Annotated in this window: 103 protein-coding genes, 1 tRNA gene and 2 pseudogenes (1 of these 106 cut by a window edge); 39 read left to right on the forward strand and 67 right to left on the reverse strand. The window is 72.1% G+C overall.

What is annotated here, in order from left to right; genetic code table 11:
• Positions 1–126 (forward strand): annotated as a pseudogene (locus tag QWJ90_RS10975) (hypothetical protein); the annotation flags it as partial.
• Here QWJ90_RS10975 and QWJ90_RS10980 read toward each other — a convergent pair.
• The 5 genes and pseudogenes from QWJ90_RS10980 to QWJ90_RS11000 all read right to left on the reverse strand — a co-directional run.
• Positions 123–425, reverse strand: a pseudogene (locus tag QWJ90_RS10980) (translation initiation factor IF-2 N-terminal domain-containing protein); the annotation flags it as partial. The pseudogenes QWJ90_RS10975 and QWJ90_RS10980 sit on opposite strands and share 4 nt — an antisense overlap.
• A gap of 60 nt (positions 426–485) precedes the next feature.
• Entirely contained in the window at positions 486–773 is a 288-nt protein-coding gene (locus tag QWJ90_RS10985) for a YlxR family protein (RefSeq protein WP_343032151.1), read from the reverse strand.
• Positions 774–829: 56 nt separating this feature from the next.
• Positions 830–1,819, reverse strand: a complete 990-nt coding sequence (gene nusA / locus QWJ90_RS10990) for a transcription termination factor NusA (RefSeq protein ID WP_156241842.1) — start codon at positions 1,817–1,819, stop codon at positions 830–832.
• 99 nt (positions 1,820–1,918) lie between these two features.
• Positions 1,919–3,388: an alanine/glycine:cation symporter family protein gene (locus QWJ90_RS10995; protein WP_290107878.1), complete on the reverse strand. Its 1,470-nt coding sequence runs from the start codon at positions 3,386–3,388 to the stop codon at positions 1,919–1,921.
• A 54-nt stretch (positions 3,389–3,442) separates the two neighbouring features.
• Positions 3,443–5,197 carry a proline--tRNA ligase gene (locus QWJ90_RS11000; RefSeq protein ID WP_290107879.1) on the reverse strand — a complete coding sequence of 585 codons (1,755 nt, stop codon included), beginning with the start codon at positions 5,195–5,197 and terminating at the stop codon, positions 3,443–3,445.
• An 81-nt stretch (positions 5,198–5,278) separates the two neighbouring features.
• On the opposite strand from QWJ90_RS11000, the gene QWJ90_RS11005 reads away from it, so the two are divergent.
• Together QWJ90_RS11005 and QWJ90_RS11010 are read left to right on the forward strand one after the other, a co-directional pair.
• Complete coding sequence (locus tag QWJ90_RS11005; RefSeq protein WP_290107880.1) at positions 5,279–6,706, forward strand: RNB domain-containing ribonuclease; 1,428 nt, start codon at positions 5,279–5,281, stop codon at positions 6,704–6,706.
• A 47-nt stretch (positions 6,707–6,753) separates the two neighbouring features.
• Positions 6,754–7,446: an alpha/beta fold hydrolase gene (locus tag QWJ90_RS11010; RefSeq protein WP_290107881.1), complete on the forward strand. Its 693-nt coding sequence runs from the start codon at positions 6,754–6,756 to the stop codon at positions 7,444–7,446.
• A gap of 53 nt (positions 7,447–7,499) precedes the next feature.
• On the opposite strand, the gene QWJ90_RS11015 is transcribed toward QWJ90_RS11010, so the two are convergent.
• Both QWJ90_RS11015 and ispG read right to left on the reverse strand, forming a co-directional pair.
• Positions 7,500–8,246: a metallophosphoesterase family protein gene (locus QWJ90_RS11015; RefSeq protein WP_290107882.1), complete on the reverse strand. Its 747-nt coding sequence runs from the start codon at positions 8,244–8,246 to the stop codon at positions 7,500–7,502.
• 33 nt (positions 8,247–8,279) lie between these two features.
• Positions 8,280–9,410, reverse strand: a complete 1,131-nt coding sequence (ispG, locus tag QWJ90_RS11020) for a flavodoxin-dependent (E)-4-hydroxy-3-methylbut-2-enyl-diphosphate synthase (protein WP_156243353.1) — start codon at positions 9,408–9,410, stop codon at positions 8,280–8,282.
• Positions 9,411–9,619: 209 nt separating this feature from the next.
• Here ispG and QWJ90_RS11025 point away from each other — a divergent pair, with 209 nt between their 5' ends.
• Positions 9,620–11,560, forward strand: coding sequence for an anthranilate synthase family protein (locus QWJ90_RS11025; RefSeq protein WP_290107883.1), 1,941 nt, complete (start codon positions 9,620–9,622; stop codon positions 11,558–11,560).
• 42 nt (positions 11,561–11,602) lie between these two features.
• Here the strand turns inward: QWJ90_RS11025 and QWJ90_RS11030 are convergent, their stop codons facing one another.
• Positions 11,603–12,934: a M50 family metallopeptidase gene (locus QWJ90_RS11030; protein ID WP_290107884.1), complete on the reverse strand. Its 1,332-nt coding sequence runs from the start codon at positions 12,932–12,934 to the stop codon at positions 11,603–11,605.
• Positions 12,935–12,992: 58 nt separating this feature from the next.
• On the opposite strand from QWJ90_RS11030, the gene QWJ90_RS11035 reads away from it, so the two are divergent.
• From QWJ90_RS11035 to QWJ90_RS11045, 3 genes are all read left to right on the forward strand, one after another.
• Positions 12,993–13,610: a hypothetical protein gene (locus tag QWJ90_RS11035; RefSeq protein ID WP_290107885.1), complete on the forward strand. Its 618-nt coding sequence runs from the start codon at positions 12,993–12,995 to the stop codon at positions 13,608–13,610.
• 78 nt (positions 13,611–13,688) lie between these two features.
• Positions 13,689–14,405 (forward strand): YcnI family protein, encoded by a 717-nt coding sequence (locus QWJ90_RS11040; RefSeq protein ID WP_290107886.1) that lies wholly within the window; start codon positions 13,689–13,691, stop codon positions 14,403–14,405.
• Positions 14,406–14,496: 91 nt separating this feature from the next.
• Positions 14,497–16,107, forward strand: a complete 1,611-nt coding sequence (locus QWJ90_RS11045) for a Mur ligase family protein (RefSeq protein WP_290107887.1) — start codon at positions 14,497–14,499, stop codon at positions 16,105–16,107.
• Positions 16,108–16,151: 44 nt separating this feature from the next.
• Here the strand turns inward: QWJ90_RS11045 and dxr are convergent, their stop codons facing one another.
• On the reverse strand, positions 16,152–17,246 hold the full coding sequence (dxr, locus tag QWJ90_RS11050; protein WP_290107888.1) for a 1-deoxy-D-xylulose-5-phosphate reductoisomerase: 1,095 nt from the start codon (positions 17,244–17,246) through the stop codon (positions 16,152–16,154).
• On the reverse strand, positions 17,243–18,205 hold the full coding sequence (locus QWJ90_RS11055; protein WP_290107890.1) for an FKBP-type peptidyl-prolyl cis-trans isomerase: 963 nt from the start codon (positions 18,203–18,205) through the stop codon (positions 17,243–17,245). The genes dxr and QWJ90_RS11055 overlap by 4 nt, the downstream gene beginning before the upstream one ends.
• 143 nt (positions 18,206–18,348) lie before the next feature.
• On the opposite strand from QWJ90_RS11055, the gene QWJ90_RS11060 reads away from it, so the two are divergent.
• Positions 18,349–19,119, forward strand: a complete 771-nt coding sequence (locus QWJ90_RS11060; RefSeq protein ID WP_290107892.1) for a lysophospholipid acyltransferase family protein — start codon at positions 18,349–18,351, stop codon at positions 19,117–19,119.
• Here QWJ90_RS11060 and QWJ90_RS11065 read toward each other — a convergent pair.
• Positions 19,088–19,579, reverse strand: coding sequence for an OsmC family protein (locus QWJ90_RS11065; protein WP_290107893.1), 492 nt, complete (start codon positions 19,577–19,579; stop codon positions 19,088–19,090). The genes QWJ90_RS11060 and QWJ90_RS11065 overlap by 32 nt on opposite strands.
• Before the next feature lie 59 nt (positions 19,580–19,638).
• Between QWJ90_RS11065 and QWJ90_RS11070 the strand changes: the two genes are divergently transcribed.
• Positions 19,639–20,634 carry an asparaginase gene (locus QWJ90_RS11070; protein ID WP_290107895.1) on the forward strand — a complete coding sequence of 332 codons (996 nt, stop codon included), beginning with the start codon at positions 19,639–19,641 and terminating at the stop codon, positions 20,632–20,634.
• 2 nt (positions 20,635–20,636) lie between these two features.
• Here the strand turns inward: QWJ90_RS11070 and QWJ90_RS11075 are convergent, their stop codons facing one another.
• The 16 genes from QWJ90_RS11075 to prmC all read right to left on the reverse strand — a co-directional run bounded on the left by QWJ90_RS11075 (position 20,637) and on the right by prmC (position 36,401).
• A complete protein-coding gene (locus QWJ90_RS11075; protein WP_290107896.1) occupies positions 20,637–23,393 on the reverse strand; it encodes an FtsK/SpoIIIE domain-containing protein in 2,757 nt (918 codons plus the stop codon).
• A gap of 61 nt (positions 23,394–23,454) precedes the next feature.
• Complete coding sequence (locus tag QWJ90_RS11080; protein ID WP_290107899.1) at positions 23,455–24,258, reverse strand: PP2C family protein-serine/threonine phosphatase; 804 nt, start codon at positions 24,256–24,258, stop codon at positions 23,455–23,457.
• A 111-nt stretch (positions 24,259–24,369) separates the two neighbouring features.
• Positions 24,370–25,218, reverse strand: coding sequence for a DUF5684 domain-containing protein (locus tag QWJ90_RS11085; protein WP_290107900.1), 849 nt, complete (start codon positions 25,216–25,218; stop codon positions 24,370–24,372).
• 71 nt (positions 25,219–25,289) lie between these two features.
• Positions 25,290–26,048, reverse strand: coding sequence for a YaaA family protein (locus QWJ90_RS11090; protein WP_290107901.1), 759 nt, complete (start codon positions 26,046–26,048; stop codon positions 25,290–25,292).
• A gap of 87 nt (positions 26,049–26,135) precedes the next feature.
• Positions 26,136–26,396 carry a F0F1 ATP synthase subunit epsilon gene (locus QWJ90_RS11095; RefSeq protein ID WP_156241861.1) on the reverse strand — a complete coding sequence of 87 codons (261 nt, stop codon included), beginning with the start codon at positions 26,394–26,396 and terminating at the stop codon, positions 26,136–26,138.
• A gap of 2 nt (positions 26,397–26,398) precedes the next feature.
• Positions 26,399–27,847: a F0F1 ATP synthase subunit beta gene (atpD, locus tag QWJ90_RS11100; RefSeq protein ID WP_290107902.1), complete on the reverse strand. Its 1,449-nt coding sequence runs from the start codon at positions 27,845–27,847 to the stop codon at positions 26,399–26,401.
• A 31-nt stretch (positions 27,848–27,878) separates the two neighbouring features.
• On the reverse strand, positions 27,879–28,769 hold the full coding sequence (locus QWJ90_RS11105) for a F0F1 ATP synthase subunit gamma (protein ID WP_156241863.1): 891 nt from the start codon (positions 28,767–28,769) through the stop codon (positions 27,879–27,881).
• Positions 28,770–28,790: 21 nt separating this feature from the next.
• Positions 28,791–30,434, reverse strand: coding sequence for a F0F1 ATP synthase subunit alpha (gene atpA, locus QWJ90_RS11110; RefSeq protein WP_290107904.1), 1,644 nt, complete (start codon positions 30,432–30,434; stop codon positions 28,791–28,793).
• 62 nt (positions 30,435–30,496) lie between these two features.
• Positions 30,497–31,279, reverse strand: coding sequence for a F0F1 ATP synthase subunit delta (locus QWJ90_RS11115; protein ID WP_290107905.1), 783 nt, complete (start codon positions 31,277–31,279; stop codon positions 30,497–30,499).
• Entirely contained in the window at positions 31,279–31,827 is a 549-nt protein-coding gene (locus QWJ90_RS11120; RefSeq protein ID WP_156241866.1) for a F0F1 ATP synthase subunit B, read from the reverse strand. Before QWJ90_RS11120 ends, QWJ90_RS11115 begins: the two co-directional genes overlap by 1 nt.
• A gap of 28 nt (positions 31,828–31,855) precedes the next feature.
• The gene (gene atpE, locus QWJ90_RS11125; protein ID WP_156241867.1) at positions 31,856–32,095 is read right to left on the reverse strand and encodes a F0F1 ATP synthase subunit C; all 240 of its coding nucleotides are present in this window, start codon (positions 32,093–32,095) and stop codon (positions 31,856–31,858) included.
• 43 nt (positions 32,096–32,138) lie between these two features.
• Positions 32,139–32,945 carry a F0F1 ATP synthase subunit A gene (gene atpB / locus QWJ90_RS11130; protein WP_246171893.1) on the reverse strand — a complete coding sequence of 269 codons (807 nt, stop codon included), beginning with the start codon at positions 32,943–32,945 and terminating at the stop codon, positions 32,139–32,141.
• 167 nt (positions 32,946–33,112) lie between these two features.
• Positions 33,113–33,583, reverse strand: coding sequence for a hypothetical protein (locus QWJ90_RS11135; protein ID WP_290107907.1), 471 nt, complete (start codon positions 33,581–33,583; stop codon positions 33,113–33,115).
• The gene (locus QWJ90_RS11140) at positions 33,583–34,752 is read right to left on the reverse strand and encodes an MraY family glycosyltransferase (RefSeq protein ID WP_290107908.1); all 1,170 of its coding nucleotides are present in this window, start codon (positions 34,750–34,752) and stop codon (positions 33,583–33,585) included. Before QWJ90_RS11140 ends, QWJ90_RS11135 begins: the two co-directional genes overlap by 1 nt.
• Positions 34,749–35,444 carry an L-threonylcarbamoyladenylate synthase gene (locus QWJ90_RS11145; RefSeq protein WP_290107909.1) on the reverse strand — a complete coding sequence of 232 codons (696 nt, stop codon included), beginning with the start codon at positions 35,442–35,444 and terminating at the stop codon, positions 34,749–34,751. The genes QWJ90_RS11140 and QWJ90_RS11145 overlap by 4 nt, the downstream gene beginning before the upstream one ends.
• Before the next feature lie 69 nt (positions 35,445–35,513).
• Positions 35,514–36,401 (reverse strand): peptide chain release factor N(5)-glutamine methyltransferase, encoded by an 888-nt coding sequence (gene prmC, locus QWJ90_RS11150; protein WP_290107910.1) that lies wholly within the window; start codon positions 36,399–36,401, stop codon positions 35,514–35,516.
• Positions 36,402–36,513: 112 nt separating this feature from the next.
• Between prmC and cysK the strand changes: the two genes are divergently transcribed.
• Positions 36,514–37,452: a cysteine synthase A gene (cysK, locus tag QWJ90_RS11155; protein ID WP_290107912.1), complete on the forward strand. Its 939-nt coding sequence runs from the start codon at positions 36,514–36,516 to the stop codon at positions 37,450–37,452.
• A gap of 8 nt (positions 37,453–37,460) precedes the next feature.
• Complete coding sequence (gene epsC / locus QWJ90_RS11160) at positions 37,461–38,030, forward strand: serine O-acetyltransferase EpsC (protein WP_290107913.1); 570 nt, start codon at positions 37,461–37,463, stop codon at positions 38,028–38,030.
• A 122-nt stretch (positions 38,031–38,152) separates the two neighbouring features.
• On the opposite strand, the gene QWJ90_RS11165 is transcribed toward epsC, so the two are convergent.
• The 9 genes from QWJ90_RS11165 to argS all read right to left on the reverse strand — a co-directional run bounded on the left by QWJ90_RS11165 (position 38,153) and on the right by argS (position 50,327).
• A complete protein-coding gene (locus tag QWJ90_RS11165; RefSeq protein WP_290107914.1) occupies positions 38,153–39,562 on the reverse strand; it encodes an amidase in 1,410 nt (469 codons plus the stop codon).
• Positions 39,563–39,605: 43 nt separating this feature from the next.
• Positions 39,606–40,679 (reverse strand): peptide chain release factor 1, encoded by a 1,074-nt coding sequence (prfA, locus tag QWJ90_RS11170; RefSeq protein ID WP_156241876.1) that lies wholly within the window; start codon positions 40,677–40,679, stop codon positions 39,606–39,608.
• A gap of 19 nt (positions 40,680–40,698) precedes the next feature.
• Positions 40,699–42,873: a transcription termination factor Rho gene (gene rho / locus QWJ90_RS11175; protein ID WP_436836701.1), complete on the reverse strand. Its 2,175-nt coding sequence runs from the start codon at positions 42,871–42,873 to the stop codon at positions 40,699–40,701.
• 155 nt (positions 42,874–43,028) lie between these two features.
• On the reverse strand, positions 43,029–43,961 hold the full coding sequence (thrB, locus tag QWJ90_RS11180) for a homoserine kinase (protein ID WP_290107915.1): 933 nt from the start codon (positions 43,959–43,961) through the stop codon (positions 43,029–43,031).
• On the reverse strand, positions 43,958–45,046 hold the full coding sequence (thrC, locus tag QWJ90_RS11185) for a threonine synthase (RefSeq protein WP_290107916.1): 1,089 nt from the start codon (positions 45,044–45,046) through the stop codon (positions 43,958–43,960). The genes thrB and thrC overlap by 4 nt, the downstream gene beginning before the upstream one ends.
• 2 nt (positions 45,047–45,048) lie before the next feature.
• Positions 45,049–46,347, reverse strand: a complete 1,299-nt coding sequence (locus tag QWJ90_RS11190) for a homoserine dehydrogenase (protein WP_290107917.1) — start codon at positions 46,345–46,347, stop codon at positions 45,049–45,051.
• Positions 46,344–47,768 carry a diaminopimelate decarboxylase gene (gene lysA, locus QWJ90_RS11195; RefSeq protein ID WP_290107918.1) on the reverse strand — a complete coding sequence of 475 codons (1,425 nt, stop codon included), beginning with the start codon at positions 47,766–47,768 and terminating at the stop codon, positions 46,344–46,346. The genes QWJ90_RS11190 and lysA overlap by 4 nt, the downstream gene beginning before the upstream one ends.
• A 125-nt stretch (positions 47,769–47,893) precedes the next feature.
• Positions 47,894–48,661 carry an LmeA family phospholipid-binding protein gene (locus QWJ90_RS11200; RefSeq protein WP_290107920.1) on the reverse strand — a complete coding sequence of 256 codons (768 nt, stop codon included), beginning with the start codon at positions 48,659–48,661 and terminating at the stop codon, positions 47,894–47,896.
• A gap of 1 nt (position 48,662) precedes the next feature.
• Complete coding sequence (gene argS / locus QWJ90_RS11205; protein ID WP_290107921.1) at positions 48,663–50,327, reverse strand: arginine--tRNA ligase; 1,665 nt, start codon at positions 50,325–50,327, stop codon at positions 48,663–48,665.
• Between the two features lie 60 nt (positions 50,328–50,387).
• Between argS and QWJ90_RS11210 the strand changes: the two genes are divergently transcribed.
• The 3 genes from QWJ90_RS11210 to hrpB all read left to right on the forward strand — a co-directional run bounded on the left by QWJ90_RS11210 (position 50,388) and on the right by hrpB (position 53,930).
• Positions 50,388–51,239 (forward strand): SGNH/GDSL hydrolase family protein, encoded by an 852-nt coding sequence (locus tag QWJ90_RS11210; protein ID WP_290107922.1) that lies wholly within the window; start codon positions 50,388–50,390, stop codon positions 51,237–51,239.
• A gap of 16 nt (positions 51,240–51,255) precedes the next feature.
• Positions 51,256–51,328 (forward strand) — tRNA-Arg (locus QWJ90_RS11215).
• Between the two features lie 76 nt (positions 51,329–51,404).
• Positions 51,405–53,930 carry an ATP-dependent helicase HrpB gene (gene hrpB / locus QWJ90_RS11220; protein ID WP_290107923.1) on the forward strand — a complete coding sequence of 842 codons (2,526 nt, stop codon included), beginning with the start codon at positions 51,405–51,407 and terminating at the stop codon, positions 53,928–53,930.
• Between the two features lie 45 nt (positions 53,931–53,975).
• Here the strand turns inward: hrpB and QWJ90_RS11225 are convergent, their stop codons facing one another.
• The 5 genes from QWJ90_RS11225 to QWJ90_RS11245 all read right to left on the reverse strand — a co-directional run bounded on the left by QWJ90_RS11225 (position 53,976) and on the right by QWJ90_RS11245 (position 60,408).
• Complete coding sequence (locus QWJ90_RS11225) at positions 53,976–56,069, reverse strand: RecQ family ATP-dependent DNA helicase (protein ID WP_290107925.1); 2,094 nt, start codon at positions 56,067–56,069, stop codon at positions 53,976–53,978.
• Between the two features lie 179 nt (positions 56,070–56,248).
• Complete coding sequence (locus tag QWJ90_RS11230; protein ID WP_290107926.1) at positions 56,249–57,355, reverse strand: FAD-dependent oxidoreductase; 1,107 nt, start codon at positions 57,353–57,355, stop codon at positions 56,249–56,251.
• Between the two features lie 542 nt (positions 57,356–57,897).
• Positions 57,898–58,773, reverse strand: a complete 876-nt coding sequence (locus QWJ90_RS11235; protein WP_290108071.1) for a CPBP family intramembrane glutamic endopeptidase — start codon at positions 58,771–58,773, stop codon at positions 57,898–57,900.
• A gap of 28 nt (positions 58,774–58,801) precedes the next feature.
• Complete coding sequence (gene trmB / locus QWJ90_RS11240; RefSeq protein WP_290107927.1) at positions 58,802–59,527, reverse strand: tRNA (guanosine(46)-N7)-methyltransferase TrmB; 726 nt, start codon at positions 59,525–59,527, stop codon at positions 58,802–58,804.
• Between the two features lie 38 nt (positions 59,528–59,565).
• Complete coding sequence (locus QWJ90_RS11245; protein WP_290108072.1) at positions 59,566–60,408, reverse strand: DUF3097 domain-containing protein; 843 nt, start codon at positions 60,406–60,408, stop codon at positions 59,566–59,568.
• 155 nt (positions 60,409–60,563) lie between these two features.
• Here QWJ90_RS11245 and QWJ90_RS11250 point away from each other — a divergent pair, with 155 nt between their 5' ends.
• The 3 genes from QWJ90_RS11250 to QWJ90_RS11260 all read left to right on the forward strand — a co-directional run bounded on the left by QWJ90_RS11250 (position 60,564) and on the right by QWJ90_RS11260 (position 64,345).
• Positions 60,564–62,606: a TPM domain-containing protein gene (locus tag QWJ90_RS11250; protein WP_290107929.1), complete on the forward strand. Its 2,043-nt coding sequence runs from the start codon at positions 60,564–60,566 to the stop codon at positions 62,604–62,606.
• Between the two features lie 55 nt (positions 62,607–62,661).
• On the forward strand, positions 62,662–63,399 hold the full coding sequence (locus QWJ90_RS11255; RefSeq protein ID WP_290107930.1) for a PspA/IM30 family protein: 738 nt from the start codon (positions 62,662–62,664) through the stop codon (positions 63,397–63,399).
• Positions 63,400–63,523: 124 nt separating this feature from the next.
• Complete coding sequence (locus QWJ90_RS11260; protein WP_290107931.1) at positions 63,524–64,345, forward strand: arginase family protein; 822 nt, start codon at positions 63,524–63,526, stop codon at positions 64,343–64,345.
• 3 nt (positions 64,346–64,348) lie between these two features.
• Here the strand turns inward: QWJ90_RS11260 and QWJ90_RS11265 are convergent, their stop codons facing one another.
• The gene (locus QWJ90_RS11265; protein WP_290107933.1) at positions 64,349–65,239 is read right to left on the reverse strand and encodes an NAD(P)-dependent oxidoreductase; all 891 of its coding nucleotides are present in this window, start codon (positions 65,237–65,239) and stop codon (positions 64,349–64,351) included.
• A 96-nt stretch (positions 65,240–65,335) separates the two neighbouring features.
• Here QWJ90_RS11265 and QWJ90_RS11270 point away from each other — a divergent pair, with 96 nt between their 5' ends.
• The 5 genes from QWJ90_RS11270 (at position 65,336) to QWJ90_RS11290 (ending at position 69,923) form a co-directional block, all read left to right on the forward strand.
• Positions 65,336–66,394: a D-2-hydroxyacid dehydrogenase gene (locus QWJ90_RS11270; protein WP_290107934.1), complete on the forward strand. Its 1,059-nt coding sequence runs from the start codon at positions 65,336–65,338 to the stop codon at positions 66,392–66,394.
• 27 nt (positions 66,395–66,421) lie between these two features.
• Positions 66,422–67,198 carry an IclR family transcriptional regulator gene (locus QWJ90_RS11275; protein ID WP_290107935.1) on the forward strand — a complete coding sequence of 259 codons (777 nt, stop codon included), beginning with the start codon at positions 66,422–66,424 and terminating at the stop codon, positions 67,196–67,198.
• A 90-nt stretch (positions 67,199–67,288) separates the two neighbouring features.
• The gene (locus tag QWJ90_RS11280; protein WP_290107936.1) at positions 67,289–68,692 is read left to right on the forward strand and encodes an MFS transporter; all 1,404 of its coding nucleotides are present in this window, start codon (positions 67,289–67,291) and stop codon (positions 68,690–68,692) included.
• Positions 68,689–69,414: a fumarylacetoacetate hydrolase family protein gene (locus QWJ90_RS11285; RefSeq protein ID WP_290107937.1), complete on the forward strand. Its 726-nt coding sequence runs from the start codon at positions 68,689–68,691 to the stop codon at positions 69,412–69,414. The genes QWJ90_RS11280 and QWJ90_RS11285 overlap by 4 nt, the downstream gene beginning before the upstream one ends.
• A 50-nt stretch (positions 69,415–69,464) precedes the next feature.
• Positions 69,465–69,923, forward strand: coding sequence for a Fe-S oxidoreductase (locus QWJ90_RS11290; RefSeq protein ID WP_290107938.1), 459 nt, complete (start codon positions 69,465–69,467; stop codon positions 69,921–69,923).
• Here the strand turns inward: QWJ90_RS11290 and QWJ90_RS11295 are convergent.
• Together QWJ90_RS11295 and QWJ90_RS11300 are read right to left on the reverse strand one after the other, a co-directional pair.
• The gene (locus tag QWJ90_RS11295) at positions 69,913–70,383 is read right to left on the reverse strand and encodes an SIP domain-containing protein (protein WP_290107939.1); all 471 of its coding nucleotides are present in this window, start codon (positions 70,381–70,383) and stop codon (positions 69,913–69,915) included. The two genes, QWJ90_RS11290 and QWJ90_RS11295, sit on opposite strands and share 11 nt — an antisense overlap.
• A 45-nt stretch (positions 70,384–70,428) precedes the next feature.
• Positions 70,429–70,899, reverse strand: coding sequence for a carboxymuconolactone decarboxylase family protein (locus tag QWJ90_RS11300; protein WP_290107940.1), 471 nt, complete (start codon positions 70,897–70,899; stop codon positions 70,429–70,431).
• A 196-nt stretch (positions 70,900–71,095) separates the two neighbouring features.
• Between QWJ90_RS11300 and QWJ90_RS11305 the strand changes: the two genes are divergently transcribed.
• The 6 genes from QWJ90_RS11305 to QWJ90_RS11330 are packed head-to-tail and all read left to right on the forward strand — an operon-like array spanning position 71,096 to position 76,983.
• Positions 71,096–72,040: an alpha/beta fold hydrolase gene (locus tag QWJ90_RS11305; protein ID WP_290107941.1), complete on the forward strand. Its 945-nt coding sequence runs from the start codon at positions 71,096–71,098 to the stop codon at positions 72,038–72,040.
• Positions 72,037–73,545 (forward strand): ABC transporter substrate-binding protein, encoded by a 1,509-nt coding sequence (locus QWJ90_RS11310; RefSeq protein ID WP_290107942.1) that lies wholly within the window; start codon positions 72,037–72,039, stop codon positions 73,543–73,545. Before QWJ90_RS11305 ends, QWJ90_RS11310 begins: the two co-directional genes overlap by 4 nt.
• A gap of 12 nt (positions 73,546–73,557) precedes the next feature.
• The gene (locus QWJ90_RS11315) at positions 73,558–74,508 is read left to right on the forward strand and encodes an ABC transporter permease (protein WP_290107943.1); all 951 of its coding nucleotides are present in this window, start codon (positions 73,558–73,560) and stop codon (positions 74,506–74,508) included.
• Complete coding sequence (locus QWJ90_RS11320) at positions 74,505–75,383, forward strand: ABC transporter permease (RefSeq protein ID WP_290107944.1); 879 nt, start codon at positions 74,505–74,507, stop codon at positions 75,381–75,383. Before QWJ90_RS11315 ends, QWJ90_RS11320 begins: the two co-directional genes overlap by 4 nt.
• Entirely contained in the window at positions 75,380–76,192 is an 813-nt protein-coding gene (locus tag QWJ90_RS11325) for an ABC transporter ATP-binding protein (RefSeq protein ID WP_290107945.1), read from the forward strand. Before QWJ90_RS11320 ends, QWJ90_RS11325 begins: the two co-directional genes overlap by 4 nt.
• Entirely contained in the window at positions 76,189–76,983 is a 795-nt protein-coding gene (locus tag QWJ90_RS11330; protein ID WP_290107946.1) for an ATP-binding cassette domain-containing protein, read from the forward strand. Before QWJ90_RS11325 ends, QWJ90_RS11330 begins: the two co-directional genes overlap by 4 nt.
• A 7-nt stretch (positions 76,984–76,990) precedes the next feature.
• Here QWJ90_RS11330 and QWJ90_RS11335 read toward each other — a convergent pair whose 3' ends face one another.
• From QWJ90_RS11335 to QWJ90_RS11350, 4 genes are all read right to left on the reverse strand, one after another.
• Complete coding sequence (locus QWJ90_RS11335) at positions 76,991–77,617, reverse strand: GNAT family N-acetyltransferase (protein WP_290107947.1); 627 nt, start codon at positions 77,615–77,617, stop codon at positions 76,991–76,993.
• Positions 77,618–77,626: 9 nt separating this feature from the next.
• Positions 77,627–78,322 carry a uracil-DNA glycosylase gene (locus tag QWJ90_RS11340; protein ID WP_290107948.1) on the reverse strand — a complete coding sequence of 232 codons (696 nt, stop codon included), beginning with the start codon at positions 78,320–78,322 and terminating at the stop codon, positions 77,627–77,629.
• 8 nt (positions 78,323–78,330) lie between these two features.
• The gene (locus QWJ90_RS11345; RefSeq protein WP_290107949.1) at positions 78,331–78,840 is read right to left on the reverse strand and encodes a phosphoribosyltransferase; all 510 of its coding nucleotides are present in this window, start codon (positions 78,838–78,840) and stop codon (positions 78,331–78,333) included.
• A gap of 186 nt (positions 78,841–79,026) precedes the next feature.
• Positions 79,027–79,809, reverse strand: coding sequence for an SDR family oxidoreductase (locus QWJ90_RS11350; RefSeq protein WP_290107950.1), 783 nt, complete (start codon positions 79,807–79,809; stop codon positions 79,027–79,029).
• Positions 79,810–79,953: 144 nt separating this feature from the next.
• Here QWJ90_RS11350 and QWJ90_RS11355 point away from each other — a divergent pair, with 144 nt between their 5' ends.
• Both QWJ90_RS11355 and metX read left to right on the forward strand, forming a co-directional pair.
• Entirely contained in the window at positions 79,954–81,270 is a 1,317-nt protein-coding gene (locus tag QWJ90_RS11355; RefSeq protein WP_290107951.1) for a bifunctional o-acetylhomoserine/o-acetylserine sulfhydrylase, read from the forward strand.
• A 283-nt stretch (positions 81,271–81,553) separates the two neighbouring features.
• Positions 81,554–82,759 carry a homoserine O-acetyltransferase MetX gene (gene metX, locus QWJ90_RS11360; protein ID WP_290107952.1) on the forward strand — a complete coding sequence of 402 codons (1,206 nt, stop codon included), beginning with the start codon at positions 81,554–81,556 and terminating at the stop codon, positions 82,757–82,759.
• 63 nt (positions 82,760–82,822) lie between these two features.
• Here metX and QWJ90_RS11365 read toward each other — a convergent pair whose 3' ends face one another.
• From QWJ90_RS11365 to QWJ90_RS11390, 6 genes are all read right to left on the reverse strand, one after another.
• Positions 82,823–83,245, reverse strand: a complete 423-nt coding sequence (locus QWJ90_RS11365; RefSeq protein ID WP_290107953.1) for an organic hydroperoxide resistance protein — start codon at positions 83,243–83,245, stop codon at positions 82,823–82,825.
• A 77-nt stretch (positions 83,246–83,322) separates the two neighbouring features.
• Positions 83,323–84,393 (reverse strand): PLP-dependent cysteine synthase family protein, encoded by a 1,071-nt coding sequence (locus tag QWJ90_RS11370; RefSeq protein ID WP_290107954.1) that lies wholly within the window; start codon positions 84,391–84,393, stop codon positions 83,323–83,325.
• A gap of 81 nt (positions 84,394–84,474) precedes the next feature.
• Positions 84,475–85,758, reverse strand: a complete 1,284-nt coding sequence (locus tag QWJ90_RS11375; RefSeq protein WP_290107955.1) for an MFS transporter — start codon at positions 85,756–85,758, stop codon at positions 84,475–84,477.
• 9 nt (positions 85,759–85,767) lie between these two features.
• Entirely contained in the window at positions 85,768–86,094 is a 327-nt protein-coding gene (locus QWJ90_RS11380) for a thiamine-binding protein (RefSeq protein WP_290107956.1), read from the reverse strand.
• A 23-nt stretch (positions 86,095–86,117) separates the two neighbouring features.
• Positions 86,118–87,332, reverse strand: a complete 1,215-nt coding sequence (locus QWJ90_RS11385; protein WP_290107957.1) for a glycosyltransferase 87 family protein — start codon at positions 87,330–87,332, stop codon at positions 86,118–86,120.
• A 37-nt stretch (positions 87,333–87,369) separates the two neighbouring features.
• The gene (locus QWJ90_RS11390) at positions 87,370–88,272 is read right to left on the reverse strand and encodes an ADP-dependent NAD(P)H-hydrate dehydratase (RefSeq protein ID WP_290107958.1); all 903 of its coding nucleotides are present in this window, start codon (positions 88,270–88,272) and stop codon (positions 87,370–87,372) included.
• 64 nt (positions 88,273–88,336) lie between these two features.
• Here QWJ90_RS11390 and QWJ90_RS11395 point away from each other — a divergent pair, with 64 nt between their 5' ends.
• The 3 genes from QWJ90_RS11395 to QWJ90_RS11405 all read left to right on the forward strand — a co-directional run bounded on the left by QWJ90_RS11395 (position 88,337) and on the right by QWJ90_RS11405 (position 92,160).
• The gene (locus QWJ90_RS11395) at positions 88,337–89,428 is read left to right on the forward strand and encodes an NADH:flavin oxidoreductase/NADH oxidase (protein ID WP_290107959.1); all 1,092 of its coding nucleotides are present in this window, start codon (positions 88,337–88,339) and stop codon (positions 89,426–89,428) included.
• Between the two features lie 348 nt (positions 89,429–89,776).
• Complete coding sequence (locus QWJ90_RS11400; protein ID WP_290107960.1) at positions 89,777–91,102, forward strand: hemolysin family protein; 1,326 nt, start codon at positions 89,777–89,779, stop codon at positions 91,100–91,102.
• Entirely contained in the window at positions 91,099–92,160 is a 1,062-nt protein-coding gene (locus QWJ90_RS11405; RefSeq protein WP_290107961.1) for a hemolysin family protein, read from the forward strand. The genes QWJ90_RS11400 and QWJ90_RS11405 overlap by 4 nt, the downstream gene beginning before the upstream one ends.
• Positions 92,161–92,314: 154 nt before the next feature.
• Here the strand turns inward: QWJ90_RS11405 and QWJ90_RS11410 are convergent, their stop codons facing one another.
• Complete coding sequence (locus QWJ90_RS11410) at positions 92,315–93,781, reverse strand: GuaB1 family IMP dehydrogenase-related protein (RefSeq protein ID WP_290107962.1); 1,467 nt, start codon at positions 93,779–93,781, stop codon at positions 92,315–92,317.
• A gap of 219 nt (positions 93,782–94,000) precedes the next feature.
• On the opposite strand from QWJ90_RS11410, the gene QWJ90_RS11415 reads away from it, so the two are divergent.
• The gene (locus QWJ90_RS11415) at positions 94,001–97,666 is read left to right on the forward strand and encodes a multifunctional oxoglutarate decarboxylase/oxoglutarate dehydrogenase thiamine pyrophosphate-binding subunit/dihydrolipoyllysine-residue succinyltransferase subunit (protein ID WP_290107963.1); all 3,666 of its coding nucleotides are present in this window, start codon (positions 94,001–94,003) and stop codon (positions 97,664–97,666) included.
• A 63-nt stretch (positions 97,667–97,729) separates the two neighbouring features.
• On the opposite strand, the gene QWJ90_RS11420 is transcribed toward QWJ90_RS11415, so the two are convergent.
• From QWJ90_RS11420 to QWJ90_RS11455, 8 genes are all read right to left on the reverse strand, one after another.
• Positions 97,730–99,037, reverse strand: a complete 1,308-nt coding sequence (locus QWJ90_RS11420) for a GNAT family N-acetyltransferase (RefSeq protein ID WP_290107964.1) — start codon at positions 99,035–99,037, stop codon at positions 97,730–97,732.
• Between the two features lie 59 nt (positions 99,038–99,096).
• Entirely contained in the window at positions 99,097–99,441 is a 345-nt protein-coding gene (locus QWJ90_RS11425) for a DUF3349 domain-containing protein (protein WP_290107965.1), read from the reverse strand.
• Positions 99,434–99,703 (reverse strand): hypothetical protein, encoded by a 270-nt coding sequence (locus QWJ90_RS11430; RefSeq protein WP_290107966.1) that lies wholly within the window; start codon positions 99,701–99,703, stop codon positions 99,434–99,436. Before QWJ90_RS11430 ends, QWJ90_RS11425 begins: the two co-directional genes overlap by 8 nt.
• 1 nt (position 99,704) lies before the next feature.
• Positions 99,705–100,874 carry an inorganic phosphate transporter gene (locus tag QWJ90_RS11435; RefSeq protein WP_290107967.1) on the reverse strand — a complete coding sequence of 390 codons (1,170 nt, stop codon included), beginning with the start codon at positions 100,872–100,874 and terminating at the stop codon, positions 99,705–99,707.
• Between the two features lie 131 nt (positions 100,875–101,005).
• Positions 101,006–101,251: a hypothetical protein gene (locus QWJ90_RS11440; RefSeq protein ID WP_290107968.1), complete on the reverse strand. Its 246-nt coding sequence runs from the start codon at positions 101,249–101,251 to the stop codon at positions 101,006–101,008.
• Between the two features lie 4 nt (positions 101,252–101,255).
• Positions 101,256–102,446 (reverse strand): inorganic phosphate transporter, encoded by a 1,191-nt coding sequence (locus QWJ90_RS11445; RefSeq protein ID WP_290107969.1) that lies wholly within the window; start codon positions 102,444–102,446, stop codon positions 101,256–101,258.
• Between the two features lie 103 nt (positions 102,447–102,549).
• On the reverse strand, positions 102,550–102,801 hold the full coding sequence (locus tag QWJ90_RS11450) for a zf-HC2 domain-containing protein (RefSeq protein ID WP_290107971.1): 252 nt from the start codon (positions 102,799–102,801) through the stop codon (positions 102,550–102,552).
• A complete protein-coding gene (locus QWJ90_RS11455; RefSeq protein ID WP_156241928.1) occupies positions 102,798–103,397 on the reverse strand; it encodes a sigma-70 family RNA polymerase sigma factor in 600 nt (199 codons plus the stop codon). The genes QWJ90_RS11450 and QWJ90_RS11455 overlap by 4 nt, the downstream gene beginning before the upstream one ends.
• Positions 103,398–103,517: 120 nt before the next feature.
• Between QWJ90_RS11455 and aroA the strand changes: the two genes are divergently transcribed.
• A complete protein-coding gene (gene aroA, locus QWJ90_RS11460) occupies positions 103,518–104,873 on the forward strand; it encodes a 3-phosphoshikimate 1-carboxyvinyltransferase (RefSeq protein ID WP_290107973.1) in 1,356 nt (451 codons plus the stop codon).
• Positions 104,870–105,922: a ribosome small subunit-dependent GTPase A gene (rsgA, locus tag QWJ90_RS11465; protein ID WP_290107974.1), complete on the forward strand. Its 1,053-nt coding sequence runs from the start codon at positions 104,870–104,872 to the stop codon at positions 105,920–105,922. Before aroA ends, rsgA begins: the two co-directional genes overlap by 4 nt.
• Before the next feature lie 337 nt (positions 105,923–106,259).
• Here the strand turns inward: rsgA and QWJ90_RS11470 are convergent, their stop codons facing one another.
• From QWJ90_RS11470 to QWJ90_RS11480, 3 genes are all read right to left on the reverse strand, one after another.
• On the reverse strand, positions 106,260–107,414 hold the full coding sequence (locus QWJ90_RS11470; RefSeq protein WP_290107975.1) for an SseB family protein: 1,155 nt from the start codon (positions 107,412–107,414) through the stop codon (positions 106,260–106,262).
• Positions 107,415–107,518: 104 nt separating this feature from the next.
• The gene (locus QWJ90_RS11475) at positions 107,519–108,706 is read right to left on the reverse strand and encodes an MFS transporter (RefSeq protein ID WP_290107976.1); all 1,188 of its coding nucleotides are present in this window, start codon (positions 108,704–108,706) and stop codon (positions 107,519–107,521) included.
• A gap of 2 nt (positions 108,707–108,708) precedes the next feature.
• Positions 108,709–111,090 carry an ATP-dependent helicase gene (locus tag QWJ90_RS11480; RefSeq protein ID WP_290107977.1) on the reverse strand — a complete coding sequence of 794 codons (2,382 nt, stop codon included), beginning with the start codon at positions 111,088–111,090 and terminating at the stop codon, positions 108,709–108,711.
• Between the two features lie 133 nt (positions 111,091–111,223).
• Here QWJ90_RS11480 and QWJ90_RS11485 point away from each other — a divergent pair, with 133 nt between their 5' ends.
• Both QWJ90_RS11485 and QWJ90_RS11490 read left to right on the forward strand, forming a co-directional pair.
• Positions 111,224–111,874, forward strand: a complete 651-nt coding sequence (locus QWJ90_RS11485) for a GntR family transcriptional regulator (RefSeq protein ID WP_290107979.1) — start codon at positions 111,224–111,226, stop codon at positions 111,872–111,874.
• Between the two features lie 58 nt (positions 111,875–111,932).
• Entirely contained in the window at positions 111,933–112,595 is a 663-nt protein-coding gene (locus QWJ90_RS11490) for a GntR family transcriptional regulator (RefSeq protein WP_290107980.1), read from the forward strand.
• On the opposite strand, the gene QWJ90_RS11495 is transcribed toward QWJ90_RS11490, so the two are convergent.
• The gene (locus QWJ90_RS11495) at positions 112,588–113,598 is read right to left on the reverse strand and encodes a glycerophosphodiester phosphodiesterase family protein (protein WP_290107981.1); all 1,011 of its coding nucleotides are present in this window, start codon (positions 113,596–113,598) and stop codon (positions 112,588–112,590) included. The two genes, QWJ90_RS11490 and QWJ90_RS11495, sit on opposite strands and share 8 nt — an antisense overlap.
• A 156-nt stretch (positions 113,599–113,754) precedes the next feature.
• Here QWJ90_RS11495 and QWJ90_RS11500 point away from each other — a divergent pair, with 156 nt between their 5' ends.
• A protein-coding gene (locus QWJ90_RS11500) for a Bax inhibitor-1/YccA family protein (RefSeq protein ID WP_290107983.1) crosses the window boundary here: on the forward strand, positions 113,755–114,040 show its 5' end (the start). The gene runs 614 nt beyond the window's last position; 286 of the gene's 900 nt are visible here — the first part of the coding sequence; it begins with the start codon at positions 113,755–113,757; its stop codon lies beyond the right edge, outside the window.

The raw sequence follows: 114,040 nt of genomic DNA on the forward strand, positions 1-114,040 counted from the left end.
GACGTCGGGCACGCCGTGCACCCGAACTACGCCGATCGCCACGACCCGGCCAACCAGCCGATGGTCGGCGGCGGCCCCATCCTCAAGATCAACGCGAACCAGCGCTACGCGACCGACGCCCACGGAGACTTCTCGGCGGGACGTGCGGGGCCGGGCTTGGGAGCACCGGGTCGCGGCGCTCCGGAAGCGCCGGGGCGCGCGGGGCCGGGACGCCCCGGGGTGCGCGGAGCGGCGGGCTTCGCGCCGGCGGCCGGCGCTACGCCGCCTTCCGAGGCGAGCGCGGCGCGCAGCTTGCGCGCGACGGGCGGTTCGACCGTCGACGACGGGCTCTTCACGAACTCGCCGAGCTCCTTGAGCTTCGCGAGTGCGACCTTGCTGTCGACACCCAACTCAGCGGCGATCTCATGTACGCGTGGTTTTGCCACAATTCTCCTGTCTGGGGCGGCCTGCCCCGGACAGGGCAGACCTCTAAAGGCGGACGGGTCTCATTTCGAGCCGTTCACTTGATTTCCATAGCTGCTCAGCCATTTCTCGAGGTTCTGCGTGTCGAGCGGGCCCGGCACGCGCAGTGCTCGTACGAAAGCGCGGCGAGTGAGCGCGGTCCCGACGCACTTCTGCGTCGCATGGACCCACGCGCCCCGTCCCGGCATGACCGCGCGCTCATCGGGGACGAGCTCGGAATCGATGACGACCACCCTCAGAAGGGCGGATCGGGGGGCGCGCGTGCGACAGCCGACGCACGTCCGTACGGGTTCCATCCTACACCTCAGCATCACGGTCGGCCGTCGCGCGTGTCGCGACGGCTCGTGGGCGGCGTGCGCCGCCCGCCTCAGCCCTGCTCGAGGATGCTCTCCGGCTGGATGTCGATCTTGGCGCCGGTGAGCTTGGCGGCGAGGCGGGCGTTCTGGCCCTCCTTGCCGATCGCGAGCGACAGCTGGTAGTCGGGCACGAGCGCGCGGACCGCCTTCGTCGTCGGGTCGAGCACGAAGCTGCTGGTCACCTTCGCCGGCGAGAGCGCGTTCGCGACGAACTTCGGCAGCTCGTCGTCGTGGTCGACGATGTCGATCTTCTCGCCGCTGAGTTCCTCGGTGACCGCGCGCACGCGGCGGCCGAGCTCCCCGATGCAGGCGCCCTTGGCGTTGATGGAGGGGTCGTTGGCGCGCACGGCGATCTTGGTGCGGTGGCCGGCCTCGCGGGCGAGCGACGTGATCTCGACGAGGCCGTTGGCGATCTCGGGGACCTCGAGCGCGAAGAGCTTGCGGACGAGACCCGGGTGCGTGCGGGAGACGGTGATCTGCGGGCCCTTGAGGCCCTTCGCGACGCTCGTGACATAGACGCGCAGACGCGAGCCGTGCGAGTACTCCTCGCCGGGCACCTGCTCTTCGGGGGGCAGGATGGCCTCGACCGTGCCGAGGTCGACGTGGATCATGCGCGGGTTCGGGCCCTGCTGCACGACGCCGGCGACGATATCGCCCTCCTTGCCGCGGAACTCCCCCAGCACCGCGTCGTCGGCGATGTCGCGGAGGCGCTGGCTGATGACCTGCTTCGCGGCGTACGCGGCGATGCGGCCGAAGTTCTCCGGAGTGGTCTCCTCCTCGCCGACGATCGCACCCTCCTCATCCCGTACGGGGATGAGGATCGCGACGTGGCCCGACTTCCGGTCGAGGTGCGCGCGGGCGCCCTCCGGGATGTCGCCGTCCTGGGAGACGTGCTTCTCATACGCGGTGAGGATGGCCTGCTCGATGATCCGAACGAGTTCGTCGAACGGGATCTCCTTCTCGCGCTCGACCGTCCGCAGCAATCCGAGATCGATATCCACAACGTCCTCCGTATTCAGCTCTCGTCGGCAGACCTCTCGCCGACATCTTCGCCACGATACCGGATGCGGTTGGGCCGCCGCTGTGAGGAGGCCGGTCCGTCAGCGCCGCCGCACCACGTGGATCGGGCCGGTGACGCTCTCCGCGTCCTCCCAGCACTCGATCCCCCGGACGTCGGGGAGCAGCGCGCGCGTGAACACCGGGTCGAGACCCTCCCGTCGCTGGTTCGAGTAGTCGCGCAGCAGGCGGAACACGAGGCCGGAGAGGAGGGCCACGGCGACGAGGTTGATGACGGCCATCACCCCCATGATCGCGTCGGCGAGCGTCCAGACGAGGCTGGCGGCGGCCACGGAGCCTGCGAGGACGGCCACCACCACGAGGACTCGGAACACCGTGAGGACCACGGGCTTCGAGGAGATGAACTCGATGCTCGCCTCGCCGTAGTAGTAGTTCCCGATGATCGAGCTGAACGCGAGCATGAAGACGACGACGGCGAGGGCGATGGTCGCCCAGCCGCCGAGCGACGAGGTCAGCGCGTGCTGGGTGAGCTCGACGCCCGTGAGGCCGCCCCTCTCGATGGGCACCGCGACGAGGATCGTGAACGCGGTGATCGAGCAGACGAGCATGGTGTCGAAGTAGACGCCGAGCGACTGCACGAAGCCCTGCTTCGCGGGGTGCGTGACCGCGGCCGCCGCGCCCGCGTTCGGCGCGGAGCCGAGGCCCGCCTCGTTGGAGAACATGCCGCGCTTGACACCGGTGAGCACGATCTGGCCGAGCGCGGCGCCGAGGACCTCGTTGAAGCCGAATGCCTGGGTGAAGATCGACGCGAACGCGGCGGGGAGCTGGTCGAGGTGCACGACCACGACGGCGAGCCCCAGCAGCAGGTAGGCGAGCGCCATGACCGGCACGAGACCCTGCGTGACGTTCGCGATGCGGCGCACGCCGCCGAAGACGATGAGGCCGGTGAGCACGGCCGTGAGGATGCCGACCACCCACAGCAGCCAGCCGCCCTCGGCGCCGGTGATCTGGGTGATCGCGGATGACGTCGTCAGCGCGATCGTGTTGGCCTGCAGCGCGGAGAACGCGAAGGGGAAGCAGAAGATGAGGATGACCGCGAACGCGACGCCCATCCAGCGAGCGCCGAGCCCCCGGGACATGTAGTAGGCCGGGCCGCCGCGGAAGCCGTTGGCATCGCGCACCTTGAACAGCTGCGCGAGGGTCGACTCGGCGAAAGCGGAGGCTGCGCCGACGGTCGCCATCAGCCACATCCAGAACACCGCGCCGGGGCCGCCGATGGCGATCGCCGTGCCGACGCCCGCGATGTTGCCCGTCCCCACGCGGGAGGCCGCCGAGATCGTGAACGCCTGGAAGGACGACACCGACTGCGGCTTGCCGTCCTGGCCGCGCGGGGTCTTGTCCGCCAGCGTCCGGATCATCTCCGGCAGCATGCGGATCTGCACCGCACCCGACCGGGCGGTGATGTAGAGGCCCAGCAGCGCGACGATGGGCAGCACCACCCAGGTCCACAGCTGGTCACCGGCCGCCGCGATCCCCGCTTCGATCTCATCCATGCTCTGCAGTCTCACCTTCTGGTCGGGGTCCGACAACCTCTTGACGCGTGACGGTCATGCGGAGAGGCGCGCGGCCGCTTCGGCGACCGGCACCTGCTCGCGCTCGCCCGAGCGACGGTCCCACAGCTCCACGAGGCCGTCGGCCGCGCCGCGTCCGACGACGACGAGCTTCGGCACGCCGATGAGCTCGGCGTCGCCGAACTTCACTCCGGGCGACACCTTGGGACGGTCGTCGTAGAGCACGTCCAGGCGCGATGCCTCGAGGTCGGCCACGAGCTTCTCGGCGACCTCGAACGCCTCCTGGCCCTTGCCAGTGGCCACCACGTGCACGTCGAACGGCGCGACGGCCTCGGGCCAGATGAGGCCCTTGTCGTCGTTGGAGAGCTCGGCGATGGTCGCGAGGATGCGCGTGACGCCGATGCCGTAGGAACCCATCGTGACGGTGACGAGCTTGCCGTTCTCGTCGAGCACCTTGAGGCCCAGTGCCTCCGCGTACTTGCGGCCGAGCTGGAAGACGTGACCGAGCTCCATGCCGCGGGCGAGGGAGACGGGACCAGAGCCATCCGGAGCGGGGTCGCCCTCGCGCACCGTGGCGACCTCGACGAAGCCGTCGGCGGTGAAGTCGCGGCCGGCCACCAGGTCATGCACGTGCTTGTCGAGCGCGTTCGCGCCGGTGATCCAGCTCGTCCCCTCGACGACGCGAGGATCGAGGAAGTAGCGGATGCCTGTGGCCGACTCCTCGCCGAGGATCGGGCCCGTCTCGCTCCAGGGGCCGATGAACCCGCGGACGAGGAGCGGATTCGCGGCGAAGTCCTCTTCGTCGGCGGCCTCCACCTCGGCGGGCGCGAAGGCCACCTCGACGCGCTTGTCGTCGATGTCGCGGTCGCCGGGGATGCCGACCACGACGAGCTCGCGAGTGCCGTCGAGGTGCGTGAGCCGCAGCACGACGTTCTTCAGGGTGTCGGCGGCCGTCACCTCGCGGTCGAGGACCGTATTCGAGTGGTCGACGAGGGTCTGGATGGTCGTGGTGCCGGGAGAGTCGAAGACGACCGGCTCCGGGAGTCCTTCGATGGGGAGCGCCTCGGGCACGAGGGTCGTGAACGCCTCGACGTTGGCCGCGTAGCCCCCGTCGCTGCGTACGAAGGTGTCCTCTCCGACGGGGGTCGGGTGGAGGAACTCCTCGGAGCGGGAGCCGCCCATGGCGCCGGCGTCGGCCTGCACGATCGCGTACTCGAGGCCGAGGCGCTGGAAGATGCGCTCGTAGGCGTCGCGCTGCGCCATGTAGCTGTGCTCGAGGCCCTCGTCGGTGTGGTCGAACGAGTAGGCGTCCTTCATCGTGAACTCGCGGCCTCGCAGCAGGCCGGCGCGGGGTCGCGCCTCGTCGCGGTACTTGTCCTGGATCTGGTAGATCGTCAGGGGCAGATCCTTGTACGAGGAGTACAAGTCCTTCACGAGCAGCGTGAACGCCTCCTCGTGCGTGGGAGCGAGGAGGTAGTCGCCGCCCTTGCGGTCCTGGAGTCGGAAGAGCTGCTCGCCGTACTCGTCCCAGCGGCCGGTGGCCTGGTACGGCTCACGCGGCATGAGCGCGGGGAAGTGCACCTCCTGCGCGCCGGCTGCGGTCATCTCCTCGCGGATGATCTTCTCGATCCTCGCCTTGACGCGCAGGCCGAGCGGCAGCCAGGCGAAGATGCCAGCCGCCTGACGCCGGATGTACCCGGCGCGGACGAGCAGCTTGTGGCTCGCGACCTCTGCCTCGGCAGGGTCTTCACGGAGCGTGCGGACGAAGAGATGCGACAGACGGGTGACCACGAGCGACAAGTCTAGGGCGTGGGCCGCGACACCTCCCCCGCCGCCGGCCCCGACCCCCGCGCCCGGTCCTAGGCTGGCCGCATGCCGGCCCGCCATACCCGCCTCTCGCCGTCCGCCGTCCAGACCGCGCTCGGGGAGTCGCTCGCCGAGCTGCGCCGCTCGCTCGAGCTGCCCGAGGCCTTCCCGCCCGCAGTGCTCGCCGAGGCCGAGGCGGTCGTCGCGTCGGGCACGGCCGTCGACGGCTCCGACGACGAGCGCGCCGATCTCCGCGCGCTCCCCTTTCTCACCATCGATCCGGAGGGGTCGCGGGACCTCGACCAGGCGATGCACATCGCGCGCGAGGGCGGCGGCTTCGTCGCGCACTACGCGATCGCCGACCTGGCGGCGTTCGTCCGGCCAGGCGGCGCGATCGACGCCGAGGCGCAGCGCCGCGGGCAGACGCTGTACGCGCCGGATGGCTCGGTGCCGCTGCATCCGGAGGTCCTGTCCCACGGGGCGGCGTCCCTCCTGCCGGATGAGGACCGCCGCGCCTACGTCTGGCGGTTTCCCCTCGACGCGGCGGGGACGCCCGATCGTGACGGCGTCCAGCTCGTGCGCGCGTGGGTCCGCTCTCGCGGGCAGTGGACGTACGAGGGCGCGCAGGCCGCGATCGACGCCGGCACCGGGCCCGACACCCTCGCGCTCCTCGCCGAGCTCGGCCCGCTCCGCGTCGCCCAGGAGGCGCGCCGCGGCGGCGCGAGCCTCAACGCCCCCGAGGAGGAGATCGTCGACGGTCCCGACGGCTACGCGATCCAGCGCCGCGCGCTCCTCCCCGTCGAGGACTGGAACGCGCAGATCTCGCTGATGACCGGGATGGCCGCGGCCGACATCATGCTGAGCGCGGGTCGCGGGATCCTCCGCACCCTCCCGCCCGCCGACGACGACGCGCGCGCGGAGTTCCGCCGTCAGGTCGCGCTCCTCGGCCGCCCCTGGCCGGAGGACCTCGACTACGGCGAGTACCTGCGGCGCCTGGATCCCTCGGACGACGCGACCCCGGCCATCCTGCAGGCGGCGAGCGCGCTGTTCCGCGGCGCGGACTACATCGCCTTCCTCTCCCCCGACGAGATCCCCGCCGACGTCGAGCAGGCGGCGATCGGCGCCCCGTACGCGCACGCGACGGCTCCCCTGCGGCGCCTCGTCGACCGCTACACGCTGCGCGCGTGCCACGGCGACGTCGACGAGGAGGTGCTGCCGCGGCTGCCGGAGAGCATGCGCCGGTCGTCCGCGCTCGCCTCGCGGCTGGAGTCCGGCGCGGTGGACCGGGTGGAGGCCGCCGTCCTGCATCGGCACATCGGCCACGTGCTCGACGCCGTCGTGCTGTCGCAGACCAAGGGCGGCAGTCGGGTGCAGCTCGCCGACCCGTTCGTGACGGCAACCGTGCCCGAGGCCGTGGAGCCCGGCACGCGCATCCGCGTGCGCGTCGAGGCCACCGACATCGCGACCGGGAGCGTCACCCTCTCCGCGGTGTGATCCGCTGGCCCTCGCGCGCGTCGGAGGCCGCGAGTACGGTCGGGGCCATGGACGTGATCCTCATCCCCGGGCTCTGGCTCGACGCGTCGTCGTGGGCGCCGATCGCCGAGGCGCTGACTGCGGCGGGGCATCGGCCGCTGGCCCTCACGCTCCCCGGCACGGGCGAGCCCGCCGACCGTGCGGCCGACATCGGGATGACCCACTGGGTCGCAGCGGTCGTCGCCGAGATCGACCGGTCGGATGGCCAGGTCGTGCTCGTCGGTCATTCCGGCGGCGGCAACGTGGCGTGGGGCGCGGCGGATGCGCGGCCCGACCGCGTCGCGCGGGTCGTCTTCGTCGACACGGCGCCGCCCGCCCCCGGCGCGTCCATCTCCGAGTTCCCCACCGAGGGCGGCGTGGTCCCGTTCCCCGGCTGGGCCTTCTTCGACGAGCCCGACGTGGCGGACCTCGACGACGCCGCGCGCGAGCGCACGGCGCCCCTCATGAAGAGCGTGCCCGCGCGCGTGCCGTCCGAGCCGCTGGCGCTCCGCGACGCGCGCCGCTTCCGGGTGCCGGTGACGCTCCTCATGGGCGGGATGGACGAGGCCGCGCTGCGCGCCGAGCTCGCGAACTGGAGCTCCTTCCGGGAGGAGTTCGACGCGATCGAGGACGCGGAGGTCTTCCGCATCGGCTCCGGCCACTGGCCGCAGTTCTCACAGCCGGAGCGTCTCGCGGAGCTGCTGCTCGCGGCCATCCGCTGACCGCCCGCGCGGCTGCTCGCTGCCGCCGCTTCAGCCACGCCAGAAGCGAGCAGTCAGCGCTGTTGGCGACCGCGGAACACCGCGGTGCGCAGCTCGACCTCCCACACGTCGGCCGTCGGCATGTCGAGGTCGCGGGCCACGGCGACCTCGGCGTCGATGTCGTAGGGCACCCGCACGAACTGCACGGCGAACGGCGCCTCCTCCGGGGAGTCGACGACGCCCTCGACGATGACGTAGCTCGCGCGCGGCTCGTCGAGCGGATTGCCGACGCTCCCGACGTTGAACAGGGTGCGGCCATCCGTCGTCTCGATGTAGGCGTCGTGCACGTCGCCGTAGCCGACGACGTCGGGCTCGGGTCCGTCGCCCGTCATCTCCGTACGGCGGAACATGCCGTCGAACTCGGCCGTGGTGTGCTGGAACCGCACCCGGACGTGCGGGCTCTGCGCGGAGGCGTGGAAGAGGCGGATGCGGCGCCCGCTCACGACGAGGTCGTGGCTGAGCGGCAGGGCGGCGAGCCACTCGCGCTGCTCGGGCGCGAGCTCGTCGCGCCACCACACCATCTCGGGCAGCCCGTCGTCGGGAATGGAGCCGAGGAAGTCGTCCCAGTTGCCGCGCACCGCGATCTCGCAGACCTCCTGCGTGCGGCTCACCGCCGCGCTCCCCCGCGGCCCCTTGCCCGCGACGTCGCCGAGGTTGATGATGCGCTCGATGCCACGCGCGCGAATGTCGGCGAGGACCGCGTCGTACGCGGTCATGTTCCCGTGGACGTCGGAGAGGATGGCGATGCGAGCGGCGGTCACCGGGCCATCCTCACACGCGCAGCGGCGGCTGGCTCAGACGGTGACCACCTGCGCGGTGCCGGTCGGGGCGGCGGGCCCCATCTCGTCGGCGATGCGGTTGGCCTCCTCGATGAGCGTGCGCACGATCTCGGCCTCCGGCACGGTCTTGATGACCTCGCCCTTGACGAAGATCTGGCCCTTGCCGTTGCCCGACGCGACGCCGAGGTCGGCCTCACGGGCCTCGCCCGGTCCGTTCACGACGCAGCCCATGACCGCCACGCGCAGCGGCACGGTCATGTCCTTCAGGCCCTCGGTGACGTTCTCGGCGAGCGAGTACACGTCGACCTGGGCGCGCCCGCAGGAGGGGCAGGACACGATCTCGAGCTTGCGCTCGCGGAGGTTCAGCGACTGCAGGATCTGGTGGCCGACCTTGACCTCCTCGGCCGGCGGGGCCGACAGCGACACGCGGATGGTGTCGCCGATGCCCTCGCCCAGGAGGATGCCGAACGCGGTCGCGGACTTGATCGTGCCCTGGAACGCCGGGCCGGCCTCGGTCACGCCGAGGTGCAGCGGCCAGTCGCCGCGCTCGGCGAGCTGCCGGTACGCCTTGACCATGACGACGGGGTCGTTGTGCTTGACGGAGATCTTGAAGTCGTGGAAGTCGTGCTCCTCGAAGAGGCTCGCCTCCCACACCGCGGACTCGACGAGAGCCTCGGGCGTCGCCTTGCCGTACTTCTCCAGCAGGCGGCGGTCGAGCGAGCCCGCGTTCACACCGATGCGGAGCGAGACCCCGGCGGCCTGGGCGGCCTTCGCGATGGCGCCGACCTGGTCGTCGAACTTGCGGATGTTGCCCGGGTTCACGCGCACGGCCGCGCAGCCGGCGTCGATCGCCTGGAAGACGTACTTCGGCTGGAAGTGGATGTCGGCGATCACCGGGATCTGGCTCTTGGCCGCGATGATGTGCAGCACGTCCGCGTCGTCCTGGCTCGGCACCGCGACGCGCACGATCTCGCAGCCCGACGCGGTGAGCTCCGCGATCTGCTGCAGCGTGGCGTTGATGTCGGTCGTCGGCGTCGTGGTCATCGACTGGACGCTGACGGGCGCATCGCCTCCGACGAGGACCTTCCCGACCCGGATCTGACGCGACTTGCGACGAGGGGCGAGGGTCTCGGGCACGCGGGGCATACCGATGTTCACTGCAGGCACCCGTCCAGATTACGCCGGGGCGGGTGGAAGGGCGCTGGATGGGCTGTGGTAGTTTCAGCCCCATGTCCGCGCACCGCACCTGGTGGCCCGCCACGTAGGCGGTGCTTCGCGAACTTCGACCGCCCAGTCAACCGGATGGGGCGGTCTTTTCTGTCTGAGGGCAGCCTCGCCCAGGAGGAGATCTACGCATGACCGGGACCGCTGCCCCGACCCCCGCTTCCGCCGACCTCATCGCGCGTTTGGCTGCGGACCCCGCCGCTTCCTTCGCCCTCATCGTGCGCGAGGGGGGTGAGGTCGTCGAGGTGCTCTCGGGGCCTGTGACCGATGTCGACCTCCTCGCCGACATCCCCCTCGCGGATGGCCGGGGCCGGCCATCCGAGGTGCTCGCGCTGGTGCCTTATCGCCAGGTGCGCGAGCGCGGCTTCGCCGCGCACGATGACGGCGCCCCCCTGCGCTGCCTCACCGTCGAGGAGCACGCGGCCATCCCACTCGCGGAGGCGCTCGACGCGCTGCCGAGCGCGGCCATCCCCCTCGCCGACGCCGGGTTCGATCTCGACGACGCGGAGTACGCGGCCATCGTGCGGAACGTGATCGCCGAGGAGATCGGGCGCGGCGAGGGCGCGAACTTCGTCATCCGCCGCGACTTCGTCGCCGGGGTCGACGCCGAGCCGCGCACGGCCGCGCTCACCTGGTTCCGCGCCCTGCTCGAGCACGAGCGCGGCGCGTACTGGACGTTCGCGATCGTCACGCCCGGCCACGTGGCCGTGGGCGCGAGCCCGGAGGCGCACGTCAGCGCGCGCGAGGGCGTGGTGACGATGAACCCCATCTCCGGGACGTTCCGCCATCCGGCCGGTGGCGCGACCGCCGAGACCCTGACCGAGTTCCTCTCCAGCACCAAGGAGACCGAGGAGCTCTTCATGGTCGTCGACGAGGAGCTCAAGATGATGAGCGCGGTCTGCAGCGACGGCGGCCGCATCACCGGCCCCCATCTCAAGGAGATGTCGCGGCTCACGCACACGGAGTACGTGCTGCGCGGGCGCTCGCGCCTGGACCCGCGGGACATCCTGCGCGAGACGATGTTCGCACCCACGGTGACCGGCTCTCCCATGCAGAACGCGTGCGCGGTCATCCGCCGTCACGAGCAGTCGCCGCGCGGGTACTACTCGGGCGTCGCCGCGCTGTTCACGCCGAACGCCGAGGGCGGGCACGACCTCGACGCCCCGATCCTCATCCGCACCGCGTACCTCGAGGAGGGGCGCCTGCGCGTGCCGGTCGGGGCGACCCTGGTGCGCCACTCCGACCCGTACGGCGAGGTCAGCGAGACGCACGGGAAGGCGGCCGGCGTACTCGGCGCGATCGGGGCCATCCCGCGCGCCATCACGATCGTGCCCGACGACGACGAGCCCGCCCCCGCCCCGCGTCTCGGCGACGACCCGGCGATCGCCGAGCTGCTCACCTCGCGCAACGCGCGGCTCGCGCCCTTCTGGATGCAGGAGCAGGAGCCGGGCGCCCGCACCGCGCCGTTCGCCGGGCGGAAGGCCATCGTCGTGGACGCGGAGGACCGGTTCACGACGATGCTCGCGCACCAGCTGCGCCACCTCGGGCTCGACGTCGACATCGTGCACTGGAGCGCGGCGGACGACGCCCGCCTCGACGGCGCCGAGCTCGTCGTGTCGGGCCCCGGCCCCGGCGATCCGCGCGACGGCGAGAGCCCGCGCATCGCCCGCATGCGCGAGCTCGTGGTGCGCCGGCTCGCGCAGCATCGGCCGCTGCTGGCGGTGTGCCTCAGCCACCAGATCCTCAGCGATCGCATCGGCGTGGGGCTCGCGCCGCTGGCGAGCCCGCACCAGGGCCTGCAGCTGAGCGTGGATCTCTTCGGCGAGACGGCGTCCATCGGCTTCTACAACACGTTCACCGCGCGCGTCACGCCCGGCGTCACCGTGCTCACGCCGAGCGAGACCCGCTGCGGCGCGGTCGGCGACGTGGAGATCGCGGCGGATCCCGCCTCGGGCGACGTCTACGCCCTGCGGGGCGCCGGCTTCGCGTCGGTGCAGGGGCACCTGGAGTCGATCCTGTCGCGCGACGGCATGCGCACCCTCGAGCGCATGGTCGGCCACGCCCTGTCCTGAGGCGGGGCCGCGCTCGGCCGGGACGACCCGGAAACCTCCGGCTCAGCCGCCGAGCAGCTGCACGGGGTTGAAGATGTCGGCGGCGAAGAGCAGCGCGCCCATACCGACCAGCAGCACGACGACGACGAGTGTCAGAGGCACGAGGCGGGTGGCGTCGGTCGGGGCGGGCTCCGGGCGTCGGGTGAGCTTGGCGAGCACGCGGCGGAGGCCATCCCAGAGGGCGATGATGATGTGCCCGCCGTCCAGCGGCAGCAGCGGCACGAGGTTGAACACGAACAGCGCGATGTTCAGCGACGCGAGCAGGCTCACCATCACGCCGACCCGGTCGAGGACGGGCGCATCCGTTGCGGCGACCTCGCCGGCGAGGCGTCCGACGCCGACGACGCTCATCGGACCGTCCGCGTCGCGCTCGCCGCCCGTGAACAGGTCGTACGCGGTGTCGTACAGGCGCGCGGGGAGGTCCGCGACGATCCGGGCGACCGCGCCGACGTTCTCGAACGCGGCCTGCGGCCCGGTCCAGATCGGCTGGCGCACGCGCTCGACCGACGCCGAGACCCCCGCGTAGCCGACCTGCTCGACGGAGGTGGTGCCATCCGCGCCGGTCACCTCGACCTGGTTCTCGATGGGCGTCAGCGTGAGCGAGACCTCGTCGCCGTCGCGCTCGACGACGAGGGGGATGGCGGTGCCCGGGCGGGCGCGGATGATCTCGGATGCCTCGGCGAAGGTCTCGACGGGCTCCCCGGCGAGGGAGACGAGCCGGTCCCCTGGCAGCACCCCAGCGGCGTGCGCAGGTGCCTCCGGGTCGCCGGCGGAGCACTCCGTCGCGGTGGACCCGGCGGGCAGCACGCACTCGGCGACGGTCGCCACCGTCGTGGTCGCCTGCTGCATCCCGATGCCGCTGAACAGCACCGCGAACATCACGATGGCGAGCACGAGGTTCATGACCGGTCCGCCGAGCATGATGATCACGCGCTTCCACACCGGCAGGCGGTGGAAGGTGCGGGAGTCGTCGACCCCCTCGAGGGTCTCGGCGTTGGCGGCCTGCGCGTCCTGCACGAGGGTGGCGTAGAGACCGCGGCGGCGCTCGGCGCGGGCGGCGGCACCGGCGAGCGCAGGCTCGGATGGCGTCGGCTCCGTCCGCGGGTACATGCCGGCCATCGAGATGTAGCCGCCGACCGGGAACGCCTTGAAGCCGTACTCGGTCTCGCCGCGCTTCCGCGACCAGAGCGTGGGCCCCATCCCGATCATGTACTGACCGACCCGCACGCCGAACTTCTTGGCGGGGACGAGGTGACCGACCTCGTGCAGGGCGATCGAGACACCGAGGCCGATCACCATGACCAGCACACCGATCACGAACGCGAGCACATCCACGCCGCAACGGTAGCCCCGCCCGCTCGGAAACTCCCGGGCAGCACCTATCCTTGGTGGCGTGACCTCCCGGCAGCTGCGCACCCTCCGCGGCGCCTCGGCTTCCGGTATCGCGACCGTCATCGCCGCCCTCTCGCACACGGCGGGCGGCGCGCAGGCGCCCGCGCCGCTGATCGTCCTCGCGATGGCGTCGCTTCTGATGCCCGGGGCCATCCTGCTCGTCGGCGCCCGCCCGCGGCTCCCGCGCCTCGCCGCGACGGTGCTCACCACGCAGGCCGCGTTTCACCTCGCCTTCCTCGCGCTCGGCTCGCCGGTGACGCTCCCGACCGCCGGGTCCCACGCCGCGCATGTCGCGCACGCCGCTCACGCGGCCGCGTCCTCGTCGACGCACCTCGACCATCCCACCCATCTCGCCACCCTGGCCGCGTCGCAGACCGACGCGCGGATGATCGGCGCGCACCTCGTCGCCGCGCTCCTCACCGTCGCGCTGCTGCATCGCGGCGAGACGGTCCTTCGCGCGATCGCCTCGTGGGCGTCGGTGGTCGTCCGCCGGGTGGCACCGCAGCCGCTCCTGCTCGCCCAAACACGTGCTCCGGGCGCTGCCCCGGCCCGCCTCCCCCGCGCCCTCCGCATCGTCGCCGGCGCGCGCAGCCCACGCGGCCCTCCCGTCCTGGTCTGACCCGCCATCCCGTCGCGCATGCTGCGCGGCCACCCCGCCGTGCCTGCGCGCCGGCACTCAGACCACGAAGGAATCCGCATGACCTCTCTCACCCCTGCCCCGCGCCGCCGCCGCGGCCTCCGCGCCCTCGCCTCCGGCGCCCTCGCCGCCGCGCTCGTCATCGGCGCGCCGCTCGCCGCCAGCGCCCACGTCACCGTCACGCCCGACGCACCGGTCGCCGGCGGGTACGACGTGCTGACGTTCGCGTTCTCCCACGGGTGCGACGAATCCCCCACTACCGCCCTCGTCATCTCGCCGCCCGCCGAGGGCCTCGAGTCGGTGGTCCCCACCGTCCAGGCCGGATGGTCGATCGACGTCGAGCGCGACCCCGACACCGGCGTCGTCGACGCCATCACCTACACCGCCGACGAGCCGGTGCCGAACGCCCTGCGTGCAGCCGTCGAGCTGTCTGTGGCGTACTCCGCTGATGCGCCGGAGACCCTGGCGTTCCCCGTCGAGCAGCTGTGCGTCGACGGCTCCACGTCGTGGACCGAGCTGGCGGACGAGGGCGAGGATCCGCATGACCTGGATTCGCCCGCTCCCGTGGTCACCCTCGCCCCCGCGGCGGAGGGCGCAGATCACGGCACGAGCACTCACGACGCGGCGGACGGCGATGCAGACGTCGCCGAGGAAGCCGCCGCCGCGGACGGCTCCGGCGTGGGAGCGTGGGCGCTCGGCGCGGGCGGGCTCCTCGCCGGGGTCGCCGCGCTCGTCGTGAGCGTCCTGGCGTACCGCCGCAGCGGGCAGCGCCGGTGACGCGGCGCCGCACCTGACCACTGCGAGGCGCGGCGACGTGTCGCCGCGCCTCGCACGCTTCGTCCGGATGCCGCGTGAGACGATGGTCAGGATGTCTGCGACACCGTCGAACCTGCCCCCCGTCCTGCGCCCGGAGAACCCGCCGCGCCGCTTGCTCGCCGCGCTCGCCGAGCGCTTCCGCGGCGAGCTGCGCGGCGACGCCGCGGGCGTCGAGCTCACCGGCGTGACGCTCGCCACCGCCGACCTGCGCGCGGGCGAGGCGTTCGTCGCCATCCGCGGCGTGAACCGCCATGGCGCCGAGTTCGCGCCGGCCGCCGCCGAGCAGGGCGCCGTTGCGGTCATCACCGACGCCGACGGCGCGGACATCGCCGCGCCCGCCGGCCTTCCGATCGTGGTCGTGCCCGACCCGCGCGCCGTGCTCGGCGACCTCTCGGCGTGGGTGTATGGCACCGACACCGACCTGCCGCTGCTGCTCGGCACCACCGGCACCAACGGCAAGACGTCGATCACGCACCTCCTCGACGGCATCCTCACGCAGATGGGAGTCGTCACCGGGCTCTCGTCGACCGCCGAACGGCATATCGCCGGCGACGTCATCGTGTCGCGCCTCACGACCCCGGAGGCCAGCGAGTTCCACGCGCTTCTGGCGCTCATGCGCGAGCGCGGCGTCGAGGCCGTGGCCGTCGAGGTCAGCGCGCAGGCGCTCACGCGGCACCGGGTCGACGGCCTCGTCTTCGACGTCGCCGCGTTCACGAACCTCACGCACGACCACCTCGACGACTACGCCGACATGCGCGAGTACTTCGAGGCGAAGGCGCGCTTCTTCACGCCCGAGCGCTCGCGCCGCGCGGTCATCTCGCTCGACTCCGCCCCCGGCGTCGAGTACGCCGAGCGGGCGACGGTGCCCGTCGTGACCGTCGCGACGCCCGCGATCGCCGCCGACCCGGCGGCCGCAGCCGGTGCCGACTGGATCGTCACGATCGACGACGAGCGCCAGGAGGGCACCGGCTTCACGCTGACCGGGCCGGATGGCCGCAGCCTCACGTCGGTCGTGCCCGTCATCGGACCGCACATGGCCTCGAACGCCGGCACGGCGATCGTCATGCTGCTCGAAGCCGGATACGACTGGGAGCGCATCGCCGGCGCACTCGAGCGCGACGGCGGCATCCGCGCCTACCTCCCCGGCCGCACGCAGCTGGTGTCCGGGTCCGAGGGCCCCGCTGTCTACGTCGACTTCGGACACACACCCGACGCCTTCGAGAAGACGCTCGCGGCGGTCCGGCGTGTGACGCCCGGCAAGGTGCTCATGCTGTTCGGCGCGGACGGCGATCGCGACAAGACCAAGCGCCACGACATGGGCCGCACGGCCGTGGAGGGCAGCGACATCGTCGTGATCACCGACCACCACCCGCGTCACGAGGACCCGGCGGCGATCCGCGCGATGCTCCTGGAGGGAGCCCGCGCGACCGACCCCGGCCATCCGATCTACGAGTTCTCGCCGCCGGAGACCGCGATCGTCGAGGCCGTCAAGCTCGTCGGACCCGGCGACGCCATCCTGTGGGCGGGCCCCGGGCACCAGGACTACCGCGACATCAAGGGCGTGCGCACGCCGTACTCCGCGCGCGAGCTCGCGCGGCGCGCGCTGCGCGATGCCGGATGGCCCGTGCCCGAGCCCGCCTGGCCGGTTCCGTACGAGGACTGACGTCCGGTCGCGGCCCGCCCCCGATTCGAGGACGGGCCGTGCCCTCAGCGCGCCGAGATGAGGGCGTCGGCGGTCCGTCGCGCCCACGCCTCCGCGTCGGCGAGCGATGCCAGCGTGAGCTCGGCGGGCGCGCCGTGGCGATCGAGGACAGCCGCGATGGTGTCGACGATGGCGGGGAACGACAGCCGGCCCGCGTGGAACGCGTCCACCGCCTGCTCGTTGGCCGCGTTGTAGACAGCGGGGTGCGTGCCGCCGGCCTGTCCGGCCTGACGGGCGAGCCGGACGGCGGGGAACGCCTCGTCGTCCAGGGGGGCGAACTCCCACGTCTGCGCCGCGGTCCAGTCGATCGGCGCGTCCACGTCGGCGAGGCGCTCGGGCCAGGAGAGCCCGAGCGCGATCGGCACGAGCATGCGCGGCGGACCGGCCTGCGCGATCGTCGAGCCGTCCTGGAACTCGACCATCGAGTGGATGAGCTGCTGCGGATGCACGACGACCTCGATGCGCTCGTACGGCACGTCGAACAGCAGATGCGCCTCGATCACCTCGAGGCCCTTGTTGACGAGCGTCGCGGAGTTCGTCGTGATCACGCGCCCCATGGCGAAGTTCGGGTGCTTGAGCGCCTGCGCCGGGGTGACCTCGGCGAGCTCGGCGCGCGAGCGGCCACGGAACGGCCCGCCCGACGCGGTCACGATGAGGCGACGCACCTCGCCGCGCTCCCCTGCCCGCAGCGCCTGCGCGATCGCGGAGTGCTCGGAGTCGACCGGCACGATCTGGCCGGGGCGGGCGAGACCGCGCACGAGATCGCCCCCGACGATGAGCGACTCCTTGTTCGCCAGCGCGAGCGTGCGGCCGGCCTCGAGTGCGGCGAGGGTGGGACCCAGGCCCACCGAGCCGGTGATGCCGTTGAGCACGACGTCGGCTTCGATGTCGCGCACGAGCTGCGCGGAGGCGTCGGCGCCCAGGGCGGTGTGCTCGACCCCGAACTCCCCCGCCTGCGCGCGGAGGAGCTCGGCGTTGGAGCCGGTGGACAGTCCGACGAGCTCGAACCGGTCGCGGTTGGCGCGGATGACGTCGAGCGCCTGCGTCCCGATGGATCCGCTGGATCCGAGGACGATGACGCGCCGGACGCGCGGGCTCACTCGGCGGGGGTCTCGGTCGCCGCGGCGGCCACGTGCTGCGTGGCGAGGATGTCGACGACGAAGACGAGCGTCTCCCCGACGAGGTCGGTGTCGTTGATCTCGCCCTCGCCGTAGCCCTCGACGGGCGGGATCACCGCGAGCACCTGCGAGCCGACCTTCTGCCCCTCGAGCGCCTTCTTGAAGCCCTCGACGACGCCGGTCGTCTGGAACTGGGCGGGCGTGCCGCTCTCCCAGCTGGAGTCGAAGACCGACCCGTCGGAGAGCTTCACGCCGGTGTACTGCACGAGGACCGCGTCGCCCTCGTCGACCGTGGCCCCGTCTCCTGCCTTCAGCGTCGAGAGCTCGGTCGTCTCCGGCGCCTCGGCACCCTCGGGGATCGTGATCGTGGGGGCGCCATCCTCGGCGAGCTCGACCGTGGGCAGGCCGGCGGTGGGCTCCTGCTCCTCGCCCCACGCCGCCGTGGGGGTCGTCCCCAGCATGTCGAAGACGTAGATCTGCCCGTTGGAGACGGTGCCGTCCGCGGCGGTCGTGCCGGGGAGCGCGAGCACGAGCCGGGACCCGATGTTCTCGCACCCGACGAACTGGCCGAGCGCCTCGGGCGATACGAGCGAGGGCAGCAGCTCCGCCTCCTCGTATCCGATCTGCCCGATCTCGTCGCCGGTGACGGCGTCGTAGGCCGTCATCGCGTACTGCAGATAGTCGCCGCTGGCCACCGGGTCGCCGTCACCCTCCTCGAGGACGATTCGCTGCGACTCGTCGAACTCGAGCGGCGCCTCGAACGACGCCGTGGCCGGCTCGCCGACCTCGCCCTCGACGGTCACGCTCTCCACGGCGTCGCCCGTGGGCGCGGCCGCGTCGCAGAGGTCGGCCGGCGCGGCGCTCGGCGAGGCCTCCGTGTCGGCGTCACCCGCCGGCGAGCAACCCGCCAGCGCGAGCGCCGCGAGCACGGCGGTGGACATCAGACCAAGTGAGCGAGCGCGCACGGAAACCTCATTCATCGCAGGATCGTCTCCATCCTCCCCGATCTCCGCTTTGCATGGGCTGAACGCGCCCGCGACGGGCGGATGCCGACGCGGGCATATGGTCGCAGTAACCTGGGGGGATGACCGACGACGCGCAGGCGCAGGCCGAGCTTGACGGCGACCCGCTCCGTCCGAGCTGGGCGTACACGACCGGGCGTCTGGTGCTCTCACCGCTGGCGCGGGCGATCTACCGCCCGCACGTGGAGGGTCGGGAGAACATCCCCACCGAGGGGGCGGTCATCCTGGCAAGCAACCATCTGTCGTTCATCGACTCGATCGCCATCCCGATCGCGGCAGCGCCGCGGGCCGTGCACTTCCTCGCCAAGTCCGACTACTTCACCGGCACCGGAGTGAAGGGCTGGCTCTCACGCACCTTCTTCACGGCGGTCGGCGCGATCGCCGTCGAGCGCGGGGCAGGGCAGGCGGCGCTGGACGCGCTGGACCGCCAGAAGCAGATCCTCGCCGCCGGCGCCGCGGTCGCGCTGCACCCGGAGGGGACGCGCTCGCGCGACGGACGCCTGTATCGAGGCCGCACCGGCATCGCGTACCTCGCCCTCGAGACCGGAGCGCCGGTGGTGCCCATCGGCCTGATCGGGACCGATCGCGTGATGCCGGTCGGCGCGAAGATCCCCTCGTTCCGTGAGCGCGTGACGGTGCGGTTCGGAAAGCCGCTGGACCTGACCGGGCACGGCCCGGCGTCGTCGGGTAAGGCGCGCCGCACGGCCACCGACGAGATCATGGCAGCCATCCACGCGCTGTCGGGGCAGGAGCTCGCCGGCGTCTACAACGAGGTCCCCGCGCACAACACGCTCGAGAAGATCAAGCGGGCGCTGCCCCACGAGCGCCTCTGACCTCGACCACCGCCTCGTGGCGGACGGGGAAGGCGACCGAGTTCGCGATGAAGCACCATTCGTGCGCGTCCTCGTGGGCGGCGATCGCCTCGGCCACCATCGAAGCCTCCGCCACCTCGACGCGCGGACGCAGCACCACCTCGGTGAAGCGACCGCTGCTGCCCTCCTGCTGCATGGTGCCCAGGGCGTGGTCCTCGTAGGCGGTGACGACCACCCCGCGCACCACGCAGGCGTGCAGGTACGACAGCAGGTGGCACTCCGACAGCGCGGCGAGGAGGAGATCCTCGGGATTCCATCGCGCCCGGTCGCCGCGGAACGGCACGTCGGCGGAGGCGAGGACGTCGGGCTTGCCGGCGACGGCGAGCGTGACCGAACGGTCGTAGTCGCGGTAGCCGGATGTGCCGGTGCCGCGGTCTCCGGTCCAGGTGGCGGTGAGCGCGTAGTGATGTTCGCCGAGCATGAGCCCAGTGTGTCACCGCGCGGCGGGGACGCCGTCGACTGCTTGGTTAGGGTTGTCTGGTGACTGCAGAGACCTTCGCCGCCCAGGAAGCCGCCGAGCTCGCCGTCGTCGACCGCGGAGGGTTCGTCGAATCCCGCCACGTCGGTTCGGCGCTCGTGCTCTCTCCGAACGGCGAACTCGCGATGGCGCTCGGTCGCACCGACGCCCTGATCCTCCCGCGCTCGTCCCTGAAGCCCCTGCAGGCGATCGGATCGGTCACCGCGGGCGCCCCCCTCGAGGGCGAACGGCTGGCGATCGCCACGGCGAGCCACTCCGGCACCGACCGCCATGTCACGCTCGTGCGCGACATGCTCGCCTCCGTGGGGCTCAGCGAGGACGCCCTGGGATGCCCGGCGCAATGGCCGAGCGACTCCGCCGCGCGCGACGCGATGGTCCGCGACCACTACGAGCCGTCGCGCCTGCGCATGACATGCTCGGGCAAGCACGCCGCGATGCTCATGGCGTGTGTCGCCAGCGGCTGGGACACCGGCACCTATCTGGACCCCGCGCACCCCCTGCAGCTGCACATCCGCGAGGTCGTCGAGCGCCTCTCCGGCGAGCGCGTCGGTGCGAGCGTCATCGACGGGTGCGGCGCGCCCGTGCACGCGCTCACCCTCTCGGGGCTCGCCCGCGCGCTGCATCGCGCCGGCACCTCGTCGGAGCGGTCGCCCTTCGCCATGCACCGCGTCGCCGGCGCACTGGTGCGCGCGGTGCGCGAGAACCCCTGGACGGTCGAAGGACCCGGCCGCCCGGACACGATCGCGATCGAGACCTTCGGCGTGTACTCCAAGTTCGGCGCGGAGGGCGTGCAGACGATGATCGCGCCGGACGGGACCGCCGTCGTCGTGAAGATGCTCGACGGCTCGAACCGCGCGGCGGTCCTCGTGGCGCTGACGCTCCTCGCGCGCACGGGCGCCCTCAGCGCGGAGGCCGTCGACCACTTCGCTCGCACCAACCCGATGCTGTCGGTGCGGGGCGGGGGCGCGGAGGTCGGGCGCATCCGCGCGAGCGTCTGACCTCAAGGCAGCACCACCCGCTGCGGCGGCCGCCCTTCGACGCAGAGCCACGCGCGTGATGCGCGGGGCCGCGCGTACGGTGGCAGCTCCCGCTCGCCGGTGAGTGCGCGCAGCTCGCTCGCGCACTCCGCGCTCACGACGAGCGGATGGCTCGAGCGCGCCTCCTGCAGGAGCGCCCACTGACGCTGCCACGACTCCGGCTCCCCCGCGACGACCACCGGTGAGGCGGGCTGCGCGAGTCCGGCGAGGGTGATGCCGGGCGGGAGGTCGTCGAGCACGACCACCCGGACCTCGTCGCCCCACCCTTCGGCGAGGGCGACCGCTCGTCGCCGGGCCGCCTTGGCTGAGAGTGCCGTGACGGGAGCGGTCGGACGCCATGCCGTCGTGGGGGCAGGCTCCTGGACGCGCCCTGCCATGCGCGGCATCGCGAGCTGCACCTCGAGTCCGTCGAGGACGCCGCGGCCCGGGGCGCGGCGGGGGTCGAAAGCGCCGCTCTCGCCACCCGCGGCCGCATGGTCGGCACGCGATGCCACCGCCAGCAGCGCGCGACGTGCGACGAGGTCGAGGATGCGCGCTGCCGGGCCGGCCACACGGGCGAGCGTGAGCACGACCGTGCTCCGCCGCTCCCCCGCGTCGCGGAGGATGCCCTCGATCCGCTCGGCGAGGAGGTGCGCGTGGTCGTGCGGGAACCGCGCGAGCAGAGCGTCCAGGTCGTCGATGAGGAGCAGCGCACCGGTCGCCCCCTCCGCGCGCTCCACGGCGTCCCATGCGCCCTCGGCGTCGGATGGGACGAGCAGGGCGTCGCGGCGCTGCTCGGCGATGAGGCGCACCAGACTCGTCTTCCCGCTGCCGGCTCCGCCTACGACGGCGAGCGCTCGGTCCGCACCCGGCCGCAGCAGGACGAGCGGCTGCCGCTGATGCTCGGGGTCGTCGGCGAGCCCGAGGACGACCTCACCGGGCCCGGCCTGGGGCAGCGCGTCGATCGGAAGCTCCGGCGGCAGGGGTGCCAGCCACGGACCGCGCGACCGCGAGCCATCCGCCGACCGGGCGATCGCCGCCACATCGGCCGGAGCGGTGAGCGCCACGCGGGTGAGCCGCGGGCCGGCGTCGGAGGGGCGCCGGATGTACGCCAGCCCGCGCCCGTCTGCACCGCCGGGCAACGTGGCGGCGTCGTCACGGCCGATGACGCCGCGGCTCTCCGCCGGCTCGGCCACTCGGAGAGCGATCCGCAGCGGGCAATTGGCGGCCAGCGCGTCGCGGAGCACGCCCGTCGAGCGCTGAGTGCCGAGCACGAGGTGCATCCCCAGCGCCCGGCCGCGCGCGGCCACGTCGGTGAACACCGCGTGCAGGTCGGCATGGTCGTGCAGGAGGGCCGCGAACTCGTCGACGACGATGATCAGGCGCGGCAGGCCGGCGCCGGGGGCCGCGACATCGCGGAGGCCGCGTGCCGCCAGATGCGTCTCCCGTCGCCGCAGCTCTGCACGCAGGCTCTCCACCGCACGCCGCGCGGCCCCTGCGTCGAGGTCGGTGATCACGCCCGTCACGTGAGGCAGATGCGCGAGCACGTCGAACGCCGTCCCGCCCTTGAAGTCCGCGAGGAGGAACACCACCCGCTCCGGCGTGTAGGTGCGCGCGAGCGATGCCACCCACGTCACCAGCAGTTCGCTCTTGCCGGCGCCCGTGGTGCCGACCACCACGGCGTGAGGGCCGTCGCCCACGATGTCGACGACGGCGGGCTCGCCGGCCGCCGCCCCGATCACGGCGGGAAGCGCCGCTGCCTCACCGGACGCGACGGGCTCCAGGGAGCCCAGGGTCAGCGGCGGGTCCGTCTGGGACACACCGCCGGCGGCGGGCATCCCGGACAGGCGCTCTGCGAGCGCGGCCGCCTGGGCGCCGGAGAGGGCCTCCAGTGCCAGCTCCTGCACATGCGGGCCGCGGAGGAGTCGGCCGCGGAGGCCGCCGTCGATCTCCAGCACCGCCCCGCATGCGTCCGGCGGCGGGTCGCCCGGGCCGCGCGCGGCGATGACCCGGTCCGCTTCCGCGGGCGCGGCGCCGCCGAGCACGAGCGCGAGCCGGTGCGGCGCCGTCGCGCCGCGATGCGGCAGGAGATCCAGCCACTCCTCCCCCTCCGGCCCCGGACACGCCGCGAGCTCGCCCGGCGATGCGCGCAGGCACAGCTGCACGGCGAGCGCCCGCGCGACCGCGCGGGCGACGACGGGATCGCCGCGGACGCAGACGCCCTCGGCGGCGCTCACCGCAACGGGAGCGTCCTCCAGGACGCCGGCTCGCGCGCGGACGCCGTCGGCGTGCTCGCCGTCGCCCCCGGTCACCCGCACGCGGCTCGAGCTGGGCCCGCGTCCGACGACGAGCTCGTCTGCCCCGGCTCGCCACACCCGGCCCGCGTCGGCGAGGAGGGCGGCGACGCCGACGAGGCGCGCGGCGAGCTCCTGCCGCTCGCGCTCGTGACGCCGGTCGACCTCGGCCTCGACGCGGGCGCAGGCGGACGCGTACTCGGCCTCCGATCGCCGCAGCTCGCGGCGGGAGCTGCGGCGGGCGTCGACCGCCGACGCGAGCGCCATGAGCGGCCCGAGGGCGGCGAAGCACAGCGAGAGCACCGAGGCGGTCGCGAGCCACATGGCGATGCCGCCGACCACCGGCACGAGCGCGGCGAACAGCGGCCAGCGTGCAGGGCGCGGCGGCACCGCGGGGGCCGGGAGCGCGATCGGCTCGTCGATGCGCGGGAGGACGGACGTCGTCATGCCTCCATGACACCGCGCGACGCACTCGGGCCGCCCGGCCCCCGCGGATCTGTGGAGGGGGCTACGCCGGGGAGTCCGCTGTGGAGACGCCGTGCTCCGCCGTCGGGGCGGCATCCTTCACGTCGACGACGATGATCGAGACGTTGTCCCGCCCGCCGTTCTCGAGCGCAGCGGCGAGCATCGCCTCGATCGCAGCGGCGGGGTCGGCGTTCTGGCGGAGGAAGTGGAGGATCCCGTAGTCCGTCAGCTCCTTGGTGAGCCCGTCCGAGCAGATGACGAACCGGTCGCCCGCGCGCACGTCGAGGCGGACGTAGTCGGGCACGACGCTCTCGCTCGGGCCGACGGCACGCGTGATGACGTTCCCGTAGGGGTGGTTCTCCGCCTCCTCGGGGCTCAGCCGCCCGGAGGCGACGAGCTCCTGGACGAGCGAGTGGTCCACCGTGATCTGCGCGAGCGCGTCGTCCCGGTCGAGGTACACGCGCGAGTCGCCGATGTTGAGGACGATCCAGGCGTCCTCCTCGCCGTCAGCGTGGAGGTAGATGCCGGTCACCGTCGTGCCGGTGCCCTCGTCCGTCGTCTCGGGGTGGTCGCCGATGTCGCCGACCGCGCGCAGCAGCGCGTCCTCGATCGCCTCCGGCGTGATGTCGCCGTGCTCGACGACCTTCTGCAGCCGCGCGACGGTGCTCGCGCTGGCGATCTCGCCGCCGATGTGGCCGCCCATCCCGTCGGCGACGACGAAGAGCGGGAAGTGCGCGAGGACGGCGTCCTGATTGATCTCGCGCTTGCGGCCGCGATCGGTGACGCCGGCCCACGAGACGATGACGTCTCCCCCGGCGCGTCGCACGATCGTCGACTGAGTCGTCACGGGTGCGTCTGGCACGAAAGGGCCTCCGGGTGTCGGTGAGCGCTCGGTGAAGCGAGCGCGGTCATCACATCCTAGTCGAGCGGCGCGCTCGTGTTCTCGTCGCCGCTGCGGTCAGGGAGCGGGCGGCGCCGGCGGGGTCGACGGGTCGTCGCCCTCACGCCGCGGCGGGGGCGGGACCGCGCCGGGCGTGGTGCCGGCAGGCGAGGGCGGGTAGACGCCGGGTGCGTCGCCGCGCGGAGGGAGACCGCCGGTGGCATCCGCCGGCGGCGGGAAGGCGCTGGGGAACGCGTCGGGAGCCGACTGACCGTACGGTGCCTGCCCCTGCTGCGGATGGCCGTACCCGTTCTGGCCGTAGGGTGCCTGCCCGTAGGGCGCCTGGCCGTAGGGCGCCTGGCCGTAGGGCGCCTGGCCGTAGCCTGCGGCTCCGTAGTCGGGCGCGCCGAGGCCGGAGCGCGTGCCGGAGGGCACGCCGTCCCACACCGTGCGGTCACCGAAGAAGGCGTTGCCGCTCCATGGCGCCGGCGGCACGGCCGGGTTCCAGCGCGACCTGTCGAACGCGTTGATGCCGAGCCAGATGAGCGACAGGAAGATGTACAGCACGACCCAGGCGCCCTCCTTCTGCAGCTTGAGACCCACGCGGTAAGCGGCCATCGCGGAGAGCACCGCCGTCGCGATCCCGAAGATGAAGCCGAGGTCGATGAAGCCGAGCAGGATGGACCCCGCCAGGCTGTAGAGGACGAGCCAGGGGCTCAGGTCGCCCAGCTTGAAGAAGACCATGAGGTTGTACACGGGCACCCACGCGCGCCAGCGGCCCTGCACGCCCGCCTTGTCGAAGATCCTCATGAGGAACCACGAGCTCAGGACGTAGTAGATGACCGCGCCGAAGGCGAGGAGGAAGAGGAAGATGCCGAGCACCGCGAGCAGCGCCCCGCCGTTCGGGCCGTACACGTCGTCGTACATCGAAGACCTCCCGGATGTCCGCGACCGGTCCTGGCCGCACGACCACGATGCCAGAGTCGCACCGCCGGCCGCTACTCGGCGACGAGCAGCACCTCGCGCGGCGACCCCCCGGGACGCATGTCCAGGCCGACGGATCCCGCCCAGACGATCAGGTCGTCTGCCGTCTCCCAGACGGCGGCGCTCTCGGCGGCCAGGCGCGTCAGACGGCCCTTCGCCTTCTTGTTGAAGTGATTGAGGGCGCGCACCGCGCCATCCGCGCCCTCGGCCACGACCGACACCGAGACCGCCGCCACGTGCTCGGGAAGCGGGCCGAGCTCGACATACGCCTTCGAGCGCAGATCGACGACGAGGCCGTCGCCTGCCTCGCGGCCGAGCGCGGCGGAGGCGGCCGCTGCCCAGTGACGGCGCAGCGGCGGCACCCCGGGCAGCGCGGCACCGGCGGCGAGGCGGTACGCGGGGATCGGATCGCTCGCGCCGACCGGACCGAACGGCGCGGTGTGAATCAGCGCATGGCGTGCGAGCCACTCCCGCGCGCCGGCGGACAGCGTCGGGGCATCCAGCGCGTCGAAGAGCACCCCGGTGTACCGATCGACGGCGGGCATCGTCGGCGCTGCGAGCAGGGCGGCGTTCCGCTCGATCTCCCCGAGCTGCCGGGCGCCCAGCTTCAGGACCCGCGCGGCGCGCTCGGGGTCCGCCGACAGCGCGACGAGCGCGTCGGCGACCGCCTCGCGCTCCCCGACGAGCTCCCGCAGGCGGAGGTCGGCGAGTCGCAGACGCGCGCCGTCGCCGCCGGGGCGCTTGGTCTCGGATGGCGGGAGCAGGATGAGCACGGATGTCCCTTCCGCGCCCGTCGGGCGCAGACGAACGCCAGGGCGGAGGATCCGAGGATCCTCCGCCCTGGCGGGAGTGAACTTGCGTCAGTCGACGAGTGCGGCGTGACCGGCGACGATGGTGAGCACGTCGCCCTCCATCGACACGAACCCGTCGCGGGCGTCCGCGACGATCTTCTGGCCATCCGCCTGCGTGATGCGGACCTGCCCCTGGGAGAGGATCGACAGCACGGGCTCGTGCCCCTGCATGAAGCCGATCTCACCCTCGGTGGTCTTGGCGACCACGAGGCTCGCCTCGCCCGTCCAGACCTCCGCCTCCGCGGAGACGAGGGTGACGTTGAGCGCCATGATCAGGCGTTCTCCTTCTGGATCTTCGCCCACTGCGCCTCGACGTCGCTGATGCCGCCGACGTTGAAGAAGGCCTGCTCGGCCACGTGGTCGAACTCGCCCTTGACGATCGCGTCGAACGACTCGATCGTCTCCTTGAGCGGCACGGTCGAGCCCTCGACACCGGTGAACTTCTTCGCCATGTAGGTGTTCTGCGAGAGGAACTGCTGGATGCGACGCGCACGCGACACGACGATCTTGTCCTCCTCCGAGAGCTCGTCGACACCGAGGATGGCGATGATCTCCTGCAGCTCCTTGTTCTTCTGGAGGATCTGCTTCACCGAGGTCGCGACGCGGTAGTGGTCCGCGCCGAGGTAGCGCGGGTCCATGATGCGGCTCGTCGAGGTGAGCGGGTCGATCGCGGGGTACAGACCCTTCGAGGCGATCTCACGCGACAGCTCCGTCGTCGCGTCGAGGTGCGCGAACGTCGTGGCCGGGGCCGGGTCGGTGTAGTCGTCGGCCGGCACGTAGATCGCCTGCATCGAGGTGATCGAGTGACCGCGCGTCGAGGTGATGCGCTCCTGGAGCACACCCATCTCGTCGGCGAGGTTGGGCTGGTATCCCACGGCCGAGGGCATGCGACCGAGCAGGGTCGACACCTCGGAGCCCGCCTGCGTGAAGCGGAAGATGTTGTCGATGAAGAGCAGCACGTCCTGCTTCTGCACGTCGCGGAAGTACTCCGCCATCGTCAGAGCCGACAGCGCCACGCGCAGACGCGTTCCCGGCGGCTCGTCCATCTGGCCGAACACCAGGGCGGTCTTGTCGAAGACGCCCGCCTCCTCCATCTCGTGGATGAGGTCGTTGCCCTCGCGGGTGCGCTCGCCGACACCGGCGAACACCGACACGCCGCCGTGGTCCTGCGCGACGCGCTGGATCATCTCCTGGATGAGGACGGTCTTGCCGACGCCCGCGCCGCCGAACAGGCCGATCTTGCCACCCTGCACGTACGGCGTGAGGAGGTCGATCGACTTGATGCCGGTCTCGAACATCTGGGTCTTCGACTCGAGCACGTCGAAGTTGGGCGCCTTGCGGTGGATGGGCCACCGCTCGTTGATCTCGAGGGTCTCGCCCTCGCCGAGGTTGAGCACCTCGCCGATCACGTTGAAGACCTTGCCCTTGGTGACGTCGCCGACGGGCACCGAGATGGGCGCACCGGTGTCGCGCACCTCCTGGCCGCGGACCATGCCGTCGGTGGGCTTGAGCGAGATGGCGCGGATCATGTCGTCGCCGAGGTGCTGCGCGACCTCGAGCGTGATCTCGGTGCTCTCGCCCTCGATGGTGATCGTCGTCTTGAGCGCGCTGTAGACGTCGGGGATCGCGTCGTGCGGGAACTCGATGTCGACGACGGGGCCCGTGACGCGAGCGACGCGCCCGACCACCGCAGTGGTCTCGGCCGTGGCGTTGGCAGTCATACTTTCGTCTCTTTCCTGGTGGGTCTACAGCTCAGGACGCCAGCGCGTCGGCGCCGCCGACGATCTCGGCGATCTGCTGAGTGATCTCTGCCTGTCGCGCGTTGTTGCGCAGGCGGGTGTAGTCGGTGATGAGCTTGTCGGCGTTGTCGCTGGCCGACTTCATCGCCTTCTGCGTCGCGGCCTGCTTGGCGGCAGACGACTGCAGGAGGGCGTTGAAGATGCGGCTCTGGATGTACACCGGCAGCAGGCGGTCGAGCACCAGCGTGGCGTCCGGCTCGAACTCGTAGAGGGGATAGACGTCGGCGGATGCCGACTCCTCCGCCTCGACGACCGCGAGCGGAAGCAGACGGATCGTCTCCGGCGTCTGCGTCATCATGCTCACGAAGCGGTTGTAGACGACGTGGATCTCGTCCACTCCGCCTTCGCTCGCGTCGAGCTCGTACGCCTCGAGCAGCGCCGCGGCCATCTCCTCGGCCGTCTCGAAGTGAGGTGTGTCGGCGTCGCCGACCCACTCCGCCTTCGCCGTGACCCGTCGGAACTGGAAGTAGCCGACGGCCTTGCGCCCGAAGAGGTAGAAGTCGATCTCCTTCCCCTCCGAGCGCAGCAGCTCGGCCAGCTCCAGCCCCTCTCGGATGACCTGCGAGTTGAAGGCGCCCGCGAGACCGCGGTCGGCGCTGACGATGACGATCGCCGAACGCCGCACGACCTCCGGCTCACGGGTGAGCGGGTGGTCGATCGACGTGTGGGTGGCGACGGCCGAGACCGCACGCGTCACCTCGCGGGCGAAGGGCGATGACGCGCGCACGCGCGCCATCGCCTTCTGGATGCGCGAAGCCGCGATGAGCTCCATCGCCTTCGTGATCTTCTTGGTCGTCTGAGCAGAAGAGATCTTCTGCTTGTACTCCCTGAGTTGTGCGCCCATGATGCGTCGTCTCCGCCGGCCTTACGCCCGGCGGCCCTTGACGATCTGCTCCTGGTTCACGTCCTCCACGGCGGCGGGAGCGAACTCCTCGCGACCGGCGTCCGTCAGGTGCTGACCGCCGCCCTGCTTGAACTCGAGCACGAACTTGTCGACCTGCTGCTCGAGCTCGGCAACCGTCGCGTCCTCGAGCTTGCCCGAGGTGCGCAGCGTCTCGAGCACCGAGGTGTTGCGGCGCAGGTAGTCCAGCAGCTCGCGCTCGAAGCGGAGGACGTCCTCCACCTCGATGCTGTCGAGCTTGCCGTTCGTGCCGGCCCAGATCGAGACGACCTGCTCCTCGACGGGGTACGGCGTGTACTGGGGCTGCTTGAGCAGCTCGGTCAGACGCGCACCGCGGTCGAGCTGACGACGCGATGCCGCGTCGAGGTCGCTCGCGAACATCGCGAAGGCCTGCAGCGAGCGGTACTGGGCGAGCTCGAGCTTGAGCGTGCCGGAGACCTTCTTGATGTGCTTGAGCTGAGCGTCGCCGCCCACTCGCGACACCGAGATTCCGACGTCGACCGCAGGACGCTGGTTGGCGTTGAAGAGGTCGGACTGCAGGAAGATCTGGCCATCGGTGATCGAGATCACGTTCGTCGGGATGTAGGCCGACACGTCGTTGGCCTTCGTCTCGATGATCGGCAGACCCGTCATCGAGCCCGCGCCCAGCTCGTCGGAGAGCTTCGCGCAGCGCTCGAGCAGACGCGAGTGCAGGTAGAAGACGTCACCGGGGTACGCCTCGCGTCCCGGCGGACGACGGAGGAGGAGCGACACGGCACGGTACGCCTCGGCCTGCTTCGACAGGTCGTCGAACACGATGAGCACGTGCTTGCCCTGGTACATCCAGTGCTGGCCGATCGCCGAGCCGGTGTACGGCGCGAGGTACTTGAAGCCCGCGGGGTCGGAGGCGGGAGCGGCCACGATCGTGGTGTACTCCATCGCGCCGGCCTCTTCGAGCGCGCCGCGCACGCCGGCGATGGTCGAGCCCTTCTGACCGATCGCGACGTAGATGCAGCGGACCTGCTGGGTCGGGTCGCCCGACTCCCAGTTGGCCTTCTGGTTGATGATCGTGTCGATCGCGATCGCGGTCTTGCCGGTCTGGCGGTCGCCGATGATGAGCTGGCGCTGGCCGCGGCCCACGGGGATCATGGCGTCGATCGCCTTGATTCCCGTCTGCATCGGCTCGTGCACGCTCTTGCGCTGCATGACGCCTGCGGCCTGCAGCTCGAGCGCACGACGACCCTCGATGCCGGCGATCTCGCCGAGACCGTCGATCGGGTTGCCGAGCGGGTCGACCACGCGGCCGAGGTAGCCCTCGCCGACGGGGACGGAGAGGACCTCGCCGGTGCGGGTGACCTGCTGGCCCTCCTCGATGCCGGTGAACTCGCCGAGCACGACGACGCCGATGGCGTCCTCATCGAGGTTCTGCGCAAGGCCCAGCGTGCCGTCGCCGAAGCGGACGAGCTCGTTCGCCATGACGCCCGGCAGGCCCTCGACGTGGGCGATGCCGTCTGCCGCGTCGACGACCGTGCCGACCTCGTTCGCCGCGGAACCGGTGGGCTCGTAAGCGGCGACGAAGTCCTTCAGCGCGTCACGGATGACGTCGGGGCTGATGGTGATGTCTGCCATTGTCTTCCTTAGTGTTGTGGGGCCGAGGGCGGCCCCTGAGCCGTCCGCCGGGGCGGGAGAGCTTAGCCTGCGAGCCTCTGCCGGAGATCGGCGAGGCGGGACGAGATGCTGCCGTCGATGACATCGTCGGCGACCTGGATGCGGATGCCGCCGACGACCGTCGGGTCGATCACGGGGTTGAGCGCGATCTCGCCGCCGTAGCGGTTCGACAGCGCGGAGGCGAGCCGCTCGCTCTGCACCGGCGACAGCGGCGCCGCGGTGTACACCGTGGCCACCGTGCGACCGCGCTGGGCGGCGGCGATGCGCATGGCGCGGTTGAGCATCGCGCGCACGCGGCGACCGTGCGACTGCTGCACGAGCGACGACACGATGAGCGTCGTGCCCTCGCTGGCCCTGCCCTGGAGGAGAGAGCCGATGAGCTCCCCCTTCTTGGCGCTCCCGCCGAGCCTGCTGCCGAGCGCGAGCTCGAGCTGCGGGTTCGCCGAGATGATGCGGACGACCTGGAAGAGCTCGGCCTCCACATCGGCGGCCTCGGCCTTGGCCGCGGCCCGGATCGCGAGCTCCTCGAGACCCGACACGAGGTCGTCTCCCGAGGACCACCGCTGCGACACGACCTGCGCGATGAGTCCGCGCGTGACGAGCGACAGCGAGCCGAACGCCCTGGAGACCAGGGCGCCGCGGTTCTCGGCCGTCGCTGCGGAGTCGGTGAGCGCGCCGCTCAGCGCCGGGGCGCCGGCGACGGCACGCGACGCGGCGAACAGCTCGCGCGCGGTGTCGAGGTCGACCGGCGCGGCATCGAGCGCGGATGCGCTCGCTGCGAGCGCCTGAGTGGTCGCGCTGCCCATTACTTCGCCGCCTTCTCGGAAGCCTCGAGGTCGGCCAGGAAGCGGTCGACCACCGACTGCGCCTTGAGGTCGTCGTTCAGGGTCTCCCCGATGACGCCCGATGCGAGGTCGAGGGCGAGGACGCCCACCTCGCCGCGGAGCGACACGAGGGCGGCCTGACGCTCGGCCTCGATCTGCGTGTGCGCGGTGGACTGGATGCGCTCGGCCTCGGCCGTTGCGCTGTCCTTCGCCTCCGCGACGATCTTCTTGCCGTCCTCGCGGGCGGCTTCGCGGATGTCGCCGGCCTCGCGGCGGGCCTCGGCGAGCTGCCGGGTGTACTCCTCGAGAGCGGCTTCGGCCTGCTTCTGGGCCTCGTCCGCCTTCGCGATGTTGCCCTCGATGGCGGCAGAGCGCTCGTCGAGCATCTTCGTCAGACGCGGGAGCGCCACGAAGATCACCACCGCGAGGATGATGACGAAGCACACCGCAGACCAGACGATGTCGTAGATCGCCGGGATGAGCGGATTGTGGGCTTCCTCCGCGGCGACAGTGACAAGAGCGTTCAGCATCCTGCCTCCTTATGTCTCGAGCGAGGGATCAGTTGTAGCCGAAGATGAAGCCGGTGGCGATGCCGATGAAGGCGAGTGCCTCGGTGAAGGCGATACCGATCCACATGAGCGTCTGCAGGCGGCCGGCGAGCTCGGGCTGGCGAGCGGTCGACTCGATCGTCTTGCCGACGACGATGCCCACACCGATCGCGGGGCCGATGGCGGCCAGGCCGTAGCCGACCGTCGCGATCGAACCGTTGACCTCGGCCAGAATCGTGGTAGCGTCCACGGGTTTTTCCTTTCGGTAAGGCGGATGACCGTGTGGTCGTCCGTCAGTGCTCTTCCGCAACCGCGAGCTGGATGTAGACCGCGGTGAGGACTGTGAAGACATAGGCCTGGAGCACGGCAACCAGGACCTCGAACAGGGTGAAGACGAATCCGAACGCGAGCGTTCCGACACTCAGCAGCGACCACAGGCCGCCCATCGTGAACAGGAAGAACTGCGTCGCGGAGAAGAACAGCACGAGCATGAGGTGCCCGACGATCATGTTCATCAGCAGTCGCAGCGTGAGGGTGACCGGCCGGATGATGAAGGTCGAGAGGAACTCGAGCGGCGTGACGATGATGTACAGGAACGGCGGCACCCCGGGAGGGAACAGCGAGTTCCGGATGAATCCGCCCGGGCTGCGCTTGAGGCCCGCGTAGATGAACGCCACGTACGACACCACGGCCAGCAGCAGCGGGACGGCGATGACGCTCGTGCCGGCGATGTTGATGCCGGGGATGATGCCCGTGAGGTTCATGAACAGGATCATGAAGAACATCGTCATGAGCAGCGGGAGGAACCGGTCCCCGTCCTTGCGCCCGAGGATGTTGTGCGCGAACGTGTCGCGGACGAACAGCATGCCCATCTCGACGACGCTCTGGAAGCGCCCTGGCACCACGGCCATCCGGCGCGTGCCGAGCACGAGGATGACGACGAGGACGGCCGTGGCGAGGAACTGCGCGAGGTTGATGCGCGTGATCTCGAACGGCGTGCCCGCGAACAGCAGCCCAGCGGGGAAGAAGTCGTCGATCGACGGCGGATGGAATTCTCCGTCAGCGGCGGCGTGGGCGAGGAGGTTCGCTGCCTGAGTCAACCTGTGGCTCCAGCTTCTCGCGCGGAGCAATGCCCAGCACGGTGAATTGTCATGAGAGAGCGGTTCTGCGGGGCCTCGTCGCGATCATCGCGCCGCACACCATCCGCAGCTGAGTCCAGCCTATCAAAGGTCGCGCCCAGGTTTTGACGCGCTGTAGAAATCAAGGCTCAACGGCGCTGCGTCGGCTCGTCGTCATCCCCCGGCAGCGAGACGTCCGACACATGCGGGATGCGCATCGTGCGCAGCACGATCATGTCGACGACGAGCGATGCCACGACGCTCGCGACGATCGCGACGAAGAACACCACGGGCTCCAGCCACGGCTGCCCGCGCAGGATGAACAGCGCGGCGATGAACACGACGAGCTTGATGAACCAGCCGCCCAGGACGATCCCGAAGAAGATCGGCACGTACAGCGCGTCGCCGAACCAGCGGTTGGCGACGAGCACGCTCACGCTGGTGAGCAGCAGGAACACGGCGGCGACGACGGCGCCGGCGAGCGCCGACCACAGGCCGTCTGAGCCGGCGACGAGGTACCCGATGATGCCGCCGACGATCGCGATGGCGGCGGTCGCGACGCTGCTCCACCGGATCGCGGCGCGCAGGACGGGGGTGCTCGAGACGGGCGAGGGCGACATCAGGCCTCCTGGGTAGTGGGCGCGGGGGCATCCGCGACGTCGCCGCGCGGCGCGCGGCGCGAGGGGGTGAGGGTGACCACGAGGCAGGCGATGACGCCGACCGCGCCGAAGACGATGCCGATCCACCAGCCCCCCGGCCATCCGCTCTGGGTGGCGATGTACATCAGCAGCACGGCGAGCGAGCAGACCGACGTCCACGCGTAGAAGATGAGGGTCGAGTCGCGGTCGCTGTGGCCCATGTCCAGCATCCGGTGATGCAGGTGCTTCCGGTCAGGCGAGAACGGCGAACGGCCGGCGCCCATGCGGCGCGTGACGGCGAGCCCGAAGTCCAGCAGCGGCAGGGCGACGACGATGATCGGCAGGATGATCGGGATGAACGCTCCCAGCAGCTGGGAGTCGAAGTCGTCGCGGTCGAGGATCGACGGCGGCAGCTGCCCGGTGATCGCGATCGCACTCGTCGCCATGAGGAGGCCGAGGACCAGCGCGCCGGAGTCGCCCATGAACATGCGGGCCGGGTTCCAGTTCAGCGGGAGGAAGCCGAGGCAGGCGCCGATGAGGGCGGCGGCGATGAACGTGGCGAAGTTGAAGTAGACCGTGGCTCCCGTGTCGCGCACGAGGAGGTACGAGTAGACGAAGAAGACGGCGTTGGAGATGAGGCAGACCCCGGCGACGAGGCCGTCGAGCCCGTCGATGAAGTTGACGGCGTTCATCACGACGACGATCGACAGGATCGTCAGGCCGATGCTGAACCAGCTGCCCCAGACGGTGATGCCGCCGAACGGCAGCCAGTACATCTGCAGCTGTCCGCCGACGGCGATGATCCCGGCGGCGAGGAACTGCGCGCCGAGCTTGATCATCCAGTCGAGGTCCCACAGGTCGTCGGCGACGCCGATGAGCATGATGAGGGTGACAGCGCCGAGGATCGACCAGACCCGCTGCGGCTCATGCCAGAAGATGCCGAAGTACGGGTTCACCGCCGACACCGCGAAGGCCGTCGCGATGCCGAGGAACATCGCCACTCCCCCGAGGCGCGGGGTCGGCGTCTTGTGCACGTCGCGCTCGCGGATGCCCGGGTACAGCCGGTACCGCATCGCGAGCTTCCACACCGCCCACGCCAGGCCGAAGGTGACCGCGGCGGTGAGGACGATGATGAAGACGTACTGCCTCACGCGTCGCTGCCTGCCTCGGACTCCGGATCGGCCTCGAGCAGGTCGCCCAGCACGTCGCGCAGCTCGGCGCGCGAGATGGCGCCGTCGCGGAGCACGCGGACGACGCGCTCGGGTGCGGCACCCACGAGCGACGTCGCATCGACGATCGTGGAGGCGATGCCGGTGGCCGACGCGCCGCCGTCGAGGTAGACGGCGACGCTCTCGCCCAGCATGTTCATCGCCGAGTCCGCCATGACGGCGGCGGGCTCCCCCGTGAGGTTGGCGCTGGAGACCGCGAGCGGGCCGGTCTCGGCGAGCAGCTCGAGGGTGAGGCGGTGGTCGGGCATGCGCACGGCGACGGTGCCCTCGGTGTCGCCGAGGTCCCAGCTGAGCGACGCCTGCGCGGGCAGCACGATCGTGAGCCCGCCGGGCCAGAACCGGTCGACGAGCCGCTGCACGGGCTCCGGCACGTCCTCCACGAGCGCGCGCATGGCGTCCACGCCGCCCACGAGCACGGGCGGCGGCTGCTGCCGGCCGCGGCCCTTGGCGCCGAGGAGACGCTGCACGGCCTCGGGGCTGAAGGCATCGGCGGCGACGCCGTACACGGTGTCGGTGGGGATCACGATGAGCTCGCCGCGGGCGATCGCCTGACGCGCCCGGCGCAGGCCGGGGAGGAGCTGCGTCTCGTCACGCAGATCGAAGAGGGGGGACATAGCGGCACAAGTCTACGGCGCGCCGCCCGAGAACCCCGGGAGGACGCCGGTCCGGCCCTGCTGTCGACGTCAGGGACGGACGGCGGTGGTCGCGCGATCTCGCGTCGTGAGGTCCGGGTGCGTGGCGGGCGCCCGCCATCCGTCGCCCGAGAGCAGCTCGCGGATGGGCGCCCCCTGCCACTCCCCGTGCTCGATGACGAGGAGGCCGCCCGGGCGCAGCAGACGCAGCGCCGTGCGGCTGAGCACGCGCACGACGTCGAGACCGTCCGGGCCGCCGTAGAGCGCGGCGGCGGGATCGTGCAGACGCACCTCCGGGTCACGTGGGATGGCGTCGTCGGGGACGTACGGCGGGTTCGACACGACGACGGAGACGGTGCCGTCGAGGTCGGCGAAGGCGTCGGCGAGGTCGGCGAGCGCGAGGCGGAGATTCGAAGCTCCCGTGCGCTCGACGTTGCGGGTGGTCCATGCGAACGCGTCGGGCGACTTCTCGGCCGCGTGCACGCGGGCGTGCGGCACCTCGGTGGCGAGCGCGAGTGCGATGGCGCCGCTCCCGGTGCCGAGGTCGACGGCGACGGGCTCCGGCGACGGGTCCGCACGCAGGGCATCGATGGCGAGCTGCGCGACCATCTCCGTCTCCGGACGCGGCACGAAGACGCCCGGTCCGACCACCAGCTCCAGGTGGCGGAAGTGCGCGACACCCGTGATGTGCTGCAGGGGCTCGCGCGCGGCGCGGCGCGCGACGAGCGCGTCGAATGCGTCGATGGCGTCGGCGGTGAGCGCATCACCGCGGATGGCGGCGGCCTGGACGCCGCCTCGGCTCTCGTGTCGCACGTGCGCGAGGAGGAGCTCGGCGTCGACGTCGGGGTCGGGCACCCCCGCCCCGGCGAGAACGCGGACGGCGTCGGCGAGAGCGGTGCGGACAGTGACGGCGGATGGCCGGGGGGCGGGATGCGACATGGCCCGTCAAGTCTATGGAGCCGGATGTCACTCGATGACGCTCCCGGACTCCCGCTCGTTCTGATGTCCTAGTGTGAACCGCATCCCAGGTTCTCCCTCCAGAAAGGCCGCCATGACCGGTATTCACGCTGACGTCACCACCGCGTTCGGCAACACCCCCCTCGTCCGCCTCAACCGCGTCACAGAGGGCGCGGGAGCCGAGGTCGTCGCGAAGCTCGAGTACTACAACCCGGGCTCGTCGGTGAAGGACCGGCTGGGGATCGCGATCGTGAACGCGGCGGAGGAGTCGGGCGAGCTGAAGCCAGGGGGCACGATCGTCGAGGCGACCAGCGGCAACACCGGCATCGCGCTGTCGCTCGTCGGCGCCGCCCGCGGGTACAAGGTCATCCTGGCGATGCCCGCGTCGATGTCGAAGGAGCGCCGCGTGCTCCTCAAGGCGTTCGGTGCGCAGCTCGTGCTCACCGACCCCGCCGGCGGCATGAAGAACGCCGTCGCGGAGGCCGAGCGGATCGTCGCCGAGACGCCCGGTGCCATCCTCGCGAAGCAGTTCGCGAACGAGGCGAACGCGGCCATCCACCGCGCCACCACCGCCGAGGAGATCTGGCGCGACACCGACGGCAAGGTCGACGTCTTCGTCGCGGGCGTCGGCACCGGCGGCACCATCACCGGCGTCGGCCAGGTGCTGAAGGAGCGCAACCCCGACGTGAAGATCGTCGCCGTCGAGCCGTCGGCGTCGCCGCTGCTCTCCGAGGGCACCCCCGGGCCCGCGAAGATCCAGGGCATCGGCCCCAACTTCGTGCCGCCGGTTCTCGACACCGAGGTCTTCGACGAGGTCGTGACGGTGGAGTTCGAGGACGCGATCGCCACGGCGCGGGACCTCGCCGCCCGGGAGGGTCTGCTGGTCGGCATGTCGTGCGGCGCCGCCACGTGGGCGGCCGTCCAGATCGCGCGGCGCCCGGAGAACGCCGGCAAGCGCATCGTCGTCGTGCTGCCCGACACCGGAGAGCGATACCTCTCCACACCGCTGTTCGAGGACCTGCGCGAGGACTGACCGCCCGGATGTCGCCCTGGACTCGCGTCCGCGAGGATCTCGCTGCCGCCCGGCAGCGGGATCCGGCGGCGCGCTCCGCGATCGAGATCGCCCTGCTGTACCCGGGGGTCCACGCCATCTGGGCGCACCGGGTGTGGCACCGCCTGTGGCGGCGGGGCTTCCGCTTCGTCGCCCGCGCGGGGTCGCAGCTGACCCGCTCGCTCACCGGGATCGAGATCCACCCGGGCGCGGTGATCGGCCGCCGCTTCTTCATCGACCACGGCATGGGCGTCGTGATCGGCGAGACGGCGGTGGTCGGCGATGACGTGCTGATCTACCACAGCGTCACGCTCGGCGGGCGCACGCACGACCACGGCAAGCGGCACCCGACGCTCGGCGACGGCGTCGCGGTGGGCGCCGGCGCGAAGGTGCTCGGGCCGGTCGTCATCGGCGACCGCTGCGCCATCGGCGCGAACGCGGCGGTCACACGCAGCGCCCCCGCCGACACCGTGCTCGTCGGCATCCCGGCCCGCCCTCGCGCTCGTCAGAACGGCGAGGACGTCCGCACGCTGCTCATGGCGCCCGAGTACAGCATCTGACCCGGTCGGCGCCGTGCCGGGGCCGACCGAGACCGCCTCGTCGCTCGCGGCTCGCCCGCCTCCTCCGAGACCGCCTGCGCTGCGGGTGGGTTCGGAGCGCAGGCGCTGTCGGGCGGATGGTCTCAGCCCGCGAGCGCCGCGGGCGGCCAGGGCAGTGGGCCGCGCTCGGCCTCCAGCTGCGCGGCGACGGCGACGATCGCCGCCTCGCCGCCGGGGCGTCCGATCAGCTGCACGCTCACGGGGCGGCCGGTCTCGTCGGGAACGAGCGGGATGGTCAGCGCCGGGAGCCCGCACACGTTCACGAAGCTCGTATGCGGCGCGTAGGAGCACTGCTGCGCGAAGTTCCGCTCGGGGTCGTCGGCATCGTGCCATCCGATCGGGCGCGGCGACTGCGCGAGCGCCGGCGTCACGACCACGTCGAACGGGGAGAACACGGCGATCGTCGCCCGCTCGAACGCGGTCGCGGCGGCGTACGCCGCGAGCAGCCGCTCGGCCGGAAGCGCCCGCCCCTCCCGCACGAGCCACGCCGTGAGCGGTTCGAGGTCGTCGTCCAATCGCTCGTCCGGCACCGGGATGCGCGCGGCCGAGGCGCGCCAGATCGTCGTGAAGAGCTCCGGGTATCCGCTGGGCCGCCACTGCGCGTCCTCGACGCCGTGGCCGAACCGCGCCAGCATCTCCAGCGCCGCGTCGAAGGCCGCGCGCGCGAACGGATCGAGGGTCGTGTCCGTCCAGCCATCCCACGGCGTCTCGGTCGTGAACCCGATCCGGACCCGGCCAGGCTCGCGGCCCGCGAAGGGCAGGAACGGCCCCTCGCCCGGGGCTCGCGTGGCATAGGTGTACGGGGCGGATGGCGCGAGCGCGTCGAGCAGGAACGCCGCATCGGCGACACTGCGGCCGATGGGCCCCGCGACAGAGAGGCCGCCGGGAACATCCATACCCGAGCCCATCGGCAGCCGGCCGCGCGAGGGCTTCAGACCCACGACGCCCACGGTCGCGGACGGGATCCGGATCGATCCGCCGCCATCCGAAGCCGGAGCTGCGGGAAGGAGACCGGCGGCGACCGCCACCGCCGCGCCGCCGCTCGACCCGCCCGCGCCGGTCGCCAGATCCCACGGGTTCCGTGCGGGCGGGGCCACGCGCGACTCCGTGTACCCGGTCATCCCGAACTCGGGGGTGTTCGTCTTGCCGAGGCTGACCGCGCCGAGCTCGTCGAGGGCGAGGGCGAGCGGGTCGGACGCCGTCGGCACGTACGACGCGAACGCGCGCGATCCGTATCGCGTCGGCACGCCGGCACGGGCGGTGAGGTCCTTGTCGGCGAGCGGCAGACCCCACAGCGCTCGCCCCGGGTCCGGGCCGTCGAGGGCATCCGCCTGCGCGAGCGCGCGCTCGGCCGTCACCTCCGTGAACGCGCCGAGCGCGCCATCGGCTCGCTCGATGCGCGCGAGGAAGTGCGCGGCGACCTCGCGCGGCGACAGCTCGCCGGCCTGCAGCGCGGCGGCGAGAGCCACCGCGCCCATCTCGTGGATCTCCATCCGGCCATCCTCTCGCGCCGAGCGGATGGCCCAAGCGGTGAGGTCAGTCGCCGAGCGAGGCGAGGCGCTCGGCCTCGTCGGCTTCGATGCAGGACTCGACGACGGGGCCGAGGGCGCCGTCCATCACCTGATCGAGGTTGTACGACTTGTACCCCGTGCGGTGGTCCGCGATCCGGTTCTCCGGGAAGTTGTACGTGCGGATGCGCTCGGAGCGGTCCATGCCGCGGATCTGCGACTTGCGCGCATCGGCGGCGACGGCGGCGAGCTCCTCCTGCTGGCGCGCGAGGAGGCGCGCGCGCAGGACGCGCATGCCGGCCTCGCGGTTCTGCAGCTGCGACTTCTCGTTCTGCATCGACACGACGATGCCCGTCGGCACGTGCGTGATGCGCACGGCGGAGTCGGTCGTGTTGACGGACTGGCCGCCGGGGCCGGATGACCGGAACACGTCGATCTTCAGATCGTTCGCGTCGATCTGGATCTCCTCGGGCTCATCCACCTCGGGGAAGACGAGCACGCCGGTCGTCGACGTGTGGATGCGGCCCTGCGACTCGGTCGCGGGAACGCGCTGCACGCGGTGAACGCCGCCCTCGTACTTCAGGTGCGCCCACACGCCCTGCGCGGGGTCGTTCGACGTGCCCTTGATCGCGACCTGGACGTTCTTGTAGCCGCCGAGATCGGACTCGTCGCGCTCGAGGAGCTCGGTCTTCCACCCCTTGGACGCGGCGTACTGCATGTACATGCGGAGGAGGTCGGCGGCGAAGAGGGCGCTCTCCGCACCGCCCTCGCCGGCCTTGATCTCCATGATCACGTCGCGCGCGTCGTCGGGGTCGCGCGGGATGAGCAGACGACGCAGGCGCTCCTGCGTCTGCGCGAGGTTCTCCTCCAGGGCCGGGACCTCCTCCGCGAAGGCCTCGTCCTCCTTGGCGAGCTCGCGGGCGGCCGCGAGGTCCTCCCCCGCGGCCTCCCACTCCTCGTGAGCGCGCACGATGCGGCTGAGCTCGGCGTAGCGCCGGTTGACGCGCTTGGCACGTGCGGCGTCGGCGTGCACGGCGGGGTCCGAGAGCTCTTCCTGGACCCGCCGGTGCTCGTCGATCAGTCCCTGAACGGACTCGAACACTCCTGCTCCCCCGCCCGCGTCAGCGGATGTCGTTCTCGTGGCCCGAGCCGCGTCCGCCGGTGGCCGGCATCGTCTTCTGCATCTGGACGAGGAACTCCACGTTCGACTGCGTCTCCTTGAGCTTGTCGAGGATGACGCCGAGCGCGTGCTGCTGGTCGAGCCCGGCGAGGGCGCGGCGCAGCTTCCACGTGATCTTGACCTCGTCGGCGGAGAGCAGCATCTCCTCGCGGCGCGTGGACGACGCGTTGACGTCGACGGCCGGGAAGATGCGCTTGTCGGCGAGCTGACGCGACAGGCGCAGCTCCATGTTGCCGGTGCCCTTGAACTCCTCGAAGATCACCTCGTCCATCTTCGAGCCGGTCTCCACGAGCGCGGTCGCGAGGATGGTCAGCGAGCCGCCGTTCTCGATGTTGCGCGCGGCGCCGAAGAAGCGCTTGGGCGGGTACAGCGCCGAGGCGTCCACGCCGCCGGAGAGCACGCGGCCCGACGTCGGAGCGGAGATGTTGTAGGCGCGGCCCAGTCGGGTGATCGAGTCGAGGAGCACGACCACGTCGCGCCCCAGCTCGACGAGGCGCTTCGCGCGCTCGATGGCGAGCTCGGCGACCGTGGTGTGGTCCTCGGCCGGACGGTCGAAGGTCGAGGCGATGACCTCGCCCTTCACCGAGCGCTGCATGTCGGTGACCTCCTCGGGGCGCTCGTCGACGAGCACGACCATGAGGTGGGCCTCGGGGTTGTTCTGCGAGATCGCGTTGGCGATCTGCTGCAGGACGATCGTCTTGCCCGCCTTCGGGGGTGCGACGATGAGGCCGCGCTGACCCTTGCCGATCGGCGAGATGAGGTCGATGATCCGCTGCGTGAGCTTCTCGGGAGCGGTCTCGAGACGCAGGCGCTCCTGCGGGTAGAGCGGCGTGAGGTCGCCGAACTCCACGCGACCGGCGGCATCCTCGACGGACAGGCCGTTGATCGAGTCGACCTTCACGAGCGCGTTGTACTTCTGGCGCCCGCTCGACTCGCCCTCACGCGGCTGCTTGATCGCGCCGACGATCGCGTCGCCCTTGCGCAGGTGGTACTTCTTCACCTGGCCGAGCGAGACGTAGACGTCCTGGTGTCCGGGAAGGTAGCCCGTGGTGCGGACGAAGGCGTAGTTGTCGAGCACGTCGAGCACGCCGGCGATCGGGATGAGGACGTCGTCCTCGCCGATCTCGGTGTCGAACTCGTCATCCGCGCCGCCGCGACGCTTGGTGTTGCGAGCGCGGCCGCGCCCCTCGGTCTGCGCCTGCGCCTGGTTCTGGTTGCGGCCCTGACGCTGGGTGCCGCGCTCGTTGCGCTCGCCCTCGTCGTCCTTGGCCTCGTCCTGCTGGGGGGCGCGGGTGTCCTCGGTGGCCTGCGCGTCGCCGCCCGCCTTGTTGCGGCCGCGGCGGTTGCGGTTGCGTCCGCGACGGCCGTTGCCCTCCTCGGACTTCTCGCCCTCGGCGCGGTTGCCCTCGCTGCGGCCGGCGGTTCCCTCGGCCGATGCGGCACCCTCGGCGTCGGTCGTCTCGGCGGCGTCGGCCGTCTCGCTCGCGGCGGTCTCGTTCTCGGCGGTCTCGGTCTCGGCGCCGGCGGCCGGGGCCTCCTCGGCGGACTCGGAGGCGACGTCGGCGGTCGCGGCGGGGGCCTCACCCTGCTCGTCGGTCGCCGGTGCAGCGGTGGTGTCGGCGGCGGGGATCCCGGCGTCGGCCGGGGTCTCCTCGGGCGCCTCGACGACGGGCTCGACCTTCTTGGGGCGACGCGGCGCGCGCTTGCGGGCGGGCTTGGCCGGGGCCTCCTCCGCGGGGGCGGCGGGGGCGTCTGCGCCCTCGACAGCCGCACCTTCCGCGGACTCGGCGGCGGCGCCATCCGTCGCGTCGGCAGCGGGCGCAGCGTCGGCAGCGGGCGCAGCGTCGGCGGCAGGCGCAGCGTCGGCGGCAGGCGCAGCGTCGGCAGCGGGTGCCTCGGCGGGTGCAGCGTCAGCGGCAGGCGCGGCCTCCGCGGCGAGGCCGGTCGACTTCACGCGGCGCGGGGCGCGCTTGCGGGCGGGCTTGGCGGGAGCCGCCTCGGGCTCGGCCGGCGACTCCGCGGGCGACGCCTCGGTCGCCTGCATGTCGGGCTGCGCGTCGAAGAGGGTCTCTCCTTCGCCGACGGCTTCGTTCTGGATCTCGGAGATGTGCTCCACGAGTACTCCTGTCGGTGTTGCGTGGCATGACCCGAACCGCACTGGCGAGATTCGCTGACGCGCGCCACGACGCGCGTGGATCCTGGCCTGTCAGAAAGAAGAAGGCCTGGACCGTGCGGGGGCTTCGCAGAATTGCGACGGTGGCTTTGAACGTGCTATTCAGCACCCACCGGGACTTCCCTCACAGTACCACCTTTGAAATCGACGGCGAGCATGAGGGCGTCCCACGGGGTGTCGGCGATCTGAGCGACGAGCTCAGCCGCCTCGAGACGGCGACCGGGGCCATCCGCGAGCACGAGCACGCTGGGGCCTGCGCCCGAGACGACGGCCGCGAACCCCTTCGCGCGCAGCGCCTGCACGAGCCGGTTGGTCTCGGGCATGGCCTCCGCGCGGTAGTTCTGGTGGAGCTTGTCATCGGTCGCGGCCAGCAGCAGCTCGGGGCTCTGCGTGAGCGCCGCGATGAGGAGCGCCGAGCGCGACACGTTGAACACGGCGTCCTCGCGCGGCACCTGCAGCGGCTGCAGGGTGCGGGCGAGCGAGGTCGACATGGTCGTCTCCGGCACGAACACGACGGGCGCGACGCCGCGGTGCACGAGCAGCTTCTTGTGCTGCGGGCCGGTCTCGTCCATCCACGCGATCGTGAGCCCGCCGAACAGCGCGGGTGCGACGTTGTCGGGGTGCCCCTCCAGCTCGGTCGCGAGGCGCAGCAGGTCGTTCTCCGACAGCTCCACCTCGCCCTGGAGCAGGCCCTTCGCCGCCAGCACACCGGCCGAGACCGCCGCGCCAGACGAGCCGAGCCCGCGCCCGTGCGGCACCCCGTTGTGTGCGTCGAGCCGCAGGCCGGGCGCCGGCCGGTCGACGTCGGCGAAGACGTGGCGGATGGCCCGCACGATCAGGTGGGAGCCGTCACGCGGGATGTGCTCGGCTCCCGACCCGCTCACCTCGATCTCGAGCTCGCCCTCGGGCAGGGTCGTCACGGTCAGCTCGTCGTACGCCGACAGCGCGAGGCCCAGGGTGTCGAACCCGGGGCCCAGGTTGGCGCTCGTGGCCGGCACGCGGACGTGCACCGAGCGCCGAGGTGGCGTCACGCGGGCGCTCCGACGGGTGAGAGTCCCAGCACCTCGGCGACGTCGCGGGGCGCGGCGTCGACGATCGTCGGGGTGACCTGCGAGCCGTCCTCCTGCGTGAGGGCCCACTGCGGGTCCTTCAGGCCGTGGCCGGTGACGGTGATCGTCACGCGCGAGCCGGCGGGGATGACACCGGCGGCCGAGCGCTCCAGCAGGCCCGCGACGCCGATGGCCGAGGCGGGCTCGACGAAGACGCCGGCGGTGCTGGCGAGCAGCTTCTGCGCCGCGAGGATGGCCGTGTCGGAGATCGCGCCGAAGTAGCCGTCGGTCTTCTCCCGCGCGTCGAGCGCGAGCTCCCACGAGGCCGGGTTGCCGATGCGGATGGCCGTGGCGATGGTCTCGGGGTTGCGCACGACCTCGCCGCGGACGATTGGCGCGGAGCCCTCGGCCTGGAAGCCGAACATGCGCGGCACGCGCGTGGAGGTGCCCGCGGCCGCCTCCTCCATGAACCCGCGCGAGTACGCGGTGTAGTTGCCCGCGTTGCCGATCGGGATGAAGTGGAAGTCGGGGGCGTCGCCGAGCTGCGAGACGACCTCGTAGGCGGCGGTCTTCTGGCCCTCGATGCGGTCGGGGTTGACCGAGTTCACGAGGTGCACGGGGTAGTTCTCGCTGAGCTCGCGCGCGATCTCGAGGCAGTCGTCGAAGTTGCCGCGGATCTGGATGAGCTGCCCGCCGTGGATGACGGCCTGGCTGAGCTTGCCCATGGCGATCTTGCCCTCGGGCACGAGCACCGCGGCGGTGATGCCGGCGTGCGCGGCGTAGGCCGCGGCGGACGCGGAGGTGTTGCCGGTGGAGGCGCAGATGACGGCCTTCGCGCCGTGCTCGACCGCGCGCGAGAGGGCGACGGTCATGCCGCGGTCCTTGAAGGAGCCGGTCGGGTTCATGCCCTCGAACTTGATCCAGACATCCGCGCCGGTCATCTCCGACAGCACGCGAGCCGGGACGAGCGGCGTGCCGCCCTCGCCGAGCGTCACGACGGTCGAGGCGTCGGTGACGCCCAGACGGTCGGCGAATTCGCGCATCACTCCGCGCCAGACGTGGGCCATGGTCATTCTCCTTCCACGCGCAGCACGGATGCCACGCGCACGACGACATCGCTCTCGGCCAGGCGAGCGACGGTGTCGCCCAGTGCCTGCTCTCGAGCCGTGTGGGTTCCGATCACGATGCGGGCGGTGCCCTCGTCATCGACGGTCTGCTCGACGGTCGCCGCGGAGACGCCGCCGTCGTTGAGGATGCCGGCGATCACGGCGAGGACGCCCTGCTCGTCGGACACCTCGAGGGTGATCTGGTAGCGGGTGCTGATCCGGCCGATCTCGGCGGTCGGCAGGCTCTGCCGCGCCGACTCCCCCACGCCCACGCCTCCGGCGATGTGGCGGCGGGCGGCTGAGACGACGTCGCCGAGCACGGCCGAGGCGGTCTGCACGCCGCCGGCGCCCGCCCCGTAGAACATGAGCGGGCCGGCGGCCTCGCTCTCGACGAACACGGCGTTGTTGCCGCCGTGCACGGTGGCGAGCGGGTGCTCGCGGCTGATGAGCGCGGGGTACACGCGCACCGAGATCGCCTCGCCCTCGGCATCGGCGAGGCGCTCGCAGATCGCGAGCAGCTTGATGACGAAGCCCGCACGGCGCGCGCCCTCGATCATGTCGGCGGTGATCGACTCGATGCCCTCGCGGTGCACGTCGTCCATCGACACCTCGGTGTGGAACGCGAGGCTGGCGAGGATGGCCGCCTTCTGCGCCGCGTCGTAGCCCTCGAGATCGAGGGTGGGGTCGGCCTCGAGGTACCCGAGGTCCGTCGCGAGCCGCTGCGCGTCCTCGGCGGAGAGGCCCTCGCGGTCCATCTTGTCGAGGATGAAGTTCGTCGACCCGTTCACGATCCCGAAGATGCGCACGATGCGGTCGCCGGCGAGGGAGTCCTTCAGCGGGCGGATGATCGGGATGGCCCCGGCCACGGCCGCCTCGTAGGAGACGGACGCGCCGACCTGGTCGGCGGCGTCGAAGATCTCCGGCCCGTGCTGCGCGAGCAGCGCCTTGTTGCCCGTGACGACGTCGGCGCCCGAGTTCAGCGCGGTGAGGATGTGCGTGCGGGCGGGCTCGATGCCGCCCATCAGCTCGATGACGATGTCGGCGCCGACGATGAGGCTCTCGGCGTCGGTCGTGAGCAGCTCGCGCGGCAGGTCGACGTCGCGCGGGGCGTCGAGGTCGCGCACGAGGATGCCCGCGAGTTCGAGGCGGGCCCCGCTGCGCTCGGCGAAGTCGTCGCCGTGCTCGCGCAGCAGGCGCGCGACCTGCGATCCGACGGAACCGGCGCCCAGCAGGGCGACCCTCAGCGTGCGATGGTCGATCATCCTTCTCCCTCTTCGGCCGTGGGACCGCTGTCGAGCCCGGCGTCGCGGGCGAGCAGATCGTCGATCGTCTCGCCGCGCACGATGACGCGGGCGCTTCCCGCACGCACCGCCACGACGGGCGGGCGCGGGACATGGTTGTAGTTGCTCGCGAGCGGCACCGAGTAGGCGCCGGTCACCGGGACGGCGAGCAGGTCGCCGGGGGTGACGTCGCCGGGAAGGTACTCGTGGTCGACGACGACGTCGCCCGACTCGCAGTGCATGCCGACCACGCGCACCAGCGCGGGGGCGTCGACGCCCTCGCGCGAGGCGATGCGGGCGGAGTACTGCGCCTCGTAGAGGGCGGGACGCGCGTTGTCGCTCATGCCGCCGTCGACGCTGACGTAAAGGCGCTCGGCGTCGCCGTCGTCGGTCGCGACGTGCACGGGCTTGATCGTGCCGACCTCGTAGAGCGTCACACCCGCCGTCCCGATCACGCTGCGGCCGGGCTCGAAGGCGAGCGTCGGCAGGGCGATGCCCCGCGCCGCGCACTCGTCGGCGACGGCGTCGACGATGCCGTCGGCGAGCTCCTCGATGGGCGATGGGTCGTCGGCGCGCGTGTACGCGATGCCGAATCCGCCGCCGAGGTTGAGCAGCGGGATGTCCCCGCCGGCCAGCAGGCGCTCGTGCAGCTCGACGACCCGCGAGGCGGACTCGCGGAAGCCGGCGACGCCGAAGATCTGCGACCCGATGTGGCAGTGGAGCCCCGCGAACGTGAGGTGCGGCAGCTCGCGGATGCGCGCGACGGCCTCCTCCGCGGCGGCGAGGGTGAAGCCGAACTTCTGATCCTCGTGCGCGGTCGCGAGGAAGTGGTGGGTCTCGGCGTGCACGCCGCTGTTCACCCGCACGAGCACGGTCTGGTCGGCGTCGAGGCGCTCGGTGATCGCGGCCAGGCGCTCGATCTCGATCGCGGAGTCGACGATGATCGTGCCGACGCCCGCCGTGACCGCGCGCTCGAGCTCCCACATCCGCTTGTTGTTGCCGTGGTAGCCGATGCTCGCGGCGGGGACGCCGGCCGCGAGGGCGACCGCGAGCTCCCCGCTCGAGCACACGTCGACGTGGAGGCCGGCCGCGATCATCCAGCGCGCGATCTCGGCGCTGAGGAACGCCTTCCCCGCGTAGTAGACGCGCGCCGAACCGCCGCGGCGGGCGGTGGCGGCGTCGAACGCGGCGCGGGTGCGGGCGGCCCGGGTGCGCGCCTCGTCCTCGTCGATCACGACGAGCGGGGTACCGAATTCGCGGGCGAGGGCGGGAGCCGATGCGCCGGCGACGACGAGCGCGCCGGTCGCGTCACGGACGGCCGATGCGGGCCAGACTCCGGGCGCGAGGTCGTTGGGGTCGGCGGGAGGCGTGAGCCATGCGGGCGCGAGGGCGGACGAGGACACGGGTCACCAATCGTGGGAATGGGGGTTCGCCGCGGCGCGGGACGCTCACGTCGCCGCGGTGACTGAGAGTCTATGGCACGCTCTCGCCGCCCGTGTTCGCACGACGACGCGCGGCGACACGCGGTTCAGACGCAGCCCGCCGATGCCCAGGCGCCGGTGTCGGCCGCTGCGCCGTCCGCGAGGGACAGGCGCACCACGAGCTCGGCCTGCTCGACGTCCGCGGAGACGACCTCGAGGCCATCCGGCAGCGCGTCGCCGTCGCACACGACGAGCGGCTCGGCGAGGGCGCTGAGATCGATGGGCGCCTGAGCGAGCGTGTCGGCGGTGAGCTCGAGGCCGCCCACGCTGATCGACTCCGGCGCGAGGACCACGTCGCCGTCCCGCACGCCCGGCACCGCGCTGAATGCCAGCGGGATGGGCACCCCGAACAAGGACGCGGTCGTGGAGAGCTCGGCGGCCGGGCCGGGAAGCGCCACGTCGATGTCGCCCCACGACAGCCAGCCTCCGCCGACCTGGTCGAGCAGCGCATCGACATCCGTCGCGTCGAGGGCGATGCTCGCGGTGCCGCCGAGCGCGTCGAGGTCCTCGCCGCGCACCGGCACGCCGTGCGCGCGGATCGCGACGTCGCCGGACAGGCCGCCGACGGAGACGTCGTCACTGCGGACCGAGAGGTCGTCGAGGTGACCGGCGACCAGCTGCACGAGCACGATCCCGCCGACGCTGACATCGATCCGCTGGTCGGCGGGAAGATCCAGCTCGGAGACGATCGTCTGCCGCACGCGCTGCTCGACCATCCGTCGCGCGACGAGCTCGCCGACGACGAGCACCGCCACGACGAGGACGATCGCGACCCCCGCGGCGATCAGCGCGCGGACCCGCCGACGCGCCGTCACGTCACATCCGCTCGGGAGCGCTGACGCCGAGCAGGTGCAGGCCGTTGCGGAGCACCTGGCCGGTGGCGTCGTTCAGCCACAGGCGAGTGCCGTGCACGGGCTCCACCGGCTCGTCGCCCTTGGGCGTCACGCGGCAGTTGTCGTACCAGCGGTGGTAGAGCCCGGCGAGCTCCTCGAGGTAGCGGGCGATGCGGTGCGGCTCGCGCAGCTCGGCGGCGAAGGCCACGATGCGCGGGAACTCCTGCAGGGCGCCCAGCAGCGCGCTCTCGGTCTCGTGGTCGAGCAGCTCGGGGGCGAAGGTCGAGCGGTCCACGCCCGAGTCGACCGCGTTGCGCGCGACGTTGTGCGTGCGGGCGTGCGCGTACTGCACGTAGAAGACGGGATTGTCGTTCGTGCGCTTGCGCAGCTGCTCGGGGTCGAGCGCGAGCGGCGAGTCGGCGGGGTAGCGCGCGAGCGAGTAGCGCAGCGCGTCGGTGCCGATCCACGAGATGAGGTCGTCCATCTCGATGATGTTGCCGGCGCGCTTGGAGAGCCGCGCGCCGTTGACCGACACGAGCTGCCCGATGAGCACCTCGATGTCCTTCTGCGGGTCGTCGCCCGCCGCGCCCGCGAGCGCCTTCAGGCGGTGCACGTAGCCGTGGTGGTCGGCGCCCAGTAGATAGATCTTGTGCTGGTAGCCCCGGTCGGACTTGCTCAGGTAGTACGCGGCATCGGCCGCGAAGTACGTGTAGATCTCGCTGTCGGAGCGGCGCACGACGCGGTCCTTGTCGTCGCCGAAGGTCGTGGTGCGCACCCACACCGCGCCGCCGTCCTCGAAGACGTGGCCCTGCGCCGCGAGACGGTCGATGGCGTCGTCGATCGCGCTGGCACCGCCCTCCTTCGCATGCAGCGTGCGCTCGCTGAAGAAGACGTCGAAGTGCACGTTGAACGTCTCGAGCGACTGCTGGATCTCGCCGAGCTGCCGGGCGTACGCGAGCTCGCGCGCGGTGGCGAGCTGCGCGTCGGGGTCGAGCTCGAGCAGGTCGGGGCGCTCGGCGAGCACGGCCTGCGCGAGGTCGGCGATGTACTGGCCGGGGTAGCCGCCCTCGGGGGTGGGCTCCCCCTTCGCTGCGGCGAGCACGCTGGCGCCGAACTTGTCCATCTGCGCGCCGGCGTCGTTGACGTAGTACTCGCTGACGAGGTCGGCGCCGCTGGCCTTCAGCACGCGGGCGATGGAGTCGCCGAGCGCTGCCCACCGGGTGTGGCCGATGTGGAGCGGCCCGGTCGGGTTCGCGCTGACGAACTCGAGGTTGATGGTGTTGCCGACCTGCGTCTGGTTGCGTCCGTAGGCATCGCCCGCGTCGACGATCGTCTTCGCGAGGGCGCCGGCCGCTGCGGCGTCGAGGCGGATGTTGATGAAGCCGGGGCCCGCGACCTCGGCGGATGCGACACCCTCGACCTCGGCGAGCGCGTCGGCGATCTCCTGCCCGAGCTCGCGCGGATTCACGCCGAGGCGCTTGGCGAGCTTCATGGCGATGTTGGTGGCCCAGTCGCCGTGGTCGCGGTTCTTCGGGCGCTCGAAGGCGACGTCGCCGGCGGCGAGGTCGAAGGACTCCTCCGGCCGGCGTCGCTCGACGATCGGGGTGAGGACGGCGAGCAGGGCGGCGGCGAGGGAATCCGGGTTCATAGCGGGTCGAGTTTACCGGGCCGGCCGGAGCGCTCGCCGCGAGCGCCTATCCTCGACACCATGACCCTGGCGCACCCGAAACGCCATGTCGCCGTGGTGTTCGCTGCGGCCGGCTTCCTCCTTCTCGGCATCATCCTCGTGCTGGGCCTCTGGCGACCCTGGGCGCCGCTCGAGACCCCCGCCGCGGTCGCCGCCGGGCCGACGTCGAATGACGTCGCGCCCGCCCCGCCGTCGCAGCTCTCGCTGCCCGACGACCCGTCTGTGCTCGTGTTCGGCGACTCCTGGACGTACGGCTCCGCCGCCACCGAGCGCGCACTCGGCTACGCCTACCGCTTCGGCGCGCTCGAGGGCTGGCGCACGACCGTGGACGGGATCCGCGGCAGCGGGTACCTGAAGCCCGGTGTCGACGGTCCCGACTTCGGCGAGCGGATGGCCGCGCTCGATCCCCGCCTCGCTCCCGACCTCATCGTGGTGCAGGGCTCGATCAACGACCGCCACCAGGACCTGTCGCGTTACGACGCCGCCGTCGACGCGGCGTGGGACACGCTCGAGGGGATGTACCCGGACGCCGCCGTCGTCGTGCTCGGCCCCGCCCCGCAGGTCCTCCCCGTCGAGGCGCCGACGGCGGAGATCGACGAGCGGCTGGCTCGGCTCGCGGCGGAGCGCGGCTGGCCGTACATCTCCCCCGTGCAGGAGGAGTGGATCACCGAGGACGACTACGCGCGTCTCATCGACACCTCGAAGCTGGGCGCGAACCATCCGTCCGATGCCGGTCACGCGTATCTCGCCGAGCGCCTCGCGGCGGCCGTCGACGCGATGACCGCGCCGCTGCAGGTGGAGGCCGCCGAACCGCAGGTCGAGCCCGCAGCGCCCGTGGTGTCCGACGTGTACGAGGCACCCTCCGCGCGCTGATAGGCTCGAGCAGCACGCCTCCGTAGCTCAGGGGATAGAGCGCCGGTTTCCGGTACCGAAGGTCGGGGGTTCGAATCCCTCCGGGGGCACCGATGCGCGAAGGCCCCGCTCGTGATGAGCGGGGCCTTCGCCATGTCCGGACGCCCGGGTTGAGATGATCGTCATATGCCCCCGCGCCACATCTTCGACCTCGCTCGCATCGGCGCCGGGCTCACGGTGTCGGCGGCTCGGCCGGAGCTCGAGGCCGCGGCCACCGGCGGTGCCTTCGTCGTCACAGCTCCCCCGGGCACCGGCAAGACCACGTTCGTGCCGCCCCTCGTGGCGAACCTCGTTCCCGGCCGCGCGCTCCTCACGCAACCGCGGCGGGTGGCGGTGCGGGCCGCCGCGCGCCGGATCGCGCAGCTCGACGGATCGCCGCTCGGCGGCCCCGCCGGCTTCACCATCCGCGGCGAGCGCGAGGTGTCGACTGCGACCCGCATCGAGGCCCTCACGCCCGGCGTGCTGCTGCGGCGCCTGCTCGCCGACCCCGCCCTCGAGGGCGTCGACGCGGTCGTGCTCGACGAGGTGCACGAGCGCTCCCTCGACGGCGACCTGCTCCTCGGGATGCTGGCCGAGGTCCGGGCCCTGCGCGACGACCTGCTCGTCGTCGCGATGTCCGCCACGGTAGACGCCGCGCCCATCGCCGCCCTCCTCGGCGACGCGGCGGTCGTCGACATCCCCTCGCCGCTCCATCCGCTCGCGATCGAGTACGCGCCGATGGACGGGGCGCGCCTGGACCTCCGCGGCGTCACCCGCCCGTTCCTCCGGCACGTCGCCGACGTCGCCGTGTCCGCTCAGCGCGAGGACGACGCGCTGGTGTTCCTGCCGTCGGCGCACGACGTCGACGAGGTGGTGCGACTCCTGCGCGAGCGGGGCGCAGATGCCCTCCCGCTGCACGGGCGACTGTCCGCACGGGACCAGGACCTGGCCATCCGCGGGACAGGCGCGGGCGACCCGCCGCGCATCATCGTGTCGACCGCACTGGCGGAGAGCTCGCTCACGGTGCCCGGCGTGCGCCTCGTGATCGACGCGGGGCTGTCGCGGGAGGTGCGGCGCGACCGCGCTCGCGACATGACCGGCCTGGTCACCGTGAGCGCGTCGCGGGCGAGCGCCGACCAGCGTGCGGGACGCGCCGCGCGGCAGGGACCGGGCCGCGCCATCCGCCTGTATGCGCAGGCCGACTTCGCGCGGATGGCTCCTGCCGCGCCTCCCGAGATCGCCTCCGCGGATCTCGTCGACGCGGCGCTCCTCCTCGGCGCCTGGGGCACGCCGGGCGGCGAGGGCCTCGCCCTGCTCACACCGCCGCCTGCCGGAGCGATGGCGAGCGCGCTGGCGGTGCTGCGCGAGCTCGCCCTCATCGACGGCGCCGGCCGCCCGACGGAGCTCGGCCGCCGCCTCGCCACGCTGCCCGTCGGGGTGCGCGCGGCACGGGCGCTGCTGGACGGCGCGGCGGAGCTCGGCGACGCCCGCGCGGCCGCCGAGGTCGTCGCGGCGATCTCCGACGACCACCGCGACGCCGATGCGGACCTGCCGCGCCTGCTGCGCGCGCTGCGGGACGACCGCGCACCGGGCGCCGCGCGCTGGCGGCGGGAGACGACGAGACTGGCACGGATCGCGACGGATGGCGGTGCCGGGGGTTCGCGCGGGGTCACCGGCGCGGCGGGGGTCGTCGTCGCGCTCGCTCGCCCGGACTGGATCGCGCGCCGGACGGGTGAGGGGTCGCGCAGCTACCTGCTCGCGAGCGGCACCCGCGCCGCGCTCCCCGAGGGCAGCGCGCTCGTCGCCTCGGAGTGGATCGCCGTGCACGACGTCCAGCGGATGGATGGCCGCGCCGCGGACGGGACCGGTGCCGTCATACGGCTGGCCGCTCCGCTGAGCGAGGAGGACGCGCTGCACGTCGGCGCGCCGCTTCTCATCGCCGAGCGCTCCGCGCGAATCGACGGCGGACGGGTGCGCGTGCGCCTCGAGCGACGGCTCGGCGCCATCGTGCTGTCATCGACGCCGGCGGCGGCCGAACCGGGCGATGCGGCTCCGGCGCTGGCAGCGCACCTGCGTGCGGAGGGTCTTGAAGCCCTCGACTGGACGGCGACGGCGACAGCCCTCCGCGGCCGGCTGACCCTGGTGCATCGGCACCTCGGTGCACCGTGGCCCGCAGTGGACGACGACGCGCTGCTCGACCGGCTCGACGACTGGCTCGAGCCCGACCTCGCGCGGATGCGGCCGGACGCCTCACTCCAGAGCATCGACGTCGCCGCCGCGCTGCGTCGCCTGCTGCCGTGGCCGGAGGCCGCGCGCCTCGGCGAACTCGCGCCCGAGCGGCTGGCGGTGCCGTCGGGATCCACGGCGGGGATCGAGTACCCCGCACCCGACGACGCGGATGGCCTCCCCGTGGTGGCCGTGAAGCTGCAGGAGGTGTTCGGCCTCGCCCGCACGCCGCGGCTCGTCGGCGGACGGGTGCCGGTGCTGTTCCATCTCCTCTCCCCCGCGCGCCGGCCGCTCGCGGTGACCGCCGACCTCGAGTCGTTCTGGAACGGGCCGTATCAGGACGTCCGCAAGGAGATGCGCGGGCGCTACCCGCGCCATCCGTGGCCCGAGGACCCCTGGACCGCACCGGCCACCGCGAAGACGAACCGGCGACTGGCCGGCGGCTGAGGCTCGCGCGGGCGCGCAGAAGGTGGCGCGTCGCGCCTCGATGAGTCAGGCGCGAAGGCCCAGGGCGAACGGGAGCACAGCCGTCGCCCCCGCCGCGCGGAGCTCGCGGGCGGCGAGTGTCAGCGTCCAGCGGCTGTCGGCGAGGTCATCGACGAGGAGGACCGGGCCGGCGGGCACGTCGATGCCGGCGGCGGAGAGGTGACCGTGCAGGTCTGCGACGCGGAAGGCACTGTTGCCGCCGGGGCGTCCGACCGGTGCGGCGGCGTCGAGCGCGAGCGCGCCGAGATAGGGCAGCCGTCCGATCGCGGCGATGCCCTGAGCGGTGGAGGCGACGAGCTGCGGGCGCGAGCGCGAGGGAACGGACACGACAGCGACCGGCCGCTCCTGCCATCCCCACCCGGCGAGCACGCGCACGCACGCGTCGAGCAGGCGCTGCGGCACCGACTGGTCGGGAGCGCCCGCGGCGAAGAGCTCGCGGAGGGCGCCACCCCAGCCGAGATCCGTGAGACGAGCGAGGGCACGGCCTTCCGCCGCCTGTTGCTCGGCGGAGATGCGTCCCTTGAGGGGGACGCCGAGCCGGTCGAGCCCGGAGGGCCACTGGCGGCGCGGCTCGATGGGCACGCCGACGCGGTCGAGCGCAGACGCGGCCGAGGCCGACACGGCCTGCCCGATCTCCGCGGACAGCCACGGTCCTGCGCAGTTATCGCACCGGCCGCAGGGCTGGGCGGTCTCGTCGTCGAGCCGGCGCTGCAGGAACTCCATGCGGCACGCGGTCGTCGTCTGGTACTCGAGCATGTGGTCCTGCTCGGCGCGGCGCTCGGCGGCGATGCGGCCGTAGCGCTCGGCGTCGTACGTCCACGGCTCGCCGGTGGCGACCCATCCGCCCCGCTCTCGGCGCACGGCCCCGTCGACGTCGAGCACCTTCAGCAGCAGCTCGAGCGGCGTGCGGCGGATGTCGACGAGCGCCTCGAGGGCCACGGTCGAGAGCGGTCCGTGAGCATCGCGGAGCGCGGAGAGGACGCGCTCGGCCCGCTCCTGGTCGGGCATGGAGGCGGTGGCGAAGTAGTGCCAGATGTCACGGTCTTCGGGGCCGGGGAGCAGCACGACGTCGGCGGAGTCGGTCGCACGACCCGCGCGCCCCACCTGCTGGTAGTACGCGACCGGCGACGACGGCGCCCCGAGATGCAGCACGAAGCCGAGATCGGGCTTGTCGAACCCCATGCCGAGCGCGCTCGTGGCCACGAGCGCCTTCACCTCGTTGCGCTTGAGCATGACCTCCGACTCGGCGCGCTCGTCGGCGTCGCTCTGCCCGGTGTACGCGCGCACCTCGTGTCCGTGATCGCGGAGGAGCCGCGCGGTGTCGTTCGCCGCCGCCACGGTGAGCGTGTAGATGATGCCCGAGCCGGGCAGCTCGTCGAGATGGCTGAGCAGCCAGGCCAGCCGCGCGGTGGCATCCGGGAGGCGAAGGACTCCCAGCCGCAGCGAGGATCGCGCGAGCGGTCCGCGGATCGTCGTGACACCATCCGCCCCCAGCTGCTCGACGACGTCGGCGACCACGCGGCTGTTGGCGGTCGCGGTCGTCGCGAGGACCGGCACCGACGGCGGCATCTGCGCGATGAGGTCGCGGAGGCGCCGGTAGTCGGGGCGGAAGTCGTGCCCCCAGTCGCTGATGCAGTGGGCCTCGTCCACGACGAGCATGCCGATGCGGCGCACGAGTGCGGGCAGCTGCTCGTCGCGGAACGACGGGTTGTTGAGGCGCTCGGGCGAGACGAGGAGCACGTCGACCTCGTCGGCGTCGAGCTGCGCGAGGACCTCGGTCCACTCGTGCGCGTTGGTGGAGTTGATGGCGACGGCCCGCACGCCCGCGCGCTGGGCGGCGGCGATCTGATCCCGCATGAGGGCGATGAGCGGCGAGACGAGCACGGTCGGCCCTGCCCCGGCGTCGCGGAGCAGGCGCGTGGCGACGAAGTACACGGCCGACTTGCCCCACCCGGTGCGCTGCACGACGAGCGCGCGGCGCCGCCCGCCGACCAGCGCCTCGATCGCCTCGTACTGCCCCTCGTGGAAGTCGGCGTCGTCCCGGCCGACGAGGCGGCGCAAGGCGGCGAGAGCGGATGTGCGCAGGGCCTCGTCGGTCATGCCTCCAGCCTCGCACGCGGCTCTGACATCGAGCCGAGGTGTGGATGGCCGGAGGGCGCGGATGCCGCTGTGGAGCGGAAGCGGAGCGGGGACCGCTGCCACGGAACGCGTCCAACGGGTCGGCGGCTGCCGCAGAGCCGGGCAACAGCAGCTCGGCGACCCTCGCGCAGCGGCCTCCCCTACCGAAGCGCGAAGAACGGGTCGGCCGCGCCGCCCGTGGCGAGAGCCGCGAGATGCTCGCCGAGTGCGGGCGCGAACTTGAACCCGTGGCCCGCGAACCCGGCCGCGACGACGAGCGGCCCGGCGGTGTCGAGGATGAAGTCCTCGCCCTCGCGCGAGGTGTAGGTGCAGGAGAGGAACTCGAACCGGTCGGCGTCCGCGCCCGGCATCCACTCCGCCGCGTACGCCTGCAGCGCGTCGACGAGATGCGGCTCGGGAGCGAAGGTGCGCGTGGCGGGCGTGACCTCGGGACCGGCGCCGTGCCATCCGATCTTCAGCCCCTCGCCGGGCGAGACGAGCCCGTAGATCGGGCCCAGCCATCCGAAGCTCGACGGCTCCGCTCGATGATTGAAGCTGGGCCATCCGCTGCCGTCGTCGCCCGCAGCGAGCGCGAAGTGGGCGGGGTGCTCCTCCGTCACGCGGAGCGGCAGATCGACGAGACCGGCGAGGAGCTCCTTCGACCACGCTCCGGCGGCGACGATCGCGCGGCGGGCTCGCACGACGAGGTCCCCCGCGGTGACCTCGACGGCGTCGTCGCCGAGCACGCGGATGCCGTCGACAGCCGTGCGATGGCGCACGAGCGCGCCGTCGCGCGCGGCGACCGCGTGGAAGGCGCGCACGGACCGCTCGGCCCACAGGCGCCCGCCGGCGGGGAGGAAGAGGGAGTCGCTCGCGAACCGCATGCCGGGCCAGCGCCGGGCGGCCTCGTCGGGCGGGACGACCTCGACGTCGAAGCCGGCGGCCGGCGCGTTGTCGAGGAGGCGCGCGCGGTCAGGGAACGGACCGCGGTTGACGATGCCGGTCTGGTCGAGGAGCGTCTCCCCCGACTCGTCCTCGAGCTCGCGCCACAGCGGCAGCGCGCGCGTGAGCAGGCGCAGGTACGCGGGCTCCGCATACGACGGGTTGAAGTTGCGGGTGGAGGCGTGCGAGGCGCCGAGCGGATGGGCCGGATCGGCTGCTTCGAGGAGCGCCACGTCACGCCCATCTCGTGCGAGCGCCCACGCTGCCGCCGCCCCGACCACGCCACCGCCGATCACGACCGCCTCGACGTCGATCCGCTCCGCCATCCGCTCGCCTTTCGTCTGCACCGCCCGCCCGGTGACCCTCCACGCTATCGAGGTGGCAGGACGGCGCGCACGCTTCGCCGGGTGCCGGCGCTGTTCGCGGGGCGTCATGGCAGCGCCGCAGGGCGTCGGGGCAGCGCCGCTCCTCCCGGATCGCCCGGGCGCTCGTCTACCGCCCCGATGCTCGGAGCCCGCACGGGCGCTCGCACCCTGCGCCCTCGCTCCGAGGTCGCACGTGGGGCACGCGGTCTCGGAGCGGCGGCGCAGGCTCGCGTCCAGCGCGGCGGCTGAGACCGCACCGCCGCTCGCGCATGGCACCGATGCGCGTCGGCCGCGTCGACGCTCCCGGACCTCCGTGGCACTCGCGACTCGGGCGGATGCTCGCGGACAGCAGCTCGAGACTGCACGGATGCTCCCACCCAGCACTCGCCCTCCCGAACCGCGCGTGGAGCATGCGGTCTGGGAGCGCCGGCGCAGAGTCACCCGCGGCGCGGGCGCGCGCCGCCGCAGCCCGCGCGCCGCCGCCCGCTCCACAGCCCGGGCCGTCACACGAGGAAGAACGGGATGGCCCCCGGATTGTGCGCGTGGACGATCACCAGGAACACCACGGCGTCGAACAGCAGGTGCACGGTCACGACGTAGGCGAGGGAGCGCGTGCGGAGGAAGATCCACCCCTGCAGCAGCGCGAACGGGATGGTCAGCGCCGGTCCCCACGCCCGGTATCCGAGCTCCCACAGGAACGACACGAACACGATCGCCTGCAGCACGTTCGCCGCCGCGACGGGGAAGTGCCGCAGCAGCAGCGCGAACACCGTGCAGATGAAGAACAGCTCGTCCCAGATGCCCACCGCGCCGACGCCGACGAACAGCCGCGCGATGAGGTCGCCGGTGTCCACGACCGGCCAGTTGCGGTACACCCCCGACGTGATGAAGTAGAACGGCAGGATCAGCCACGCCAGCGCGAGCACGGCCGCGAGCCATCCCCATTGCAGCCGGCTCCAGCGCCCGCCGCCGCGCCATGGGAAGCCGGTCGCGCGGTCCCGGTAGACGAACCGCGACACCGCATACGGCACCACGACCGCGCCGCCCAGCGCGACCGTGAACCGCACCATCGCGGCGTCGTCGAGCTCGGCCGCCAGCGGGATCGAGCTGACGATGAGCATCCCCGCAGCCACGAGCGACAGGTCACGGGCGAGGGATGGCCGGGGCCGGCCGGATGGCGGATCGTTCAGCCGCCATGGGGTGACGCCATCCCTCCGGTCGGAGACGATCGCGACGGCGAGACCTGCGGTCAGCAGCAGCCAGCCGAGCCACGGCGTGAGGAGCACGAAGAACGCCGGCGCGGCGAGGCACACGATGAGCGCGGCGAGAAGCGGCAGCGCGCGCAGCGGCACATCGGATGCGCCCGCTCCCCCGGCCATCCGCGCCCGCCGGGCCCCCGCCATCCGCTCAGCCCCTCGCGACGCGGCGGTAGACGAGGTCGCGGATGTCGCGGCCCTTCTCGATGCCCTTGCGCTCGAACGCGGTCATGATGCGGCCGTCGAAGCGCTCGGCCCAGTCGCCGTCGAACGCGCGCTCGAACTCCGGCGCGGCGTCGAGGACCTCGCGCATCTGCAGCGCGTAGTCCTCCCAGTCGGTGGCGAGGCGGAGGAGACCGCCGTCGCGGAGGGCGCGGCCGGCCGTCGCGCCGAAGCCCGGACGGATCATGCGGCGCTTGGTGTGCTTCTTCTTGTGCCAGGGGTCGGAGAAGAAGATCCACACCTCGTCGGCCGCGGCCTCGGGCAGCAGCACGTCGAGCACCTCGGGGGCATTGGCCTCGACGAGGCGGAGGTTCCGGACGCCGGCGGCATCCGCGTCGAGCATGGTGCGGGCAAGGCCTGCGCGGAACACCTCGACGGCGAGGAAGTCGGTGTCGGGGTGCGTCGAGGCCGCATGGACGATCGCGTGGCCCTGACCGGAGCCGATCTCGACGACGAAGCGCCCGTCGCGGCCGAACTCCTCGGCGGGCACGAAGCGCGCGTCGGGGTGCACGGAGGTCGAGGCGACCGCGCGCGGGACGTCGAAGAAGTAGGTCGGCGAGAGCTCGGCCCAGGCGCGCTCCTGCCCCTCCGACATCCGCCCGCTGCGGCGGACGAACGAGACGGGATGGTCGCGGAACGTGCGGGGTTCGGGCATGCCTCCAGCGTACGGTCCGGCGCCCTCCTGCCCCGCGCTCAGGGCCCGGCTGGCTCCGTCACGAAGTCGATGAGCTCCTCCACGCGGCCCAGCAGCTCCGGCTCGAGGTCGCGGTAGGTCGTGACTCGCGAGAGGATCCGCTGCCACGCGAGACCCAGATCCTCCTTGGTCTCCGACGGCCAGCCGAGCCCCCGGCAGATGCCGGTCTTCCAGTCGATGCCGCGGGGCACGACCGGCCACCGCGGGATGCCGACGGTCTGCGGCTTCACGCACTGCCACACGTCGACGAACGGATGGCCGACGATCTTCACGTGGGCGCCGTGGCGTCCGCGGGCGATCTGCTCGGCGATGCGAGACTCCTTCGACCCCGGCACGAGGTGGTCGACGAGCACGCCGTAGCGGCGCTTCCGCGACGGCGGCTCCTCCTCGAGGAGCTCGTGCAGGAGGTCGACGCCCTGCAGGAACTCCACCGCGACGCCCTCGACGCGCAGGTCGGCGCCCCACACCTTCTCCACGAGCTCGGCGTCGTGCTTGCCCTCGACGAGGATGCGGCTCGGCAGCGCGACTCGGGCGCGCTGGTCCTCGACGACGAAGGAGCCGGAGGCGGTGCGACGGCGGCCCTGCGGCGCGGCCGACGGGACGACGAGCGCGACAGGCTCGCCCTCGATGAGGAAGCCGGCGCCCAGAGGGAAGACGCGCTTGCGGCCCTTCCAGTCCTCGAGCTCGACGCTGCCGTTCTCCACGCGCGTGATGGCGCCGCAGTAGCCGTCGCCGGCCACCTCCACGACGAGATCCAGCTCCGCCGGAACGGGCTTCGAGGTCTTCTTCCCCTTGTCGCGCCATCCGGCCGCGAGCACATCCGTGCCGTACCTGTCGTCCATAGCGTCCTCCAGCCATCCATCCCACCACGCTCGGCGCACGATCTGACGGCGCACCGCCATCCGCTCCCAGCGAAAACGCGCGCCTTCCATCGCATGCCGCGACGTGCATAGGATCGGAACGCGGGCTCGTGGCCGCCCGCGGAGGGGATGTCGCCATGCGGGCGAGATGGACCGTGGCGCTCGGCGCCGGCCTGACGCTGTTCCTCGGCGGAACCGCGTCGGCCGCGTTCGCGGAGGATCCCGTCTCGCTCGGCGACTCGTACGTCTACGACGGGTCCGACGTCCTCACCTCCGCCGAGGAGCAGGCGGCCCAGGAGCGCCTCGCCGCCCTGACCGCCGACAGCGACCTCGGCCTGTGGGTCGTGTACGTCGACGACTTCGAGAATCCGGCCGACGCCGTCACCTGGGCCGACACGACTGCCGAGCGGAACGGCCTCGGCAGCACGCAGTACCTCCTCGCGATCGCCACCGAGGGCCGCCAGCTCTACATCTCGGCTCCGACAGACGGACCCGTCAGCGACCAGCGCCTCGACGCCATCGAGCAGGACCTCTTCGACGTGCTCGGCCAGGGCGACTGGGCAGGCGCCGTCGACGTGGCGGCGGACGGCCTCGAGTCGCGCTCGGCGGGCGGCAGCAGCGGATGGCCGTGGATCATCGGCCTCGTCGTGGTCGCCGGCATCGTCATCGTCTTCGTCCTCGTCTCCCGCAAGCGCAGCCCCGCCCAGGCGGCGGGCGCGCCGCCCGTGGAGCCGGAGATCCCCCTCGACGAGCTGCAGCGCCGCGCGGCCTCGGCCCTCATCTCCGCCGACGACGCGGTGAAGTCCAGCGAGCAGGAGCTCGGGTTCGCGATAGCGCAGTTCGGCGACGAGGCGACCGCGGAGTTCCGCGAGGCGCTGGCCGCCGCGAAGGCGTCGGTCTCGCGCGCGTTCGAGCGCAAGCAGCAGCTCGACGACGCCGAGGAGGACGCCCCTGCCGACGTCCGCGCGTGGAACGCCGAGATCGTCTCGCTGTGCGAGCAGGCCGAGCGCTCCCTCGCCGACAAGGCGCAGGCGTTCGCGCAGCTGCGGCAGCTCGATCAGAACGCCCCGGAGGCGCTCGCGCACGCGCAGGAGAAGCGCGCACAGGCGAATGGCGTGGTCGCCGAGGCGCAGCGCTCGCTCGGCGATCTCAGCGCCCGCTACGCGCCCGAGGCGCTTGCCACGGTGTCCGACAACCCGGAGCAGGCGCAGGCCCGGCTGACCTTCGCCGACGAGCAGCTCGCCTCCGCGCAGATCGCGATCGGCGCGGGCCAGGGCGGCGAGGCGGCGGTGGCCATCCGCGACGCCGAGCAGGCGATCGCTCAGGCGCGCCAGCTCGGCACCGCCGTCGACGAGCTCGGCGCCGCGCTCGGCGAGGGCGAGCGCCAGGCGACGGACCTCATCCTCGAGCTCGAGGGCGACGTGGCGGCCGCGCGGCAGCTGCCCGACGAAGACGGCCAGATGGCCGCTGCCGTCGCCCGCACCGAGCAGCAGGTGCAGACCGCACGGCAGAACCTCTCCGGCTCCGCTCGCCGGCCCCTGGCGATGCTCGAGGCCCTGCAGAAGGCCGACGACGAGATCGACCGCGCGCTCGCCGGCGGTCGCGATGCGGCCCAGCGCGGACGCCGCGCCGAGCAGATGCTCGCGCAGACCCTCATCCAGGCTCGCAGCCAGGTCTCGACGGCGGAGCAGTACCTCTCCGCCCGTCGCGGCGGCGTGGGGGCCGACGCACGCACCCGGCTCGCGCAGGCGGGCGCGGAGCTCAGCCGCGCCGAGGGCCTGCAGCAGGCGGACCCCGCCGCATCCCTCGCCCACGCGCAGTCCGCGCTGCGGCTCGCCGGCGACGCCATCTCGCTCATGCAGAACGACGTGAGCGTCTTCACCGGCGGTGGCGGCATGCTCGGCGGCGGCGGGATGCGCGGGGGCATCGGCGGCGACATCGTGGGCGGCCTGATCGGCGGTCTCATCGGCAGCTCGCTCGGCGGTGGCGGCCGGCGCTCCACCTCGGGCTGGGGCGGCGGCGGGCTCGGTGGCATGCTCGGCGGCGGCATGGGCGGCGGCTGGGGCGGCTCGGCTCGCTCCGGACGCGGGGGCTCGTTCGGCGGCCGGTCCGGACGCTCCGGCGGCCGCAGCTTCGGCGGCGGCGGGCGCTCCGGGCGCCGGGGAGGTGGCCGATTCTGACGCCCCACGACACTCTTCACGCGACGAACCAGACCACAACCGAAAGGGAACACCGATGACCAAGCAGTCGATCTTCGGACGCATCTCGACCCTCATCAGGGCCAACGTCAACTCGCTCATCGACCAGGCCGAGGACCCGCAGAAGATGCTGGACCAGCTGGTCCGCGACTACACGAACAACATCGCCGACGCCGAGGCGGCCATCGCCGAGACGATCGGCAACCTGCGCCTGCTGGAGCGCGACACCGCCGAGGACCGCCAGACCGCGGCCGAGTGGGGCAACAAGGCTCTCGCGGCGAGCCGCAAGGCCGACGAGCTGCGCGCGACGGGCAACACCGCCGACGCGGACAAGTTCGACAGCCTCGCCAAGGTCGCCCTGCAGCGCCAGGTGTCGACGGAGAACGAGATCAAGGCCGTCGAGCCGGCCCTCCAGCAGCAGACCGAGGTCGTGAACAAGCTCAAGGACGGGCTGAACGGCATGAAGGTCAAGCTCGAGCAGCTCAAGGGCAAGCGCGCCGAGCTGCTCGCGCGCGCCAAGACCGCCGAGGCGCAGAACAAGGTGCACGACGCGGTCAAGTCGATCGACGTGCTCGACCCCACCAGCGAGCTGGGTCGCTTCGAGGACAAGGTGCGCCGCCAGGAGGCTCTCGCCGCCGGCAAGGCCGAGATCGCCGCGTCGAGCCTCGACGCGCAGTTCGAGTCGCTCGAGGACGTCGGCGAGCTCACCGAGGTCGAGGCGCGCCTCGCCGCGCTGAAGTCGGGCGGCCAGCCGCAGGGCCAGCTCGGCGCCTGACCCCTCAGCCGTCGATGCCGTCCGCCCTCGGGCGGGCGGCATCGCCGTGTCCGAGCCGGCTCGGCTCTCGACTGGGCGCGGCAGCGGGCTCGCGCGGGGCGTCGGGCGCGGGCAGGATGGAGGGATGGCACGCTTCCTCGTCGTCCCGCAGTGGCAGGGATCGCCCTCCTCCCGCGCGATGGCGCACATCGACGGCGCCGAGGCGATCGCCGGCGACCTCCCCCGCTCCGCCTGCACCGAGGTGCCCGTGCCTCTGGAAGCCGGCGACGCGCAGGGCACTGGCGTGCTGCGCGCGAGCGCGCTGCAGCGCGTGCGCGAGGCCGTCGCGGCGGCTCTCGAGGAGAACGCGGGCGCCGACACCACCGTCGTGGTGGGCGGCGACTGCGGCGTCGCGGTCCCCGCGATCGGCCAGGTCGCCGGCGACGACCTCGCCGTGGTGTGGTTCGACGCGCACGCCGACCTCCACGATCCGTCCACGTCTCCCTCGGGCGCCTACTCGGGCATGGCGCTGCGCAGCGTGCTCGGCGACGGCGAGCCGATCCTCGCCCTGCCGCGCGGCGGTGTCGCTCCTGAGCGCGTGGTGCTCGTCGGCGCGCGCCTCCTCGAGGACGAGGAGGCGGCGTTCATCGCGGCGAGCGGCATCCACCATCTCCCCTGCGCGGACTTCTCTCCCGCCGCGCTCGTCGAGGCGGTCGCCGCGACGGGCGCGAAGCGGATCTACGTGCACGTCGATCTCGACGTGCTCGACCCCGCGCACATGTCGGGCGTGACGGCGCCCGCTCCCTTCGGGCTCGAGCCCGCCGAGGTCGTCGCGGGCATCGCGGCGCTGCGCGCGGAGCTCCCCCTCGCGGGCGCCTCGATCGCGGGGTTCGCGCCGCCGTCGCCCGCCGCGGCGGTGGACGACATGGGGGCCATCCTGCGGGTGGTCGGCGCGCTCGCGCGCTGACCCTCAGCGGTCTTCGACGAGCTTCCGCGCGACGGTCAGATCGTCGTCGCCCATCCCGCGCTGGACGAGCTCATCGAACGCCGCCCGCAGCGCCGGCAGCAGCACCGGGCGCGTCTGGGTCGCCGCCGCGACGTCGTCCGCGAACCGCAGGTCCTTCACCATGTACTTCGCGACGCCGGATGGCCGGTAGTCGCGTTCCACGAGCTTGTCCCGACGGCTGTGCAGCAGGTTCGACCCTGCGTACCCGCCGCCGAGGAGCTCCCAGAGCTCGGCCGGATCGATGCCGCTGCGCTCGGCGAGCACGGTGGCCTCGGCGAGCGCGAGCATCGTCGCCGACACGACGAGCTGATTGCAGGACTTCGCGACCTCGCCGGCGCCCAGCGGCCCGAGCCGCACCGGCGTGCCGCACGGCGCGAGCGCGCGGGCGGCGACGGCGGTGTCCGCCTCGTCGCCGCCCATCATGATGGACAGAGTCCCGGCGACGGCGCCGTCCTCCCCTCCCGACACGGGGCAGTCGACGACGCGCAGCAGCCCGCCCGTCTGCGCGTCGAGGTCTGCGGCGAGCGCGCGCACGCCGGTCGCCGACGACGTCGATCCGATGAGCAGGAGGAGCGGATGGTCGAGGCCGGCGACGAGTCCCTCCTCGCCGGCGAGGACCGCCTCGAGCTCGGGGAGGTCCGGCAGCATCGCCAGGACGACATCCGATCGAGCGGCGAGGGCGCGGGGCGTCTCGCACCACGTGGCCCCGCGCGCCTCGAGCGCGTCGTAGCGGCGCGTGCGCCCGGTGATGGCGAGAGCCCCGTGCGCACCCAGCAGGTTCTCGGCCATCGGCAGTCCCATCGCGCCGAGGCCGATGACGCCGATGCGGATGGCGGAAGGAGGAGCAGCGGTCATGCCGGGAGCCTAGTGCGCATGGACAGGATGTGGAACAGCGTTCGAGGAGTTGTCCGCCGCGTATGCTGGACCCGCATCGCATCGAGGAGGATCGTCATGACCGAACAGACCGCGCGCCCGCGCGTCGTCATCGCCACCGACCTGTCCGAGGAGCTCTGTCGCGAGATCGAGCGTCAGGAGCCGCGGGTGGAGGTCATCCGAGATCACGCCCTCCCCCGCCCGATGCGCTGGCCGGCGGACTGGGGCGGGGACCCCGCCCACGCTCGCTCAGACGACGAGCAGGCGGCCTTCGACGCGCTCGTCGACTCCGCGGACATCCTCTTCTCCATCCCCGACACCGATGCCGGCGCCCTCGCGCGCACCGTGCGCGCGAATCCGCGCCTGCGCTGGGTGCAGGTGATGGCAGCCGGCGGCGGTGCGCAGGTGAAGGCGGCCGACCTCACGCGCGAGGAGCTCGACCGCGTCACGTTCACGACGAGCGCCGGCGTGCACGGCTCCACGCTCGCGGAGTTCGCCGTCTTCGGGGTGCTCGCCGGCGCCAAGGAGCTGCCGCGCCTGCAGCAGGCGCAGCGCGGCCACACCTGGGACGACCGCTGGACGATGCGCCACCTCGACGAGATGACGGTGCTCGTGATCGGCCTCGGTGGCATCGGGAAGGCCGTCGCCACCCGCTTCGCCGCCTTCGGCGCGACCGTCTGGGGCACCAGCCGCTCCGGCCGACCGGTCGAGGGCGTCGATCGCCTGATCTCCCTCGACGAGCTCGCCGAGGCGGTCGCGCACGTCGACGCCATCGTCGTGACCCTCCCCGGCACGGAGCAGACCGAGCACCTCGTGAGCGAAGAGCTCCTGCGCACGGTGAAGCCGGGAGTGATCGTCACCAACGTCGGCCGCGGCACCGTGATCGACGAGAAGGCGCTCCTGTCCGCGCTCGACGACGGGCGCGTCGCGTTCGCCGCCCTCGACGTGTTCGAGGTGGAGCCGCTTCCGGATGGGAGCCCGCTCTGGGACCACCCGCGCGTGCTCGTGAGCCCGCACACGGCCGCGCTGTCCACGCAGGAGGACGCGCGGATCGTGCGGCTGTTCGTCGACAACCTCCGCCGATTCCTCGACGGCGAGCCGCTGCGCAACGTCGTCGACACCGTCGAGTTCTACTGAGCGGCTGCGACCGCGAGAAGGAGCACCATGCCCGACACCCCCGATCGCGACCCGGCCCCCGCCGTCACCCGGGCGCTGCGGGTTCTCACTGCACTGGCCGACTCAGGCGGCGCCCCGATGACCCTCAGCGAGCTGGCGAGAACGGTCGGCATCGCGAAGTCCTCCGCGGCCAACCTCTGCGCCGCGCTGGAGGAGGGCGCGATGATCGAGCGCGAGGCACGGGGGTACCGGCTGGGCCGGCGCACGGCCGAGCTGGGCGGCGCGTTCGCCCTGCAGTTCAATCAGGTGCGCGAGTTCTTCGCGGTGTGCGCTGCCTCCGAGGTGCTCCGCGGCGAGGTCGTGCAGATCGCCATGCTCGACGGCGCGGAGGCCCTCTATCTCGCGCGCCATGAGGGCCGCACGCCGCACCGACTCGGCACGCCGCTCGGATCGCGACTCCCCGCCGCGCAGAGCGCGACCGGACGCGCGCTGCTCATGGGCCTCGACGACTGCCAGATCGCCGAGCTGCTCCCGCCGGAGGCCTTCACCCCCGTCACCGCGCACAGCGTCACCGCGCTGGCAGACCTGACGGCCGTGCTCGAGGCCGCCCGCGACCGCGGATACGCCGTGGACGAGAACAGCTCCTTCGTCGGTCTCACCGGGGTCGCGGTGCCGCTCGCACCCTGGAACCCGAGCGATCCTCCGCTGGCGATGGGCGCTGCCCTGCCATCGGCCACCGCCTCCCCCGACCGGGTGCGCGAGGTCGGCGACGCCCTGCGTCGCGCGGCGGCGCTGCTGACGAACCCGCTCGCCGCGCGAGCCTGAGCGCAGCGTCCAACCTGTTGCACACCGTTCCGAGCGTGGTACGGTGGCTCCGGCTCGCGATCCGGCGAGCGCATCATCGAAGGAGATGACGTGAGCACAGTCACGAACCCGACGAGCGTCCACGACGACCCGGAGTACGCGGCGAACCTGCGGCGCGCGACGCTGGCCTCCAGCGTCGGCAGCGCGCTGGAGTACTTCGACTTCGCCCTCTACGGCCTGATGACGGCGCTCGTCTTCAACCGTCTCTTCTTCAACCCGGACGATCCCGCCATCGGCCTCATCGGCGCGTTCGCGGTCTACGGCGTGGGCTTCGTCGCGCGGCCGTTCGGCGGCTTCTTCTTCGGCACCATCGGCGACCGTCTCGGGCGCAAGTGGGTGCTCGTCGTGACGATCCTGCTGATGGGCGGCGCCTCCACTGCGATCGGACTGCTCCCCACGTACGACGTCGTGGGCGCATGGGCGGCGGTTCTGCTCGTCGTCATGCGCCTGCTGCAGGGCTTCGGCGCCGGCGCCGAGCAGGCAGGCGCGACGGTCCTCATGGCCGAGTACGCGCCCGTCCGGCAGCGCGGCTTCTTCTCCGCGCTGCCGTTCATCGGCATCCAGGCCGGCACGCTCCTCGCGGCGGTCGTCTTCTCCGCGCTCTCGCTGATGCCCGAGGACGCCTTCCTCGCCTGGGGATGGCGACTGCCGTTCCTCTCCTCGTTCCTCCTCATCCTCATCGCCCTCTTCATCCGCCTGCGTCTGCGCGAGACGCCGACCTTCATCGAGCTGGAGAAGCACGAGCAGGTCGCGACGCATCCGTTCCGCGAGATCTTCACGAGCGGCATGCCCGGCGTCATCGCGGGCATCGGGCTCCGGATGGCCGAGAACGGCGGGTCGTACATCTTCCAGAACGTGTCGCTCGCCTTCGTCGCCGGCACCTTCATCGCGAACCCCGTGGACAGGGGCATCGCCACGTGGGGTGTGACCATCGGCTCGCTCATCGGCATCTTCTCCGTGCCGCTGACCGGCGCGATTTCCGACCGGGTGGGCCGACGGCCCGTCTACCGCTTCGGCGCCGTGTTCATGCTCCTGTTCGCCTTCCCCGCCTGGTGGATGCTCTCCCTGGGGAACCCCGCCCTCACCGTGGCCGTGATCGCCATCGGCATCGGCGTCGCCGTCAACTCCATGCTCGGCCCGCAGTGCGCGCTGCTGCCGGAGATGTTCGGCAACCGCCACCGCTACCTGGGTGTCGCGATGGCGCGCGAGCTCTCCGCGGTGCTCGCGGGCGGCCTCGCCGGCGTCCTCGGCACCTGGCTGCTCACCCTCACGGACGGCAACTGGGTCGTCATGGGTCTCTACCTCGCGACGCTGGCCGCGATCACGACCGCTTCGACCTTCCTCATCCCCGAGACCCGCAGCCGCGACCTCCTTCGCACCGAGGACGCACTGCGGCTGTCGACGAACGAGAAGGACACGGGGCTCGTGTCGGTCGTCGTGGCAGACGGCCGATGAGGCTCGCGCGCATCGCCACCGCGGCCGGACCCCGGTTCGCGACGCCCGTCGAAGGCGGATGGCAGCCGGTCGCCGACCCCTTCGCGGCGTTCGCGGACGGCTCGGCGCCCTCGGCGATCGGCGACCCGGTCGCGGATGCTCAGCTCCTCGCACCGACCGAGCCCGCCGTCGTCGTCGGCATCGGGCAGCCGGCGGCGCCGGGCGGCGGCATCAGCGGGTGGCTGAAGAGCCCCCGGACGATCGTCGCGAGCGGCGTCGACGTCATCGCTCGACGCGACGCCGGTCGCGTCGTCGTGGAAGGCGAGGTCGCCCTCGTGATCGGCCGCGGCACGGCGGGACTCACCGCCCGGAATGCCGCCGAGTACGTGCTCGGCGTGACGGCGGTGAACGACGTCTCCAGCCCCGACCGCGAGGACCCGAAGAACTTCGAGGTGAAGGGCGGGCGCGGCTACACGCCCCTCGGTCCGTGGATCGAGACCGAGTTCGATCTCGCCCGCGTGGACCTGTCGGTCCGCATCGACGGCGTGGAGCGCGTGCGCACCGGCTCCCACGAGCTGGCGGCATCCGCGGCGGAGTGCCTCGCCTACGTGACGCACTGGGTCGAGCTCGGGCCGGGCGACGTCGTCATGACGGGCGCGCCGCGGTCGGCCTTCGCGATCGAGCCCGAGGCGCTCGTCGAGATCGACGTCGCGGGCGTCCCGCTCCGCACCCGCTTCCGCTGACCGTCCGCCGCATGCCGCCATCCGCCCGCGATCTGCGGAAGGATGGCGGCATGCGCATCTCCTTCCCCGCCGCCCCCGCTCCTCGGCACTGGCGCGAGATCGCCGACCTGCGCGTCGAGCGCGGGCGCCAGCTCGACGCGCGGATCCCGGCATGGCTGCTCGATTCGCCCGTGAGCGCGGTCGGCTACGGCTGGGGCACGACGATCGGATGGCTGTGGGGCGCCCTCTGGAGCCGCGGTCGGGTGGAGCGCCGCGAGGGTCTCCTCGTCTTCCGCGGCCTGCCATCGTGGGCATTCCCGCGCGGCGGGGTCTGCGTCGGCGGCTGCTTCCTTACCGGCGACCGGGCGGTGTCGACCCGGCTGCTGCAGCACGAGGCCGAGCACAAGCAGCAGTGGCGGCGCTACGGATTCCTCATGCCGCTGCTCTACCTGCTGGCGGGGCGCGATCCGCTGCGGAACCGGTTCGAGATCGAGGCGGGCCTCGAGGCGGGCGGCTACGTCAGCGGATGAGGCTGGCGAACGCGTCGGGCACGTGGATGGCCTCGGCCGGGGTCCCGAGGACGCCGGTCAGGTGCTCGACGATGTCGGCGGTCCCGAGGAAGCCGCCCAGCAGCTCGACGCGGGTGGCATCGCCGCCGACGCACATCATCTCGTCGGCCCACGCGGTGACCGCGCGGCAGAGCGCCTGACCGGGAGCACACGCGCGACCCGTGCCGGGGGCGCCGCTGCGACGAGAGCGGTCGAGCCAGGTGACGATCATGCGCGCGGGCGCGGTCACCGCGCCGATCCAGGAGGCGTCGGGCACCTCGATGAAGATGCGGCCGGTCGAGCAGATCGGCAGCGTCGCGATGAGCGTCTCGAGATCGACGAGCGAGTGCTCGTCGGCCGTGATGAGGTGCTGCACCCGCGTGTGACGCGAGGCGCGGCAGACGCGGTCGCCGTGCTGCGGGGTGATCTCGGTGCTCTCCATGACGCACCCAGTCTACACCCGGCAAAGGGTTGCCTTACCTCAGCATCAGGCAGCGGGCTTCCGCGGCGGCACCGGGTAGCGGCCCGCGATGGTGATGCGGTTGAAGGCGTTGATCGACACGCTCAGCCAGCTGACGCCGACGTACTCCTTCTCCGTGAGCACGCCGCCGACCCGCTCGTACAGCTCGTCGGAGATGCCCTCTCGGTGGATGAAGGTGTGCGCCTCGGCGAGCTCGAGAGCCGCGCGCTCGCGGTCGGTGAACACCCCCGAATCGCGCCAGGCGGAGATCTGCGTGATCTCGTCGGCGGTGAGCCCTGCGGCGAGCGCGCGGTCGGTGTGGATGCGCAGGCAGTAGGCGCAGTGGTTGAGCTCGGAGCAGTGCAGCATGACGAGCTCCTTGAGCCGGTCGTCGATGCCGTAGTCCGCTGCGATGCGGCCCACCGTCTGCGAGAACGTCTCCAGCGCCCGGTACGCCTCGATCGCCGACTTGGACAGGTGCACGCGCTGCTCGCTCATGCCTCGACCCTAGCGGCGCCGGTGGCGGGAGGGGTGGAATCCAGACTGCACAGCGCAACGGGCACTGATTAGGCACATCGCTCGCTTCTAGCCGCCTGTTTCTTGGCAGTCTGATCTCGGATTTCCCGCGAGGCGCCCGACGTCGCCACAATGGAGGGGTCGGCGCGGCCGCCCGACGTCCCCTTCGAGGAGCCACGTGAGCATCGCCCCCGCGCAAGACACCTCCCCCGCGGACGACTTCGACGAGTTCGCGTTCCTGCCCGAGCAGGCGACGGCGCAGCAGCGCCCCGTGCCCGCCGCTCGGCGCGTGCATCTCCCCCTGCCCGACGGCCGCGCGCTCGGCGCGCTCGCGTACGGCGAGGGCCGGCCCCGCGTGGTCCTCCTGCACGGCGCCGGCCTCAACGCGCACACGTGGGACACCACCGTGATCGCCCTCGGGCTCCCCGTCCTCGCGGTCGACCTCGCGGGCCACGGCGACTCCTCCTGGCGCGACGACGCCGACTACCGCCCCCGGGTGCTCGCCGACGACGTCGTGCGTGCGATCGAGACCTGGGCAGGCGCCCCCGTCGTGCTCGTCGGCCACTCGCTCGGCGGACTCACCGCCGCTGTCGTCGCCGCCCGCCGGCCCGACCTCGTCGCGCAGCTCATCGTGGTCGACATCACGCCCGGGATCGATGCCAGCGGCGGCCCGGCGATCCTCCGCCGCTTCTACGAGCAGACGGTCTTCGCCGACCGCGACGAGCTGCTCGCCCGCGCGCTGGCCTTCGGTCTCGGCGGATCGCGCGAGCAGGCCCGGCGCGGCGTCTTCCTCAACTCCCGTGTGCGCGCGGATGGCCGTGTCGAGTGGCGCCACCATTACGCGCGCCTCATCTCGGAGGACGCGCCATTCCCCGCCGGCTCACCCGAGGACGGCTGGTCGGACCTCGCCGACGTCGCGGCGCCCATCACCCTCGTCCGCGCGACGTCGGGCTTCGTCTCCGAGCGCGACGCAGCGGACCTCGCCGAGCGGACGGGCGCGGCCGTCGTCGAGTTCGACGCTCCCCACAACGTGCAGGAGGTCGCCTTCACCGACCTCGCATCCCTCATCGCGCGCCTGGCCGGCTCGGCCGGCGCCGCCTCGGAAGGAAAGCCGACAGCATGAACCGCCTCTCCCTGCGCGTGACGGCCGTGTCCGCGCTCGCGATCCCGACCCTCATCCTCGCCGGGTGCGGCGGACAGGGCGGCGACGGTGCGCCGGCGAGCGAGCCGAACCCCGACGCGAGCCTGCGCGTCGGCCTCGTCCTCGAGCCGACCAACCTCGACATCCGCCACACCTCGGGAGCCGCGCTCGAGCAGATCCTCGTCGACAACGTCTACGAGGGCCTCGTCACCCGCACGGCGGAGAACGAGATCGTGCCGGCGCTCGCAACGGAGTGGGAGGTGTCGGACGACGGCCTCATCTACACGTTCGCCCTCGCTGAGGGCGTGACGTTCCACAGCGGCGCCGAGCTCACGGCGCAGGACGCGGTCGCCTCCCTCGAGGAGGTCGTCTCCGACGAGAGCGTCGTCGGACACGGCGACCTGGCGGGTGTCGCGTCGGTGTCGGCGCCCGACGACACCACGGTCGTGGTGGAGCTGTCGGAGCCGAACCAGAACCTGCTGTTCACCCTCACCGGCCCCGCCGGGCTCGTCCTCGACGAGGGCGACGAGACCGACCTGCAGTCGGCGGCCAACGGCACCGGCCCCTTCACCCTCGAGGAGTGGAACCAGGGCGAGAGCATCGTCCTCGCCCGCAACGACGACTACTGGGGCGAGGCCGCCGGCGTCGCCGAGGTCGTCGCAAGCTACATCCCCGACTTCACCGCCGGTGTGAACGCGGCCCTCGACGGCTCGCTCGACGTGCTCACGGCCGTCGACCCGCAGCTGGCGCCGCAGCTCGACGGCGCGAACGGCTTCTCGCTCACGAAGGGCAAGACCACCGACAAGTACGTCCTGGCGTTCAACAACGCCGAGGCGCCGTTCGACGACCCACGCGTACGCGAAGCGCTCCGCCGCGCCATCGACCACGAAGCGCTCGTGGAGGCCATCGGGTCGGCCGCGCTGCAGTACGGGCCGATCCCCGAGCTCGACCCCGGCTACGAGGACCTGTCCGACGTCGCTCCCTACGACCTCGCCCGCGCACGGGAGCTGCTGACCGAGGCCGGCCAGGAGGACCTCCAGCTCGAGCTGACCATCCCGTCGTTCTACGGGACGACCATCCCGACCTTCCTCGTCTCGGCGTTCAACGACATCGGCGTCGAGCTCACGGTCGATCCGGTCGAGTTCTCCACATGGCTGCAGGACGTCTACACCAACGGCGACTACCAGCTGAGCGTCGTCAACCACGTCGAGCCGCGGGACTTCGGCGCGTGGGCCGACCCGGACTACTACTTCCACTACGACAACGCCGAGGTGCAGGACCTCTACGCGCAGGCCGTCTCGACGGTGGACGCCGACGAGTCCGCGGAGCTGCTCGCGCAGGCCGCGCGCCTCGTCTCCGAGGACGACGCGGCCGACTGGCTGTACACCGCCGAGACCCTGGTCGCCGTGGGCCCGGGGGTCTCCGGGTTCCCCGTCGACTCCATCAACTCCCGCCTCGACCTCGCGTCCGTGACGCTGGCCGGCTGACCGCCCCCGCCGGTGCTCCGCTACGTCCTCACGCGGCTCACGCTGCTGGCGCTCGGCCTCATCGTGGCCAGCGCGCTCGTCTTCGCGACGCTGCGCGTGCTGCCCGGCGACGTCGCGCAGCTCGTCGCGGGCACGGAGGGGAGCCCGGCGCAGGTGGCGGCCATCCGCGAGAGCCTGGGTCTCGACCGGCCCGCCCTCGCGCAGTACCTCGAGTGGATCGGCGGCGTGCTCCGCGGCGACCTCGGCACCTCGCTCCTCAGCGGCCGGTCGGTCGCGAGCGAGCTCGCCGCCAAGGCGCAGGTGACGGTGCCGCTCGGCGTCCTCTCCCTCCTCATCGCGCTCGCGATCGCCGTCCCGCTCGGCGTGCTCTCGGCCATCCGCCGCGGTCGTGCCGACGGCACCGCGATCGGCGTCGTCGCCCAGCTGCTCGCGGCGGTGCCGGTGGTCTGGGCCGGCATGATGCTCGTCGTCGTCTTCGCGATCGCGCTGCGGTGGTTCCCCGCGCAGGGGTTCCCCCGCGGCGGATGGGCCGACCCCGGCGCCGCGCTGCAGTCGCTGGCGCTCCCCGCGCTCACGATCGGCGTCGTCGAGGGAGCGCTCCTCCTGCGCTTCGTGCGCAGCGCCACGCTGCTGGCGACCGGCGAGGACCACGTCCGCACCGCCGCGGCGAAGGGGCTCACCCGCACGCAGGCGCTCCTCCGCCACGGACTGCCTTCTGTGGGGCTGTCGATCATCACCGTGCTCGGGCTGCAGATCGCCGGCATCGTCGTGGGCGCCGTCGTCATCGAGCAGGTCTTCAACCTGCCGGGCATCGGACGCATGCTCGTCGACGACGTCGGCAACCGCGACCTGGTGAAGGTGCAGGGCGACCTGCTCGTGCTGACGGGCTTCGTGCTCGTCATCGGCTTCGTCGTGGACATCGTGCACCGCCTCATCGACCCCCGACAGCGGGAGAGCGCATGACCCCGGCCGCCGTCCTCGCCCGCATCTGGCGCTCCGCCACGGGCCGCTTCGGCATGCTCGCGGTCGCCGCGATCGTCGCGGTCGCGGTCGTGTCGCTGTTCTGGACGCCGTTCGACCCGAAGACGGTGGACATCGCCGCCCGCTGGGCGGCTCCCGGATGGCCGCACCTTCTCGGCGGGGACAGCACCGGCCGCGACATCCTCAGTCTCCTGATGATCGGCGCCCGGACGACCGTGCTCGTCGCTGTCGGCTCGGGCATCGTCGCCACCGTCATCGGCGTGCTCCTCGCCGCGCTCGGGGCGCTCACCGCGCGCCCGGTCCGCGAGGTCGTCGCCGTGCTCGTGGACATCCTCATCGCGTTCCCCGTGCTGCTCATCGCCATGATGCTCTCGGCGGTGTGGGGCGGGTCGCTCTGGATCGTCGTGTGGTCGGTCGGCATCGGATTCGGCGTCAACATCGCCCGCGTGGCCCGCGTCGAGCTGCGCCGCGTGCAGCGCAGCGACTTCGTGCTCGCCGCGCGCGCCTCGGGGCTGACCACCGTGCAGACCCTCACCCGGCACCTCCTGCCGAATGTCCTGCCGGTGTTCATCGTGCAGCTGTCGTGGTCGATGGCGGCGGCCGTGCTCGCGGAGGCGGGCCTGTCGTTCCTCGGCTTCGGCGCTCCCGTGACCCAGCCGAGCTGGGGTCTCCTCCTCGGCGAGACGCAGGCCTACATCTCCCTGCATCCGCTCTCGGTGCTGTGGCCGGGGCTCGCGATCACCGTCACCGTGCTCGCGCTGAACCTCCTCGGCGACGCGCTGCGCGAGGCGTCGGACCCGACGCTCCGCCGGGACGAGGCGGAGCCGCACGCACCGCAGCCGGCGGTGGTCGCATGACGCTCGAGGTCTCCGGGCTCACGATCGAGATCGCCGGCCGTCGCGTCGTCGACGACGTGTCGTTCACGGTGCCCGAGGGCGCCCGTGTCGGGATCATCGGCGAGTCCGGCTCGGGGAAATCGCTCACGGCCCTGGCCATCCTCGGTCTTCTCCCCGCCGGCGCCGTCGCAACGGGGAGCATCCGCTGGCAGGGGGCGGAGATCCTCGGGGTGCCGGACCGGGAGCTCGCCCGCCTGCGCGGCGACGAGATCGGCATGGTCTTCCAGGAGCCGCAGACCGCCCTCAATCCGATCCGCACCGTGGGCCGGCAGATCTCGGAGGCCGTGCGCATCCATCGCGACGTCTCCCGGCGGGATGCCGCGGAGATCGCCGTGGCCGAGGCCCGGCGCGTGGCGCTGCCGGACCCGGAGTCGATCGTCGCCCGCTACCCGCACCAGCTCTCCGGCGGGCAGCGGCAGCGCGTGGCGCTCGCCATGGCGCTGGCGTGCCGTCCGCACCTGCTCATCGCCGACGAGCCGACGACCGCGCTGGATGTGACCATCCAGGCCGAGATCCTGCGGCTCCTCCTCTCCCTCGTCGAGGACGCCGGCATGTCGCTGGTGTTCATCACGCACGACCTCGCCGTGCTGTCGCAGGTCGCCACGCACGGCGTGGTCCTCGAGCACGGCCGCGTCGTCGAGGAGGCCCCGGTGGCCCGCCTCCTGTCGCACCCGTCGCACCCCGTGACGCAGGGTCTCCTGCGTGATGCGACCGCGACGCTGTGGCGCCCGGGCGCGGATCCCGGCGGGAAGATGGAGGGGGGCGCATGAGCGACATCGCGATGCAGGCGCGCGCAGTCGAGCGCCGCTACCGGCACTCGCGCCGCACGCTGTTCGAGCGGCCGCGCGAGACCGTCGCCCTGCACCCCACCGACCTCGAGATCCGCCGCGGCGACGCGGTGGGGATCATCGGCGAGTCGGGCTCCGGGAAGTCCACGCTCGTCCGCCTGCTGCTGGGCCTCGACGTCCCCACGGCGGGCGCCGTCGAGTACGCCGGCCGCGCGATCGGCGCCCGAGCGCGCGCGCGGTCGCTGCACTGGCTGCGCGCCGCGACCGGCATCGTCTTCCAGGACCCGTACGCCTCGCTCGATCCGCGGATGACCGTGGGCCGCATCGTGGGCGAGCCGCTGTGGGCGCTGGGGGTCGCGGGTGACCGTCGCGCTCGCGTGCGCGAGGTGCTCGCCGACGTGGGGCTCGAGCCCGACATGGCGAACCGCTATCCGCAGGAGTTCTCCGGCGGCCAGCGTCAGCGCATCGCCCTCGCCCGCGCGATCGTCCACGGCCCGGAGACCCTCGTCGGGGATGAGCCGCTGTCGGCGCTCGACGTCACCGTGCGCGCGCAGATCCTCGCGCTGCTGGCCGAGCTCCGCGCGCGCGAGCGGATGACCCTCGTGCTCGTCTCGCACGACATCGGCGTCGTGCAGAGCCTGTGCGACGTGGTCGTCGTCATGAAGGACGGCCGCATCGTCGAGCAGGGCCCCACGCAGCAGGTGCTGCACGCGCCCCGCGAGGAGTACACGCGGAAGCTGCTCGCCGCGGTCCCCACCATCGAGGGCGTCTGACGCGTGCTCAGTCTCCGCCGCGGAGCAGACGCGCGAGGCGGCCGGGGCGACGCGGCGGCGTGAGCGACTTCTGCAGGTACACCGTCCCGAGCCAGCGTCCGAATTTGAAGCCGACCCGGCCCATCCGCCCGACCTCCTCGAACCCGAAGCGCCGATGCAGGGCGAGCGATCCCTCGGCTCCGGAGTCGCTGATGACCGCGACGATCTCGCGCAGCCCCTTCTCCTCGCACGCCGCGATCAGGGCGGCCAGCAGCGCGGTCCCGAGGCCTTTGCCGGTCGCGGCCTGGCCGAGGTAGATCGAGTTCTCGACGGTGTAGCGGAACGACGACTTTCCCGACCACGGCGAGACGAGCGCGTAGCCGAGCACCTGGCCCGTCGGCGCCACCGCCACGAGGAATGGCAGATCAAGCTTCTGCAGGTGGAGGAACTTGTCCTTCCACTGTCGATGCGTCCACTTCCGCTCGTCGAACGTGACCACGGAGTTCGTCACGTAGTGGTTGTAGATCTCGCGGATGTCCTCGATGTCGCCCTGCTGCGCGGGCCGGATCTCATACGAGAACGGCCGTTCCGGCTCGGGCCGACGCTGCAGGTGTCGCGGCAGCCGCCGACGCCGCTGATATTCCTCCGCGCGCATGCGTCCAGCCTACGCGGGCACCGTCCAGTCGACGGGCTCCGCCCCTTGCTCGGCGAGGAGCGCGTTGGCCCGAGAGAACGGCCGCGACCCGAAGAATCCGCGGCTCGCCGACAGCGGCGAGGGGTGAGGCGACTGCACGGACGGCACGTCGCCGAGGAGCGACGTGAGATTCGCCGCATCGCGACCCCACAGGATGGCCACGAGCGGCCGGTCGCGCGCCGCGAGCGCGCGGATGGCTGTCTCGGTCACCTTCTCCCAGCCCCAGCCGCGGTGCGAGGCCGGCTCTCCCGGCCGCACCGTGAGCACGCGGTTGAGGAGCATGACGCCCTGATCGCTCCACGCCGACAGGTCGCCGTGCGGCGCTGGCGGGATGCCGAGGTCGCCCTCCAGCTCGCGGTAGATGTTCTGCAGGCTGCGCGGAACCGGCCGCACGTGGCGCTCGACCGCGAACGACAGGCCGATCGGATGGCCCGGGGTGGGATAGGGATCCTGTCCGACGATGAGCACGCGGACGTCGGCGAGCGGCCGTTGGAACGCGCGCAGCACGTGGTCGCCCGCCGGCAGGTACGAGCGTCCCGCCGCCGTCTCCGCGCGCAGTCGGTCGCCGAGCGCGGCGATGTCGCCCGCGACCGGCGCCAGCGCCTCGGCCCAGCCGCGGTCGATGAGCCCCGCCTCGGCGAGCTCGGGAAGGGAGCGCCCCGGCATCTGGCCGATCACGCGCTCGGCGCCAGGCCGAGGTCCTCCTGGCGCACCGTACCGCGGGCCGACCACGGGAAGTCGATCCAGAGGTCGGTGTCCTTCCAGGCGTAGTCGGGCTGGATGACCGTGGTCGGCTTGGTGAAGATGGTCACCGACCGCACGTCGGCGCCCTTGTCCGAGAGCAGCCGCACGGCGAGCGCCAGCGTGCGCCCGGAGTCGGCCACGTCGTCGACGAGCAGCACGCGGCGCCCGGCGAGGTAGTCCATGTCGAGCGCGGGCGGGAGCACCTCGGGCGCATCCCGCACCGTGCCGATGCCGGTGTAGAACTCGACGTTGATCGCGCCGCAGTTCTTCGCGCCGAGTCCGTAGGCGATCGCCCCGGCCGGCAGCAGTCCGCCTCGGGCGATCGCGACGACGACCTCCGGCTCGAACCCGCTGTCGAGGATGGCGCGGGCGAGATCGCGCGTGGCTGCGCCGAACCCGTCCCAGGTGAGGATCTCGCGCTCGTCGGATGCGTCGGTCACGGTGTGCGCCCTTTCACGGTGTGCTGGTGTGCGGAGTGGTGCGCCGGGCACCATGTCTCACTCGCGGCGGGAATCACCGGCGGATGGCCGCACCGAGTGAGACACGGAATGATCACCCAGGCTCCCATGTCTCACTCGCGGCGGGAATCACCGGTGGATGGCCGCACCGAGTGAGACACGGGATGGTCATCCAGGCTCCCGTACGCTCAGCGGCCCGCGGTGCAGGAGGTGCTGCGCGGACTGGGCGACCGGGCGCATCGTGACGAGGTCGAGGTTGACGTGCCCGGGCGCGGTGAGCGCGTAGGCGATGACGTCGGCGACGTCTTCGGCGGTCAGCGGGTCCTGCACGTCGGCGTACACCGCTGCGGCGGCCTCCGCGTCGCCGAGGCGGGTGAGCGCGAACTCCTCCGTCTGCACGAGGCCGGGGGCGATCTCGGTGACGCGGAGCGGCTCGCCGTTCAGCTCGAGGCGCAGCGCGCCGACGATCATCGACTCCCCCGCCTTCGCGGCGTTGTACCCCGACCCGCCGGGGTAGGCGGCCTGCGCCGCGGTGGAGGTCACGAACAGCAGGTCGCCGTAGCCGCCCTCGTCATCGACCGTGGCGCGCAGCTGCGGCAGCAGCGCCTGGACGACCCGCTGCGTCGCGAGCACGTTGACCTCGAACATCCAGGTCCAGTCGTCGGGGTCGCCGTCCTCGACCCGGTCGGCGCCGCGAGCGCCCCCGGCGACATGCGCCAGCGCGTGGAGGGGCCCGGTCGCGGCGAGGTGAGCGGCGAGCGCGTCGACGTCGGCCTGCTGCGTGAGGTCGGCGGCGAAGGCCTCGGCGCCGGTCTCGGCCGCCAGCGCTGCCAGGCGCTCGGCGCGGCGCGCGACGCCGACGACCTCCCAGCCGCGCGCCCGCAGTGCGCGCACCGTCGCCGCACCGATCCCCGAACTCGCTCCCGTCACGACCGCGCGTCTTCTCGCCATTCCCCCAGTATGCCGCCGGGGGCGCATGTGACGCCCTGTGTCCGCGCGCGTTGAGGGCGCGGACGGGGTTCCGTACTGTCGCAGTCGTGTCCGACGACGGACACCCACGAGCGATACCCGATCGACTTCGAGCAGGAGAGAGCCATGAGCGAGAACTGGCGTTTCGAGACCACGCAGATCCATGCCGGCGCGCAGCCCGACCCGGTGACCGGCGCCCGCGCGACGCCGATCTACAACACCACGTCGTATGTCTTCAAGGACGCCGACCACGCGAAGAACCTCTTCGCGCTGGCCGAGTTCGGCAACATCTACACCCGACTGCAGAACCCCACGCAGGACGTCGTCGAGCAGCGCATCGCCGCGCTGGAAGGGGGCACCGGAGCCCTCCTCGTCGCGTCGGGTCAGGCAGCCGAGACCTTCGCCGTGCTGAACATCGCCCAGGCCGGCGACCACATCGTGTCGTCCAGCTCCATCTACGGCGGCACGTACAACCTGTTCAAGTACACGCTGGGCCGCCTCGGCATCGACGTGACCTTCGTCGAGAACCAGGACGACGCCGAGCAATGGCGCCGCGCCATCCGCCCCAACACCAAGCTGCTCTTCGCCGAGACGATCGGCAACCCCGCGATCAACGTGCTCGACATCCGGACGGTCGCCGACATCGCGCACGAGGCCGGCGTGCCGCTCATCGTCGACAACACGATCGCGACTCCCTACCTCATCCGCCCGTTCGAGCACGGCGCCGACATCGTCGTGCACTCGGCGACGAAGTTCCTCGGCGGGCACGGCACGGTGCTCGGCGGCGCGATCGTCGACGGCGGCACGTTCAAGTGGTCGGAGAACGTCGAGAAGTTCCCCGGCCTCACCGAGCCCGACCCCTCGTACCACGGTGCGAGCTTCACCGCGGCGGTGGGCGACGAGCTGGCCTTCATCATCAAGGCGCGCGTGCAGCTGCTGCGCGACCTCGGCGCGGCCATCGCCCCGCAGAGCGCGTGGCAGCTCATCCAGGGCATCGAGACGCTGTCGCTGCGCATCGAGCGCCACGTGCAGAACGCGCAGGAGATCGCGGAGTGGCTCGAGAACCACCCCGACGTCGCGACGGTGAACTACGCCGGACTCCCGACGTCGCCGTGGTACGGCCTCGCCAACCGCTACGCGCCCAAGGGCGTCGGCGCGGTGCTGTCGTTCGAGCTGAAGGGCGGCGTGGACGCCGGGCGCTCGTTCGTGAACTCGCTGGGCCTGTTCAGCCACCTCGCGAACATCGGCGACGTGCGCTCCCTGGTCATCCACCCCGCCTCGACCACGCACTCGCAGCTCACGCCCGAGCAGCAGCTCACGAGCGGTGTGACGCCGGGCCTCGTCCGCCTGTCGGTCGGCCTCGAGAACGTCGAGGACCTCAAGGCCGACCTCGACCAGGCGCTTGTCGCCGCCCGTGAGACCGCCGAGGCCGCCCGCGCCTGACGCTCGCACGACGGATGCCCCGGGTCTCGGCCCGGGGCATCCGTCGTTGTCGGGGCCCTCTCCCGCACGACCTCACTTCCGCCGTGGGGCCGCCGTCACCGCACGCGGCTTCGCGATGCCGATGAGGTCGCCCGGATGGGCCGCGCTGCTGTCCGAGGTCTCGCGCTCGGGGGAGGTCTCGCGGGTCGGTCGCTCCGAGCCCGCGCCCTTGCCGAGAAGCGCCCCACCAGCGGCGCGCGTAACAGTGGCGGGGAGCGGCCGGCGGGCACGGGAGAATGGACGGATGGACTGGCAGATCTCCGAGGACACGGTGCCGTCGGCCCCCGTCACGGAAGCCGACGCACGCTCCATGGCCGGTCGGCCGCCCGCGACGGGCGCCTGGCGTGACGGCGACCCCGTCGGCGACCGCTCCTTCGCGGCGTTCGGCGCCATGCGCACCGAGGGCGGCGCGCTGCTGCCGGGCTTCCGACTCGCCTACGAGTGCTGGGGCGAGCTGAACGCGGCGCGCGACAACGCCGTGCTCATCCTCCACGCGCTCACCGGAGACAGCCACGTCCGCGGTCCGGCCGGCCCCGGACATCCGACCGCCGGATGGTGGGACGCGCTCGTCGGACCCGGTCTCGCCATCGATACGGATCGCTGGTTCGTCATCGCGCCGAACGTGCTGGGCGGATGCCAGGGGTCGACGGGGCCCGCGAGCATCCATCCGGACGGCGAAGCGTGGGGGTCGCGATTCCCGTATCTGACCATCCGCGATCAGGTGGCCGCGCAGGTGCGACTGGCCGACGCGCTCGGCATCGACCGCTGGGCCGCGGTCGTCGGCGGCTCCATGGGCGGCATGCACGCGCTCGAGTGGGCGGTCGGCACGCCGGAGCGGGTGGAGCGCCTGGCGATCCTGTCGTCGCCGCCGATCAACACCGCCGACCAGATCGCGCTGAACTCCGTGCAGCTCGAGGCCATCGAGATCGATCCGCGCTTCGCGGGCGGCGAGTACTACGACGCCGCTCCCGGCGAGGGCCCGCATCGCGGTCTCGCGCTGGCCCGCCGGATGGCCCTGCTCAACTACCGCAGTCCCACCGAGCTCAATCAGCGGTTCCAGCGGTCGTGGCAGTCGGGCGTGAGTCCGCTGGGCCACGGCGGGCGCTTCGCCGTGGAGTCGTACCTCGACTTCCACGGCAACAAGTTCACGCGGCGCTTCGACGCGAACACGTACATCCGCCTGGTGGAGGCGATGGACTCGCACGACGTCGGCCGTGACCGCGGTGGCGTGGAGGAGGCCCTCGCCGGCGTGACGGCGAGGACCCTCGTGCTCGGGAGCGACAGCGACCGGCTCTTCCCCGTCGACGGCCAGCACCGCATCGCGCGCAGCGTGCCGAACACCCTGGATGGCGCGGAGTCGGTCGTCCTGCACAGCGACTTCGGCCATGACGGCTTCCTCATCGAGACGGCGGCCGTCGCCCATCACCTGGGCCGACTCTTCGCGGCCTGATCCGGCCATCCGCGCACGACGGCGCCCCACCGATACCGGATGGGGCGCCGTCGTGCGCGGGCGTCAGTCGTCGCCGACGGAGACCTTCACGTCGATGTTGCCGCGGGTCGCGTTCGAGTACGGGCACACCTGGTGTGCGGCGTCGGCGAGCGACTGGGCCGTCTCGGCGTCGAGGTCGGGGATGACGACCTCGAGCTCGACGGCGAGCTCGAAGCCGCCCTCGCCGTTCGAGCCGATGCCGACGCGCGCGCCGACCGACGAGCCGTCGATGGCGACCTTCTTGCTGCGGGCGACGGCCTGCAGCGCGGAGTGGAAGCACGCGGCGTAGCCGGCGGCGAAGAGCTGCTCGGGATTGGCGCCCTCGCCGGACCCGCCGAGCGCCTTGGGGCTCGCGAGGTCGAAGGAGAGGGGGCTCTCGGCGACGGAGACCTGTCCGTCGCGGCCGGCGCCGATGGCGAGTGCTTCTGTGGTGTAGATGGCTTCCATATCCCGAGGCTATGCGCGCGCGAGAGGCGGGTGCGCGATGCGCCGCGCTTCACAGCCAGGACATAGACGTCGCGCCGTCAGGACCACGCCCCGGTCTCGAGGAACCGATCCATCCGCTCGCGGTGCTGGCCGATGTCGTGCCCCTGCGCGGCGACCCATGCGTCGTCGTGATAGGTGTGCGCGTAGCGCGCGCCGCCGTCGCAGATGAGCGTGACGACGCTCCCCTGCTGGCCAGCCGCGACCATCCGTGCGATGAGCTGGAAGGCGCCGACGAGGTTGGTTCCCGTCGAGCCGCCGGCCCAGTGCAGCGTCCGCTCGCGCAGCAGGCGGATGGCCGCGAACGACGCCGCGTCGGGGATCGGCAGCACCTCGTCGATCACGCCCGGCACGAACGACGGCTCCACCCGCGGTCGGCCGATCCCCTCGATGCGACTGGGGATGCCCGTGGCCACGTCGGAGCGGCCGGTGCGCCAGGCCTCGTAGAACGCGGAGTTCTCCGGGTCGACGACCGCGACGCGGGTGGGATGGCGCCGGTACCGCACGTAGCGCCCGAACGTCGCGCTCGTGCCGCCGGTGCCGGCGCCCACGACGATCCAGCTCGGCACGGGGAACCGCTCGGCGCTGAGCTGATCAAACACGCTTTCGGCGATGTTGTTGTTGCCGCGCCAGTCCGTCGCGCGCTCGGCGTACGTGAACTGGTCGAGGTAGTGCCCGCCGGACTCCGCTGCGAGGCGCTCGGCCTCCGCGTACATCTCCCCCGGCACATCGACGTAGTGGCACCGACCCCCGTAGAACTCGATGAGCTCGATCTTCTCGGGGCTGGTCGCTCGCGGCACCACCGTCACGAAGTCGAGGCCGAGCATGCGCGCGAAGTACGCCTCCGACACGGCGGTCGAGCCGCTCGAGGCCTCGACGAGCGTGGTGCCCTCGACGATCCGCCCGTTCACGAGCCCGTACAGGATCAACGACCGCGCGAGCCGATGCTTCAGCGACCCGGTCGGATGCACCGACTCGTCCTTCAGATACAGGTCGACGCCCCACTCCAGCGGCAGCGGGAACACGTGCAGGTGCGTGTCGGCGCTGCGATTCGCGTCGGCCTCGAGCAGGCGGATGGCGTCGCGCACCCAGGTGCATCGGTCGACCGTCATGCTTCGACTGTATTCCAGCGGTGCCGCGGCCCCCGCGGTATGGGCCGGGGCGCCGGATGGTGCTGGCTCGGGTGCGCCGCGTCAGTGCGTCGGGATGGGCGAGGTGCCGGTGTCCTCAGGTGAGAACTCGCGGGCGGCGAGGTCGCGGCAGTTCCGCGCGTCCGACCGACGCTCTGCCCCGAAGGCGAACAGCGCGATGCCCACGCCGACCAGCGACAGGGCGACGCCGACCCAGACCGGCGCGACGTAGCCCCAGCCGACGGCGATGACCATCCCGCCGAGGGCAGCCCCGAGGCTGTTGCCGATGTTCAGCGCGGAGTGGTTGAGGGCCGCGCCGATAGCCTGGTGGTCGCGCGCGACGTCGAGGAGGCGCAGCTGCACCGTCGGCGTCGCAGTGGATGAGATCGTCGCGAAGACGAACAGGCCGATGATGAGCGGCACCGTCGTGTGCGCGAGCAGGGCGAGGATGGCCGAGCTCGCGGCGATCGCGGCGAGTCCCCACACGAGGGTGCGGCGGACGCTTTTGTCGGCCAGCACGCCGCCGAGCAGGTTGCCGATCGTCATGCCGAGTCCGATGGCGACGAGCGCGATCGGCACGACCCACTCGTCCGCCCCGGCGACCTCGGTCACCAGCGTCGCGACGTAGCTGTACACGGCGAAGAACGCACCGAACCCGATCGCGCCGATGGCCACCGTGAGCCACACCTGCGGGATGCGGAAGATCCCGAGCTCGTGGCGCACGGTGCGGCCGGCGTCACCGGGCTGGGCCGGGACGAAGAAGGCGATCATGAGCAGCGCGAGCAGGAACACCGCGGCCACGATGACGTAGGCCGCGCGCCAGCCGAGGTTCTGACCGAGGAGCGTGCCGCCGGGCACGCCCACCACGTTCGCGATCATGAGACCGCTCATGACGATGGAGATCGCCCGGCCGCGCTTCTCTGCGCCGAACAGGTCGGCGGCGGCGACCGCGGCCATCCCGAAGTAGGCGCCGTGCGGAAGGCCGGAGAGGAAGCGCGCGAGCCCCACGAGCTCGAAGGTCGGCATGACCACCGTGAGCGCGTTGAACAGCAGCAGCGCGAGCGCGAGCGCGATGAGCACGCGGTGCCGTGGGTAGCGCGAGACGAAGGCGGCGATCGTCGGGGCTCCGACGACGACGCCCAGCGCGTAGAGGCTGATGAGGACGCCGGCCTGCGCGACCGCCTCCTCCGGGCTCGTCGCGTACACGGTCGGCAGGAGGTCGCCGGCGATCTGCGGCAGCAGGCCCATCGAGACGAACTCGGTCATGCCGATGCCGAAGGCGCCGATGGCGAGAGAGAGGAGCGCCCACATCGCCGCACCCCTCGACGTAGCGGTCGAGGTGTTCACCGCAGAATTCTACAGGGCCGCGTCGCCCTCGGCTTCGGCGATCGCCTTCTCGAGCCGTTCGATCTTGCCGTCGATCTCGTCCGAGTAGCCGGGGCGGATGTCGGCCTTCAGCACGAGCGACACCCGCGACCCGAACGGCATGACGGCCTCGGTCGCGCGGCGGACGACGTCCATGACCTCGTCCCAGGTCTCGCCCTCGATCTCCGTGAACATCGAGGTGGTGCGGTGGGCGAGACCCGACTCCCGCACGACGGTGACGGCCGCGGCGACCGCGTCGTGCACGGATCCGTCGGCGTCGCCGTTGCCGGAGGGTGCTACAGAGAAGGCCACGAGCATGAGGTTCCCCTTTCGAAGGATGGTCAGGTCGGGATGATCGCACGGGGTGCGCGGGCGCGCACGGGCACCCGCGCCACGCGCGCGACCGCCCAGGCGAGGAGCGCGACGAGCAGCACGTTCCGCAGGGACAGCGCCGTCACCGCGACCGGCTCCGCGGTCATCACGCCCAGGTACAGCAGCGGGTAGACGAGCTGGGTGAGGGCGGCGCAGGTCAGGGCGAGCAGGGCGGGGCCGCGCGCGCGACGTCGGTCGACGACGACCCACAGCACGAGCGGCGCGATGAGCCAATCGTGGAACTGCGGCGAGCCGACCTTGTTGCACACCATGAGGGCCACGACGAGCGCGAGACCGAGGGGCGGCACGAGCGCGCGGAAGGCGGCGCCGCGGCCCGCCTGCATGAGGCCGAGGGCCGCGATCCCGGCGACGACGACGGCGAGAACCGGCGTCATCGCAGCGATCACGACATCCACGTTCGGCCCGGTGACCTGGAACGTGAGGATGTCCTGGTCGTAGAACACCCACCATCCCGGCAGGTCGAACGCGGCACCCCAGAGGTAGTAGGTGCTGACGGGGGCCTCGAGCTGCAGCCCGCGGCCGGTCTGCATGGTCACGAAGCCGAGGAGGTGCCGCGCTCCCCCGCCCGCGACGACGAGCAGCACGACGAGCGCGGTCATGACGAGCGCCCCGACGACGACCGCCAGGCGGCGCCGCATCGCGAGCACGGCGGCCGCCACGAGCGCGGCCGGCCAGATCTTGATCCAGGCACCCGCGGTGAGGAGCGCTCCGGCGAGCGCGGGCCGCCGCGCGAGGAGCAGCACCGCGACGATCGCCAGCGGCACCGTGATCGCGTCGATCCGGTACATCCCCACCGGGCCGAGGAGCGCGGCGAACGCCAGCCAGAACCAGGCCGCAGCCCGACGCGAGCGGGAGCGCCCGCGACCGACGAGCATCCAGAACGCGACGGCGTCGCACAGCGCGACGAGCAGCGCCCACGCGAGGTCGTATCCGCCGACCCAGGTCAGCGCGTGCGCGATGACCATGGGGACGAGCGCCAGCTGCGGATACACCCACGACTCGGTCACGCCGACGATGCCGCCCCCGGCGAGCGCCCGGGTCGACCACGGCTCGTAGACGAGGTGGACGTCGCCCATCGGCTGGTTCGGCATCCACCATCCGGCCGCGGCGACCCAGACGTGCACGATCGCGAACGCGATCCACAGCAGCATCCGCCTCGGCACGCGCCCATCCTACGGAAGGCGCGCTCGGGCCATCCGCTCAGGAACCGGTCGCGGCGGCGAACGCCCTCGGCAGCGCCTCGGCCACGTCGAGGGCGGTGATGGGATGGCCGGAGCCGGCGGCGAGGCGGCCCGCGGTCCCGTGAAGCCACGCGGCGGTCGCCGCGACCGGCCCGAGCTCCTCGACGTCGACCTCGCGCCCGTCGACGCGCGCCGCCGCCGCGACGCTCGCGAGGATGGCTCCCGCGGCTCCCGCGAGCACGTCGCCGGTGCCCGCCGCCGCCAGCCACGGCGTGCCGGAGCGGACGGCCGTCCACCAGCCGCCGGGCGTCGCGACGATCGTCGTCGCGCCCTTCAGCAGCACGACGCCGCCGAGCGCGACGGCGGTCTCGCGCACCACGAGCACGCGCTCGCGGAAGTCGCCGCTCAGGCGCGGCGCGAGCGGCTCCTCGTCGACGTCGTCGATGCCGAAGCCGAGCGGGATGCGCACCTCGCGCAGCTCCCCCTCATGCGGTGTCACGATGAGCGGCACCGAGGCCTCGGCGGCGAGGTCCAGCGCGCCGGCGTCGACGACCGCGGGCGTTGACCCGTCGCGGAGCGTCTTGCGCATGCGCATGGAGTCGTCCTGGCTGCGGGTGCGCGCGTCGATGCCGGAGCCCAGCACCCATGCGTCCGCGCGACCTGCGCCGAGCACGGTCTCGGGGCGTCGCTGCAGCACCAGTCCCGCGATCGCGTCCGGGCCATCCCACCGAACCATGCCGACGCCGGTGCGCCACGCGCCCTCGGTCGAGAGCACCGACGCCCCCGGATATTCGAGTGATCCCGTCCGCAGCGCCACGACCCCGCGGGAATACTTGTGATCGGCGGCTGTTGGCACCCGGAGGACGCCCGCGGCGTCTTCGGCGGTCCATTCAGCGGAGTGCCATGCGTGTCCTCCCGGCATGCCGCCACCCTACTCGCGCAACGCATCGACGCCCATGAAACGGCGCACCGGAGACGGAGAACTCTTGAGCCAGCTGTTCAGCCCCCTGACCATCCGCGAGACGACGTTCCGCAACCGCCTGTGGGTGTCGCCCATGTGCATGTACAGCGCGGAGGACGGGGTCGTGAACGACTGGCACCACGTGCACCTCGCGCAGTTCGCCTCGGGCGGCGCCGGGCTCGTGATGAGTGAGGCGGCCGCCGTGTCGCCCGAGGGGCGCATCACGCCGGAGGACGCCGGCATCTGGAACGACGAGCAGCGCGACGCGTGGGCGGGCGTCATCGCCTCGGTGCACGCGCGCGGCGCACTCGTCGGGGTGCAGCTCGCTCATGCTGGACGCAAGGCGTCGACGTGGCGCCCGTTCGCCAACCAGGACGGCAGCGTGCCGTTCGACCAGGGCGGATGGCAGACGGTCGCGCCCTCGCCGATCGCCTTCGAGGGCTACGCCACGCCGCAGGAGCTCGATGAGGACGGCATCGCGAAGGTGGTCGCGGACTTCCGCGCCGCCGCACGCCGCGCGGTGGACGCGGGCTTCGACGTGATCGAGGTGCACGCCGCGCACGGGTATCTGCTGCACGAGTTCCTCTCCCCGCTCTCGAATGAGCGGTCGGACGGCTGGGGCGGGTCGCTCGAGAACCGCGCGCGCCTCGTGCTGGACGTCGTCCGCGCGGTGCGCACCGAGGTCGGCGAGGCGCTGCCGGTGTTCGTGCGCTTCTCCGGCACGGACTCCGCGCCGGGGGGCCTCGAGGTCGACGACGTCGCGACGGTCGCGCAGTGGGCGCTCGAGGCCGGCGCCGACCTCTTCGACGTGTCGTCGAGCGGTCTCGTCCGGCACCAGCGCATCGAGGTGGGCCCGGGGTACCAGGTGCCGCTCGCCGCGCGCGTGCGCGAGGTGACGGGCGCGCCGACGGCCGCCGTCGGGATCATCAATACGGGCGAGGAAGCGGAGGCCGTGCTGGCCGAGGGCAACGCGGACGCCGTCTTCGCGGGCCGCGAGTTCCTCCGCGACCCGCACTTCGCCCTGCGCGCCGCGTCCGAGCTGGGCGAGGCGCCGGAGGGGCTGTGGCCGCCGCAGTACCTGCGCGCGCACCGGGAGTGGTCGAAGCTCCGTCGCTGACTCGCGGGCCGGGGCCGGCAGGCGGGCGATGCGTCGCGCCCTGCCGGCCCCCGCCATCCGCTCGGCCTCCGGACACTCATGTCTCACTCCCGGCGGGCAAGACCAGCGGATAACCACAGCAACTGAGACACGGCCATCCCCATGTCTCACTCCCGGCGGGCAAGACCCAGCGGATAACCGCAGCAACTGAGACACGGCCGTCGCGGCCCCATCCCGCATCCACCCCACCCACTCCCCGCACGCGCTCAGAGCGGCGTGCCGTATCATGAGGCGCACAATGGACGACCCTCCGAGTTACAGACGATCGCCCCACTGCCCGCACCCCGAGCCCCTCGGAGGTGAGAAGTGATGGATTACGTCTTCCTGGGCGTGGGGCTCATCCTGACTGTCGGAACCGGACTGTTCGTCGCGAGCGAGTTCTCGCTCGTGAACCTCGACCGCGCCGACCTCGAGGCCCGGCAGGCGCGCGGCGAGTCGCGACTCGCGCTCACCATCCGCGCGCTGCGCCACACCTCGACGCACCTCTCGAGTGCGCAGCTCGGCATCACACTGACCACGCTGCTCACCGGATACACCCTCGAGCCGGCGTTCTCGCACCTCCTCGCCCCCGTGCTCCTCGGCACCGGCCTCGCCGAAGCCGCCGTCGCGCCCATCGCGACGGTCGTCGCCATGGCGGTCGCGACGGTCCTGTCGATGATCCTCGGCGAGCTCGTGCCCAAGAACTTCGCACTCGCGCTGCCGCTCGGCACCGCGAAGCTCGTCGCCCCGTTCCAGATCGGGTTCACGGCGGTGTTCCGCCCGATCATCACCCTCCTCAACGGCAGCGCCAACGCGGTGCTGCGCGCGATGGGCATCGAGCCGAAGGAGGAGCTCTCCGGCGCCCGCTCGGCCGACGAGCTCTCCAGCCTCGTGCGGCGCTCGGCGCTCGCCGGCGTCCTCGAGGAGGACACCGCGTCGCTTCTCGACCGCAGCCTCACGTTCGCGCGCCTGAGCGCGGGCGACGTGATGACTCCGAGGCCGCGCGTGCATGCGATCGGCGCGGGCGACTCCGCCGATGAGATCATCCAGCTCGCGCGGCAGACCGGGCACAGCCGCTTCCCCGTCTACGACGAGTCCATGGACGACATCGTCGGCATCGTGCACCTCAAGGCCGCGGTCAGCGTGCCCCGTGACCGGCGCGCCGACGTGCCGGCCGCCGCGCTCTCGAACGAGCCGCTGCGCGTGCCGGAGACGGTGCACCTCGACGCCCTGATCGCGGAACTCCGCGGGGGCGGCTACCAGATGGCGATCGTCGTCGACGAGTACGGCGGAACCGCGGGCGTCGTCACGCTCGAGGACCTCGTCGAGGAGATCGTCGGCGAGGTCTCGGATGAGCACGACCGACGCCTCGCCGGGGTCGTGCGCCATCGCGACTCCGTGACCTTCCCCGGCCAGCTGCGCCCGGACGAGCTGCGCGACCGCGCCGCCGTCGAGGTGCCGGAGGACGACGCCTACGACACGATCGGCGGATACATCATGAGCGTGCTCGAGCGCGTGCCCGTGCTCGGCGACACCGTGCGCGTCGACGACGGCACGCTGACGGTCGAGCGGATGGACGGACGTCGCGTCGACCGCGTCCGCTTCACCCCCGACCCGCTGCCCGAGGGCGCCGACGACGAGGAGGCACGCTCGTGAGCGACTGGGCAGGCCTGGCGTGGCTCGTCGTGCTGCTGCTGGCGAACGCCTTCTTCGTCGGCGCGGAGTTCGCCGTCATCTCGGCGCGACGCTCGCAGATCGAGCCGCTGGCTGAGAAGGGCCAGCGGTCGGCGAAGACCGCGCTGTACGCCATGGAGCACGCGACGCTCATGCTCGCGACCTCGCAGCTGGGCATCACGATCTGCTCGCTGCTGATCCTGAACGTCTCGGAGCCGGCGCTGCACCACCTCGTCGCCGAACCGCTGGGGCTCACCGGGATGGCCGAGGGGCTCGTCGACGCGATCGCCTTCGCCATCGCGCTCGTGTTCGTCTCCTACCTGCACGTCGTCTTCGGCGAGATGGTGGCGAAGAACATCGCGTTCTCGGTGCCCGACCGCGCGGTGCTGCTTCTCGCCCCGCCGCTGGTGTGGGTGTCCAAGGTGTTCCACCCCGTCATCTGGCTGCTGAACTGGCTCGCGAACGCCGTGCTGCGCCTGTTCCGCGTCGAGCCGAAGAACGAGGCCGCCTCGACCTTCACGCTCGACGAGGTCGCGACGATCGTCGCGCAGTCGCGCCGCGAGGGCGTGCTCGACGACGCCGCAGGGACCGTCGCCGCGGCGGTGGAGTTCACCGACAAGAAGACGAAGGATGTCGCGGTGCCGCTCTCGCGCATCGTGACGCTCCCCGAGACGGTCACGCCCGACGAAGTCGAGCGCGCGGTCGCGAAGCACGGCTACTCGCGCTACGTGATCGTGGACGACGCCGGCGAGCCCGTCGGCTACGTCCACCTGAAGGACATCCTGCGCGCGGCGGGCGGCGACAGCGCCGACGAGAAGGCCACCCGGCCCATCCCGCCCAAGCGCATCCACGCCATGGTGCCGATTCAGGAGTCGACCGACCTCGAGGACGCGCTCGCGATCATGCGTCGCGCGGGTCGTCATCTCGCCCGGGTGCGGGACGCGAGCGGCGCGACCACGGCCGTCCTCTTCCTCGAGGACATCATCGAGGAGCTCGTCGGCGAGGTGCACGACGCCACCGAGCGCTCGCGCCGCCGCTGACCCGCCCCCGGCCACCCCGTGTCTCACTCCCGGCGGGGAAACCGCCCGCATTCCCACCCGGAGTGAGACACGGGACGCCCCCATGTCTCACTCCCGGCGGGGAAACCGCCCGCATTCCCACCCGGAGTGAGACACGGGGGCGGCGAAAAAGAGGTCACCAGCTGACGGGGAGGGCCTTCCCCTCTTCGTACCCGGCGGTGGACTGCAGGCCCACGTGCGCGCGCTCGTGGAACTCCGGCACGCTCGCCGCGCCGGCGTACGTGAACGACGAGCGGACGCCCGACGTGATCATGTCGACGAGGTCCTCCACGCCCGCGCGCTCCGGGTCGAGATAGATGCGCGACGACGAGATCCCCTCGGCGAAGAGCTCCTTGCGGGCGCGCTCGTACGGGTCGAGTCGTCCGAAGCGCTCCTGCACGGCCTTGGCCGAGGCCATCCCCCACGATTCCTTGAAGAGGCGGCCGTTCTCGTCGGTCTCCAGGCGGCCCGGCGCCTCGATCGTGCCCGCGAACCACGAGCCGATCATCACGCTGGCCGCGCCCGCGGCGAGCGCGAGCGCGACGTCGCGCGGGTACCGCACCCCGCCGTCCGCCCACACGTGCGCGCCGAGCTCGCGCGCGGCGGCGGCGGTCTCCAGCACGGTCGAGAACTGCGGACGCCCGACGGCGGTCATCATGCGCGTGGTGCACATGGCGCCTGGGCCGACGCCGACCTTGAGAATGCTCGCGCCCGCCTCCACGAGATCGTGCACGCCCTCGGCGGTGACGATGTTGCCCGCGACGAGGGGAATGTCGAGGCCGAGGCCGGAGACGGTGCGGAGCGCGTCGAGCATCGACTCCTGATGGCCGTGCGCGGTGTCCACGACGAGCACGTCGACGCCGGCGGCGACGAGGGCGCGCGCCTTGGCCGCGACGTCGCCGTTGATGCCGATCGCCGCGGCGACCGCGAGCCGCCCGGAGGCGTCGACGGCCGGCCGGTACAGCGTCGAGCGCAGCGTGCCGCGCCGGGTCGCGGTGCCGACGAGGCGCCCCTTGCTCACCACGGTCATCATCTCGACGTCGGCCTCGACGAGGAGGTCGAAGGCGTGCCGCGCGTCGGTGACGTCGTCGGCGTCGATCGACGGGACGGGGCCGCGCACGAGGTCGCCGAGCTCGGCGTCGGGCAGCGCGGTCGCGAGCCGGGTGGCGGGCAGCACGCCGCGGATGTCGGAGACGTGCGGCATCGTGCCGTCCGGCTCGGGCTCGCGCCCCACGACGATGCCGTGTCCGGCGATCGCCGGCAGCAGCCGCCGCGCACCCTCGACGGAGGTCTGCGGCGACAGGATGAGCGGCGTCTCCCAGGGCACCGGCTGCCGCTTCACCCAGCGGATGGCCTCGTCCAGCATCTGCAGGGGGGTGTCCTGCGGGAGCACGCCGAGTCCGCCGCGACGCGCCAGGGCGGCGGCGAGCCGGGGGCCGGTCACGGAGTTCATGTTGCTCGAGACGAGCGGGATGGTCGCGGGGGTGCCGTCGCCGGGGGTGAGATCGACCTGCAGTCGGCTCGTGATGCCCGACCGCCGCGGGGCGAGGAACACGTCGGAGTAGGTGAGGTCGACCGTGGGTGGCTCGCCGATGAATTCCATGCCGCCCACGCTAGCGCCGCGGCCGGGCATCCGGCCCTCGCCGGCGCGTCAGCTGGGCGCCGTCCGGGCTCCGCGCGCGTCGAGTGGTCTAGGCTGGATGTCTGAACGTACGCGCATCGTCCCGGCGCGGAGCGACCTTCTGGAAGGTCCGGTTCGGGGGGATTCTGCCGCAGTGGAGCGCGTGCTATCCATTCAGGGACGAAAGTGGGCGATCCTGCCGTGTCAAGCCATCTGACGGGCGTCGGTACATCGAGCGAGGGCGAGTTCGGGGCCAACGAGTGGCTCGTCGAAGAGCTCTATGAGCAGTTCAAGGTCGACCGCAACGCGGTCGACAAGGAGTGGTGGCCGATCCTGGAGGCGTACGGCGCCGCCGGCGCGAAGTCGCAGCCGCTCGCGACCGCGAACGACGGCCCCGCGCACCCGCCGACCGCTCCCATCCCGGTGATCGGCCAGCAGCCCGTCGCGCGCACCACCGCCCGCCCCGCCGCCCCGGCGCCGATCCCCGCCGACCAGCCGGTGTCGAAGCCGTCCGCCGAGGCGCAGCCGGAGGCCGAGTCCGACAAGGTCACCGCCCTCAAGGGCATGACCAAGACGCTCGCGAAGAACATGGACGAGTCGCTGACCGTCCCGACCGCGACCAGCGTCCGGACCATCCCCGCGAAGCTGATGATCGACAACCGCATCGTCATCAACAACCACATGGCGCGCGCCCGCGGCGGCAAGGTCAGCTTCACGCACCTCATCGGCTGGGCGCTCATCCGCGCGCTCAAGGAGTTCCCGAGCCAGAACGTCTTCTACGCCGAGATCGATGGCAAGCCCTCGGTGGTCGCCCCCGCGCACATCAACCTCGGCATCGCCATCGACCTGCCGCGGCCCGACGGCTCGCGTGCGCTCATGGTGCCGAGCATCAAGAAGGCCGACACCCTGACCTTCAACGAGTACCTCTCGGCCTACGAGGACCTCGTCAAGCGCGCCCGCGCGAACAAGCTCACCGGCGCCGACTTCGCCGGCACGACGATCTCGCTGACGAACCCCGGCGGCATTGGCACGGTCCACTCCGTGCCGCGCCTCATGAAGGGCCAGGGTGCCATCATCGGCGCCGGTGCCCTCGAGTACCCGGCCGAGTTCCAGGGCGCGAGCGCGCGGACGCTCAACGAGCTCGCGATCGGCAAGACGATCACGCTCACGAGCACCTACGACCACCGCGTCATCCAGGGTGCGGGCTCGGGCGAGTTCCTCAAGAAGGTGCACGAGCTGCTGCTGGGCCAGCGCGACTTCTATGAGGAGATCTTCGCGGCGCTGCGCATCCCCTACGCGCCCATCCGCTGGAACTCCGACGTCGCGGTCGACCTCTCCGAGCGGATCGACAAGACCGCCCGCGTGCAGGAGATCATCAACTCGTACCGCGTGCGCGGCCACCTCATGGCCGACGTCGACCCGCTCGAGTACGTCCAGCGCGAGCACCACGACCTCGAGATCGAGTCTCACGGCCTGTCCTTCTGGGACCTCGACCGCGAGTTCGTCACGAACGGCTTCGGCGGCCGCCGCCAGATGAAGCTCCGCGACGTCCTCGGAGTGCTCCGCGACTCGTACTGCCGCACGACCGGCGTCGAGTACATGCACATCGCCGACCACGAGCAGCGCGAGTGGTTCCAGCGCAAGCTCGAGGTGCCCTACGTCAAGCCCGCCCACGACGAGCAGCTGCGGATCCTCCGCAAGCTCAACGAGGCGGAGGCGTTCGAGACGTTCCTGCAGACCAAGTACGTCGGCCAGAAGCGCTTCTCGCTCGAGGGCGGCGAGTCGCTCATCCCGCTGCTCGACCGCATCCTGCAGGGCGCCGCCGACGCGGGCCTCGAGGGCGCCGCGATCGGCATGCCCCACCGCGGTCGGCTCAACGTGCTCACGAACATCGCCGGCAAGGCGTACGGCGAGGTCTTCCAGGAGTTCGAGGGTGCGCTGCCGGGCAACAAGCGCGGCTCGGGCGACGTGAAGTACCACCTCGGCACGCACGGCACGTTCACCTCGGATGGCGGGTCCGGCCTCGAGGTGCTGCTCGCGGCCAACCCGTCGCACCTCGAGACGGTGGACGGCGTGCTGGAGGGCATCGCCCGCGCCAAGCAGGACCGCGGGCCGATCGCCTCGTTCGCGTGGCTGCCGATCCTCGTCCACGGCGACGCGGCTTTCGCGGGCCAGGGCGTCGTCTTCGAGACGCTGCAGATGTCGCAGCTGCGCGGGTACCGCACTGGCGGCACCGTGCACATCGTGGTCAACAACCAGGTGGGCTTCACGACCCTCCCGCAGGACTCGCGCACCTCGTACTACGCCAGCGACGTGGCGAAGTCGATCCAGGCCCCGGTCCTGCACGTGAACGGCGACGACCCGGAGGCCGTGGTCCGCGCGGCCGAGCTCGCCTTCGAGTACCGCGAGCGCTTCCACCGCGACATCGTCATCGACCTCATCTGCTACCGCCGACGCGGTCACAACGAGGGCGACGACCCCTCGATGACGCAGCCGCTCATGACCGACCTCATCGGCGCCAAGCGCTCCGTCCGCCGGCTGTACACCGAGGCCCTCGTCGGCCGCGGCGACATCACCGAGGAGGAGTACGAGCAGGCGAAGGCCGACTTCCAGAACCGGCTCGAGGTCGCGTTCGCCGAGACGCACGCGGTGGAGACCGGCGCGAACCCGGTGATCACGCCCGACGCGGTGGCCGAGCCGGTCGTCGGCGAGCCCGACGTCACGGGTGTGCCGGCCGAGGTCATCCATCAGATCGGCGACGCGCATGCGAACAAGCCCGAGGGCTTCTCCGTGCACCAGAAGCTGCAGCAGCTGCTGGACAAGCGCGTGCAGATGAGCCGTGAGGGCAAGGTCGACTGGGCGTTCGGCGAGCTGCTCGCGTTCGGCTCGCTCCTCCTCGAGGGCACCAACGTGCGCCTGGCCGGTCAGGACTCGCGCCGCGGCACGTTCGTGCAGCGTCACGCGGCCTTCCACGACCGCGTGAACGGCCAGGAGTGGCTGCCGCTCGTGAACCTGTCGGAGAGCCAGGGGCGCTTCTGGGTGTACGACTCGCTGCTCAGCGAGTACGCCGCCCTCGCGTACGAGTACGGCTACTCGGTCGAGGCCGAGGAGGCGCTCACCCTCTGGGAGGCGCAGTTCGGCGACTTCGTGAACGGCGCGCAGTCGGTCATCGACGAGTACATCTCGGCGGCCGACCAGAAGTGGGGCCAGGAGTCGGGCGTGGTGCTCCTCCTCCCCCACGGCTACGAGGGTCAGGGCCCCGACCACTCCTCGGCCCGCATCGAGCGCTTCCTGCAGCTGTGCGCGCAGGACAACATGACCGTCGCGCGCCCGTCGACGCCCGCGTCGTACTTCCACCTGCTGCGCCGCCAGGCGTACGCGCGTCCGCGGCGTCCGCTGGTGGTCTTCACGCCGAAGGCCATGCTGCGTCTGCGTGGCGCGACGAGCGACATCGCGGAGTTCACGCAGGGCCGCTTCGAGCCGGTCATCGGCGATGACCGCGGCATCGACAAGGCGGGCGTGAAGAAGGTGCTCCTCCACTCCGGCAAGATCCACTGGGATCTGCGCGGCGAGCTGGAGAAGAGCCCGAACCCGGCCATCGCGCTCGTGCGCCTCGAGCAGTTCTACCCCGCCCCCGTGGAGGCCCTGCAGGCCGTCCTCGCGGAGTACCCGAACGCCGAGGTCGTCTGGGTGCAGGACGAGCCCGAGAACCAGGGCGCGTGGCCGTTCATCTCGCTCGAGATCGCCGGCCGCCTGGGCCGCTCGATCTCGGTCGTGTCGCGTCCGGCAGCCGCAGCGCCGTCGACCGGGTCGTCGAAGGTGCACGCGGTCGAGCAGGCCGACCTGCTCTCCCGCGCCCTCTCCTGAGCGCATCCGCGCGAAAGCGGCCGGTCATCCTCGGATGGCCGGCCGCTTCGTCGTGGGGAGGGTTCAGTACCAGATGGTGAGGGCCGGCGCCTCGACCGGCCGCAGCGCCGCGGTGAGCGCGGCCGCCGCCTGCGCGTCGCCCTGAACGCGTCCCGCCGCGCGGAGCCCCGTGAGCGGCACGCCGCCGAGGTACGCCGACGACAGCTCGGACACGCCGAGCCGCAGGTCGGGCGTCGCGTCGGGCGCGCTCTCCGCGTGGCCGCGGCCATCCGCGTCGATCTCGATGCGCCAGGTCCCTGCGGCGAGGCCGAGCGGGTCGCCCACTTCGAGGATGGCGGTGGCCGGGGCGGAATAGGTGCGCGCGGCGATCGCACGGGGCAGGTCGAGGATGCGCAGCCATCCGTGGTCGTGGACGACCTGCGTCGCGCCGCGCTCGTCGCGCACGAGCCAGCGCACCGGGTCGTCGACGGGACGCAGCTTGGCGGTGACCTCGCCGACGAGGTCGTGCTGTAGCGCGAAGCGCCAGAGCGCGGCGGCCGCCTCCGGCGTCTCCGCGGCGAGGTGCCGGACCTGCAGCTGCGAAGGGCGGAAGTCCCCCTCGCCCTCCTCGATCCGGTAGGCCATCGCTCCGCGCACGTCGCCGGCCGCGTCGCGGTAGCGCACGCCGCGCACGGTCTCGCCGTTCTTCGTCGAAGCGTCGAGGCCCGCGTGCTGCCGCCAGCGGCGCGGCCAGCCCTCCACCTCACCCGGCCGTGCCGTGCGCCCGCGCTCGTACACGGCGGCGAGGTCGTCGGCGAGCTGCTCGCGCGAGATGAACTCGACCCGGCCATCCGGCTCGTACCCGGCCCATCCGGCACGACGCGTGTCGATCGTCCAGCGGCTCATCGGCACGGCCGCGCCGAAGCCGTAGCGCCCGTAGATCGTCGCCTCCGTCGCGGTGAGGCCGGCCATCGCCAGGCCCGCACCCGCAGCCGCGCGCAGCTCGCCCTCCAGCATGGCGCGGGCCACGCCCCGCCGGCGATGCGTGGGGCTCACCGTCACGCCGCTGATCGCCCACATGTCGAGTTCGCCGCCCGGAACCGTCAGCGGGGTGACCCAGGAGTGCACGGTGGCGACGGGCACGCCCTCCTGCGCGACCCCCTCGTCGAACACCGCGACATAGCGATTGGACGTGCTCACGAGCTGCTTCTGCTCGTCGATGTAGGAGTCGTCGACCTCGGGTCCGAGGAAGCCGCGCGAGACGGCTTGGATCATCCGGGAGAACGCCGTGCGGTCGTCGTGGTCGACGCTGCGGTAGTCGAGGCCCGTCGCGGCGAGGCGCTCGCGCGAGATCGGGTCGAGGGGAACGGTGCGCGGATCGATGCTGCTCACGCCTCCACCCTACGGCGCGTCGCATGGGGCGCGCCCGGCGCGACCGGGCCGCCGAGCGGTCAGAGGTCGAGGTGGTCGAATCCCTCGAGCGGCCAGCCGGCGCCGGCGAGGCGCGCGGCGACGCGGTGGATGTCGTCATCGCCCGGATGCTCGAGCACGCGTCGGCGGGTGGCCTCGGCGATGTCGGCGGCCGTGAACGGCGCGCCCTCGCTCTCGATGAGCGCGCGCGTGACGGCGTCGACCTCCGCGTCGGTGAGCTTGCGGTGCAGCACCTCGAGAAGCGGCACGTAGTCCTGTGCCGGCACGCCCTCGGCGTAGCCGCGCCGCAGCCACTCGACGACGGAGCCGAGCCCGAAGCGGCGGACGATGGGAGTGCCGTCGGGGTACTCGTTCAGCTCAGCCACCGAACATCTGCTTCCCGAACACGATGACCACGACGCCGAAGAGCGCGATCGCGCCGCAGAGCCCGAAGCACACCCACGCGCCGATCCGGCCGGAGCGCGTCGTCGGAGCGGGAGCGTCATCGGTCGCGACGTAGCCCGCGGGCACCGCCGCGAGCGCGCGCATCCCGAGCGCGAAGAGCGACGGCAGTCCCGCACCGAACAGCAGGCCGACGACGATCACCTGCCACAGCGAGTCCAGCATCCCGAGGACGTCGAGCTCCATGTCAGACCAGCGCCTTCTCTGCGACCTCGGCGGCGAGCGCCTCGTCCCAGTCCTCGTTCACGTTGTCGGGGTTCACCGGCTTGCGCTTGGCGCGCAGCCACATCGCGAGGGCGAGCACGACGAGGATCGCGAACACGACGAGCACGCCGGCGAGGCCGCCGATCGCGCTGCCGAGCATCCAGCAGACCGCACCCACGACAGCCGCGGCCGGCAGCGTGATGACCCAGGCGACGGCCATCCGACCCGCCACGCCCCAGCGCACCTCGGCGCCCTTCTTGCCGAGACCGGTGCCGAGGATCGAGCCCGTCGCGACGTGCGTCGTCGACAGCGGCAGACCGAGGTGGCTCGAGGTGAGGATGATCGCGGCGCTCGAGGCCTCGGCGGCCATGCCCTGCGGCGCGCCGATCTCGACGAGCCCCTTGCCGAGGGTGCGGATGACGCGCCAGCCGCCGAGGTAGGTGCCGAGCGCGATCGCGAGCGCGCAGGCGGCCTTCACCCAGAACGGGATGTCGTCGTCGCCGGTGAGGGCGCCGTGCGCGACGAGGGCGAGGAAGATGACGCCCATCGTCTTCTGCGCGTCGTTGGTGCCGTGTGCGAGGGAGACGAGCGACGCGGAGCCGATCTGGCCCCAGCGGAAGCCCTTCTCCTCGATCCGACGCGGCACGCGGGCCGTGATGCGGTAGATGGCGCGGGTGCCGACGGCGGCGACGAGCGCCGCGACCACGGGGGCGAGCAGTGCGGGCAGCACGACCTTGGCGACGATCGATCCCCACAGTACCCCGCTCGCGCCGTTGACGAGGCCCCAGACGAGTGCGGCGCCGATGAGGCCGCCGAAGAGCGCGTGGCTCGACGACGACGGCAGGCCGAACAGCCAGGTCAGCAGGTTCCAGATGATGCCGCCGACGAGGCCGGCGAACACGATGAGCATGAGCTGCTCGCCGTGCGCCTGCCCGAGGTCGACGACGTCGCCGCCGATGGTCTTGGCGACCTCGATCGAGAGGAACGCGCCGACGAGGTTCAGTCCGGCCGAGAGGGCGACCGCGGCGCGGGGCTTGAGCGCTCCCGTGGCGATGGAGGTGGCCATCGCGTTGCCGGTGTCGTGGAATCCGTTGGTGAAGTCGAACGCGAGCGCCGTGATCACGACGATCGAGAGCACGAGGAGCTCTTCCATACCTCTATGGTCGCGCGCGCGCGAGGGCCGCGAGCGCGGATGAGGGCTTCAGCGGCGTCTGTTCACCCAACGTTCACCTCGCCGTCGGCGGGTCGGCCGCCGGGTGTTCACCGGCGGGTCGGATGGCCCGCTCAGGCTCCGAAGATCACCTTGCCGAAGACGATGACGATGATGCCGAACACCGCCGCGACCGCACAGAGCGCGAAGCAGATCCAGGCGCCCGCACGCGCGCCGGAGGAGACCTCGGGATGCTCCTCGGTTCCGGCGAGGAGCCGGGTGCCGAGGGCGAAGAGGGCGGGCAGGCCCGCTCCCAGGAGCAGGCCGGCGATGACGACCTGCAGGAGGGCCGCGGAGATCGCGGCGACGTCGATGTGCATGCCGCTACCGCCTGACCTTCACGACGCTGGTGATGTTCGCGGTGTCGAGGGTGGCGACGTCGTGCTTGTTCCACGCGTCGTTGACGTTGTGGTGCGACACCTCGTCGCGGCGCGAGCGCACGAACATGAAGATCGACAGGGCGATGAGCAGCCCCAGCACGATGAGGATGCCGCCGAGCCCATCGAAGGCGCTGCCGAGCCACCAGCACACGCCGCCCACAGCCGCGGCCGCCGGCAGCGTGACCACCCAGGCCACGGCCATCCGACCCGCCAGCTTCCAGCGGACCTCCGCGCCCTTGCGGCCGAGCCCGGTGCCGAGGATCGAGCCGGTGGCGACGTGCGTGGTCGACAGCGGCAGCCCCAGGTGGCTGGAGGTGAGGATGATCGCCGCGCTCGAGGTCTCCGCCGCGAGCCCCTGCGGCGCGGACAGCTCGACGAGTCCCTTGCCCAGGGTGCGGATGATGCGCCATCCGCCGAGGTAGGTGCCCAGCGCGATCGCGAGGGCGCAGGTGAGCTTCACCCAGAACGGCACGTCGTCCTCGGGGTTCACGGCGCCGTAGGCGATGAGCGCGAGGAAGATGACGCCCATCGTCTTCTGCGCGTCGTTGGTGCCGTGCGCGAGCGAGACGAGCGACGCCGACCCGATCTGACCCCAGCGGAAGCCTCGCTCGGTACGACGTGCGGGCGAGCGGCGTGTGATCCGGTACACGATCCAGGTGCCGACGCCCGCGACGAGGGCCGCGATGACCGGCGAGAGCACGGCGGGGATGAGGACCTTGCCGATGATGCCGCCCCAGACGACGCCGTTCACGCCGTTGGTGACACCCCACACGAGCGCGGAGCCGACGAGGCCGCCGAAGAGCGCGTGGCTGGACGACGACGGCAGGCCGAAGAGCCACGTCACGAGGTTCCAGATGATCGCGCCCACCAGTCCGCAGAAGACGATGAGCATCAGCTCCTCGCCCTGCGCCTGGTTCAGGTCGACGACGTCTCCCCCGACGGTCTTCGCGACCTCGATCGAGAGGAACGCGCCGACGAGGTTCAGCACCGCCGACAGGGCGACCGCGACCTTCGGCCGGAGAGCCCCGGTCGCGATGGATGTGGCCATGGCGTTGCCCGTGTCGTGGAACCCGTTGGTGAAGTCGAATGCCAGGGCGGTGACGACCACCAGCAGGAGGACGAAGAGCTCTTCCACGTCGTCTATTGTCCACCCCGCGACTGGGTGCTCAGCACCGCGGCCTCAGGGTCGGATCAGGCGCGGTCGCGGGGTCGGATCAGGCGACGCTCGCGGGGTCGGATCAGGCGACGCTGTGCGCCGCGCGCAGCTTCGCGAGGACCTGGTCGCGCAGATCCTCGGGGGCGACCTCCTCGCGGCATGAGCGCTGGATGGCCTCGGTCAGCGTGTTCTCGACGAGCACCTCGTCCTGGCATGCCGGGCAGCCCTCGATGTGCTCCTTGATCTCCGTGTGCTGGGTGTGGCACAGCTCCACAGCGCCCCGGAGGTACGCCTCGAGGTCCTGTCGGGCCTTCTCGCAGCCGCAGTCGGTCATTTCTTCGCTCCTGTCTCGGCGGCCGAGATGCCTCGCTCGGCCGCGTAGTCGGTCAGCAGTCCGCGCAGCAGTCGCCTGCCCCGGTGCAGGCGGCTCATGACGGTGCCGATGGGGGTCTTCATGATGTCGGCGATCTCCTGGTAGGCGAAGCCCTCCACGTCGGCGAGGTACACCGCCATCCGGAAGTCGTCGGGGATGGACTGCAGCGCGTCCTTCACGACGGAGGCCGGCATCCGGTCGATGGCCTCGGCCTCGGCGGATCGGCTGCTCATCGCGGTGGTGGACTCGGCGCCGCCGAGCTGCCAGTCCTGGAGATCGTCGATCGTCCCCTGGTACGGCTCGCGCTGCTTCTTGCGATAGGTGTTGATGTAGGTGTTCGTCAGGATGCGGTACAGCCACGCCTTGAGGTTCGTGCCCTGTGTGAAGGACGACCACGACGCGAACGCCTTGACGAAGGTCTCCTGGACGAGGTCGGCCGCGTCGGGCGGATTCCGAGTCATCCGCATCGCCGCACCGTAGAGCTGGTCCATGAAGGGGAGCGCCTGCTCTTCGAACTGCGTGCGCGCGTCGACCGGGGAAGACTGTGCGTCGCTCATGATCGGAGAGTCTAGGCGCGAGGAGGCGAGGTCGTGGGGCGCATCATCCACCGCGACGCGCGGATCCGCAAGGGTGGCGTTCATTCGACTCCTCTCGTGCATTCAGTAGGGTGGAACGCGATGACTGCGCGTGGGTATTCCCTCGACGGCAGCGATGCCGCGAAAAGACCGCAGGGCGCCTATCGGGCTCCCACGGCTGAACGCGCCCTGGGTGCGACTCTGGCCGTTCCCGGATCGAAGTCGCTCACCAACCGCGAGCTCGTGCTCGCCGCGATCGCCGAGGGACCGAGCACCCTGCACCGGCCGCTGCACTCCGACGACTCGCGCCGCATGATCGACGCGCTCGGCGCGCTCGGCGTGGAGATCGAGGAGGTCGAGGGCGACAGCCCGTTCGGCCCCGACCTGCACGTCACGCCCGCCGCTCCCCTGCGCGGCGGCGGCACGATCGACTCCGGCCAGGCGGGCACCGTCATGCGCTTCGTCGCGCCGTTGGCGGGCCTCGCCGACGGCGACGTCTACGTCACCGCGCACGAGAGCGCGCTGCACCGCCCGATGGGCGGCATGATCAAGGCCCTCCGCGACCTCGGCGTCGACATCGACGACGGCGGTCACTGGTCGCTGCCGTTCCGCGTGCACGGCCGCGGGCACCTGCGCGGCGGCGAGATCGACATCGACGCGTCGGCGTCGAGCCAGTTCGTCTCGGGGCTGCTGCTGGCCGCTCCCCGCTTCGACGTCGGGCTGCGTCTGCGCCACGTCGGCGCGCGCCTGCCCAGCGTGCCGCACATCGACATGACCATCGAGTCGCTCGCGCGGCGCGGCGTGCTCGTCGAGCGCTCCGGCCACGACGAGTGGATCGTGCCGGCCGGTCCCGTGCGCGCGAAGGACATCGCGATCGAACCGGACCTCTCGAACGCCGCGCCGTTCCTCGCCGCCGCGCTCATCGCCGGCGGCCATATGACGGTCACGGGATGGCCTGCGCACTCGACTCAGCCCGGAGCGCACCTCACCGAGATCCTCGCCGCGATGGGCGCCCGCGTCAGCCGACGCTCCGGCAACCTGACCGTGTCCGCCGGCAAGGCCATCCAGGGGGTCGATCTCGATCTGTCGGGCGTCAGCGAGCTCACCCCCACCCTCGTGGGCCTCGCGGCCTACGCCGACGGGCCGTCCACCTTCCGCGGCATCGCGCACATCCGCGGCCACGAGACCGACCGCCTCGCCGCGCTCGCGGCGAACCTGCGCGCGGTCGGCGGCGAGGCCGAGGAGCTGCCGGACGGCATCCGCATCATCCCGCGCGAGCTGACCGGCGGCACCTGGCGCGCGTTCCACGATCACCGCATGGCGACCACCGGCGCGCTCGTCGGCATCCGGACGCCCGGGGTCGTCGTCGACGACATCGGCACCACCGCGAAGACGCTGCCCGAGTTCGTCCAGCTGTGGGAGGGCATGCTGCGCGGACCCCGGAGCACCCCCGCGTGAGCTGGCTCGACGACGCCGACGACCTCGACGACGAGTTCGACGAATTCGACGAGTCCAGCATCCGGGTGCGGCCGAACCCGAAGGGCAACCGCCCGCGCACGAAGCGGCGGCCCGCCCACGAAGACGCGCGCATCGCGCGGGTGCTGGGCGTGGACCGCGGCCGCTACACGGTGCTCGTGGACGAGGACGGTCCCGACGAGCACGAGTCGACCGCCGCCCGTGCCCGCGAGCTGCGCCGCACGCCCATCGTCACGGGCGACCGCGCCCGGGTCGTGGGCGATACATCGGGCCAAGACGGCACGCTCGGGCGCATCGTCGGGATCGAGGAGCGCACCTCGCTCCTGCGCCGCAGCGCCGACGACACCGATCAGGTCGAGCGCGTCGTGGTGGCGAACGCCGACCAGATGCTCGTCGTCGTGGCGGCGGCGGACCCGGAGCCCCGCCCCCGTCTCGTCGACCGCTACCTCGTGGCGGCGCTCGATGCGGGCATCCGGCCGCTGCTCGTCGTGACGAAGACCGACCTCGCCGACCCGTCCGCCTTCCTCGAGCACTTCGACGGCCTGCCCGATCTGCGGGTCTTCCGCAGTGCACGCGACGAGGCCCCCGTCGACGAGATCGGCCGCGCGCTCGTCGGGCACTCGACCGTGTTCGTCGGGCACTCCGGGGTCGGCAAGTCGACGCTCGTGAACGCGCTGGTGCCGACCGCCGGTCGCGCGACCGGCCATGTGAATCTGGTCACCGGACGCGGGCGGCACACGTCGTCGTCGACGGTCTCGCTGCGCTACCAGGGCGCGGATGGCCGGGGCTGGGTCATCGACACTCCCGGCGTCCGCTCGTTCGGGCTCGGGCACGTCGACCCCGCGAACATCCTGCGGGCTTACCCCGACCTCGACGCGGTGGCCGAGGAGTGCCCACGCGGGTGCACGCACCTCCCGGACGCCCCCGACTGCGCCTTGAACGAGGCCGTCGCCGCGGGCACCCTGCCCGCCGGCCGTGTGGACTCGCTGCAGCGCCTGCTGGAGACGTTCGCGGCCCGCACGGAGTACTGAGCTCGACCCGGTCCCTGGTCCGGAACTCGGCAGTGCCGAGCCAACCGAAAGCACGCGCATAACGCGAAAACAGCACCACCGGGCCGACCGCCCCGGCGTTCAGTGGTGCCGAACTCGCGGATTCAGGGCTCATAACGCCAGAACTGCACCACCGAATCGGATGGCCGGGAATCCGATGGTGCGGAAATGGCGGAAAGCACGCGCATAGCGGCAGTTCGGCACCACCGAACGGGACGGCCCGGACCTCGGCAGTGCCGAACTCGCCGAATCGCGGCTCAGAACGCCAGAACGGCACCGCGGAACCGGGAGCCCCGGTTCCGCGGTGCCGTTCGACGGGTCACTCCGGCAGCGCGAGCACCGGCGCGAGCTCCTCACGCGTGAGGGTCATCAGCGGACCGGCCGGATCGATGAGCACGCCGCCGAGCTCCTCGTGGTCGCGCAGCATCTTCGCGAGCTTCGGCACCTGGATCGGCAGCGCCTTCTCGCCGCGGCCCTGCGCGACGACCTCGAGCGGGTGCGAGTGCAGCTGCACGAGCCGCGTGCCGTCGGCCAGGCGGGCCTCGGCGATGCCCATCCTCTTGTCGTCCTCGGCGAGCGCGCCGACGGCGACCCACAGCGGCGGGGCTTCGGCCAGCAGCGCGGCGACCTTGTGCGGGGTGTCCGCCTCCCGCGGTGCGGCCAGCAGCGCCTTGAGCCGGAACTCCGGGTCGGCCTGCGTCATCGCCTGCTCGACGATGTCACGCGGCAGCACGACACGGTGCGGCGCGGAGTTGTTGTCGATGATGATCCCGCCGAAGTCGGCCTTCAGCAGCTGCTGCAGCAGCGCCGACACCGGCTGCGCGACCGCCGACGTCTCGGCGTCGCCATCGCTCTGCACGGCCTCGCGCAGCGCCTTGCCCGAGCTGAACGCGACCATGAAGTTCTTGTCGCCAACGCGCGCGATGCCGAACGTCACCGGCTTGCCCTCGGAGATCTGCTGCCGTGCGTCGCCCTTGACCCGCAGGAACACGTGCCCCTGCAGCATCTGACGCAGCACGCCGAGCACCTGAGCACCGGTCGGCTTCTCCGGCAGCGCGGCGAGCGCATCGCGCAGCAGCGCGTTGTCCCGCAGCCCGGGAACCGTCTCGAGCACCGTGGGCGGCGCAGCCGGCGCCTTCGGCAGCTCGGGCCGCGGGGCGGGCGTCGGCTGCGGCGCGGATGGCCGCGGCTGGCCCGCCGCCGACGGTGCGGCGGGGGCGGACGGCCGAGGCTGAGCGGGCGTGGACGCCGATTCGGCGGACGGCTGCTCCTCCGACGGGCGAGCGACCTGCGGGCCCGACGATCCGACGCCGCGGAAGGCGGAGAACGAGATGCCGACCTCGGGGGTGCTGTCGGCCGAGGTCTCGGCGGGCTGCTCGGCGGCCGCCGCAGCGGCCTCCGATCCTTCGACGGGGGTCGAGGTCGCCTCCTCCGCCGTGGGGTCGGTCTTCTTCTTCTTCGAGAACAGGCCCATGGATCCACCCTACGGGTCGATGCCGGCACCCGCGCTCGACATCGGCGCCCCGTGCACCCGCGCACACCCCGCAGGACAGCGCGCAGAACACCGCGCGGCCGCCGTCAAACCGCGTGCTCGTCCTCGCGCGGAATGAGCGGCAGCGACACGAGCGGCGCGAGCGCTGCCAGCGCGAACGCGAGCGGGTAGCCGACCGCCGTGATGAGCGCGCCCATGAGCGGGCCGACTGCCGAGGCCACGATGAACTGCCCCGTGTTCTGCACGCCGAGGGCCTTCCCCGACCAGCCCGACCCCGCGGCCTCGGCGACGGAGGTGAAGGCGAGGCCGTTGTCCGCCACGGTCACCGTGGTCGCGATGACGAGCACGATCGCTGCGGCGGGGCTCCAGGCGAGCGCGGCTGCCGCGGCCAGCAGCGCCATCACCGCGATGCCGCTCACCGCCACCCAGCGCAGCACGCGCGCCCGGCTGCCGACGCGATCGCTCACCGCGCCGACGGCGATGCGGCCGAACGCGCCGATGAACTGCGACGCCGCGATGAGCGCGCCGGCGGCCGCGGCGTCCCATCCGAGTCCGGCGATGAGCCACACCATGCCGAACGTCGACAGCAGGAACTGCGGAACGACGAGAAGCGCCGACACCGCGTGGATGCGCAGCAGGAAGCTGCTGCGCCGATACGGGCTGCCGGCTGCGACGACCTCGGCCGCCGTCGCGCGTGGCGGGTTCTCGATGCCCACGGCGCACAGGATGGCGCAGGCCCCGGTCGCCACGGCGGCCGCGATGAGCGGCGCGGCGATGCCGTGGGCCGCGGCGAGCGGCGGCACGATGATCGCCGCGGCGGCGACGCCCAGGGGCTGCGACATCTGGCGGATGCCCATGGCGAGGCCCCGACGCTCCTTCGGGAACCAGCCGACGACGATCCGGCCGCTGGCCGAGTTGACGCTCGCCGACGCTCCGCCCGCGAGCGCGAGAAGCACCCCGAGCAGCACCAGGCCGGAGGCCGCAGCGGCCGCCGCGGAGAGAAGCGCCGTGAGCACGAGCCCAACCGCGATGACGCCGCGCTCCCCGCGGCGGTCGGCGAGGTGCCCCCACGCGACGAGCGTCGCGACCATCCCCGCGGTGGGCGCGGCGGCAACGAGGCCGGCCTGCGCGAGCGTCAGACCCCGCTCGAGGTGCAGCAGCGGGATGAGGTACGCGGGCGCGCTGACGAGCATCGTGCCGGCGGCCTGCGCGAGCACACCCAGCACGAGCATGCGCCAGGCTTTCGCCGGCGCGCGGGTGGCGACGTCGACCATCCTCAGATCTTCGTGATCGGCGCGACCTTGATGAGGAGCTTCTTCGCACCCACGGTGTCGAAGCGCACGTGCGCGACGCGCTTGGCGCCCTCCCCCGTGACCACGTCGATCGTCCCCTCGCCGAAGTCCTCGTGGCGGATCCGGTCGCCGGCGGCCACCTCGAGGTCGCCGTTGTCGCGCACCTTGTTCGTCACGAGCCCCGGGAACCGGTCCATCGCGGTCGACTTCGGCTTCAGCCCGCTGCCGGGCGCCAGCGGCTTCACGCCCCATCGGTCGTTCTGCGGCCGGCGCGCGTTGAGCGCGCGGGACTGCGAGCCGCCGCGCGAGTTCACGTCGCCGGGCGACTGCTTCCAGTCGATGAGCAGCGCGGGGATCTCCTGCAGGAACCGGCTCGGCATCGCGGCGGTGACCTCGCCGAACTGCGCGCGCGTCATCGCCAGCGACACGTAGAGCCGCTTTCGCGCCCGGGTGATGCCGACGTAGAACAGCCGGCGCTCCTCCTGCGGCCCGCCCGGCTCGTTCGCCGAGATGCGGTGCGGGATGAGGTCCTCCTCGACGCCGGTGAGGAACACCGCGTCGAACTCGAGGCCCTTCGCCGTGTGCAGCGTCATGAGCGAGACCGAGCCCGACTCGTCGTCGAGGTCGTCGGTGTCGGCCACGAGCGCGACCTCGGTGAGGAAGTCGACGATCGTGCCCTCGGGATTGTTGCGGGCGAACTCGCGGGTCACGGCGACGAGCTCGTCGAGGTTCTCCACCCGCGCCTCGTCCTGCGGGTCGCGGCTGCGGCGCAGCGCGTCGTAGTAGCCGCTGTCGTTGAGGAGCACCCGCAGCGCGTCGGTGACGGAGCTGGACGGCGGCTGCTCCCCCGACGCGGGCTGCAGGATCTCGCTCGCCGCGCGCAGCACCTCGTCGAGCTGCGCGATCGCCTTCTGCAGCTTGGGACCGAGGCCCATCTCGGCGGGGTGGGCGAGGGCGTCGCGGAAGCTCATCCCGTTGTCGGCGGCAAACCTCGCGATCGTCGTCTCGGTCACGTCGCCGATGCCGCGCTTCGGGCGGTTGAGGATGCGCCGCACCGCCATCTCGTCGGCCGGGTTCGCGACCGCGACGAGGTACGCGAGGGCGTCCTTGATCTCCGCGCGGTCGTAGAACTTCGTGCCGCCCATGATCTTGTACGGCACCGCCGCGCGGATGAAGATCTCCTCCAGCGCGCGCGACTGCGAGTTCGTCCGGTAGAAGACCGCCATCTGCTGGTAGTCCATGCCCGCGCGACGCAGCTTCTCGACCTCATCCGCGACGAACTGCGCCTCGTCGTGCTGCGAGTAGCCGGTGAAGCCGACGATCTTCTCGCCCTCGCCCTGGTCGCTCCACAGCCGCTTGTCCTTGCGGTCGAAGTTGTTGCGGATGACGGAGTTCGCCGCGTCGAGGATGTTCTGGCTCGAGCGGTAGTTCTGCTCCAGCAGCACCACCTTCGCCCCCGGGAAGTCGCGCTCGAACTCCGTGATGTTGCGGATGTCCGCGCCTCGGAACGCGTAGATGGACTGATCCGAGTCGCCCACGACCGTGAGCGAGGCGCCGTCGGCCTCGGGGATGAGCACGGCGGCGCCGCCGGAGGAGACCTCCGTCTGCACCGGCCGGGTCAGCTCCCGGATGAGCTGATACTGGGCGTGGTTGGTGTCCTGGTATTCGTCGACGAGGATGTGCCGGAAGCGCTTCCGGTACACGTCGGCGACGTGCGGGAACGCGCGGAAGAGGAACACGGTCTGCGCGATGAGGTCGTCGAAGTCGAACGCGTTCGCCTTCTGCAGCGCCCGCTGGTAGTCGCCGAAGATCTCCACGAACTTCCGCTCGGCCGGGTCGCTCATGTTCGCGTCGCGCGCATACGACTCCGCGTCGGCGAGCTCGTTCTTGAGCTTGGAGATGCGCGACTGCACGCCGGCGGGCGTGAGCCCCAGCGCGTCGGCCTCCCGCTCGCGCACGATGCGCTTGAGCAGCGCGCGGGAATCGCCGGAGTCGTAGATGGTGAACGCCTTGGTGAACCCGAACTGGCCGGCCTCGCGGCGGAGGATCCGCACGCAGGCGGAGTGGAAGGTCGCGATCCACATGCCGCGCGCACTGTCGCCGACGATCTGCTCGACGCGCTCGCGCATCTCGCCGGCCGCCTTGTTCGTGAACGTGATCGCGAGGATCTGGCTCGGCCACGCCTCCCGATTGCGCAGCAGCGACGCGATGCGGTGGGTGAGCACACGGGTCTTCCCCGAGCCTGCGCCCGCGACGATGAGCAGCGCCGGGCCGCGGTATTCGACGGCCTCGCGCTGGGGCGGGTTGAGCCCCTTCAGCAGGTCATCGTCGGAGGCGGCGGAGAGGGAGAAGAGCGCGTCTGTCATGTCGGTTCCGAGTGTAGATCGAGCCCCTGACAACGCCGGATCTAGGGATATGCCCTGCAGCCGAGTTCCTGAGCGACTTCCCGCAGGTTGTGGCGGTAGTGTTCATCCGTTCGCATCGACTCTGGAGGTTGCGATGCCGAATTTCATCGGAAAGCTCGACCTGTCACCGGCCCGACTCGGTGACGCTGTGTACGACCGGATCGCCGCGGCGATCGTCGACGGCTCTCTCGCACCCGGAGAGCGGATTCGCGACCTCGACATCGCCGAGAGCCTCGGCGTCTCGCGCATGCCCGTGCGGGAAGCCCTGCAGCGCCTGGAGCGCGAGGGCCTCATCGAGATGTCCGCGAGCCGCTTCACGCGCGTGACGGAGATCACGCCCGAGATGGTCGCCGCGTCCATCGAGTTCGCGCGCTATCAGACCGCCGTGGCCGCTCGGATGGCTGCGGAGCGGATGGACGACGTCGCACGCGACCACGCGCTCGCGCTGCTCGACGAGCTCCGCGCGGCGCTGGCAGCGGGCGACCGCGTGCGCGCGTGCGAGCGCTACTTCGCGTCGTTCATGTTCCTCGTCGATCAGACGGAGAACCCCGTGTTCCGCTCGCTGACCGGCGAGGCGCGCTTCGCCCTGGAGCGCAACATCGGGCAGGGCGAATTCGCGATCGCCGTCGACGAGGCCTCCGGAGCGCTCTTCGACGACCTGCGCGATGCCATCCGCGACGGCGAAGGCGTGCGCGCCGAGCAGATCATCCTCGACCTGTTCGACGTGGTCACGCCGCAACCCTGACGTCACGTGCTTGGCGCTTCGGTTCCCGAGCGCTAGCTTCTCTGCAGGGGGGTCTGCCATGGAGCGTTCTTCGTTGCAGGTGCGTGTCGTCGAGCACGCCGAGCTGTTTCGCGCGATCGATCACGTCGCCGATGCCATCCGATCGGGCGAGCTGCCGCCGGGCGCGCGCATCCGCGACGCGCGACTGGCCGCCGAGCTCGGCATTCCACGCGCCCTCGTGCGCGTGGCGCTGCGGGAGCTCGAGCAGCACGGGCTCGTCCGCGAGACTCGCACGCGGTTCTATCGGGTGACCGAGCCGGCGCCGAATCGGTTCCAGACCGCGATGGAGTGCGTGGGGCTCGAGATCGGCATCGCCCTGCAACTCGCGCTGCCGAAGATGGACGTCGCCGCCCGCGCCGATCTGTCCGCCCGGCTGCGCCGCGCCGCGCGGATCTGCGCGCGGCCGGGAGTCACGGCCGAGGCGGTCTATGCCGCGACCTTCGACCTCTTCGACGAGGTCGTCGCGCGCACCGGCAATCCGTTCCTGCGCACGTCGTTCGACCGTGCGGGCCGCGAGGTGCAGCGCAGCATGCGCGGCGAGATGCCGCTGCTCAACCCGCCGAGCATCATCGGCGCGTGCGCGGCCGAGGTCGCGCGCGCGGTGGACGAGGGCGACGCTCGCCGGGCCGACCGTGCGCTGCGACGCATGTTCCGGCCGGCATTCGGCCGCGCCCTCAGCTGACCGGGCGGAAGACGTCCATTCCGAGATCGGGATGGTCGACGAAGATCCCGTCGAGCTCGCGAAGGAGTTCCCACTCCGCCCGGTAGTCGCCGAACGCGGCGCGTCCACCCGGGCCGCGGAACTCCGGCAGCAGGAACGCATTCTCAGGGCGGCATGTCCAGGCGTAGAGCTGCAGGCCGCGCTCACGCACGTCGCTCACGAGCGGGGCCGACCCGCGCGCCCGACCCGTGCCATCCGGATCGAGCACCATCTTCTTGTCCACGCTGATGCCGTCGACGACGCCGACGAGGGCGTCGAGACCCGACGGACTCGCGATCTCGGCATACGTCGGGGCGGCGGCGCCGTCGCGCGCGACGAGGTCGGCGGGGGCGCCGTCCGCCTCGATCAGGTGGATGTACGTCGCCGCGACGCCGCGCTCGCGCACCCGCTCGAGAACCGTCCCCTCGAACGACTCGACGATGAGCGGAAGGCCCGACGCCGGCGATCCGCTCTCGCGCAGATCGCGCTCGACGAGGGCCGCGAGATCGATGCCGAGACCTGCGAAGTAGGTCGCGTGCTTGATCTCGAGCACGACGCCGATCTCGCGACCGTGCTCGAGCGACGCCGCCCGCACGAGGTCGAGGAGGTCCGCCAGGCGCAGGATGGGCTCGGCGTCGTCGAAGGTCGCGCTCGCCGGGCGGAGGGCCGGGATGCGCTCGCGGGTGCGGAGCGTGGCAAGCTCGTCCCAGGTGAAGTCCTCGGTGAACCAGCCGGCCATCCGCTGCCCGTCGACCGCCTTCTCGGTGCGCCGATCGGCGAACTCCGGATGGTCGGCCACGTCGGTGGTGCCGGAGATCTCGTTCTCGTGGCGGACGACGAGCACGCCATCGCGGGTCGCGACGACGTCCGGCTCGACGGCGTCCACTCCCATCGCGAACGCGAGCGCGTAGGACGAGCGGGAGTGCTCCGGGCGGTACCCGGGGGCGCCGCGGTGGCCGATGACGAGCGGATGGCGACGGGGCATCACAGCAGGCTAGTTTCGCCCACGGAGAACCGGCGAGAATCACAGCCCGTCCATAGCGTGGCGTGACTACCCTGAGGGGACAGCATCATCGTGGGGCTTCCGCGGAGCTCGACGATGAGATCGCGCCGTCTTTGCAGACATTGGAGTGACCACATCATGGCCAGCCCCGGTTTCAACAACCCCGTCTTCTCGCCGGACCCGCGCGCGGTCCGGTCCTACCCCGGCGCGCCCCGCACCGCGCAGTACGGCACGCCCACGACTCCGCCGCCCGCCGCCCAGTTCGGTCAGATGGGCGTCGACGCGGCCGCGAACGCGCAGATGGAGGGTGCGTTCGCCGCTCCCACGGCCGGCGCGCACCAGACCGGCCGCATGACCATCGAGGACACCGTCATGAAGACGGTGCTCCTGTTCGCGGTGCTTCTCGTGACGGCGGCGGTGGGCT

Origin of the sequence: Microbacterium oryzae, assembly GCF_030406385.1 — a bacterium.
Classification (GTDB): Bacteria; Actinomycetota; Actinomycetes; order Actinomycetales; family Microbacteriaceae; genus Microbacterium; species Microbacterium oryzae_A.

Coding starts and splice junctions, on each gene's coding strand:
- QWJ90_RS10985 (WP_343032151.1), bottom strand. CDS start 773: ATGCTGAGGTGTAGGATGGAACCCGTACGGACGTGCGTCGGCTGTCGC.
- QWJ90_RS10995 (WP_290107878.1), bottom strand. CDS start 3,388: ATGGATGAGATCGAAGCGGGGATCGCGGCGGCCGGTGACCAGCTGTGG.
- QWJ90_RS11005 (WP_290107880.1), top strand. CDS start 5,279: ATGCCGGCCCGCCATACCCGCCTCTCGCCGTCCGCCGTCCAGACCGCG.
- QWJ90_RS11010 (WP_290107881.1), top strand. CDS start 6,754: ATGGACGTGATCCTCATCCCCGGGCTCTGGCTCGACGCGTCGTCGTGG.
- ispG (WP_156243353.1), bottom strand. CDS start 9,410: ATGCCCCGCGTGCCCGAGACCCTCGCCCCTCGTCGCAAGTCGCGTCAG.
- QWJ90_RS11025 (WP_290107883.1), top strand. CDS start 9,620: ATGACCGGGACCGCTGCCCCGACCCCCGCTTCCGCCGACCTCATCGCG.
- QWJ90_RS11040 (WP_290107886.1), top strand. CDS start 13,689: ATGACCTCTCTCACCCCTGCCCCGCGCCGCCGCCGCGGCCTCCGCGCC.
- QWJ90_RS11045 (WP_290107887.1), top strand. CDS start 14,497: ATGTCTGCGACACCGTCGAACCTGCCCCCCGTCCTGCGCCCGGAGAAC.
- QWJ90_RS11055 (WP_290107890.1), bottom strand. CDS start 18,205: ATGTCCACCGCCGTGCTCGCGGCGCTCGCGCTGGCGGGTTGCTCGCCG.
- QWJ90_RS11060 (WP_290107892.1), top strand. CDS start 18,349: ATGACCGACGACGCGCAGGCGCAGGCCGAGCTTGACGGCGACCCGCTC.
- QWJ90_RS11065 (WP_290107893.1), bottom strand. CDS start 19,579: ATGCTCGGCGAACATCACTACGCGCTCACCGCCACCTGGACCGGAGAC.
- QWJ90_RS11075 (WP_290107896.1), bottom strand. CDS start 23,393: ATGACGACGTCCGTCCTCCCGCGCATCGACGAGCCGATCGCGCTCCCG.
- QWJ90_RS11085 (WP_290107900.1), bottom strand. CDS start 25,218: ATGTACGACGACGTGTACGGCCCGAACGGCGGGGCGCTGCTCGCGGTG.
- QWJ90_RS11095 (WP_156241861.1), bottom strand. CDS start 26,396: ATGGCGCTCAACGTCACCCTCGTCTCCGCGGAGGCGGAGGTCTGGACG.
- atpD (WP_290107902.1), bottom strand. CDS start 27,847: ATGACTGCCAACGCCACGGCCGAGACCACTGCGGTGGTCGGGCGCGTC.
- QWJ90_RS11105 (WP_156241863.1), bottom strand. CDS start 28,769: ATGGGCGCACAACTCAGGGAGTACAAGCAGAAGATCTCTTCTGCTCAG.
- atpA (WP_290107904.1), bottom strand. CDS start 30,434: ATGGCAGACATCACCATCAGCCCCGACGTCATCCGTGACGCGCTGAAG.
- QWJ90_RS11115 (WP_290107905.1), bottom strand. CDS start 31,279: ATGGGCAGCGCGACCACTCAGGCGCTCGCAGCGAGCGCATCCGCGCTC.
- QWJ90_RS11120 (WP_156241866.1), bottom strand. CDS start 31,827: ATGCTGAACGCTCTTGTCACTGTCGCCGCGGAGGAAGCCCACAATCCG.
- QWJ90_RS11135 (WP_290107907.1), bottom strand. CDS start 33,583: ATGTCGCCCTCGCCCGTCTCGAGCACCCCCGTCCTGCGCGCCGCGATC.
- QWJ90_RS11145 (WP_290107909.1), bottom strand. CDS start 35,444: ATGTCCCCCCTCTTCGATCTGCGTGACGAGACGCAGCTCCTCCCCGGC.
- prmC (WP_290107910.1), bottom strand. CDS start 36,401: ATGTCGCATCCCGCCCCCCGGCCATCCGCCGTCACTGTCCGCACCGCT.
- cysK (WP_290107912.1), top strand. CDS start 36,514: ATGACCGGTATTCACGCTGACGTCACCACCGCGTTCGGCAACACCCCC.
- epsC (WP_290107913.1), top strand. CDS start 37,461: ATGTCGCCCTGGACTCGCGTCCGCGAGGATCTCGCTGCCGCCCGGCAG.
- QWJ90_RS11165 (WP_290107914.1), bottom strand. CDS start 39,562: ATGGAGATCCACGAGATGGGCGCGGTGGCTCTCGCCGCCGCGCTGCAG.
- thrC (WP_290107916.1), bottom strand. CDS start 45,046: ATGGCCCACGTCTGGCGCGGAGTGATGCGCGAATTCGCCGACCGTCTG.
- QWJ90_RS11190 (WP_290107917.1), bottom strand. CDS start 46,347: ATGATCGACCATCGCACGCTGAGGGTCGCCCTGCTGGGCGCCGGTTCC.
- argS (WP_290107921.1), bottom strand. CDS start 50,327: ATGAACCCGGATTCCCTCGCCGCCGCCCTGCTCGCCGTCCTCACCCCG.
- QWJ90_RS11210 (WP_290107922.1), top strand. CDS start 50,388: ATGACCCTGGCGCACCCGAAACGCCATGTCGCCGTGGTGTTCGCTGCG.
- hrpB (WP_290107923.1), top strand. CDS start 51,405: ATGCCCCCGCGCCACATCTTCGACCTCGCTCGCATCGGCGCCGGGCTC.
- QWJ90_RS11225 (WP_290107925.1), bottom strand. CDS start 56,069: ATGACCGACGAGGCCCTGCGCACATCCGCTCTCGCCGCCTTGCGCCGC.
- QWJ90_RS11230 (WP_290107926.1), bottom strand. CDS start 57,355: ATGGCGGAGCGGATCGACGTCGAGGCGGTCGTGATCGGCGGTGGCGTG.
- QWJ90_RS11235 (WP_290108071.1), bottom strand. CDS start 58,773: ATGGCCGGGGGAGCGGGCGCATCCGATGTGCCGCTGCGCGCGCTGCCG.
- trmB (WP_290107927.1), bottom strand. CDS start 59,527: ATGCCCGAACCCCGCACGTTCCGCGACCATCCCGTCTCGTTCGTCCGC.
- QWJ90_RS11245 (WP_290108072.1), bottom strand. CDS start 60,408: ATGGACGACAGGTACGGCACGGATGTGCTCGCGGCCGGATGGCGCGAC.
- QWJ90_RS11250 (WP_290107929.1), top strand. CDS start 60,564: ATGCGGGCGAGATGGACCGTGGCGCTCGGCGCCGGCCTGACGCTGTTC.
- QWJ90_RS11255 (WP_290107930.1), top strand. CDS start 62,662: ATGACCAAGCAGTCGATCTTCGGACGCATCTCGACCCTCATCAGGGCC.
- QWJ90_RS11260 (WP_290107931.1), top strand. CDS start 63,524: ATGGCACGCTTCCTCGTCGTCCCGCAGTGGCAGGGATCGCCCTCCTCC.
- QWJ90_RS11265 (WP_290107933.1), bottom strand. CDS start 65,239: ATGACCGCTGCTCCTCCTTCCGCCATCCGCATCGGCGTCATCGGCCTC.
- QWJ90_RS11270 (WP_290107934.1), top strand. CDS start 65,336: ATGACCGAACAGACCGCGCGCCCGCGCGTCGTCATCGCCACCGACCTG.
- QWJ90_RS11275 (WP_290107935.1), top strand. CDS start 66,422: ATGCCCGACACCCCCGATCGCGACCCGGCCCCCGCCGTCACCCGGGCG.
- QWJ90_RS11285 (WP_290107937.1), top strand. CDS start 68,689: ATGAGGCTCGCGCGCATCGCCACCGCGGCCGGACCCCGGTTCGCGACG.
- QWJ90_RS11290 (WP_290107938.1), top strand. CDS start 69,465: ATGCGCATCTCCTTCCCCGCCGCCCCCGCTCCTCGGCACTGGCGCGAG.
- QWJ90_RS11295 (WP_290107939.1), bottom strand. CDS start 70,383: ATGGAGAGCACCGAGATCACCCCGCAGCACGGCGACCGCGTCTGCCGC.
- QWJ90_RS11300 (WP_290107940.1), bottom strand. CDS start 70,899: ATGAGCGAGCAGCGCGTGCACCTGTCCAAGTCGGCGATCGAGGCGTAC.
- QWJ90_RS11310 (WP_290107942.1), top strand. CDS start 72,037: ATGAACCGCCTCTCCCTGCGCGTGACGGCCGTGTCCGCGCTCGCGATC.
- QWJ90_RS11320 (WP_290107944.1), top strand. CDS start 74,505: ATGACCCCGGCCGCCGTCCTCGCCCGCATCTGGCGCTCCGCCACGGGC.
- QWJ90_RS11325 (WP_290107945.1), top strand. CDS start 75,380: ATGACGCTCGAGGTCTCCGGGCTCACGATCGAGATCGCCGGCCGTCGC.
- QWJ90_RS11330 (WP_290107946.1), top strand. CDS start 76,189: ATGAGCGACATCGCGATGCAGGCGCGCGCAGTCGAGCGCCGCTACCGG.
- QWJ90_RS11335 (WP_290107947.1), bottom strand. CDS start 77,617: ATGCGCGCGGAGGAATATCAGCGGCGTCGGCGGCTGCCGCGACACCTG.
- QWJ90_RS11340 (WP_290107948.1), bottom strand. CDS start 78,322: ATGCCGGGGCGCTCCCTTCCCGAGCTCGCCGAGGCGGGGCTCATCGAC.
- QWJ90_RS11350 (WP_290107950.1), bottom strand. CDS start 79,809: ATGGCGAGAAGACGCGCGGTCGTGACGGGAGCGAGTTCGGGGATCGGT.
- QWJ90_RS11355 (WP_290107951.1), top strand. CDS start 79,954: ATGAGCGAGAACTGGCGTTTCGAGACCACGCAGATCCATGCCGGCGCG.
- metX (WP_290107952.1), top strand. CDS start 81,554: ATGGACTGGCAGATCTCCGAGGACACGGTGCCGTCGGCCCCCGTCACG.
- QWJ90_RS11365 (WP_290107953.1), bottom strand. CDS start 83,245: ATGGAAGCCATCTACACCACAGAAGCACTCGCCATCGGCGCCGGCCGC.
- QWJ90_RS11370 (WP_290107954.1), bottom strand. CDS start 84,393: ATGACGGTCGACCGATGCACCTGGGTGCGCGACGCCATCCGCCTGCTC.
- QWJ90_RS11380 (WP_290107956.1), bottom strand. CDS start 86,094: ATGCTCGTGGCCTTCTCTGTAGCACCCTCCGGCAACGGCGACGCCGAC.
- QWJ90_RS11390 (WP_290107958.1), bottom strand. CDS start 88,272: ATGCCGGGAGGACACGCATGGCACTCCGCTGAATGGACCGCCGAAGAC.
- QWJ90_RS11400 (WP_290107960.1), top strand. CDS start 89,777: ATGGATTACGTCTTCCTGGGCGTGGGGCTCATCCTGACTGTCGGAACC.
- QWJ90_RS11410 (WP_290107962.1), bottom strand. CDS start 93,781: ATGGAATTCATCGGCGAGCCACCCACGGTCGACCTCACCTACTCCGAC.
- QWJ90_RS11430 (WP_290107966.1), bottom strand. CDS start 99,703: ATGGAGCTCGACGTCCTCGGGATGCTGGACTCGCTGTGGCAGGTGATC.
- QWJ90_RS11435 (WP_290107967.1), bottom strand. CDS start 100,874: ATGGAAGAGCTCCTCGTGCTCTCGATCGTCGTGATCACGGCGCTCGCG.
- QWJ90_RS11440 (WP_290107968.1), bottom strand. CDS start 101,251: ATGCACATCGACGTCGCCGCGATCTCCGCGGCCCTCCTGCAGGTCGTC.
- QWJ90_RS11450 (WP_290107971.1), bottom strand. CDS start 102,801: ATGACCGACTGCGGCTGCGAGAAGGCCCGACAGGACCTCGAGGCGTAC.
- QWJ90_RS11455 (WP_156241928.1), bottom strand. CDS start 103,397: ATGAGCGACGCACAGTCTTCCCCGGTCGACGCGCGCACGCAGTTCGAA.
- aroA (WP_290107973.1), top strand. CDS start 103,518: ATGACTGCGCGTGGGTATTCCCTCGACGGCAGCGATGCCGCGAAAAGA.
- QWJ90_RS11470 (WP_290107975.1), bottom strand. CDS start 107,414: ATGGGCCTGTTCTCGAAGAAGAAGAAGACCGACCCCACGGCGGAGGAG.
- QWJ90_RS11475 (WP_290107976.1), bottom strand. CDS start 108,706: ATGGTCGACGTCGCCACCCGCGCGCCGGCGAAAGCCTGGCGCATGCTC.
- QWJ90_RS11480 (WP_290107977.1), bottom strand. CDS start 111,090: ATGACAGACGCGCTCTTCTCCCTCTCCGCCGCCTCCGACGATGACCTG.
- QWJ90_RS11485 (WP_290107979.1), top strand. CDS start 111,224: ATGCCGAATTTCATCGGAAAGCTCGACCTGTCACCGGCCCGACTCGGT.
- QWJ90_RS11490 (WP_290107980.1), top strand. CDS start 111,933: ATGGAGCGTTCTTCGTTGCAGGTGCGTGTCGTCGAGCACGCCGAGCTG.
- QWJ90_RS11495 (WP_290107981.1), bottom strand. CDS start 113,598: ATGCCCCGTCGCCATCCGCTCGTCATCGGCCACCGCGGCGCCCCCGGG.